Source organism: Saccharothrix ecbatanensis (assembly GCF_014205015.1).
Classification (GTDB): Bacteria; Actinomycetota; Actinomycetes; order Mycobacteriales; family Pseudonocardiaceae; genus Actinosynnema; species Actinosynnema ecbatanense.
Map to the genome: position 1 here is coordinate 9,504,691 of NZ_JACHMO010000001.1, position 115,343 is coordinate 9,620,033.

Below are 115,343 nucleotides of genomic sequence, written 5' to 3' on the forward strand. Positions count from 1 at the left end.
GTCGCGTTGCTCGCCAAGAGTTTCGGACGCTGACCCGCTGACCCGCTGACCGCGGATCGCGGTCGGCGAACGCACGACCATTTACATGTCCGGCTATGCAATGGGGGAACGGGATGAGGAAAGCGATCGTCACCGGCGGCGCGGGAGGCATCGGCACCGCGATCAGCACGGCGCTGGCCGCGGAGCACGAGGTGATCGTGACCTACCAGGGACAGCGCGACCGGGCCGAGGCGCTGGGGCTGCGGGCCGAGCGGTTCGACCTGGCCGATCCGGACGGCGCGGCCGAGTTGCTGGCCGCCACCGGACCGGTCGACGTGCTCGTGCACAACGCGGTCGTGTGGCCGCGCGGTGACTGGCGTGAGGCTCTGCGCGCGAACGTCGAGGGTTCATTGGCACTGGTCAAGGCCTATCTACCGGGCATGGTCGCAGCCGGCTGGGGTCGCGTTGTGCTCCTGTCCAGCGGCGTGGCGCGGTCCGGGATGCGCGGCGCCGACGGTTACGGCGCCGCCAAGGCCGCCATGCACGGCGCGGCACGCAGCCTCGCCTGGGACGTCGGCCCCGCAGGCGTCACGGTCAACGTGGTGCTGCCCGGTCTGACCGCCACACCGGCGCTCGACCGCCTCCCCGCTGACGCCGTCGCCGACGTGATCGCGCACACGCCGCTGCGTCGGCTGCCCACGCCGGAGGAGGTGGCGGCGGCCGTCGTCTTCTTCGCCTCACCGGCGGCATCCGGCGTCACCGGACAGGAACTGCTGGTCGACGGCGGCCGCGACTGACCACCTGATGCGGGTGTGACGGGCCGCACCAGGCACAATTGGAGGTTGACGACCGTCGTCGCATTGAGGAGGACAACCCCGTGGGACACGGTGAGCTGCGTGGCGTGGTGGCCCTGGACGGGCCGTCCGGCACCGGCAAGTCCTCAGCGGCGCGACGGCTGGCGGCCGGTCTGGGCGCGCGTTACCTGGACACGGGCGCGATGTACCGGGCGGTGACGCTGGCCGTGCTGCGCGCCGGCGTCGACCTCGCGGACCCTGCCGGCGTGGCCAAGGTGGCGCGGGACGCGGTGCTCGTCCAGGGCACCGACCCGAACCGCTCGACCACGTTCCTGGACGGCGAGGACGTCGGCACGGAGATCCGCGGCCCCGAGGTGACGCTCGCCGTGTCACCGGTCTCGGCCGTGCCCGAGGTGCGCGCGCAGCTCGTCGCCGAGCAGCGCCGGATCATCGCCGAGGCCCTGGCGGAGGCGGGCGGCATCGTGGTGGAGGGCCGTGACATCGGCACCGCCGTCGTGCCCGACGCGCCGCTCAAGGTCTACCTGACGGCCGACGCCGAGGCCCGCGCCCAGCGCCGTGCCAAGCAGGACAGCGCGTCCGGCCGGCAGTCCACGCTGGACGCGACGCTCGCGGACGTGCAGCGGCGTGACACCTACGACTCGACGCGCGCGGTGTCGCCGCTGCGCGCGGCGGGCGACGCGGTGGTGCTGGACACGACGTCGCTCGACCTCGCCGGCACGCTGGCGGCGTTGATGGACCTGGTGGGCGACCACGGGCTGCTGGCCCAGCCGAGCGGACGGGTGCACGGGTGACCGACCAGCTCCCCGAGGGCTCGTCCGCCCTGCTGCACGACATCGGACGGTGGATCGCGCGCGGACCCGCCCGCACGCCGTTCCGGGTACGGTCGCATTGCGTGTCGCGGATGCCGGCGGATGGCCCCGTGGTCGTCGTGGCGAACCACAGCTCGATGGCGGACGGGCCGATATTGTTCGGCGTCCTGCCCCGGCGTGTGGTGTTCTTGATCAAGCAGGAGATGTTCAAGGGCGTGGTGGGCACGTTGCTGCGCAAGATCGGCCAGCTGGCCGTGCGGCGCGGCGAGCCCGACCGGGCGCCGTTGCTCGCGGCGCAGAAGGTGCTGCGGGCCGGTGGCGTGGTGGGTGTGTTCCCCGAGGGCACTCGCGGCACGGGCGACGTGGCCGAGGCCCAGCGCGGCGCGGCTTGGCTCGCCCGCTCGACCGGCGCGGTCGTCGTGCCCGTCGCGTGCCGGGGAACCCTGCGCCCGGCCGGCTCCGGACGACGGTTCCGGCCCGTGGTGGACGTGCTCGTGGGCGAGCCTTTCGAGCTGCCGACCGACAAAGGTCGTCAGGCGCTCGAGAAGGCCACCGAGCAGGTCCGCGACCGCTTGGCCACTCTTGTGGCCGAGCTAGACAGTCAGCGAGGAGAAGTCAGATGACGGACTTGGACGGCACCTGGGCGGACGAGTCCGACTGGACCGCGTTCGACGAGACGGTGGAGGGCGAGGAGGGCGGCGCGCCCCCGATGCCCGTGCTGGCCGTGGTCGGCCGGCCGAACGTGGGCAAGTCGACCCTGGTCAACCGCATCATCGGCCGCCGTGAAGCGGTCGTGCAGGACGTGCCGGGCGTGACCCGCGACCGGGTGGCGTACGACGCGCTGTGGAACGGCCGCAAGTTCACGGTGGTCGACACCGGCGGCTGGGAGCCCGACGCCGTCGGCATGATGGCCGCGGTCGCCGCGCAGGCGGAACTGGCCATGGCCACCGCCGACGCGATCCTGTTCGTGGTGGACGCGACCGTCGGCGCGACGACCAACGACGAGGCCGCCGTGAAGCTGCTGCGCCGGTCCAAGCGGCCCGTGATGCTGGTGGCGAACAAGGTGGACGACGAGCGGCTGGTGGCCGAGGTCGCGTCGCTGTGGTCGCTCGGCCTCGGTGAGCCGATCCCGGTGTCCGGCCTGCACGGACGTGGTTCGGGCGACATGCTCGACGCGATCCTGAAGGCGCTGCCGGAGACGCCGCGCGAGACGTTCGAGGCGGTGCGCGGTGGTCCGCGGCGGGTGGCCCTGGTCGGCCGGCCGAACGTCGGCAAGTCGTCGTTGCTCAACCGGCTGACCGGCGAGAACCGGTCGGTCGTGCACGAGGTCGCGGGCACCACCGTCGACCCGGTCGACTCGCTGGTCGAGCTGGACGACGAGATGTGGCGGTTCGTCGACACGGCCGGTCTCCGCAAAAGGGTGAACTTCGCGTCCGGCGCGGAGTACTACGCGTCGCTGCGCACCAAGGCCGCGATCGAGTCCGCAGAGGTGGCCGTCGTGCTGCTGGACGCGGCCGAACCGATCAGCGAGCAGGACCTGCGGGTGCTGTCGATGGTCGTGGACTCCGGTCGGGCGTGCGTGCTGGCGTTCAACAAGTGGGACCTCGTGGACGAGGACCGGCGGCACGCGATGGTGCGTGAGCTGGAACGGGGCCTGGTCCGGGTGCCGTGGGCCGAGAAGGTCAACATCTCGGCGTTGACGGGACGCTCGGTGCGCAAGCTCGCGCCCGCGTTGCGGACGGCGCTGAAGTCCTGGGACACCCGGATCTCCACCGGGCAGCTGAACTCGTGGCTGACCGACCTGATCTCCGCGACCCCGCCGCCGGTGCGCAGCGGCAAGCAGCCCAAGGTGCTGTTCGCCACCCAGGCGAGCACCCGCCCGCCGACGTTCGTGCTGTTCACGACCGGTTTCCTGGAGGCCGGGTACCGGCGGTTCATCGAGCGGAGGCTGCGCGAGGACTTCGGTTTCGCGGGCAGCCCGGTGCGGGTCTCGGTGCGGGTGCGGGAGAAGCGCCAGAAGAAGTGATCGGTTGCTCCGGCAGGCGGAATGCGGTTGCCTGGCGTCGTGCCGGTGCGATTGGTCCTCGCTGACGACGAAGCGCTGCTCCGCCGAGGGTTGAAGGTGTTGCTGGAGGCGGACGGCCGGGTGGAGGTCGTCGCCGAGGCGGAGGACGGCGTCGGTCTGCTGGACGTCACGCGCCGGTTCCGGCCGGACGTGGCGCTGGTGGACGTGCAGATGCCGGGCATGGACGGCCTCACCGCGTTGAAGGAGCTGCTGACCTGGCCCGACCCGCCGGCGTTGGCGGTGCTGACGACGTTCGACCTGGACGACTACGTGGCGACCGCGTTGGAGCTGGGCGCCCAAGGGTTCCTGCTGAAGGACGCGGAGCCGGAAGCCCTGGTCAGGGCGGTGCTCGACCTGGCGGCCGGTGGGGCGGTGCTGGATCCCCGGATCACCGCGCGGCTGCTGCCGAAGCTGCGTGCGACCAGACTGCGGGAGAACCGTCAGCTCGACGGGTTGAGCGCCCGTGAGCGGCAGGTGCTCGAACTGCTGGCGAGCGGGCGGCCGAACAGCGCCATCGCCGCGTCGCTGGGGCTGAGCGAGGCGACGGTGAAGAGCTACGTGTCCACCGTGCTGACGAAACTCGGCGTCGAGAACCGCGTGCAAGCCGCCCTCGTGGCGCATCGGGTGGGCACGTGGTGATCTTCCTGGAGCTCCTGGTCGTGCTGGTGCCCGCGGCGATGGCGCTGATGGCCGACTACGTGCCGTACTCGTGGTCGATCCCCACGGCGCTGGCGGCGTGCCTCTTGTTGCCGGTGCGTCGTTGGCAGCCATCGGTAGCGGCTTTTGTGTGCCTCCCAGGCCTCATCGGCGGCTTGGGCTGGCCGGCCACCGTCGTAGCCATGTACCGGGTAGGTCGCAAGTCGTCGGTCCCGGTGATGATCACCTGGGTGACACTGGCGACGGTCCTTCCCTCCACCTTGGTGGTGGTGACCCAACGCCTGGGCCCCGGTTCCGCGCTGCTGACGTTCGCCTTCAGCCTCTTCATGTCAGGCGCCCCCACGGCCTTGGGCGCCCTGATCACTACGAGACGCGAACTGACCGCCAGCCTCGCCGAAGCCTCCCGCGCCCGTACCGCCGAGTTGGAGGCGCGTGAGGCTGGGGCGCGGGCGTCGGAACGTGCCCGGATCGCACGGGAGATCCACGACGCTGTGGGGCACCACACGACCCTGATCGCGGTGGAGTCGGCAGCGCTGGCGGCCACCACCGAGGATGCCGACACCAGGGAGACGGCCCTGCGTCTACGAGCGCTGGCCAAGGAATCCCTGGCCGAGATGCGAGCGGCACTGGGCCTCCTCAACACGGAACCGACACCCGGCTACGAAGGCCTTCAGGCCCTGATCGAGCGGGCGACATCGGCAGGCCTGGCCGTGCACTACGAAGACGACGTGTCCCCACCCCCACCACCCGCAACGGGCCGAGCGGTGTACCGGGTAGTGCAGGAGGCGCTGACCAACGTGACCAAGCACGCGCCCGGTGCCACGGTCCAAGTGCGACTGTCGAAACAGGACGGACATGTGCACGTGGCGGTGGTCAACGGCCCGCCGACGGCTCCTGTGCCGGCGAAGGACCAGGGCGGCCACGGCCTGCACGGCCTGCGAGAACGTGTGACGTCCGTAGGCGGAACCCTGACCACCACGGCGCGGGCCGATGGGAGCTTCGCCGTGCACGCGAAGCTACCGGTGGGTCCGTCGAAAGTTGACAGGGATGACTCGACTTTCGGCGGTAGTGCACGAAACGCGGCGAACGCATAGTGGGAACGGCGTCGACCCGGGGGAGCGGTGAGACCGAGGGGAGCGCAGAGGCCCGCACACGCGGGCCTCTGCCATTTCCGCAGGCAGATCCCCCAATCGGCGAGGTCGGGGGGTCGCGTCGGGGGCCCGTTGTAGCGTGCGCTAAGCTTGCCGCGCACCCCACAACGGGGTGCGGCCGGGACGTGGCGCAGCTTGGTAGCGCACTTGACTGGGGGTCAAGGGGTCGCAGGTTCAAATCCTGTCGTCCCGACGGTCTGAAGAAGCCCGCTCGATCTGGATATAACACCAGGTCAGCGGGCTTTTTCGTGCGCTTTTTTCGATCTTGGGATGACCGTCCACAGTGGTCTGTACTGGCTGGTAACTCGGCGTTTGGGAGGATTTTGGGAGGATCGGGTCGCGCGGGGCGAAATGGGGTCGCGTTGGCTAAAGCGAATCGTGTCCTCCATTCGGGTGTTCTTCCTGGCCGCGCGGCGTGTGCGGCAGTGTTGTCCAAGTCGTCCTGGCAAGGGTGGATCTCGTGGTTCGTGCACGCTGGCACCTGTTGCGCTGTGCCTTGCTGTAGTGACAGCACAGGCGGCCTTCGTGCAGTGGTCGTCTGGGGTGGTGTTCCGGGGGGCATGTCCGGTCACGGGATCAGGTTGTATGGGCTGGGCGGGCGGCTGCGCCGTCGAGTCGGAGATCCGCAGGGGCCGTAGCGCTCCGAGGCCATCGTCGTGTCGGCCGGTGGATGCGAAGGATGTGGCAGTAGCTGCCCAGATTCGAATCCCCGGCAGGGCTACACGCAGACGGTCTCAGGTCCGACCAGCGGTTTTCCGCCGGCATGCTGGTGATCGAGGGCCGTTTCGAGGTTGACAACCCGGCGGAGGTACCTGATGACCGTCGCTGATCTTGATCGGTCTACGCCGCCGGTGGTCGGCACTGCTCCTGTCGTGCGGGCGGTCACAGTGGTCATCGGCGCGGTTGTGGCGCTGACGTTCTTGTTCGGCGGGGCCGACTGAGGTCCACGACAACGTCAATCACGCTGGGCGTGTCCAGCCGCTTGAGGTCTGGACCGGGCACGACCGTAACGGTCGGTGAGTGTCCTCCGATCCTCCGGAGAAGGCGGACTCGTCGAGTCGCGCGGTTCGGGGGCGCGCCGCCTGGCAGAATCGCTCTGCCCAGATCACTCGTCGGGGCGCAACGAGCAAGGTCGCGAATCGGGCGTGGTGGAGGAAGGAGGTGGCCGAGTGGAGGACCGGCTCGCTTACTGGTGGTTCCGGCACAGCGCCGAGTTAGCCCTGCACGTTAAGAAGGCCACTGCGTTCCAGGACCACTTCAACGACGTGATGGAAGCCGTTTACGGCAGCGACTTCATTCGCGTCCGTCCTGCCGGCAAGGACGGCGATCGCAAGTGCGACGGGTATCAGCAGTCGACCGACACGGTCTTCCAGGTGTACGCGCCGTCGCGGGTCGACCTGGCGAAGTGGGTGAAGAAGATCGAGGAGGACTTCGCCGGTGCGAAGGCCCAGTGGTCCTCGATGCGATCGTGGATCTTCGTGCACAACCAGCACGACGGTCTGCCCCCGGACACGGTGCAAACGCTACAGAAGATCAAGACGGCGAACCCCGCCCTGGTCATCGACCAGTGGTCGCCCACCCACCTGCTGGAGTTGACCGTCGACCTGTCGGAGGAGCGGCTGATCCGCGTGTTCGGGAATCCGCCGCGTGAACGGTACATGCGTGTTCTCGACCGCGGTGACGTCGCTGATGCGGTCGCCGGTCTCGCGCTGCACAGTGGATCCTGGACATCGGATGCCGTCGACCTGCCAGTCGTGGATCCGGGCAAGCTCGACTACAACGAGCTTACCGAGTACCCGCGGCGAATGATCATGGCTGGGATCGCTCAGGCCCGGATGGTGGAGGGCTACTTCGATCACAACCCTGACCCGACGCTGCGCGATCGCGTCGGGATGCTGATGCGGGCCGAGTGGCTCAGGTTGCAACACAGGGGGATGTCGGGCGACGAGGCGTTCGCGTTTCTCTATGACCGCGTCGCGGCCCATGCCCAGGGATCACGGGAAGCGACGGCCTCGCTGGCGCTGCTGGCGTTCCTGTTCGAGTCCTGCGACATCTTCGACAACCCGCCCGCAGACTGGTCGGGGACGGCTGCGTGATCACTCCGACCAAGGGCGTGCGGCCCGAGCGTTCCCTGCTCTACATCGGCGGTCAGGTCCTGAGCGACCTCGATGGCCCGACTACCGTCAGCGGAGCTTGGGAGGCATTGGCTCGGCGGCGTCGACTCCACGGACAGGAAGCCACCGTGACTTTCGACTGGTTCGTCCTGGCCCTTGATCTGCTTCGAGCTCTGGGAACCATCCGGTTGCAGGACGGCTTGATCGTGAAGGTGGGCAAGTCGTGATCCACGAAGTCACCAGCAGCCTGCCGAAGTTCAAGGGCCTGCGGTTCACGTCGGGACTGAACATCGTGCTCGCCGATCGCACTGACAAGTCCGAGGAGACCGACACTCGCAACGGCAGCGGCAAGAGCAGCCTGGTTGAGATTCTGCACTACCTGCTCGGAGGGAAGGCCGATCCCAAGAGCGTGTTCCGGATGCCGCCACTCGATGAGCACTGGTTCGAGATGACCTTCGACCTCGCGGGCCGTCGGGTCCGTGTTCGACGGGACGGTGCGACACCGGGCAAGGTCACCATCGCCACGCCCACCGACGACGGTGAGGGCGAGGACGAGGAAACCATCAGCAACGAGCAGTGGAAGCGCAGGCTCGCGGCTGGGGTCTTCGGCTTGTCGCAGGAAGGCGACTGGGCTCCGTCGTTCCGCTCCTGCATCAGCTACTTCCTACGGCGGCAGTCCGCCGGTGGCTTCCAGACCCCGACCAAGCACTTCAGTCAGCAGATGACCTGGGACGTCCAGGTCAACCTGTCGTTCCTGCTTGGGCTCGACGTCGAGTTGCCTCGGGCGTGGCAACGGCTGCGGGAACGCGAACGGCAGATGGACACTCTCCGCAAGGCCTCCCAGGACGGCGCGCTCGGCGAGATCGTCGGCAACTCCGGCGAGCTGGCCAGCGAGCTGGCCGGAGCCGAGGATGAACTGAACACACTGGCCAGATCCGTCGCCGACTTCACCGTTATCCCGGCATACACCACCGCCGAGGTCGAGGTCACCCGCCTCGGGCAGCAGATCCGCGCGCTCAACAACCAGATGATCTCGGATCGTGAATACCTGGCCCAGTTGGATAATTCGTTCGACGAGGTCCAGGGCGCGCGATCCACCGGGCTCGCCGAGCTGTACGCCGCGGCGGAGGTGCAACTGCCCGAGGTCGCGCTGGCCGCATACGACGAAGTCCAGGCCTTCCACGACTCCGTCATCGCCAACCGACGGCAATACCTCGCGGCCGAGATCCGACGGATCACCAACGACCTCGCCACCAACACCGCCGAACGAGACCGGCTCGCTGAGCGGCGCTCCGACGGACTCCGGCTGCTGGCTAGCGGTGGTGCCGCAGAGACGCTGTTCGAACTGCAACGAGACGTGGCCAGACGGCAGGTCCGGGTTGAGCAGTTGCGGCAACGCTACGAGAACGCCGTCGCTCTCGAATCCCAACAGGGCGAACTACGGCTGGAACGCCAGAAGCTCGCCGCCGCACTGACTCGGGACCTCGCCGAACGTCAACAGATGCTCGGTCCGGCATTCGTCACCTTCGAACGGCTGTCCCAGCGACTCTACGCCGACCAACAACACGGCCGACTGATCATCAACGCCACCGACAACGGTCCTGAGATCACCGCCACCATCCCCCGCGGTCGCAGCAAGGGCATCACCAACATGCAGGTCTACTGCTTCGACGTCGACCTTGTCACGCTGTGGTCGCGGCGCGGACGCGGCCCCGGTTTTCTCGTTCACGACAGTCACCTGTTCGACGGAGTCGACGAACGCCAGCGAGCCACCGCCCTGCAACTGGGTGCCGAACTCGCCGACGCCGAGGGGTTCCAGTACATCGTTACGCTCAACAGCGACGAGACCCCGGCAGAATTGCCCAATGGTCGCGAGGTCGAGGATTACGTGCTGCCCCAACGCCTCACCGACCACGGTGACGACGGCGGACTCTTCGGTCTCCGGTTCTGACCACGGAGGTGTCAGCCATCATGCCGGCGCGCCGCTCAGGCGCTCACCTGCGCACGACGGGGGTCGCCGAGTTCTGTGGCTTCGAAGAGTCCTGTACCCGCTTCCCATCGAGGTACATCGGGGAGCCCGTGTGGTTCCTCTTCGCGGCTACGCCCACACCTTCGACTCTGCGGTGAACGACTGCCATGGTCGGTGTCCAGTGTCGTTGCGGTGCAGCAACTGTTTGACGCCTTCGGCCCACGTCCCGAGATCCGCTAATTCAAGCAACAGCCGTTGCTGCATCTCGATCCAGTGCAGCTCGACAGTACGGCCGCCGCAGTGCGCTCGGAGAACCACGTCATCCGCCCTGACTGGCTGATCCTGAGGAAGTATCCACTCAGCTTCCAGGCCGACGTCGTCGAGCGCAGCCAGCAATGACTCGCTCGACATCGTGACGAAGAACATCGCGTAGTCGGTGATCAGTCTTGTGCACAGTTCAGGCGGTAGCGGATAGATCGCCCACGGCGGCATCGTCGGCGAGCGTGCTACCAGATCGTCGCTCCGTGCATACACCAGGTGGCCGACGTCCAGGATGCGAGCACGTTTGACGACCTGAAGATGCTCGACAGCCGTCCGGTCGAGAAGTTCTTGTTCGGGCCACAGCTCGTAGCCGCGAACTATGTCGGTGGCGACTACCGCCCGACCGCCGGGGACCTTCACGCCTTGAACCCCGCGCACGTGCGCGAGTTCGAATGCCTTGCCAAGCAGGTTGAGGTGGGTCTTGTACGAGATGTCGAGCGGTACCAGCCGTCCGGGACTGATGCCCGGCAAGGGGCCACCCGAGCGGATCGCCTCCTCGGCCATACGCTGCCGACGGAGCTGTCCGGACGCGGTGCGGTTGGGATCGGACTTGATCTCGTACAGGTACGCCTCGTACTCGTTCCCGGCTTCCTTGAACAACGTGGCGTCACCGATGCGCAGGCACGACGTCAAGTCGTGGAGCAGGACGAACCGACGCTCCTCGTGCCACCAGTCCGTCACGAAAGCGAGTTCCGCAGTGAGGCCCTTCTTGCCAACCATCGGACCGGGGTGCTGATTTCGCGAGAGCGCGATGATGACCCGCCGGTCGTAGTTGAACACCCGCCAGGCCAGTGCATCGGCGATCGAGCGCAGTTGGCGGTCCACGCGCTCACATACATCAGCTTCCAGCGTCCAAGTCTGGTGGCTGGCGGCTGGCTCGTTGGATCTCAGCTCGGGTGCGTCGGTCGGTACCTTCTTGCCTTGCTGAAGAAGCTTCGCGACCCGTCGACACCCCGCGCGGTGCCCTTGAACTGCCAGTACCTGTGTTAGCAGATTCTGCTGGAAGTGGAAATAGTCCTCAGCGCACCGACACTGCCGCAACGACGTGATCAGTTGCAGGACAGCACTCACTCCCTTCTGGTGCAAAGGGTGTAGGAAGATCCGTTCAGCTCGTTCGGGTTGCATATCACTGAGCAACAAGGGCACGGCTCAGCTTCGCACGTCAAGCTTGGGGAGGCGCCGATGGTCACTCCGACATGCGCTTCCTCCGCTCCGTGCTCGTGCAGCGGGACAGCATTTCAGATGCGTGCCGTCCCGGGCGGGCCTGTGATGTGGACGTCGCGCTGATGAGCCATCCTGTCCGGCCTCGGGTGAGTGCGACGTGCGCCTCGTCACGACGTTTACCATCGGTTCGTGGCCCGTAGCGATGATGTCCCAACCTCGACGGTTGTCCACCTGCCACTGTGGGCCTGGGGCGGTGACCCTCTCGGGCTCATGCGTGCCGCAGGGTTGCAGGGTCGCCTGCTCGACCGCAAGTCCGGCCGTTGGCAGATCAAGACTGACGAGGCGTACCGCAACGGTCCTCCGAGCCTGGTCACCGTGCACCACCTGGCGGGTCCTCGGCAGGCTCGTCCTCAGTTCGGCCGGTTGGCGGGTTTGGCGGGTCCAGCGCTGGAGGTATCGCGGACGCCGGACGTGCAGCGGGCGTTGGAACGACGCGCCAAGCGGGCGGAGCGAACGCGGGATCCGGTCGACCTGTTCAGCCTGTTCCAGTTGCAGGCCACGGTCGCGAGCCGGTCGGAGTTGCCCTCTACAGCCGAGGAGATCCATGCCGGACTGGTCGACATGCGCTTGGAGGGTGACGGATCGGTCCGCGTGTTCGCGAACGCCGGGGTGCACGTGATTCAGCGCGCCGAGGAGTTGTCGCTTCGAGCGAGGCTGGCGAGTGTGCTCTTGCGGGTGGAGTACGACGACCAACTCCGCAGTGATGACGCGAGGGCTGTTGGTCATGCACGTCAAGCACTTCGTGCGGGAGGATTGATCTTTTCCTCGTCGGAGAAGTTGTACGACGGTATCAAGTTCTTGGATCCCTACGTCGTCGTACTCCGCGGATCCCTGAGCCCTGCGGTCTGGAGCCTTATGGCCACCCGTGACCTCGGGCCGCTCATGTTCAGTCTGGGACGACCGCTCGCCGGGACCAAGGGCGACGCCGCCGAGATGCTTCACCTGATGTCTGTGCCGGGAGCTACGGAACCCGTGCGGACGCCTGAGGTGAGCGCGACTGCCTGCTCGGAGGCTGTCGAGTGGTGGACCGCCCAGCTCAACGAGTTCTTCGGCGTGTTGACCGACCCTGCCGTGTTCTCTGATCGCACCGGCGCCTACGTGCCGGTGAAGCACACGCAAGCGCTGCTCACGGCCGAACAGCTGTTCCGCCGAGTGGTGTCGATCCAAGCATCGCACCGCGACGCGAACGCACGCCGTGTGCTGCTGTACTCCGTGCTCGACACTCTCAGCCGCTTAGTCGGCCGCGACATCGATACCCACAGCACGTTGTCGTTCGCGGAGAAGACGCTGGGGCACTTGAGGACCGTCATCCCACCCGCCGCAGCTGAAATCCTTCTGCCTGCCGCCGAGCGGGCTGTGAAGGCGCTCAAAGACGTGCAGAACGGTTTCTACATGCTGCGCCATTTTGGAGCCGACGAGTTGGAGATCGCGGACACCGCAGGTGTGACCAGGTTGACAAAGGAGAAGGCTGCGGCTGAGTACATCAAGCTGCTGCGCAATGCGACCCATGGCCACGGCACCAACAGGTCCGGGCGTGTCGCGCTTACCAACGCCCTTCTCGCCCACCACGATGGCTCGATCCCGGATGACCTTCCGCTCTTGGGCTACCTGTACCTCCTGGACGTGTTGGTTCGTCCTGATGTGGTCCGACGGACTCTCTACGCCAGCGGACGTCGGTGAAGACGGAATGTCGAAGCGTTGGGCGAGGTCGCCGAACGAGGCAGCGTCACCGAGAATCTGTAGGCCTGCAGACCGGATAGGTTGTCGACGGCAGCGGCCGTACGAGCACCACCGGCGGGTACTGCTTGTGCACGTCGGAGGTGTTGGGAACACCCACTCGCGCTTCCAACGTCATGATCTGGCGGTTGACCGGGTTGCGCAAACACCGGGTGCAGTAGGCGATAGTCGGCCGGCCTCCTGTCGCCTCGAAGCGCGTGTAGGACAACAGGCAGCGCGGGGACCGGCGGGCGCAGTTGTCGGGCCAGTTCGAGTACCTGTCGAAGGAAGGGCTGGGTCAGTTGCGGAACATGGACCGCAGTGTTTCGGGGTCTTCGTCCGAGAGGTATCGGAAACTTTGCGGTGGTTGGAACTTGGCTCCGCGTCGGAGTGCGGAGAGCGTGTGGGGTTCGGCCAGTCGATGCGGTGAGGCCACGGTGATCGCGGTGGCTAGGTTGGCGCCTTCGAGGTAGGCGTCGTATTCGGATCGGGTGAGGCCGAGGCTGCGCTTGTGGCGTCGCCAGATCCTGTCGGGTGTGTCGGTGTCGCGTTCGACCAGGACGGCGGTGCCGAGCACGGCCATGACGGGGGTGCTGGCGTAGAGGACGAGGCCGGTGCCGTCCGGGGCGGAGAGGCGGGTTCGGCGCAGTTCGACGGTTTTGGTGCCGTCGAGGATGGCTTCGGCGAACCTGGGCCGCAGCGACAACAGGAGTGGGCGCAGGCTTGGCGCCCACACGCTGGGTTCGGCCGCAGTCGCTGTCACGAGCAGTGACCTTAGTGGTACCGGGGGTGGAATCGACGTAGGCTGCGGTTGTGTGTTGATCACGGTGGCTGATGTGTCGGTTGATCAGGTGTTTTCGGACCTGTTGCCCATCGCGTAGATCGCCGCGAAGGTGGCCTGTGGCATTCGGACCGGCGCTTGGATCCGCTTGGGGTTGTCCGGATGGGTGCGTAGCTTCATGTACTCGTCCCAGTACACCGGACGATGGAACATCTCCGTGTAGGACAGGCGAAGCGCCTGCGCCTGCTGCTGCCTATCGGCGACTTTTCGGACGTCGTCGAGTGTGAAGACGCCGTAGTGGGCGAGCTTCGCGTAGAGGTCTTCGGGGCTGCCCGTCTCGATCGCGTCGAGCAGGGAGGTGCCGATGAACCGCCCTTGCCCGTTCATCGGATGCTTGGTCAGGTACCAGAGGATCCGCCCTGGCGCTTTGAGGGTGCTGGGACGGCCGGTGCGGTAGTAGACGTGCTCCCGACCCAGTGCCAGGGTGGTGGACCTCGGGGTGAGCGTCTGGGGCTCGCCGAACAGTTCGGCGCTCCACCGGGGCTGGATGGCGACCGCATAGTGAGGCAGGGCGCTGTCGGTGATCTTCGCCGGCCACCAGGTTCGCTCGTACTGCGCCGCGGCGTCCGCGGGCAGGCTGGGGGAGAGGAGCGCGGCGGCGTCGAGGTTGGCCAGGCCCCGGGCGGAGGTGACGGTCGCGCTGACGTCGAGCCCCGAGCCCGCCGTGTCGATCACCCAGGCATACCACGCGTCATGGACGTGTTGGTACGACTCGTGGCTTGCCGCGCGAGCCGCCAGGGGCGAGAGGTAGGGATCGTCGATCCGCACCACTTTCGCACCCTCCGCGCGGGCGGTCAGCCGCAACGTCCAGAGCAGGTGACGCGCGATCGTGTCCGCGTCGCCGTGGTCGGCGATCCGCAGCAACGGCGTCCGAAGGACCTGCCCGTCCATGATAGAGGCGTAGCACCCGACCGGCGTCCCGCTCGTGTCGCGGATGATCGAGTGCGAGCGGGGGAGCTGGGCGAGGCGTTGCAGGCGTGTCTTGAGATCCTGTTTGGTCTCGCCGCCCGGCCGGTCGAGGAACGTGAGCAGGATCGACTCGGAGTCGGAGTCCGCCAGTTCGGTGCTGAACCGGCTGCCGGCGAGCACACGCGGTCGGTACGCGGCAGCGTCGGTGAGTTCGTCGAGGTGGATCACGAGGTGGTCCGGGTCGATCACTCGGAGCCCGGACAGTTCGGGGTCGGTGTTCATCTCCAGCAGAAGCGGAACGATGGTGGTGCGCAGGCGCTCGTCCCAGGTGAGGAACACCTTGACACCCGCAGCAGCGGTCTCGGCGATCTGCCACAGGTCCCCGAGGTCCTGTTGGGTGGGCGCGTGGTTCTTGAACTTCGCGTTCACCGCTTCGGACAACGTGTTGTACAGCTGCTCGGCCTTCGACGGGAAGCCGTGCGGTCGCCGGTAGCGCGCCGCCGCGTCGAGGAGCCTTCGGCGAAGCTCTGCGGGGTGGCGTTCGATGTCGCGTTCGAGGCCGTGCGGTACCACTTTCTCGATGCGGTCGGCGACATCCGGGGCGAGCAACACCTGCGAGCGTTCGGCCTGCGCATGACTTTTTCTGGTGTGCAGGTCCATCAGGATGTTGGTGTCGATCGCGACCGTCAGCACCGTGGGCTCGTCTACCGGCGTGAACAGGTTCGGATGGCCGTGGTCGCGCCACCAGACTGTCATCGGCGCGTTGTCGTCGCCGCGCCCTCGGGCGCGCCCCAGTTGGCTGAAGCCGAGCCCACGCCAGACACGCTGGATGTCGGCGTAGTCGTCGCGGCACTTGGCTCGCAGACCCTGTCTCCACGGGTACCGTTTGCTGACAGCGTCTACGAGGTGATGCGCCACTCCGGAACGCCGATGCTCGCGCGCAACGCACAGGTGGGTCAGCACGACCTCGTTGCGAGGCAACCGGAATAGCGCGTAGCCGACCAACTCGCCATTGCTTCGAGCGGACAGGACGTGTCCCCTGGCGGCTGCCTCGTGGTAGGCCGCCCGCGGAAGCAGCCCGAGCGTCTTGCGGGATTTGTTGCCCAATTCGACCAAGTGTTCGATTGTGACGGTATCGCTACCCGAAACGACGTCGATGACAACGTTCGCGGACGCAAGGACCATTGCTGGAGTTTGAACTCAGGGGCCCGTTCTGCACGAGGAAGTGCTCGATGTTCACCTGGGTGGACGCATCGCCCCGTCACTCGACTCTTCGGAACGGGGTGGATCTCCTGCGATCGGGTTGTCACCCGATCGGCCTGTCCAGTTCTGGTTACGAGCTGGTGCCCACGGAGAACGAGATCAACCGATGGCTCGACTTCGTCGAGACTCTTCTGCTTCCTGGCGCCCAAGTGGAAGCTCGCGGCGAGGAGTTCAGTCCCACCGCTGGTACGGGAACCAGGGCACCGCGGCCTGATTCGCACTGGGCGACAAACTGCGCCCGAAGGACACGACCTGCTGAAGCAGATCGGTGCGGCCTGCCCGGAGATGACCGCACTCGCCAGCCTGGTGCGCGGCATCGCCGTCCTGCTGACACCGGCTACGGACAACGACGTGAAACCTACCGAGTGGATCGCGCCGTCGACCGACCGCACCTGCGCACTCTCACCAACGGTCTCGCGATCGACTGGTCCGCTGTGCACGCCGCCTTCGCCCTGCCCTACCACAACGGCCGCACCGAGTGCGGCAACACCCGCACCAAGACGATCATGAGGCAGATGCACGGTTGCGCCGGATTCGAACTCTTCTGCCACCGCATCCTCCTGCCCTGACAGATGCTCAACGTCACCATCGACTACGGGCCAGCCACTCGTTTGACAGACCCGCGGACCATGACCTCTTCGACGGTGGCCAGTGCTGTCGTGAGATCTGCTTGCAGCGTGGCCGGAAGCGTGCTGCGGCCCAGGGCACAGGCGTCGACCAGCTCGGTCAGCTCGCGTGTTTGGTTGTCGGTGAGGAGTTCGCGGCAGCCGCTGTGGGCGAGTAGGTCGCGGGCGGCGTATCCGTCTCGTGCGGTGGTGGCGTGGTCGATCAGGTCGGCAGCGATCGCGTGCGCCGGTGGATCGTCGACGGTGCCGATGGCGTCTACGAAGGACAAGCCCAGCCGCGTGCGGAAGACCGTCAAGCCGGGTGTGGAGGTGTCGAGGCGGTGGTACCGGTCCAGTAGCGTGGCCAGGTCGGTCATACCCGAGCCGTTGTGGCACTGGATGGTCAGGCACGCGGTCACGGCGTTCTCCCACGGTTCTCCTGGTGCTGTGTCGGCCAGAAGGGTGAGGGCACTGGTGGTGTCGCCTGAAACGGCGTGTGCGATGACTGCGATCTGACGCCCGTCGAGCATTCGACGTCCGATGCCCTTGTACTCGCTGAGCCGGGCGCGGGCGTCTGCCCAGCGTCCATCGGCAGCCAGAGCACGGCCGCCGGCGGCCAGCAGAACGGCCCACAACCAGCTGCGGATCTGCTGGTGGGTCTCGGCGGAGTCGGTGAGGTCAGCCGGGATCTCGACGCCGTCGATGGCGGCATCGGTGCGGGAGGAGACCGCAGTGAACAGGGTGTCCATCAGCGTGAAGGCGCGCTCGCCCTGGCCTTCGCGGATGTACAGGCGCGCGAGGTTGGTCATCGGTTCGAGGGCGAGGCGGGCTCCCTGCGCGCCCAGGGGATGGGCGCGCAGGGAGATGTTCACCTGCTGATGACACCACTGCCGGGCCAGGTCGGGCAGGCCGCAGTCGGAGGCGATGAGCGCCGCCTGGTTGTGCACCGCGGACGCCTCCGTGCGGTCGCTGGTGCGTTCGGCCTCGCGGGCGCGGTCGCACAGTTCGGCCACGCGACGTGGCAAGGGGATGCAGGCCAGGCGTGTCCGGGCGACGAGGGGAAAGCGGCGAGCGAACTGGCCGGTGGGGTCCATTCGTCACTCCCAGGTGATGGTCATGGGGTTGTGGGGGCGTTCCAGGACCGCGCGGCGGGCGTCCGCGTCGGTCCGGGGCGGCGCGTCGGGGATGCCGAAGCGGACGGTGCGGGAGCGGAACCGCTGGTCCCAGGTGGTGATCTCGGTCGCGACGTGTTCGGCGAGTTCCTGTCCGCCGGTGCCGTGTCCGATGACGCCGACCTCGTAGCGCCGGCCGCCGTCGGAGCCGGGTTCGGCGGGGCGGATGGTGAGGTAGGCGAGGCTGCCGTCGGCGGTGGTGGTGGCCATCGCCACCGTGGGGAACATCGGCTTGACTAGGCCGCTGTCCTTGACGGTGGGGGCGACCTCCATGCGCATGAGGGGGTTGGGCAGGTGGCAGGCCAGGTACAGGTCCAGCCACTCGAACGATTCCATCGGGACGAAGTGCACGCCGGTCCACACCTCCTGGCCGGTGGTGTCGAAGACTCCGGCGAGGGTGTCCGGGTCGGTGGCGTGGTTGTTGTCCTTGTGGGTTTGTAGCGTCACCTCGCCGGTCCCGGTGAGGTCGAGGACGCGGCGGGCGTCGTCGCCGAGGCCGCGCAGGGGCATGAAGATCGCCATTTCGCTGCCCAGGCTGCTCCAGCCGTCCTGGTCGCGTTCGAAGACGATGCTGCGCGAGGCGGCACCGGCCAGGCGCACGGGGGCGACCAGGCGCCCGCCGGGCGCGAGTTGCCCCAGCCAGGCGGTGGGGATCTCGTGGGCGCCGACGGTGGCGATGACGCGGTCGAAGGGCGCGTTTTCGGGGTGGCCGAGCGCGCCGTCGGCGACGACCGCCTCGACGTTGTCGATACCGGCGGCGGCGAGGTGGTCGCGGGCGCCGGTGACGAGGTCGTCGTCGATGTCGATGGTGGTGACGTGCCCGGTCGGGCCGGTGAGGGTGGCCATCAGGGCGGCGTTGTAGCCGGTGGCCGCGCCGAGTTCGAGCAGCCGCTCGCCGGGCTGGATACCGAGCTGTTCGAGCATCATGGCGACGATCTTGGGTTGTGACGCGGCGCTGATGCGGGTGCCGTCTCCCTCGTGCTTGGTGTATACGGGTTCGTCGGCGTACGCCTCGGTCAGCGGGAGGCCCGGAAGGAACAGGTGGCGGGGCACCTGACGGAAGGCGGCCTCGACGGACGCGGTGCGGACGGTGCCGTCCTTGACGAGGCGGTCGGCGAGTTCGGCGCGAAGCTCGTCGGTGGAGTCGGTGGAGGCGTCACTCACAGTAGCCGTCATTGCGGGAACCCTAACGTTGTCGGAGGTGGTCCCGGCTGGTGCCTGCCGGGTAGGCGTGCTGTGGAAAACGGCGTCGACGCCGAGCGCGGCGAGGGTGGCCTGATCGGGTCCGGAGAGTCCAGCGCGGTTGGCGTGGAAGATGAAGTGGTGCGCCAGGACCGCGCGCAGGCCCCGTTCCAGGCGACCTTCGCGGGCGAGCGCGGCGAGACGATGCCCGGCTGTGTCGAACGCCGCCCACCACGTCTCGGGCACGAGCTCGGGCAGGCCTCGGGCGTTGGCGGTCATCAGTCGCCGCACGGCTCGGCTCAGTTCCTCGGTGCGCTGGGCGCTGGTGTGGTGGGCGTGGGTGGCCGGTCGTAGGGCGGTCACCTTGGCCCAGACGTCGCCCTGCTCGAACCAGTCCAACCCGGCGGCGCGGAGCATGGCACTGAAGAGCAGGACCGTGGTTTCCCGCTTCCCCAAGGCCGGGGCGGAGCCCGCGCCGTTGGCACGGATGAGGCAGTGTCGGCTGTCGTGGTGGAACAGCGTGTGGGCGACGTCCATCCCGGCAGGACCGCCGAAGGCGAGGATCTCGGGTTCGTAGATGCCGTGAGTCCAGCTCGCGACCTGCCCGCGGTCCACCAGGTCGGACAGCAGGGTGTCGACCACCGTGGTGTCGGGGTTTGCCGGTCGGTAACGCAGCCGCCAAGCGGGGGTCTTGCGGAGGTACCACCACGAGTGCAGCTCGCCGTCCTGCTGGGCTTGGTCCAGCGCGGGTGCGAGCACGTTCGCGGCGACGTGCTCGGCGGTGGGTGGGTTGGCGAACTCGACCAGGTAGTGATGCCAGTGGCTGTCTGGCGGCATCGGCTCGGGGTCTCCTCTCGATCGGGTCAGGTGATCAGCAGGCAGGTGGCCCAGCCCGTCGCGGGCTTAGTCACCGCTGCGAGGACGGCCAGCCCTACCCCTGAGGCGCCCTCCAGCAGACCGGGGTTGTCGGTGACGGGCTGGGCAATCGCGCGCATGAGCAGTTCGGTGGCCAGCGCGCGGAGTCGGGCCGCGACAGGTTCGTCGGCGTCGCTGGCGGCGCGAGTGGCGATGCGGGCGAGCCCGGCATAGCCGTGGCACAGCGAGGCATCGCCGATCAGCGCATCCTGCGTCGGGTCGGTCAGGGCACTGACCAAAGCATCTTCGGCGACACGGCGGCGAGCGGCGTCACCGACGGCCAGGGCGGCGAGGTGCAGGGAGCGTGCGATGCCCGCCGTCCCGTAGCACCAACTCGGGCGGCGGTTCGCCCCGCTGTGTTGAACTCTCGCAGGTCTGGAGCCGAGTTCGTCTCGGGTGATCAGGTAAGGCCAGCGGTACCCCGTGGCGGTGTCGATGCGCCAGGAGTCCAGCCACGCGCAGATCGTCTCGATCGCCTCGCGCTGCCCTGCCACGACGACTCCTCGATGGAGGCTCTGGGACAGCAGTGCCAGCGGTCCGCAGACGCCGTGGGCGAGCCCGAAGTTGCCGTGGCCGCCGGGGAAGTCGTCCTCGTCGCGACCGGTGGGTCCGGTGGGAGCCCACCATCCCGGCACCGTGCCCTCGTCGTTGGTGACCGGTTGCGTGAGCCGCACCAGGTAGTCCAGTACTGCCCGTAGGGCGGTGCCGCCGGGGTCGTGGTGCAGAAGGTAAGCCCCGACACCGGCCAATCCACGGATCCCGTCGAACTCGGCCATCAACGGCAGCATCCCGGCATCCATGCGGCTGTGCGCCGTATCGACGCGATCGTGGACATCTGCAGCGATCTTCCGGGTCAACGGCGTGAGTGCGGATCGATACGTGCCGGGGCGGACAGCGGCACCGGCCGCGAGGGCATGTGCGACGGCCGGGGCACCGTAGAACAGCCCCGTGCTCGCTCCGGTGGTGACCGGCTTCCCGGCGGCCACGGTCAGCCAGTCGTGGGCGCGGCGGAACGGCCGCAGCTCGGCTGCCGCCAGCTCGATGTGCAGCAGGGCGATGCCGGGGGCACCGTGTGCGAGGGATTGATGCCACCACGCCTGATCAGTGGGAAGGTCGGCGGCGTCGGGCTGGGCGTACCGGTCTGCGATTTCGACCGCGAACTCCATTGTGGTGTCCACGGCGAGGTCCGGGCTCATCGCGGCTCTCCTGTACGGGTGGTGAACGTCAGTGCCGCGACCCTGGCCAGGTACATGCACACCGCCTTGTCCTCGGCCTCGATGCCGCAGGCCCGCAGGAAGTGGGTGTGCAGCAACGAGCCCAGGGCGGCGTCCGGGTCGACACCGTCGGTGTCGGATGCGGCGAAGTGGGACCGGTAGGCGACCAGCGCCTGGGCCCGTGCCGCCCACGCCGCCACGATCGCCGCCCCACCCGGTGCGCCGCGTAGCGCCCGGAAGTCCTGGCGAGGGTCGGCCAGGCGCTGTGCCTCGGCAAAGACCGGTCGCGGGACCGTGGTGGGCGGCTTCGCCGGGACGTGGTCGATCAGCCACCGCATACCGGCGTCGACCTGCCTGGTGAACGCGACGGTGATCGCCGCGAAGTTCGCGGCGGCCAGGACATGGTGGTGCGGGCGCGCGGGCTGGGCGAGCTGGATGAGCACGGCGCGGGAGTCGGCGGTGAACACGGCCTCGGCGGCGGCCAGCGCCGCGCCCGAACCCCAGCGGCCGGTCTCCGGATAGGAAGTCGCGAAGGCGACCTCGCGCAGCAGGCCCTGCCGGCGCAGCCGGTCGGTCCAGGCGCTGATCCGGCCGGCGGCCTCGCCGAACGTCGCCGGTTCGGAGTTGGGCAGTGCGATCCGCAGCCGCAGGTAGTGCTCGCTGCCTTCCCGGAACCGCAGGAACCACCACTGCGGCTGGTCGCGGCCCCATTCAGCGAGCAGCGCGGGCAGGTGCTCGGCGAGCACGGTGTCCTGGCGCTGTGGGGCACCGTAGAGCTTGGCGAACAGCAGTGGGGACGCGCCAGGGGGCAGGCCGTGTTCGCGGGGCCGGACGATGCGTCGGGGCATCGGGAGTGGCGGTCGCGTCGTGGTCTGCGGCTGGCGGGCGGCCAGGGGCACGACGATCTCGTGGGCCCGGCCGTCGAACCATCCGGCGGCGTCCTCGGCGGGGCCTTCCTCCAGCACCGCGTGCGGGTTGGCGTTCAGGTGTTCGCGCAGAAGTACGCGGTGCACGTCCTGGTCGAGGTCCAGCGGCAGCCGCCAGTCCCCATCCACCAGGAGCACACGCCGCGGCAGGCGCCGACGGGTGCGCCAGTCGGCCAGTGCGGTGCCCCAGGTCGTCCAGTCGGTGTTCCGGCCGGGCAGGTCGCCGGCGGCGAGCCGCCACCGCGCCGCAGACAGCACCACGCGACCGGACCGCAGCCGGGGAAGAAACGGCAGTGTGGCCGCCGCGCCCCAATCGAAGTCGGTGACCTGCGCGCAGTGGGCGCGGGTGAGTTCGATCAGGAAACGGGCCAGCGGCGGGGTGTGCTTGCGGAGGTTGAGTGCGTGCGTTCCCCACGCCTCCACCCTCGCGCCGAGACCGGGGGCGGTGAGGTACAGGCGCTCGCTGTCGCAACTGAGGGCCAGGTCGTCGGCCGTCAACACCTCGGGCGAGGCGGTCACGCGGTATTCGGCGAGGCTGATCACGGTCGGCAGAACGCGGACGGTCCGGGTGACGTGTGCGGTGGCGGGGTCCAGCGGCGGGAACGACAGCTGCGCGGACAGCACACCGTCCGCGCACGGCGAGCCGAGGAGCGGTGCGGTCAACACCTGGCGATCGTGTTGGTCGAGCAGGTGCAGGAAGCGGCCGACGACGACTCCGGCGGACCGGGAGACCGACGTGACCGTGAGCCCGAACTCCCCGTCCTTTAGGGCGGCCAGGCTGGGAGAGTCGATGCGGGCACACAGATCCAGATGGGCGGGCAGTCGCACCGGGCGAGTAGCTGCTTGGTCCAACTCGGCGATCAACGCCTCGTGGAGGAGCACTTCGTGCCGCCCGTCCAACGCTGCAACTTGCGCCAACGCCAGCAGCCTCTCGTCGCGGGCTGTGCGCTGTGGGCGGGAATCAGGCCGGGAGGTGCCGGGGTAGCCGTCGGGCCAGCCGATACCGCTGTCCGCGACGACCTCCAGCAGCGGCACCTGCGCGCCGGTACCGAACCGCTGATAGAAGCGCCGGTGGTAGTCCGCCCAGACCGCTGTGCCGTCGGGGTGAGGCGTCAAGCGTGCCAGCAACAGCGCGGCGCGCTCGGCTTCGCGAGCGACCGCCTGGGTGAGCACGACGTCCGCATCCAGCCGCAGGTCGACTGCGACGGGGTGTCGTCGTGAAGGAGCCAGATACTTCATTCGGCCGGCGGCCGCGGCACGCAGCGTGCGGCGGGCGTCCGCGAGGCCGTGTTGGTGCCGCTGCAACAGCACGTCGATCTCGTTCAGCGCCGTGGACTGCTCGGCGGCGGCCTCGCCGACCGCCTTCAGCTCCCGCAGCAGGTGCCCCAAGGCATACGGCTCGGTACTGGGCGCGTGGAGGCTGGTGATGAGCGCTTGGTGATTGACCAGCGTGGTGAGCAGGCCGGCCACGTTGCCGTCGGAGGCGTGAGGGAACTTGGTCTGGATCTTCGTGCGCAAGTCTTCGAAGCGAATCGGTTCCCGTGCGGCATCCACCGCCGCACGCACCGGGCCGGTGTAGCGGAGCGCGACCTCGACCGCACCGGTACCCAGGTTGTTCGTGTTCGGTTGGTACGGCAGGACAAGACGCTCGCCCCGTACCATCAGCGTGCTGTTGGCGACTACGAGCAATCGCCCCAGGATTGCGGGCTGACCTTCAAGTCGAACGATGACCTGGGCCAGCCATCCGGCTTCGGCCCCGGCCACAACCCGATGAGCGCCACCCCAGCGGTGCGACGGGCGCGAGGCGAACCGGGCCACGGCCACCCCGGCGAACAAGCCGTTGGGAGTCGGACGGCCAATCAGCCGCGCTACGTAGCGCATCACGGACAGAGCCGCGCGCCGCGCCTCACGCTCGCCGGGGACCTCTGCGGCAAGTAGGCCCTGGAGGCGCTCCGCCAGCACGGGACTGGCATGGCTGATGGCGTCGCGAGCCGCTTCGATTCCCCACACCTGGCGTAGCCAGTCGACCCACCCGGCTACAGCGTCGGATCCTGTCGTTGCCAGCGCGGGCCACGGCGGGAGTTGCAGGTCACCTCCGGCGACGGCTCGAACCAACGCACCACCTGCGGCTTGGAAGCCGATGCGGTTGGGCAGGACCGATGTCACCGGGCACCTTTCGGAAAGCGACGGGCCGAGATCGGACGCCAGCCCACGCAGGCGGGCGTCCGATCGCTGCTGATGATCAGGCGGCAGTGATGCAGGTCGACTTTTCGCATGTCGTGCCGCATCCGTCATCCGTCATGTTGATCAAATGCGCAGGGTCCACCACCTCGACCAGCGTGATGTCGAGGTCGAACTCCGAGTCCGCCTCGACCCCCGCGGCTCCCGCGGCCCGCGCGATCGGCGCTGAAGCCAACCGCTCCATCTGAACCGTCACAGATCCTCCTTCGTTTGTTGCACGTCCCGAGACCTCGCGTGTCGGCTACGACTTGTCCGCCCGATTGGGCGGACGAGCCAGCCTGAACGCGGTGCATCGAACGCCCACCGGCATGTCCGCGAACGGGAATTCCCCATGGAAGTGCAGGGAGGTTTCGCTCCGCGCGCATCTCCAGCGGCGCGTTCTGGTGAACGGCGCTTCCAGGTACTCGGGCTGCGGCCGGAGGCGGCAGTTCGCCCGGAACGCAGCGACCTCAGTCAACTACTGGTGCTCAACGACAACCAGAGCGGACGCGGGGCGGCAATGAGGCGGAAGCGAGGCGTCACTATCGTTGAACTGCGAAAAGTTCTCTTGTGGGGTAGTAACCCGAACAGGCACAGCTCACCGAGCGGGTGATCAGCCTTGACTTGCGGTTGGTTGTCATGGCAACGGAACGACGGTGAGGACCGCAATGCCCGGATCGCCGTGTTCGCACGGGGCCGGGATGCCGATTCGGCGTTACCCTGCGGCTCGTAGGGGTGTTTCCGGGCTACTGCGCGTCTCGCAAGCCTGTTGCGGATGGGGCGACGGGCCGGTCTCGGCGGAGAGCCAGTGGACAGCGGGGGCGAGTGTTGAAAGCAGTGTCGCGGCCTGCGGGGTGAGTTCGTAGACGGTGGACTTCGGGAATCGGGCGGGTTCCTCGTGTCGGGTGACGAGGTTCTTGTCCTCCATGCGGCGCAGGGTTCTGCCGAGGATGCTGTCGTGCAGCCAGCGGTCGGTGTCTGGTTGTCCGAGGGTGGTGTCGTGGATGGTGGAGAGGATTTCGGTGAAGTGTCGGGGGCCGTTGGCGAGTGCGGCGAGGATGGCCGGTACCCATTCGCCTTTGAGCAGGTGGATCACTTCGTACAGGCCCTGCCAGTAGGACGGCTCCTGCGTTGCTACGACCGATGTGGTTGACGGTTGTCCGTCCGGGGCGTCGGCTTGCGACGGCGTGGTGGGTGTGAGGCGGGACGTGTGGTGGTGGTCGGGATCAAAGGGCCGGCCCGCTGTCCGGATGGTGGCGCGGCCGGCGCGTTTGGCGTCCCGCAAGGCGGTGTCGGCGTCGAGCAGCATGGACTCCGGGTTGTCTCCGCTCGGCCGGTCGACGGCGATGCCGATGGACGCGGTCAGGCTGTGGAGGGCGGCCGTCGCGCCGGGAGCGGTCTTGACGTCGAGGCAGATGGCCGAGACGCCCGTGCTGATCCGTCGCGCGACAGCGAGTGCTTGGTCGATGTCGGCGCCGGGGAGCAGGACGATGAACTCGTCGCCGCCGAATCGCCCGACGAGGTCGGCCTCCCTGACGGCGGTACGCAGCACGTGTGCGGTCGCGCGTAGGACGGCGTCGCCGGCCGGGTGGCCGATGTCGTCGTTGATGTGTTTGAAGTGGTCGAGGTCCACGATGAGCAGGGCGGCCGACTGGTGGTGGCGCCGGGCGTGATCCAGGACGTGCGGGGCGTGGAGGTCCCAGCCCCAGCGGTCCAGGAGGCCGGTCAACCGGTCCTTTGCCCAGCTTCCCTCGGGCTGTCCGCAGGTTCCACACCGTCGAGGCGGTGGTGGAGAGGGCCATGAGGTGGCTGGTGTCGGTGCTGTCGTCATCGCGATGCCCCCGAACTGCTTGTACTCGAACGCTGAAGTCCCTGTATCACTCTTCAGGGCGGTTGAAGCCGAGTACCGGCGACTCTAGGCTGGTAGGAGCAGTTCATCAACCGGTATGAACCCGATCGGGCGAACTGCTTCAATCCGGTACAAGGACCGGATGGAGGTAGGCGTTATGGACTACACGGCATGGCCGTCGTTCGCTGCGGTCTTGGACCGCCTGTGCACGATGCCGCGGTCCGCCACGGGCCGCCCGTACTCGAACGTGGAGCTCGGTCAGGCCATCGGCGTCACCCACAGTTACGTCGCACAGTTGCGCAAAGGGCTGCGCGAGCCCACGTTGGCGACGGTCCTGGCCGTGGCCGAGGCGTTGGACGTGCATCCCGCGTTCTTCGTCGGAGGCCGGCGGGATCGGACGGCAGATCTGCCGGGCCGGCCGTTCGCGGTCAAGCTGAACCGCCTGTTCACCCTTGTGCACCCGCCGGGCCAGGGTGAGATGACGCCCGAAGCCGTCGCCGCGGCGGTGCGCCGGCGAGCGGAGGAGTCGGGCGACACAGGGTGGACGATCGCGCCGAACACCATCCGCGATCTGCGCAGCGGCAAGAACTCCAACCCCAAGCTCAAGCACGTGGTGGCGCTCGCGATGGCTTTCGGTGCGGAGCCTGCGTACTTCTTCGACGAGGAGCTGGCCGCGCAGGTCGAGGAGCAGTTGGAGACCCATCGGGTGATGGACAGCCTGGGGGTCAACGAGGTCATCCTGAGGGCTACCGCGACATCGCCGTCGTCGGAGGTTCGCACGAAGGCGTTGCTGGCGTTGGTCCGCGCGTTGCGGCCCGAGGTCGAGCACGAGGAAGTGCGGCGCCTCCTGGAACGGCCCGACCATGAGCCGCCGGTTCTCGACGACGCCGGACCCGAGGTGATCGATGATGAAGCGGCCGACTGATGCCCGTGTACGCGCTGTGGCGCCGCACGAGGACACCCGGAGGTGGCGGTGGTGACGCGATGAAAACGCGGCAACTGCGGGCCTTGCGCGACGAGCTGATCAGCGACATGGATCTCGCGCCGTCGGCGACAACCGAGACGGTGTGCGTCCGGTTGTGCGAGGTCATGGCGCAACGGATGCAGCGGGAGATCCGGCTGCGCTTCGACGACCTCGGGGCCGGGCTCAGCGGTCTGTGGGCCGTCACCGACGACGACGTCCACGTCATCGTCGTGACCACCGCCCGCAGCTGGGTGCACCGACTGCTGATCCTGTTGCACGAGATCGGCCACATGCTCTGCGGCCACCGGCCGATGCAGCTCGACGCAGACGAAGCCCGCGCCCTGTTCTACCCGAACCTGTCGCCGACCATGCTGCGCATGATCGCCGGCCGCACCACCCTGTCCCGTGCGGAGGAACGCGAGGCCGACCAGGTCGCTGGCGCGCTCACCCAAGGCTTGATCGACTGGACCCGCCGGCAGGAGGCCCGACCGTTCGAACCCGGCCGGGACGATCCGGCCGTCCGCGCCTGGTACACCCTGGGCTACACGCCACCGCGAGGCCACAGTGGCTGACCTGATCTTCCTTCCCGCGGCGGTCGGGATCGCGCTGCTGGGCCTGTACAAGTACCGCGCCCTGCGCCACGCCCCTGCTGAACGCAAGGCCACGATCCGCACGGTGTGCCTGTCCTGCGTGTTCGCCGCGCCGTCGGTACTGCTTGGCGCACCCACCGTCGGCATCGCCCTGGATCGCGTCACCGGAGTCAACAGCCTGTCCGTGCTCCTGGGCTTCGCCTTCGCGCTGGGGTTCGTGTGCTCGATCCAGGTCATGCTCGTCTACTGGTCGCACCCGCCCGCGCGAGCGTGGCGGACATCGCGATGGCTCGTACTGACCTACAGCGCGATCGTGGCCGCGATCTTCGTCCTGTTCGCCCTCGGACAGCGCCCCGAGGAACACCATCACGACTTCGCCGCCGCCTACGCCACCGCGCCCTACCTCGCACCGCTGCTGATCCTGCACTTCCTGGCCTACGTGGTCGGCCTGGCCAACGTGGTCCGCCTGTGCTGGCGGTGGTCCCTCGACCCCCGCACCGGCGATCGTCCCTGGCTGCGCCGCGGACTGCGCATCACCGCGATCGGCATCCTGTTCCCGGTCGCCTACGGCAGCATCACCCTCGTCGCCGTCATCGGCAGCTGGTTCGGCGCCGAACTGGACGTCTGGAGCAGTCAGGTCGCGCCCGCGGTCGCGATTCTCGGCGTGCCGTTGGTGATCGTCGGCAACTGCATCGCCGCCTGGGGGACGGGCCTGACATTGCTGTGGGACCGGATCACCCACTTCACCGGCGATCTCCGCGACTACCGCAGGCTGGCGGTGCTGTGGCGGGCGCTGCGCTGCGTCGAGCCGGAGATGGTGCACGAACCCGCGTCGTTGGCCAACCGGATAAGCCCGCGTTCCCGTCTGTTCTGGCGCGTCATCGAGATCAACGACTGGCTGCACCAGCTACCCGCCTACCGTGATCCCGACGTGGCGACAGCCGCACGTGCGCACGCGAACCAGGCACGGTTGGGCGAACAGGAAACCCTTGCGCTGGTGGAAGCCGCACAGCTCAAGGCCGCACTGCGAGCCCGAGCCCAGGGCAGCAGGACGAAGGTCACCGCCGGCGCCCACCATCCCGACACAGCGGCCGACGCCGGGCTCGCCTTCGCCGGTGAACGCCAACGACTGGTCCTCATCGCCCGCGCCTTCAACAATCCCTTGAGCAACGCGGTTCTCGACGACACCGGCCGCACCGGCTAGCCCACCGATCGTGCCGCCGCGTGCGGTCACCCTCCGGAAAGGACACTTCCATTGCCCACCGGACATCGCACACGTGCCGTCGTCCTGGGCGGTGGACTGGCTGGCACGCTCGCCGCCTCCGTGCTGGCCCGTCACACCGACTCGGTCACCATCGTCGAACGCGACCGTCTGCCCGACGGCCCCGCGGACCGCAAGGGCACACCACAAGCGCGGCACACCCATGTCCTGGTCTCCGGCGGTGCCCGCGCGCTCGATCAACTCCTGCCCGGCACCACCCAGGCGTTACTCGACCACGGCGCCCAGTACATCGGCACGCCGAACCGACTGCTCGTCCTGATGTCGCGGGGTTGGTTGGGACGCTTCGAGGAGATGCAGTTCATCATCGGTTGCAGTCGTCCCTTGTTGGACTGGGTGATTCGTCGCCGTGTGTTCACTGAGGACCGCATCACCGTCCGGCAGGCCACCGACGCAGTCGGACTGCTCGGAGACGGCCACCGCGTCACCGGGGTCCGGGTGCGTGACCGGCAGACCGGCCGAACCAGCCACATCGAAGCCGACTTCGTCGTCGACGCAACAGGCCAGGGCTCCGACGCCGGCACCTGGCTCACTGACCTGGGACTGCCCGCACCTGCCGAACAACACATCGACCCGCAGGTCTTCTACAGCAGCCGCATCTACCAGGCACCGTCCACGGCCGGAGACGACTTCCCCGAAATCAACATCATGTCCGATCCGACCCGCACCGACTACGTCAAAGCCGGAGTGCTGGTCCCCATCGAGAACAGACAGTGGATCGTCACCCTCGTCGGCAGCCGCGACCACCAACCTCCCACCGACGAAACAGGCTTCGCCGGCTATGCCCGAAGCCTGCGCCACCCCGTCATCGCGGACCTCATCGACACCGCAAAACCTCTCACCCCGCCCCGCGGCTTCCGCATCCCAGGCAACCGACGCCGCCACTTCGACCTCGCCACCTGGCCTCAAGGCTTCGTCGTCCTCGGCGACGCCGCCTGCACCTTCAACCCCATCTACGGCCACGGCATGGCCATCGCCGCCCGCAGCGCCCTCGCGCTCGACACTGGCCTACGCCGTTACGGCCCGCACGATGACACCGGCCGGATCCAGCGCGACATCGTCCACACCGCCGACGTCGCATGGGACATGGCCACCCGCCAAGACCTCCGCTACCCCACCACCATCGGTCCCAGTCCCGGCGCACTGGCCCGTCTGCAACAACGCTTCCTCGACCGACTCGCCTGGGCTGCCACCGGCAGCCGCACCGTCGCTGCTGCGCAACTTGACGTCTACACCCTCTCTGAACCGCCCAGTCGACTGCTCGCACCGTCCGTCATCCTGGGCATCCTCCTCGGGCCACGCCAACCAGCCCGTACCGAGCCACCCCTTACCTCCGACGAACAACCCGCTCTACCGACTCCAAGCGACTGAGGGAGCAGCTCAGCGGGCCATCCCGACCGATGACTCTTCCAGCCACGGTGCGTGATGCGGAGGTGGGGTAACACCGATGATTCAGGATGCACCCCACGGGTAGAACTCGCTGTGGCGATCGAACGCCTCGTTCAGGTCCGCGTCCGAGGCACCGTCATCGATCAACACCGAGCAGACGTCCGCGATTCCAGCCACGTCCAGCACCGAGAACATGGCGTGGGCGACGGTGGCGTAGATGTGATTCGGTAGATCAGCGGGCAGCTTGAACCGCAGTTCGCGGTGATCCATGTGTCCCAAGCTTGGCCGTTGGCCAGTGGCCAAGCAATCCCCTGAAGGACTTCTGGTCACTGTCACGACGGGCGATGGTCTGGTGGGGGCGTCGCCGGGATCGCTTCCGACGTGTTGACTACTTCGAAGAGGTCTTCAAAGGTGACCGGGGTAAACGCGGCGAGGGCACCGGCGATGAACGCCGAGCCGGGTTGCAGCTCACCAGCCAGGACCCGACTTACGGTGGAGCGGTTCACGCCCATTGCCTTGGCGAGCGCATACTCCGAGCGGAATTTGGTGCGGCGCAGGAAGGTGAACACTCCCGTCCGGAGTCTGACCCGGTAAAGCATCGTCGTCATACCTCCGACATTGCCGCCTCGACGGAGGTGCCGCTGCGGTGCTTCACCGCGACGTTGCCGCGCACCGAGGCATGGGCGTTCCGTCGGGTTCCCGCCGTGCTCGCCGTGCGCGATGTGGTCGTCGGCCGGCGGGGGAAGGGCGGGATCCCCTCGACGGCCCGCCACGCGGCGTCGCAAGCGGAGCAGGTGGGCCAGCACCATTCTTCCCTCGTGGCTGGAGTGGCGGGGATGGTCAGTTTCTCGTCGCAGAGGGTGGTGGTCGTTTCGTTGTCCCGGGCCTCCGCGTTGACAGCATGCCGACGGCGGTCGTATGGCAGCCAGCGAAACGGGCGCAGGGGTGGCATCAGCGTGACTTCCGGTCGTAGGAATCGGCCCAGCGTGCGATCACGTCGTGGGATTTGGCAGCGGACAGGGCCAATGCGGCGAGGTGGCGCATCTTGGCCTGGTAGCGGGCCACCGCGCTCGGGTGGTCGTGGAACACAGTCGCAGCGTCGGTTTCGGTGTAGGCCAGAGGTTTGGTGGGCGGCGCGAAGGTGAGCAGCGCGGCGGAGCTCTGGAGGGCGGCGTGGGGCTGTGCCGTCATCGGGATGACACGCGGGGTGATGTGCGGCCATCCGCACATCAAGGTCAAGTGCAACAGTTGGTCGCGCATGACCTCCGGTCCTCCGGTCATCATGCGCAACGCTGCCTCGTGCGTATAGAGAACCGTGTCGGCGCCCGCAGCGCGGCGGCGCTGGATCTCCCGTCGGAAGACTCGGGCCTTGGCGAGGTCGCGGTCACCGGTGAGGGCGTATGCGTAGTCTTCGGTCTGGGCCAGAGCCGGGATGGCGAGGGGTTCGTAGGCGATGATCGATCGCGCCGCCTGTTCGTGCAGGGTCAAGGCAGCCAACGTGTCCGGGATACCGTTGTGCGGACGGAGAAAGCTTCCTGTGTCCGGTTCACTGGCAATGATCAGGATCCGGTCGCGGGTGGGTTTGTCCGCGCCGAGCCTGCCGATCAAGGTGCCGATTTCCCACGCGCTGGTGCCCCTGGTGCCGGTCTCCAGCTTGGAAAGCTTGCCGAGCGACCAACCCATGGCTTCCGCGACCGATCCGGACGACATCGCCGCCCGGTGCCGGGTTCGCCGCAGTTCTTCGCCGAGTTCACGGCTGTGAGCGGTGCTCAACCTCGGCGTGCCGGTGTCCTTCTCCGTCTTCTCGTCGGTCTGCATCGACATCCCTCGTGAGATTCGTGGTGGATGCGGCCGGTGCGGGGGCATGAGGGGTGCGCCCGCACCGGCCGCACATGTCCGGCCGGGTGTGCGGACCCGGTCGGTTGTCCGTGGATCGGGGTTCAGTGCTCGCAGCGGCCGCTATGTCGCATGTGAATGCTCTGGACAGATGTGGGTGTCATGCCGGCGTCGGCCACCAAGCGTTGCTTTCGGCGAAGGCACCGGTTCGCAGTAGGTTTGCGATCGCTGCGGGCCGCAGGTCGACGATGCCGAGGTCGGCATCGTCGACCCAGCGCAGTTCCCGTTCGGGGGCGGTAACTGAGGCAGGCTCGGCCAGAGTCACGTCGAAGAGCAGCGTCACTTCGTAGACCGACTGGCCGTCCGGGTGGGTCTGCACGCGATGCTCCACGGCGGCGCAGAAGTCCAGGCGGTCGATGCCGGTGTCGACGTGTTCACCGAGCGCCCGGCGCAGAGCGTCATCCACGGTTTCACCGGGGCGCACGACGGTGCCCGGCAGTTGGTACGACGAGCCGTGCCGGTCGCGGACAAGAAGGATGTGATCACCACGTCCAACAAGGCCGTATGCCGTGAGAAGTGGACCGAGGGCTGAGGCGACGTCGTGGTTCATGGTCTGCTTTCCGGTGGGGAACGGACTACCGCTTCCGGTCCACAGTGGACGCCGACTGACTACCGGATCGCGCCCAGGACCGGGTTCAGTCAACGATGGCCACCGGAACCACACCAGAGCGGCTATGGAACGCGGACGGGACGTTGATCGGGCGACGCGTACACCTACCTGCTCGTTTCAAGCCGATCCAGGAAGGGCACGTCAACCATTCGGGTATGCGGGTCCGCACGCCGTTACCGCGCTGCGCAGTTGACGAAGATGACTTTTCGCGGTGTTTTTCGCTACGGACTGTGATGGGTGCGGTTCGGATGCTGGACGTCGCTGCTGCATGTCGGAATGCCCGGGTCGGTGACAGTGGGTCTCACACCATTCATGGTGATCGACCTCGACCAGGGCGCGTAGAGGGCGAGAACGAGGCGGCAAAGAGGCGTCAAGCCTCTGACCTGCACAAATATCTTCTGCGGGGCATAGCCCGAACGGGTAGCGCTTGCCGAGTGGGTGATGGGACTTGACCTGTAGCCGGCTATCGTGGCAGTGACCGATGGTGAGGTGACGTTCATGGGTGACCGGCGGGAGAAGTTCGCGGCTCGGCGTGAGCTGATGGGGTTCACCCAGGAGACGCTCGCGGCTGTCGTCGGTGTGGAGTTCTCCACCGTGGGCCGATGGGAACGTGGTGATCTCACACCGCAGCCGTACCGGAGGCCGCGCATCGCGAAGGCGCTCGGCCTCACACTTGAAGAACTCGGTACGTTGCTCGCACCCCCGAGGCAGAACAGCGCTCCGCCCTCGATCGCCGCCACTGCCGCGACCACGGACGTTGAAGATCACGCAGGAGCACACCTCGCTCCCCGCACCGCCATCCCTGTCCAGTCGGCCCCTGCGGAGACAGACGACATGAACCGTCGCGACCTGCTGCGCCTGTTCAGCATGACCGGCACCTTGCTCGCATTGCCCGCACTCGAAACCGTCATCGACCCGGAGCGACTTGGTTCGGTTGGCCGACCTGGTGGACTGGATGTCGCGGCCGTCGCAGAGTTCGAGCAGATCAACAGCCACTTGTGGGGCGTGTACGCGCTTGCCTCAACCAAGAGCCAGGTACTGCCCTTGGTCCGAAGTCAGCTCGACGTCCTCTCCGAAGGCTTGCGCCGACCGCAGATGCCTGCCATCCGGCAGCGACTGTGCGGAGTCGCGGCCGACCTTTTCCAGCTCGCCGGCGAGATCTCGTTCGACAGCGACCGCTATACCGACGCCGCACACAGCTACACACTTGCCGCGACGGCAGCCAAGGAGGCAAGCGCGTTCGACCTCTGGTCGTGTGCCCTCACTCGGCACGCGTTCATCGCCGTCTACGAGCGCCAGTTCAAGGACGCCGCGCCGATGCTCGATCTGGCTGCCGACCTTGCTCGTCGGGGTGACCTCACGCTTTCGACCCGTCATTGGGTGGCAGCCGTGCAGGCCGAGACGTTCGCCGGTCTCGGGCAGTTCGATGCCTGCCGGCGCGCACTTGAAACCGCGGGCGAGGTCCAGCAGTTGCAAGGCCAGGTGCACAACGGCGGATGGCTGCGGTTCGACGGCTCCCGGCTGGCTGAGGAACGCGGCACTTGTTACGTGACGCTCGGCCGTCCCGAACTCGCCGAGACGGCTTTGACCGACGCCTTGGCCGGAGAGCTGACCGTCCGGCGGAAAGCAGCGGTGCTGACGGACCTGGCGATGGTCGGTGTGCACCGACGCGACCCCGACCAAGTTGCCACATACGCCGAGGCCGCACTCGCGACTGCCCGCCACACCGCGTCCGGTGTGGTCGTGCGCAAGCTGCGCGGCCTGCAACCCCATCTGGCCTCATTGCTCCACCACGAGCAGATCCAACGGCTCGACGTCGAGATCACCACCATGGTCGGCGATCACGCCGCCTGACGAAGGAGAACAAGTGCACGACGAACGAGGCCGCGTGTTCCGCGAAGCGTGGATCGCCGGCGTCACCGAACACTTCCCCGGCGAGCCCAAGCCGGGCTACATCACCCCATGGGCCGACACCCCGGCATGGGAGCGCGACGCCGCGACCGCCGTGTACGACCAGGTCTGCACCTTCCTCAAGGCGACCGACGGCGCCGCGACCAAACTCAGCCGCGATCAGAAGAGCAGGTTCGTTGCCCTGTGCTGGATCGGCCAGATCTTCAAGCACTTCCCCGAACCGAAGCCGTCCTACGTCGCCGACTGGGACGAGCTCCCCGACTGGCAGAAGGCAACGGACGCCGACATCTTCGAGCGCATCGAACGAGACATCTAGCCGGCGCACCACTGGAACAGCTTGATTCACAGAGCAATCGTGGTTCAACACTGAAAGTCCGTCGATAGAGTGAGTGGGGTTGGGGGACGTGGGCAGCAGGCGTGAAGCGTTCGTGGCCCGTCGTGAGGCGATGGGGTTCACTCAGGAAGGACTCGCAGCGGCCGTCGGTGTGGAGTTCTCCACGGTGGGCAGGTGGGAGCGGGGCACCCTGACCCCCATGCCGTCGCGTAGGCGCAAGATCGCGAAAGCGCTCGACATCTCGCTCGACGAATTGGACACCTTGCTCGGGCATCGGCCTGCTCAAGGCGTGCCGAGCCACCCAGTACAGAGCACGGCCCAAATGCCTTCGACACCACCCGCGACTACGGCGATCTGTCCGACAGGGCAGGCGTCTGGTTCCCTGGTGATGGAGGCGTACGACGCGACCGCGCGTGTCGATGTGGGCGCGAGCCCAGCCGAGTTTCTCCGACCGTTGACCTTGGACGTGCAGCCTCCGCGACGTATCGGCCGTAACGAGGTCGAGCAGGTGAAGTGGATGACGGGCACGCTGGCGGCCAGCGAGAACCTGTACGGCGGCGGTATGGCCGGTGACGCAGGAGTCGCACACCTGCGATGGGCCTGCCGCTTGCTGGACACGAAGGCCGCCGACGCAGTCCGCTCGGCGATGTTCGAGGCGGTCGGAAACCTGGCCGGCGTAGTTGCTTTCTCGGCCTTCGACGTCGGTGATCACGAAGCCGCAGCGCGCTGCTTCCGTTTCGGCCTGTGGTGTGCCGAGCAAGGCGGCTCGTGGGAACTCCGCGCCGCGACGTTGGCGGACATGGCTCGTCAAGCCATCTACGTGGGCAAGCTGGACGAAGCGCTGTCGTTGATCGAGTTCGCCCAGGTCCGGGCCGACCGGCTGACCGCCACAGCGAGGGCCATGATCGGCATCATCCGCGCCCGGTTGCTGGCTATTCTGGGCCGTCACGACGAGGCACGAGCCGAAGTGGACCGCGCGGACATGCACTTTGCCGAGCGCCAGGCGGCGACTGACCCGCCCTGGCTCTCGTACTACGACGAGGCCGAACACGCGGGCAGCAGCGCGCGTGCACTGACTCCACTTGCGGTGGCTCAGAAACGGCCTGGAGAGGCTGCTGAACGCCTCGCAACGGCGATCCGCTTGCACAGCGACGCCTACCCGCGCTCTCGGGCGTTCTCCCGCACACGGCTGGCCACGTTGCATATGACCATCGGCGACCCGAGGGAAGGCTTCCAGATAGGACACCAGGCAGTCGTCGAGGCAACTGTGCTGCACTCGCGTCGCATGGACGAGGAACTGCACAAGCTGGCGCGCGCGACTGAACGGCACCTGTCGATCCCAGAGGTCGCGGATCTCTCGCACTTTCTGGCATCGGCCACAAGCGATGTCTGATGTAGACGCCGGTACCGTCATGCCGTACGCAGGAGATGTCCGTGACGTACTGAGCGCAGCAGGGTTGAGAGCAGGCCTGCCAACCACGGAAGCCAAACTGATCCGGGACGGCACGAACGTCATCTACCGGATTCCTGGTGGTGTGGTTGCCCGCGTTGGACCTCCAGGGTCTCGTGTAGTCGCCGAGCGCCAGATCGGAGCATCGCGCTGGTTGGCTGATGCCGGTATCCCGGTCGTACGAGCCCTCGCCGGCATCGACCAGCCCACAGTTGTCGATGATCGTCCCGTCACCTGGTGGACGGAACTTCCCGAGCACCGGTACGCCACCCCCTCCGAACTGGGCAAAGTGCTCGCCCAACTGCACAGCTTGGCCGTGCCGGATTCGCCTCGGCTTCCCGTGGTCGACCCATTCGACGGCTTGGCCGATTCGATCCACCGCGGAACCGAACTGCTAGGCGTCGACCGAACATGGCTCCGTGATCTCCTGGAACGGCTGCGCGGCGAGTACACCGCACTGGCACCAGGACTGCCTCAGTGCGTCATCCACGGCGATGCGTGGCAGGGCAACGTCGTCGTCCCCGATCGAGGCCGCCCCGTGTTGTTGGACCTGGATCATCTTGGGATCGGGCCCCGTGAATGGGACCTGATCTCGCTGGCGGTCGACTACACGGACTTTTCACGGATCGAGCACTCCGACTACCAGGCCTTCGTGTCTGCATACGGCGGCTACGACATGACGACCTGGTCCGGCTACCGGACGCTGGCGACAATCAGGGAGCTCCGCTGGACAGCTTTCGTCCTGGGCAAGGCAGACGTCAACGAGAAGGCAGCGGACGAGGCTCGGCACCGAGTGGCCTGTTTGCGCGGCGAGATCACCCGTCCTTGGTCGTGGTCGGCCTTCTGAGGCTACGAGCGAGCACCGCGACGTCGCAATCGTTGTCGCGGAACGGTTTCCGTCGCTCGCGACCACGTCCACGCGAACTGGACAGCGGAGCCAATCACCGTCGCGTGCTCGGGTGCCGGTGCTCGAACTGGTAGACGGACATCATCACCACGCCCGTATGGAGGTGGTGCGGCGGACGGCACCGACCACGGCAGCCCACGACGGCAACTCCAAGTCGGCGTTGGGCTGCGCCAACCATCGCAGCTCGCTGACGGCAGGCCCGAAGGCGGGCAACACGATCGTGGACCCTGTCTCCTTCCACCCGACCTGCAACGAGACCAAGTGGGCGATGGTGGAGTCGCGCATCGGGGTGCGCGGCTGGGTCAGGAAGATCCAGTCGTCCGGCCTGCCGGGCACGACGATGATCGGCGCGCTCAGCATCGACCGGACGAGCTGGTGGTTGACCTCACCGCCGAAGCCAGCCCGCATGATCAGTGCGTCCACCGTGTCGCCCAGACGCAGTCGGACTTCGCCGACTGACGGGTCGATGGTGGTCGGCCAGCACAGGAGTTCCGTGTAGTACCGGGACAGCGCACTGACGTCGGCCGGTACACCCTGTTCCGTATCGGTTGTGGAGGAGGCGGTCACGGACGTGCTCCTTCTGGAGAAGTTGGTGCGGCGGAGTCGGAGTCCCACAGGAATGCTCCGGCCCCGCCGTGATCAAGGGCGCGTCATCGAAGGCGCTGGGATGGAACGGGGCTCCGACCCCACCCATGTGGTTTCGCTTTCTCGGATGAAGCCCAAGCCGTGGGTGCCGACGGTCTTCAGCGCATGTCGCTATATCGGTGACGGAGGCTGGTTCGGCTTGCGCCAGTGCCTGCCGACGCCGGGCTCGTCGGGACGCTGCCGCTGTCTGAAAGCGAGGTACAGCAGGCAGCTCATCAGCACCATGGCGGCGATTGCTGTGACGACCGAGCCCGGCGGCATCACGGGTTCCCACGTCGCAGTGCGGGCATCGCGGCGGAACCACGTATCGGGGTCGTGGTTCCGCCGCGACATGGCGGTGAAGCAGGGCGCGGAGCGACGGCTGGGGGAAGGCCATCGCTGTACTGCTTCACCGTGCTCGCCGTGCCGATCTCCCCGGAGTGGTGGGATCCACCGGGCGCGGGCGTGGCAGCCACCCTCATGGCCGTGGCGAAGACGGAGCGGAACTGCTCGGCCTCAGCATCGTCGAGTGCGGCAGCCTCACCTGCGGGCGCCACCACAACGACCTCCGAGCCGCGCACGAAGACCTTCAGACTCCGAGGGCGGCCGGCGAAATCGCGGCACGTCACCGCCCAAGGTCCGCGGTCGTTCATCGTGCGTCACCGCTTCGCGCGGTGATCCAACTCCGTGCCGCCACCGGCCGCACGAGGAGATGTGGCACAGCGAGCTTGGTTCGTGGGTATCGTGAAACCGTAGGATTCGTGAATCGCTGGGAGAGTCTCATCATCTGCTCCTGTGGTCAGCGAGTCCCGATCTGGGTCATCGAAAACCCGCCCCCACAGCTAACGTCCCCCGCGCGGAATGAACCAGAGCGGTTGCATGGCGGCAATGTGGCGTCCGGGCAGCGGCAGTCATTGTGACGTGCAGGAATGGGATCGACGTGATGTCACATATGGGTTGGGCGCCCGACTGGATTGGTGCCAGGTTGGGGAGTCAAGCTGGAGGTCCTGCTGCGATGGTCATCAGGGCCCCGACCGCGAGGTAGGGACCGAGCGGCAATGGCTCATCAGGGTCGACCCGTCGAGCGAGCCTCAACACGACGCGCACAACCACCGCAAGAAGCCAACCGGCCGACGTTCCTGCCAGCACGGCTCCCCAGCTCAGCCACCCGAGGGCCAGACCGAGCAGGCCGGCGAACTTCACATCACCGGCGCCGAGCCCGCCGAGCCCGAGGGCGAGTACAAGGTATGCCGCAGCGAGCACGGCCATTGCGACCAGAGCCCGCACCAAGGCCACGTGGTTGGAGCTTCGGTTGGCCTCTATCGCAAAGGTCGCACCGAGAACGAGGTAGCTGGGCAGAACGACCACGCTGGGCAGACGCTGCTCCGCCAGGTCCACCATCGAGAGCGGCACGGAAACGGCAGCCAAGTAGCTGTAGGCCAGTAGGTCGAACCCGATGCCGAGGCGCCATGCCAGCACGGCGAACAAGATCGCTGTTAACGCCGCCGATGCGCCCCACGCTCGTGGGCTGAACTGTGAGATCCGCAGCAAACTTCGAGCCCAGAGGGCCAGCAAGCCACCCACGGCAGCGCCCATCCCAGCCCAACAGATGATCAGTGTCCCGGGCGTCATTCGACTTCACCGCATATCACTGCTCGTGGCAACATCAACATGGCTTCGTTCCCGAAAGGCGGCGGGATTCCATCCTCAACTCATACCCGGCCGAACTTGCAGAGGGTTACGCGAATCACCCAATCGGCTGAATGTTGACCGGATAGCGTCATTCTGACCGCAAAGTCTGCGCTTACGAACTTTGCAGTCGGTACGGGACTGTGGTGTAGACGTGTCATAGGCACGAGAACAAGAAGATCGTTACGGAAGTCTGGAGGTGCGCTGTGGCAATCGGGATCCTTCGCTCCTGGGGCGGTCGCGCGGTCATCGGGGTGGTGAACCTCGTGGTTCTCGCGGCGTGCAGCGCGGGCAGCACCGTTGGTTCGAGTTCTGGCACCCCGAATCTCTCGGCGGCAGGAAGCCCCAGCGCGCCCCAATCTCCCGATGAGACGGTCAAACAGGACGCGTTGGCGGCCTACTTGGGTATGTGGAAGGACTTCGTCGATGCAGGCACGACCTCCGATTGGCAGTCGCCGAAGCTCGGACAGCACGCAACCGGCGTTGCACTGACGAACCTCAGCCGCGGCCTGTACGCCGACCACTCCAACGGCTTGGTCACCAAGGGGCAGCCGGCCCTGCATCCGATGGTGTCCTCAGTAGAACCCGTCGGTGATCCGAAGAAGATCATTGTGTCCGACTGCGGCGACTCGACGGCGTGGCTGAAGTACCGAGCTGACGGCAACCAAGTCGCCGACAACAACCCGGGAGGCCGCCAAAAGATCAACGCCGTCGTTGAGAAGCAAGCGGACGGATCGTGGAAGGTGTCGGATTTCGGGGTACATGGCGTGGGGACGTGTTGATCATGCGTCGCTTCGTGACGATCACTGGAATCGTCGCCGCGAGCCTGCTCGGAACAGCGGCTTCGGCCCTCGCGGACGGCGGATGGGGAAGTATCAATTGCAGCCAAGTTCCCACACCGGCGTGTGAACTCGGTGCGGGCACCAACGAACGGCCTGGCGGTAACCCAGGGCAGGGCAACGCCATCCCCAACCGGTCTGAAACCGGCAACCCGGACACCGGGAAGCCCGGCAACCCCGGCGACACCATCGTCGGCGGTGAGTCGAATCTCGCGAGTTGCTCCTATGTGGAGAGTGACTACCAGCCGCCGGCCGGCGGTGTGATCACCGCTGCGAGCAACACCACAGCGACTGGTGGTGTTGTTCAAGCTGCGGCGTTCCGTTCGGTGGTGGCCCGTGTGCGGGCGGGGCAGCCTGGGCAGGAGCCTGGGGCTTGGTACGTGTGGAAGTGCACCGAGGGCATCATGGACGGGCTCTACCGGCCGCCGGTGTGGATTCCCGCCGGTCAGCAGCCGGGTGCGTCCTTGTTGCCCTCGCCTGCGGAGCTTGCGCAGATGGCGCGCAAGCAGCTCCGGTTGCCCTCGCCGAGGATCGCGGCGAACCCGGTCGGTGACCAGTTGGTGAACTTGCCGACCTGGATGTGGTTGTCGAGCGGTTGGGCGCCGGTGTCGGCAACGGCCTCGGTGCCGGGTGTGTCGGTGACGGCGGTCGCGACGCCGACCTCGGTGACGTGGTCGATGGGTGACGGGTCCACTGTCACCTGTACCGGCGCCGGATCCCCGTACCAGACGAGCACCGATCCCAAGGCGCCCTCGCCGGACTGCGGTCACATCTACCGCCGTTCCTCGGTGAGTCAACCGGGGCAGGCGTACCCGGTGACGGCGACCGTGCACTGGACGGTCACCTGGTCCGGTGCGGGGCAAGGCGGGACGTTCCCGGACATGACCACGACGGGCGACGCGGCCTTCCGCGTTGCTGAGTCGCAGGCGCTCAACAACGGCGGCGGCTGACCAGCACGCGCTGACTCTGAACGATCCCTCACCGCAAACAGCCATACCCACCTGTTCCGCGCGTTGATCACCCTTCGGCGACGCGGCGCACTACCCCCATGCCATTTGGAGGTACCGGCGTGAGCACCAACACCACGACCTGGCCCGACACCGACCGGCTCACCGGCACGGCTGAGAGCCCTTGGATCAACAACGGCAAGAAGCCGCCTGCTTCACGACTGCGCACCACGGGGCGCCGTCGCAGCGTGCCGTACCTACTGCTCGGCGTACTGCTCGTGCTCGCCTGCGTGGGCGGATTCGTCCTGGTTTCTCTCAACTCCGGGGACCGGCAGGCTGTGCTCGCGCTGGCCCGCGGCGTGGTGACGGGACACGTGCTCACCATGCAGGACCTACGGCAGGTCAACGTCGCGGTCGACCCCGGCGTCGCGGTGGTGGGAGCCGACCAGGCGGTCACCGTGGTCGGCAGGCCGATGGCCACCAGCCTGTCTGCCGGGGCGCTGCTCACCCCCGACGCCGTCGGTGGCGCCGCTGTTCCGACGAGCGGGCAGGCAATCGCCGCTCTGGCGCTCAAGGCTGGACAGTTCCCGACGGAGGTCGGACCGGGCGTGCGGGTCTCGGTGGTGTTCGTGCCCGGTCAGGCGGGGACCGCGAGCAGCCCGCCATCCGATGGCGGGACGGTCTGGCCTGCGGTGGTGACCAGCGTGACCGCTGCGGCGAACGACCAGACCACCGTGGTCTCGGTGCAGCTCACCGAGGCCTCCGCGCGCCAGGTTGCCGCGGTGCCTGCCGGGCAGTTGTCGATCGTGATGCTCGCTTCGGGAGGTCGCTGATGTTGGTCTCGGTCTTGTCTTTGAAAGGCTCACCGGGCGTGACGACGCTGGCCGTGGCGCTGGCGGCTCGCTGGCCGGCCCCGGCGCGTGCCCTGGTGGTCGAGGCCGATCCGTCCGGTGGTGACCTCGGCCTGCGGTTCTCCCTGTCCTCGACGCCAGGTCTGGTGAGCTTGGCCGCCGCCGCGCGCCGTGGTGCTGAAACCGACCTGGTGTGGCGGCACGCCCAGCAGCTTCCCGGCGGTCTGCCCGTGATCGCTGCCCCGCCGGACGCCGAGCAGGCTCGCGCGGCGCTGTCCGCGTTGGTGCCCGACTCGACGAGCGGGCTCGGTGTCCTGCGGGCGGCGGCTGATCAGTCTGGGGTGGTGGTCATCGCCGACTGCGGACGAGTGGACACCGGTTCGCCTGCGCTGGCGATCGTGCGCTCGTCCGACGTGGTGGTGCTGTTGTCGCGGGCTCACGCCGACGACCTCGCGCACCTGCCGCGCCGGTTGCCCGCGGTCGGCCGCTGGAGCCCGAACCCCGTGCTGTTGCTGGTCGGTAACGGCTACTCCACCGCCGAGGTCGCACGGGAACTCGGCACGCCACCGCTGGGACGGGTGCCCGATGACCCGAACGGCGCGGCCGTCCTCTGCGGACGGCCGAACAAGTTGCGTTGGGGTCGCAGTGGACCCGAGCACTCGGCGCTGGGCCGCTTCGCGCACAAGGTCGCCACCGAACTCGCCACCCGTGAGGGCCCGCCGATCCCGGTTCGGAGCCGGCCCCAGCCCGCTCCACCCCTGACACCCGGTCCGGCTTTGGGCTCTGTTCCCGGTGTCCCGGCTGGCTCGGTCTGGCCCGACGGTCTGCGCCTCGCACCGGACCCCGGCTTCGACCATCACGACCGGCAGGGAGGGCAGGCATCATGACGAACTCGACCGACCACTACCCGACGCCGGTGCCGCTGCGCCCCTACCAACAGCCTCACGGCCCGGCTGCGTTCAGCGGCCATGACCAGGCCGCGCCCGGTCCTGGCGCGGGCATGCCACCGATGGGCTGGGACACCGACGACGACGCGATGGACCTCCCAGCGGGCGCCACCCGACTGCGGCAGCACCTGAGGAAGCGGTTGAACGCCGAACTTCCGCAACGAGTGGCCGACCAGCAAGACCGCACCGGAACGACCGCCACCCGCGAGGCGCGTCGTGAACTGGCGCGCGGGATCCTCGACGAGGCGCTGCGCGCGCACACCGAGAACGAACTGGCCGCGGGCCGGCAGCTGCTGCCCCGTGAGGCCGAGCAGCGGGTCATGGCCGAGGTCGTCAACGAGCTGTTCGGCATGGCCGGACTCCAGCCTCTGCTGGACGACCCGACCGTGGAGACGATCAACGCCAACCGGTTCGACCGGGTGTTCGTCCAGTACAACGACGGCCGCCGCGCCCGGGTCTTGCCGATCGCGGGCTCGAACGAGGAGCTGACCGATCTGATTCGGCTGCTCGCCGCCCGCGCGAGCAGCCAGGAGCGCCGGTTCGACCAGGGCTCGCCGGCCCTCAACCTCCAGCTTCCAGGCGGGGAGCGGTTGTTCGCCGTGATGGGCCTGACCGCGGGCGGTGTGACGGCGTTGTCGATCCGCCGCCACGGCTACCTCACCGTCACCCTCCCGGAGTTGCGTCGCCGAGGAACCCTCGACCCCGGTCTGGAGCAGTTCGTGCGGGCGCTGGTCAAGGCCCGCAAGAACGTCCTGATCACCGGTGGCACCGGGGCGGGAAAGACCACCCTGCTGCGTGGGCTGGCCTCGGAGATGGACCCGCTGGAGCGCATCGTCACCATCGAGGACGCCTTCGAGTTGGGCTTGGATCACGACCCGGACATCCATGCCGATGTAACCGCCTTCCAGGCCCGCGAACCCAATGTGGAAGGCGAGGGGGCGATCAGCCAGGCCGAACTCGTGCGGTGGGGCCTGCGGATGAGCCCGGACCGGGTCATCGTCGGTGAGATCCGCGGGCCCGAGGTCATTCCGATGTGCAACGCGATGTCGCAGGGCAACGACGGCTCGATGGCCACCCTCCACGCCAGTAGCTCCCGGATCGCGTTCACCCGCCTCGCGTCGTACGCGGCGCAAGGCGTCGAACGGCTGCCGCTGGATGCCACCAACCTGCTCGTCGCCAGCGCGGTGCATTTCGTGGTCCACCTGGCTCGTGCCGAAGACCGTCGCACCCGCGTGGTGTCCTCGATCCGCGAGGTCGTGGGCGCTGACGGCCCGCAGGTGATCTCCAACGAGGTCTACCGCCCCGGACCCGACCGACGCGCTCGTCCGGTGGCCGGGGCGCTTCGTACCGACACCCTCGACGACCTGGTCGACGTCGGCTTCGACCCCGGCGTGCTGGAGAACCCCGAGGGCTGGTGGGCCCCGTGATCCTCGCCCTGGACATCACGCTCGGCCCAACCACCGGAGCTGCCGCTCTGCTCGGCGTCGGCACTGGACTAGGCCTGCTGCTGGTCACTCTCGGCTGGCGCGGTACCGACCCACGCCGTTCTCGCCGGACCCGGAGCCGCGCGACGGGCCCGGTCGACCAGCACCGCACCTTGCGCATCGCGCTCGCCGTGACGGCCGGCGTGGTGACCGGCCTGCTCACCGGCTGGGTCGTCGGCGCCGTCCTGGCCGGCCTCGCGGCCTGGGCGCTGCCGCGGGTGCTGGGCCGCGACCCTGACCACGCCCGCCGTGTCGGGCGGATCGAGGCCATCGCCACCTGGACCGAAATGCTCAGGGACACTCTGTCGGCCGCCGCCGGGCTCGAACAGGCCATCCTCGCCACCGCCCCGCTGGCGCCGACAGCCATCCGCGGCGAGGTCGGTGAACTCGCCACCGGCATCGAGAACGGCGACCGCCTGGCACCTGCGCTGCGCCGCCTCGGCGAACGCCTGGACGACCCGGTCGGCGACCTGGTCATCGCCGCCCTGTTGCTGGCCGCGGAACAACAGACCCGCCAGCTCGCCGAACTGCTGGGGTCGCTGGCCGACGCCGCCCGTGGACAAGCCTCGATGCGGATGCGCGTGGAAGCCGGACGTGCCCGCACCCGCACCTCGGTGCGGGTCATCGTCGGCACCACGTTGGTCTTCGCCGTCGCCGTGGTGCTGCTCAACCGCGACTACATGAGCGCCTACGACAGCGCGAGCGGCCAAATCGTGTTGCTGGGAATCGGAGCGTTGTTCGCCGCCGGGTTCGCGTGGCTCAACCGGATCGCCCGCGTAGCCCAGCCCGACCGCTTCCTCTCAACCGCCGCCGACTTCGACCCGACTACCGGCTCCGCCCGGGTCGTCGTCGCCACCGCACGACAGGAGTGAACGCCCGTGATCACCCACATCACCCTGGGCATCGGATCGGGGATCGGCCTGTGGGCCTTGGCGGTCTACCTGTTCCCGCCACGACCGGCCCTCGGCGCGGTCCTGGCCCATGCCACCGCCCCGCCCCCTCCGGAACCCATTCTCGCCACCGACGACCACGGCTGGGCCACGCGGCTTGGCCGACCCGCCGTCACCCCACTGCGCGCGCTCGGACTCCCCGGCAGGCGTCTGGCCAAGGACCTGGCGGTCATCGGCCGCTCGACCTCGACTCACCTGGCGGAGAAGGCCACTCTCACCGTTGCCGGGCTGCTGCTACCCGCCCTGCTGACCGTGGTGCTCATCGTGGCCGGACTCGGAACCGGCTTCGAGTTCCCGATCATCGCCGGACTCGTCCTGGCGGGCGCCGGGTTCGTCCTGCCGGATCTGCAAGCCCACGCCGAGGCCGCGAAGCTGCGTACAGGATTCCGCCACGCGCTCTCGGCCTACCTGGACCTTGTGTGGATCACCCTCGTCGGGGGAGCAGGGGTCGACAGCGCCCTCGGCGACTCGGTGAACATCGGCCGAGGATGGGCTTTCGAGCAGATCCGCCGCGCCCTGGACACCGCCCGGCTGACGCGTACCACTCCCTGGGCGATCCTGCGGCGGCTCGGCGAGGAACTGGACGTGACCGAGCTGGCCGAACTCGCCGCCTCGGTCAGCCTGGCAGGCACCGAGGGCGCCAAAGTCCGCACCAGCCTGGCAGCCAAGGCCGGGGCACTGCGCACCCACCAGATCACCGAAGCCGAAGGCGACGCCCAGGCAGCCACCGAACGCATGTCGCTACCGGTGATGGCACTGTTCCTTGGGTTCTTGGCCTTCATTGCCTATCCCGCGCTCACACAGGTCCTCAATGGACTGTGACATCCCGCGCGGGCAACCGAACGTGGACGACAAGGGAGGACAACACGATGCGCGCACAAGTGGAGGCATTGTGGACCGTGGTGCAAGCACGGTGGGAGGAACTGCGTCGCCAGCCGGAGGCCGGGTACTCGACCGAAACCGTCCTGGTGACCGCACTGCTCGTGGTCGCTGCCCTGGCGGTGATCGCGATCGTCATCGCCAAGGTCACCGAGAAGGCCAACGGCATCACCCTGTGATTCCCGTGAACCACAAGCACAGCAGGCGTTCCGTAGCGGCCCGTGCCGGATGGCGGCACCGAGTCTGCGACGTGCTGCGTGGCGAGCGAGGCTCGGTCAGCGTGGAACTGGTCATCGCCACACCGCTGCTGTTGCTGATGCTGCTGGCGATCGTGCAGTTCGCGCTCTGGTCGCACGCCACGCACATCGCCCAGGCTGCCGCCTCGCAGGGTTTGGCCGCCGCGCGGGCTCAGAATGGGAGCGCTGCGGCCGGCACGTCCAGCGCGCGTCAACTCCTCGACCAACTTGCGGGCGGCCCTCTCGCCGGATCCGCTGTCACCTCCGACCGCGGGGCGGACTCGGCGTCGGTGCGGATCAGAGGGACCGCCACGTCGGTGGTGCCGTTCCTGAGCCTGCCCGTGCACGCCGAGGCCGTCGGGCCCGTCGAACGCTTCGTCCCCGACCTGGCAGACGGGTGACGGCCATGACACCGCAGACGACAGCGCGACAATCGTCCCGCACGCCTCCACGACGACGCCATGGCCGCATGTGCCCGGACCGGCGGGCGTGGGCGACCTGGTGGTGTGCCGACAGCGGCTCCGTGACCGCCGAAGTCGCCATCGTCACCCCGTTCCTGGTCATGCTGCTCGTCTTCGTCGGCGTGGTCGTCCACCGAGGTGTCGACGCCCGCATCCGTATAGACGACGCCGCCCATCAGGCCGCCCGTGCCGCGAGCATCGAACGCAGCCCGGCGGCGGCGAGCGCCGCCGCCCGGTCGACCGCCGCGAGTGCACTGTCCTCGGCGGGCGTGACGTGCGCTGCCCTGTCGGTGAACACCGCAACCGGCGGCCTACGACCCGGCGGCACGGTCAGCGTGACCGTGTCCTGCGACGTGGACTTCGGCGACGCCCTCATCCTCGGCGTACCCGGCGGCAAGACCCTGTCGGCCACCTCGGTCGAACCCGTGGACCTCTGGCGCTCGACGGTGAACACCGGGAGTCGGACATGACCCGCCGAGCCCGTCACGTCCGGCCGACTCGGTTCGCAGCGAACCGGTGGAAGGCGTGGTGGCGCACCCGAATGGGATGGTGGCGTGCCGACGAGGGCGGCGTGACCGCGTTCGTCGTCGTGCTCACCACAGGCATCCTCGCCCTGGCCGGGCTCACCCTCGACGGTGGCCTCGCGTTGGCCGCGAAAGTGCGGGCCGGCGGCCAGGCCGAGGCTGCCGCACGCGCCGGAGCCCAAGCCATCGACCTGACCGCCTACCGCGGAAACGGCACCGTGCATCTGGTGCCCGCGCAGGCTGTTGCCAACGCGCAAGCGCACTTGGCCGCCGAGGGCGCCACCGGCACGGTGACCGTCTCCGGCGACACCGTCACGGTCACCGTGACCGCTACCCAGCACACCCAATTGCTCGGATTGGTCGGCATCGGCCCGCTTCAGGTTCATGGCCAAGGCAGTGCCCGTCCGCAGCGAGGGGTGATCACGATCGATCCATGACCCCACCGCCTATTCACCGTGAATAGGGACTCGGAGGAGGAATCAGCATGGCAACGCCTGAGGAGATCCGCCGGCGCGTCGAGCAGGCCGACACCACCCGCAGCGCGCGGCGGGCCGCCGCCGCGCAGCAGGTCGGTGAACTGGCCCAGCGCCGTGCCGCCATCCTCGAACAACTCGCGGACGTCGAGCGCCACCTCGGCGACGTGCTCGCCGAGGCCCAGGACGTCATCGACGTCGACGAGCTGGCCGAGTTCACCGACCTCAAGCCCGCAGACCTCACCGCCTGGCTCGCCGGCCGCAAAACCGGCCGCGGCAAACGCAAGAAGACCACCAGCACCTCCAGCGCGCGGATCGACGTGCGCAGCAGTCCGGGACCGAAGACGTCGACGCCCGGCCAAGCACCTGCTCCGCGCGAAGGCACGGCCGCAGCCGGATCGCAGAACACGCCCGAGCCTCTGGCCGCGCAGGCGAGCTGACCGTGTCCGCCTTCCCGCCGGGCTCGGCCGCCGGCACGACGCCGGTTAGCCGAAGCTGCGCACGGCGTCCTGCATGGAGTTCCTGTACTGCCAAGGAAACGAGCACGTCATGACGGCACCACCGCATCCTTCCCGCCCGAAGCCGCCTTGGCTGCCCCGAGAGCGCGGTCGGGCATGGCGCGGTGCCGGGCGTGTGCTCGGGTCGCTCGGGCGGCTGGTGCACGTAGTGCTGGCAGTCGTCGTCCTCATCGCGCTGTTGGCGGGATTGCCGTGGGCGCTGACGCACTTCGCCGGCTGGCCGCTGCCCGATCACCTGCCCTCCTGGGCGGAGGTGCAACGGGTGCTGCTCGGTCCGATGACGACGACGTTCCTGCTGGACTTCCTCGCCTGCACGACCTGGCTGGTGTGGGTCTTGTTCGCCCTCGATGTCGCCCGCTGCGCGATTGACATCGCTCGCGACGCGCGGATGCCGGACATATCGGCGGCCGGACCGGTGCATCGGATCGCGGCCGTGCTCGTCGGCGCGGTCCTGATCTCCATCCTCGGCCAACGCGCCGACCTCCCCGCCGCACCCCTGCCCTCCACCTGGCCGGGCGGTACCGATGTCGGCGCGGCGGTCTCGGTCTGGAACCAGTCGCCCGAGCGATCAGCAGCCCAGGCTCGTCCGGCCGCCTACACCGCGCTGCGCCGGGTGGCACCTGAGCAGCCGGCCCGTGCCAAGTCCGCCGTGGTACTCGCCTACGACCCCGAAACCGGCGTGTACGACTCCCTGTGGCGCATGGCCGGACGCGCGCTGGGCGACGGCAACCGCTGGCCGGAGATCTACCATCTCAACAAAGGCAAACCACAACCCAACGGCGGCACCTTCACCCGGCCCAGCCTGGTGTTCCCCGGCGAAGAGATGGCCTTGCCCGACGACGTCGCTGTGCCCGCGACACCTCCAGTCCGGCCCTCTCCGCAGCCCGTGCCGCCGCCCCCGACCACTGCTACGCCACCTCCCAGCAGCCCGACGGCGCCACCGCACGCCACAACGCAGGCCCCAGCGACCACCCAGGCTCCCCAGGCCACCCAGCCGCCAGGTGCCCAAGTGCCGAGCCCGAACGCTTCCGACGACCCGGCGTTTAGCTGGGGCGAAGAGCTGTTCGTCGGCCTCGGACTGGCCGCGGCGGTCAGCGCCGCCCTGGTCGCCGCGCGCCGCCACAACCGGCGTCGCTACCGGCCCGGCAGCGGGGAGCGCAGCGACCTGCCCGTCGCCCCCGTGGTCTACCAGCTGCGGCTGGCACACCTGCGAGCCGACCCCGAGGAGTTCGAGCTCGACCTCGATGGCGATGACGAACTGGCCCTCGACCGGCCGGGCGGGCGACCGCGGTGGGCACCGGTGCCGCAGATTGTGCTCGGTGATGAGGACAGGGCGTCCGATGAGCAGGCGCCGGTCCTGTCGGTTGGTGTGCGTGACGGTAGCGAGATCGCCCTGGACCTGGCCGCCGCGCGCGGTCTGGGTCTGCTCGGCGCAGGCGCCACGGGCGCGGTGCGCGCGCTGCTCGTCGCCGCCCTGACCTCCGGAGACGGGAATGCCAGGGTGGTCGTTCCGGCTGAGGATCTCGCCGCACTGCTGGGTCGGCGGCCTGCGCGGGCACCGCTTCCGGCGAGCCTGCACGTGGCGGTGGACCTCGATGTCGCACTGGACATGCTGGAATCCGAGACCCTGGTGCGCGTCGGGCAACCCCCGCTTAGCGGCCGCTCGTGGGGGCCGGTCGTGCTGGTGGCCCGCACACCCGCACGGCAGTCCCGACGGCTGCAGGCGGTGCTGGACAACGGATCGGCCGTCGGCGTGACCGGCCTGCTACTGGGCCAGTGGAACTCCGGGGTGACCGCCTACATCCGCGACGACGGCACCATCTCCACCACCAGCCCCGGCCTCGGCGAAGCGCTACGCGGCACGCGCGTGTTCCGGCTCGGCGACGACCACACCGCCGACCTGCTGACCCTGCTGCACCGCGCCACCCCTGACACCGCGACCGAACCCGAGCGCACGAGCGACAACCCTTTTCCACCGACACTCACGCCCCGACCTCAGGCCGTGGCGGACCACCCTGCCGCCGCAAGCGACCCCGCCGAGCCGCCGTCCGGTCTGCGGACCACAGATCCTCGGACCGGGCGTGGCGAACACAGGATCGCCGAAGAACCGGTCGCCGACACGGACTTGGAGCTTCCGGCAGCCGTCAACGCCGCCGAACGACGAGGCGACCGCGATCTGGAGATCCTGCGATCCACGCCCGCGTCCTCGCCTGGCTCCCGGTTGCGCCCAGACCAGCTCGCGCGCAGGCGCACCGAACCTCGCGCTGAGCAGGCTCCATCGCCTACGGGTTCCCCTGCTCATCCCGGCGACGAACAACACGACGCCGCCAACCCTCAGTGCGACCTCCCGCCCGTGCCGATGCGGATCAGCGTCCTGGGACCGCCGCGGGTGTGGTGGCGGCCCGAGGCTGCGGCTGCTGGCGGTGAGGCCGTGGAACGCGAGATCACCTCTGCCTTCCAGCCACGCCTGCGCGAGCTGCTGGTGTTCCTGGCACTGCACCCCGACGGCGCCAGCCGCGAAGCCCTCACCGCCGCCCTGTGGGCCACCAGCCCACCGGAGAAGACCACCAACGCGATGAACACCAGCCTCAGCCGCCTACGCCGCGCCCTTACGGCCGCCACCTACGGCGCCCTGTCCGACGTCGTGCTGGTCGGCGAGAGCCGCTACCGGATCGATCCCGCATCGGTGGAGGTGGACTACTGGTCCTTCGCCACCGCGGTGACCGCCCGCCGAGCTGCTACCGCAGACGAGGACCGGGTCGAGGCGTACCGACGCATCGTCGACAGCTACCGCGGCCCGCTGGCCGACGGGATGAGCACCGAGTGGATCGAAACCGCGCGCGAGGCCATCCGTCGCGACGCCATCGACGCCGTCGCCGCCCTTGCCCGCGCCCTGGTCGACGACGACCCGCAGCAGACGCTGGACCTGTTGGAGGTCGCGCGCGCGTTCGACCCGCACAACGAGCTGATCTACCGCGACATCATGCGGCTACAGGAACGCCTCGGCCGGCTCGACGCCATCCCGCGCACGCTCACCCTGCTGACCACCCGGCTGGCCGAGGTCGACGACCGGCCGACCCCGCAGGCGATCAGCCTGGCCGAACGGCTGCGCCGCCACCACGACGCCGGCGAACCCCACCCGCTCGGAGTCGACCGTGGCCACAGCAGGGCCGGGTGACCACCACGACGGTGAGCCCCGGCCGCCGACAGCCAAGGTCGGTCAGCCGCCGCCCCGCGGGCCACGCCGCTCGGCAGGCACCGAGGCAGGGGACGGGTCGACGTCGTCGAACTCCACCGTGCCGGCGGAAAGACACCTTCGCCAGCATGCCGCCGGCTGTACGCCTGAGCCTGCTCAAGCAGTTCCGGGTGCCCCCCGAGTCCACTCGATCAGAGGCTCCACCAGCGGCAACACCTCGGCGACGTCCGGGTTCAACGAGTACAGGACTTCCAGCGGAAAAGACTTATCTCCAACTCTGACGGACGATCAGACCCTGTTCCCGCATCTTTTCCAATGTCCGGGCACGAATGCTATCGTGCAGGACAGCGTGTTTACCCGCCCAATTCTCGTCGATGGAATACCGAGTTGACTGTGGAGAGAATTTCGACCCGACGTCGCGGACCGTCGCGGAGTACCAACTTTTCGCCGAAAAGATTCTTCGGGTCGTACGGAACCCCGCAAGGCCCCATCGTCTCCCTCGGTCGCCGGGCCCTTCCCATGTGCGTCGGCGCGGCACCAGGGCCGCGTCCGTGCTGGCGAAGTGCTGCAGTGCCTTCCCCGCGCGTGCCGCTGACGCGATCGTGCCTGTTCAACATGACCACGTCGTCCTCGCCAGGGTGTCACTGTGAGTAGTCAAGTGGAGATCGACTGCGCGCACAGTGACGTCCGTTGGGGGTTCATACGGGGGATCACATTGGGGATCAGGTTGGGGATCCTGTTAGAGCGCCACCCCCTCTGGGCAGCGAAGACGCCGGTCAGAAGGGGTGTAGGGGGATCCGCTGGTATCCCAGACTCGCTTGGCCACAAGCCGGTGAACACATCGGGGCGGACTGGTGGCCGGCTGTCGTCTCTATCCCGTGCGCTGTCCCGTTCATTGCTCGATCCCGTTCTTTCGTCCAACTCCCCCTATTTATTGTTTTCTCAACCGCTTTCTTGCGTTATCTGCGCCGCCGGCTTTCGGTCGTACCTGCGGTTCGTGTGTCCTTTTGTGTCTCGCCGACCTGCGCAAATGCGGTCAAACATGGATTGAGAATGTGCAGACGCGCGCCGGCTTCCATTTCGGAATATCGACGACGGCGAGCTGTCGAAAAGAGTCTTGAAAATGAGCTTCCAAACCTATTGCATGACGCGCGGCGCAGAGTCATAATTGAATTGTCGCCGGGGGAACCGGAAATCACACCGAATGCCACGCCCGGCGCGAGCCATGTCGAAAACGGGGAGCCGATTGTGTGTTACGCCGACACCGTGACGAATGACGATGGAACCGCCACCGCGTTTTGCCACTGCGGATGGTCGGCGGACCACGCCACCCCGGAAGCGGCGGACGCCGACGCCGAACGGCACCAGCTCGCCGCCGACGTCGCCGAATCCGCGCTCGCCGCCTGACCACGGCCGCCCGTACACCCGAAAGGAACGCCCGCGATGACCACGCCCACCCCTCCCGCCCCGGCACCCATCACCACGCCGCCCGCCCCGTCGGGCACGCCGAAACGACTCGGCAACGGTGAACTGCGCGCGATGGTCGCCAAAGTCCTCGCCGACAACACGGGCACCGACCTCACGCCCCGCAACATCGCGCACACCCTGAACCGGTCATCCGGGGCGGTCGGCAACGCCTGCAAGGTGCTCGCCGACCGGGGGGAAGCTGAGGTCGCCTCGACCACCCCGCTGGCCTACCGGGCGACCGCGACCACGGCGTCCGCCGCCGCGCCCACGATCACCCCCGCCCCACCTCGCACGCCCCGCCCGAAGACACCGAAACCGACCACCCCCAGCGCACCGGCCACCGCGCCCACGCCCGCCCGGTCCGGCGCGCGCAGGTCCGTCGTCGGGTCGGCGGGCGTGGTCACCGGTCCGGTGAAACGCCCGAACGGGATGGACTACCACCCCCGGTTGCTGTCCGGGATGCCGGACGTGACCGCGTTGCGGCGGTTGCGTGACGCCGGGGTCGCCGCGCTGTTGTACGGACCGCCCGGCACGGGCAAGACGTCGGTGGTGGAGGCGGCGTTCCCGGACTGCATCACGGTTCAGGGCGACGGTGACACCGTGGTCGCTGACTTCGTGGGCGACTACACCAAGACCCCGGACGGCGAGTTCGTGTTCGTCCACGGTCCGCTGGTCCGCGCGATGCGCGACGGGGTGCCGTTGTTCATCGACGACGCGACCCTGATCCCGCCGACCGTGCTCGCCGTGGTCTACCCCGCGATGGACGGACGCCGCCAAATCGTGATCAAGGCCAACGGCGGCGAGGTCGTGGACGCCGCGCCGGGGTTCTACGTGGTCGCCGGACACAATCCCGGCGTGCACGGGGCGGTGCTCACCGACGCCCTCTCATCCCGGTTCTCCGTCCAGGTCCAGGTGTCCAGCGACTACGACCTCGCCGACCAGTTGGGCGTGGACAAGAAGGCGGTGCGCGTGGCGCGCAACCTCGCGACCCGGCAGGAACGGGGCGAGGTCGGCTGGGCACCCCAACTGCGCGAATTGTTGGCGTTCAAGAAGATCGCCGCCGTGTTGGGCACCGACGCCGCCGCCGGGAACCTCGTGGGCATCGCGCCGGAAGAGGACCGCGCCACCGTCGCCGCCGTGGTGCGCGACGCGTTCGGGCGCACCGTCACCCCACTCGCCCTCGGTGCCCGCATCACCCCGAAACCCTGACCCCCGACCCACCCGCCCGGCGAACCGCGACCGTCGCGAAAGGACCGTAACCGTGAGCACCCACTTCACCACCGACCCGACCGCCACCGGTGCCGCCGTGTTCCCCGCCCGCCCGGAATGGCTGACCCTGTCCGCCGCCTTCGCCGACGAGGTCCCGATCATCGCCGACCGCGACGACCTCCTGGTCACCGTCGCACCCGGCGCGGGCGGGGGTGCCCCGGCGTGTTTCTACCCCGCCCGCGCGCTGATCGAGGTCGACGGCGACCACCTCGGCGTGGACCCCGCCACCGTGGACCCCGCCAACCTGTCCGACCGCCCCCGCTACGCCCCGGCATGGGGTGCGCTGACCCACGAATGCGGGCACGCCAAACACACCGCCTGGGAACCCCCGCGCGACGCCCCGCCCGGCGTGGTCGCCGCCGCCATGCTGCTGGAAGAGCCCCGCATGGAAGCCGCACAGGTCCGCCGCCGCCCGGACGACCGGCACTGGTTGCGGGCGTGCGTGAAGGACATCGTCGCCGCCGACCTGCACCTGTTCGCCGACCCCGCCACCGCCCCGCAGATGACCCCGGCGCACGCCGCGCACACCGCCGCCCTGTTGCTGGGACGCGCGGACGGCGGGGTGCTCACCCGCACCGAGGTCGCCCCCGTCGCCCGTGTCATCGAAGATGTTCTCGGGGCCGAGGTGTTGGACAAGCTGCGGGCGGTGTGGCGCACGGCGTTGCGCACCGCCGACGACGACGGCGAGACCATGCTCGACCTCGGGCGGCAATGGTGCGAGATCCTCGGCACCGACCCGGACACCGACCCCGACACCCCCGCCGACCCGGACCCCGGCGCGGCACCCGACCCGTCCGGCACCCCGGACCCGTCCGGCGGCACCACGGGGACCGGTGGCCCCGTGACCCCGTCACCGTTGGCGGGCGCGATCGCCGCAGTGTTGGACGGGGTGGCGGCGAAGGCGGCACGCGAGAAGGCCCCCGAGGACCCCACGGCCGTCGCCGCCGCCGCGAAGGCGGACGCTGACGCCGCCGCCGAGACGGCACAGGAGGCGGCGCGGTCGGTGTTCGCCCTCGGCGGTCCCCGTACCGGCACGACCGAAACGGCCGGCACCCGCCGACCCACCCCGCAGGAACGCACCGCCGCGCGGGTGCTGGCACGCGCGCTGGACACCGCCGGGGTCCGCGAACGGGTCGCGGTGAAGTCCACCTCGGACGTGCCGCCGGGCCGACTGCGGATGCGCGGTGTCCGCGCCGCCGAAGCCCAACGTGCCGCCGGGGCGACCGTCACCGCGCAACCGTTCACCCGCATCACCCGCACCCCAGTCACCACCCCGCCACTGCGGGTCGGGGTGGCGTGCGACGTGTCCGGCTCCATGGGATGGGCACGCGACCACGTGGCCTCGGCGGCGTGGATCCTCGCCGACGCCGCCCGCCACACCAGGGTGCCCGCCGACACCGCCAGCGTCATCTTCGGGCACCACGTCCGCCCCCTGACCCGCCCCGGCAAACACCCCGCCGAGGTCACCGAATTCCACTCCAACGACAACTGGGAGGACATCCCCACCGCGCTCGACGCCCTCGACGGTGCCCTCGGCCTGTCCCGCCCCGGCGCGGCGCGACTGGTGGTGATCGTGTCCGACGGACAGTTCCGCGACCAACCGCGCCGGGACGGACAGAAGAAACTTGACCGGTTGCGCGCGTCTGGGTGCGCGGTTCTGTGGCTGACCACCGACGACACCGACACACCCCTCGCCGGGGCGACCGTGCACCGGCTGACCGACCCCGCCACCACCGCCCGCGCCATTGGGCACACCGCCACCACCGCCCTCCGCGCGACCGCCCGCTAGCCCCACCGGTCCAGGGCGGACGCACCGCCCCGGACCACCCACCCGCACCAACACAAACGACCACGAGGTGACTCAGCGATGACCGACAACCGACTCGCCACCGTGGGCGACGTGATCGCCGCCCTGTCCGCCTACGACCCGACCATCCCCGTGCGGATCGCCGCCCAACCCGGCTACCCGATGGAACACCACCTCGCGCGGGTGGTGTGTACCCCCGACGACGCCGAAGGCGACGGCACCCCGCCCACCGAGCCGCCCATGGTGTGGCTCGGCCTCGGTGAGCAGGTCGGTCACCTGCCCGCGTCCGCCGCCGACGCCCTCGGGTGGTCGCGATGACCATGTGGCACGGACTCGCCAGCCGGGCGGTGCGCGCCGCGCGCGCCCACCACGCCGCCGACCCCGACGGGTTCCGCCGCCGCCACGACAACCCCGAGGCGTGGAACCGGTGGGCGCGCCGCGCCCGCGTCGCCCGCACCGTCGCCACCGCGCTGGGCGTGCCTCTGTACGCCGTGCTCGTCACCGACGACCCCCGCCGCCCCTATCCCACCCGCAGCGGACCGGTTCCCGGCGATTCGATCACCGTCACCGACCCCGTCAACGGCCGGGCGTGGAGGTTCATCCCCGACCACACCACCCCGGGACAAGCGTGGCTGCTGCTCGACCACTGCCCGGACTGCGCCGCCCTCATCCCCGTCTTCCGCATCGCCGCACTCGCCGACCTCGGTGCCTATCTCCAGCCCCACCGCGACATCTGCCTCGCCGACGAGGCCCGCGACCAGTCCAACCACCGACCCGACTGCACCATGGACCACGTCACCACACCGGTACACCGCCGACCTCTGTTCGACCGGATCGGCGATACCGACGAACGGTGCACCGTCTGCGGCGCGACCAACACGCGAGACGCCGGCTCGTTTCCCAGCTTGGGCGGCACCACCGAATGGTCGGAACGCTGTACCGCCTGCGGCACCTCCGCCGGCGCGCGGGACTGCGACGAGGACTGCTACTTCCCACACCCCGCCGACGTCGAACGCGAACCCGGCCGATGATCCGCCACGACCGCCGACTTCTGCGACGGGACCGGACGCCGTGCCCGCCGGCTCGGAGCCCTCCACGGCAACGCCGACCACGAAACGCTGCGGGGCCTCGACTGCGGCCGACTCATGCTGGAAGCCACGGACCCGACGACGTTCGCCGACGGCGTACTCGCCTCGCTCGACGCGTTTCACCGAACAGAGTCTCGCCAAAGCCACCACGCTCGCGACGGCCGGCCGTGGCCCTGGCCGGACAGCCGCAGCACCGACTGGATCTACCTCTTCGACCGAGGTTGGGTGGGTGATCACCGGCCGCATCCGGAGTTACGCGATGCCGCGAGTTGACCACCTGCCACGACGACCCGCCCCGACCGGGCATACCCAGCCCGGACCCAGCCACGACCAGACCGAAAGGTACGACAGCACATGCCCGACCTCCTAGACCTCTCCGCACCCCGGCCGCACTGCCCGGATTGCGAAGTCGCCATTAACCAGCCACACGTCGAGGGCTGCGACGTGGCCCGGTGCCTGCACACCGGGCTTCAACGCCTGAGCTGCGACCGCAACCACAACTGCGGCAAGGACACCTGGTCCGGCCGCTGGCCCGGCGAGACCGACTGCGAACGCGTCGGCTGGATGATCGGCCCCGGCCTACCCGACCTCAACCGGCTTCTCACCGAGGCGACGTGGAACCCCACTACCCAACAGTGGGATTCCCCCTCCTAGCCGATCCGAACCACCCGCCAAGCCAACCAGAAGAACGAGGCGGGCTCGCTCGCCGAGGTCCAGCTTCCTTGAAAGGCTACGGAAACGCGTGCCCGGGTTGAACACCCGCGTCGTGCCCCCGTGGGGCTCCACACTGGCTGCCGCCCGGAACCGGGACGAGGTTCTCGGCGGAAATAGGGCGCACCTGTTCGCCTGATAGCCGCCGAACGATCACTCCACACTACAGGGGCATCGGCTACTTCGGCGTCATCAACTACCAAGCAGGCCAACGATCTACATCATCACGACAGCCACGACAGAACCCGGATAGGACCCACCCGGCGGAAGCTCCTGCACCAACCGTGGGCGACATGCAACCCCGGAAACCCTACGCAGGAACGCGAAGCCCTCGGACGCCGTCGTGCCCCCAACGATGAACCGCTGGAGGCACGTGACGACATGACCGTCCGGCAACGGCGACGGCTACTCCGTAGTAGCGCGGCGGCTGAGCAGGCCTAGGAGACACAGCTTCGGATATCTGACGGGATCGCGCCGTACACGGAGCGGCTGGTGCTCGAAGACATCGTTGCGAGCACCAGCCGATTCCACTGTGCGGTTTCACGATGCTGCCGTGATTGCGGTCTGGGCGGTCGTCTGCCGGTCAGGCGGCTCCGTCGTAGGCGCCGCAGACGGGAGCGACTGTCGGTGTGGTCGACTCGACGCCAGTCAGGGCGGCGAGCGCGTCGTTCAGCAATCGGCGGATGCCGGAGTTGAGGGCGGTGCACTCACTGTCGATCTTGGTTGCGTTCTTCTGGATCGTACTCGCGAGTTTCTTGACGCAGTCGATCGTGGTCAGTTGCGCGAGTGCTTCGTTGATCTTCTCCTCCGCGGTGGTGATCTCGTGTCCGCCTTTTCGTGCGGCGGCGGTGACGGCGGCTGCACGCAGAAGCATCACGGTGGTCCGCAGGAGTTCCGGGTCGTCGGTTTCGGGGTCGAAGGCCATGACGATGCGGCGGGCGCCGATGACGCGGATGGTCTGGTTCCCGTTCTGTGCGGATGTTCGGACAAGACCGAGCGAAGCGATGGCGTCGCGGTTGCGTTCGGCCTCGTCAAGGTAGGCACCCCATGCTGCGCGCGTGGAATCGGTCACTTCAATGACGACATGTGCGGCACCGGAGTCGACGGTGAGTACGCCGTCGCCCTTTTTGCAGCGGGGCAGGTGTCCTGTGATCGTGCTCGTGTCGGCGTACTCGTCACCCAAGCCGCCTGCGATACCGGACATCAGTGGGTGGATCTGGCTTGCGTAGGACTCGCCCTTGACCGGGGTCATCTTGGCGAGTGCGGTCCTCGCGTCCTGGACCTTGAGTGCTGTCGAGAGTTCGTTGACCTTGTTTGTCAGTTCGGCGTGGTTCTTGCTCAGCTGCTCGGCGAGCTGCTCCTGGCGGAGACGTAGTTCTGCTGCGTGCTTCGCCATCGGTGACGTGGGATCGGTGGGGTCGAACTGCTTTGCGGCTTTGGTGAGCAGTTCGTGGGTGCCCGCGGTTGCCTTGACGTCGAGTTTCATGCCGAACTCGTCCAGCAGCGGTTGGAGGCGTTCGAGGAGTTCGGGGCTTTTGCCGCCGAAGATCCTGCGCACCTCGGCGTTCAGGTCCTGCTTGGCAGCCATCACGGCCGTGGTGAATTCTTTTCGGGTCTGGGTATCGACCTCGGTGATCGCCTTCTTCGCGTCGGTGGCGGCCTTGGTGACGGCCTCGGAGGCGTCTTTGGCCGCGCGACCTGTGGCCTCCGCCGCCTGCTGCACCGAGTCCGCTGTCCGGTCACCCAGGTCCTTGAGCAGGTGTTCCAGCGCCTGCGCCTCGTGGGCTTGGCCGGTGACCGACAGCGCGTGCGCGCCGATGCGCATGGCTTCGGTGACGTAGTTTTCGAGGTCTGCGCACGCGAGCTTGGCGGGATCCTCGATCAGTGGCCCTCGTTCACCGGTGGTCCACCGTCGGGCCTCGCGTACCACGTCTGGATCGCGCATGGCCATCCGCTCGACGATGATCGCCGACGCGGTGGGGTCGAAGTGGGCCTGCGACTTGGTCGGGTGTGTGTTGGGGTGCTTGGTCACTGTCTTCTCCTTGGGGTATGCGGCATTCCGTGTCGGCCGTTGTTCACTCCCGTGCGGTGCGGCGAGATGGCAGTGCGGCGAGTGCGAGCCACGTGATGACGGTGATCTGGTCGTCCGACTCGTGGTCGGTGAGGTGGTGCAGGGTGGCGACTCGCTTGCGGGCTTGTTCGAGTGCTGGCCACAGGTGCTGGAGAACGTCGTCGGGCAAGGTGCCGGACGGTTCGGTCAGGTTGTGGGGCTCGTGGCCGGCTCGGCGAAGCCAGCCTGCGATGTCGCTGGCGGCTGCCTCCCGAATGCAGCTCATCTGGTCGACGAGTGAGGCGCCGTTGAGAAAGATGGTGCACAGGGTGGTCTTGTGGCGCGGAGCTGTGTGGACGCGGAAGCAGAAGACGAAGCCTCGGAGTCGGCCGTCACCCGCGACGCCGCCCGCTTTGCGGGGGAAGTCGCGGATGGCGGCGCCGAGGCCTGGCGTGCGTAGCGCTGTTCCCAGCATCGCGCGATACACGTCGGCGTCGAACGCCGGGAATGTGTCCTTCGCCGGTTCACTCGAAGAGATCGCTGCGGTGAAGTCTCGTGGTTCGACGGTAGCGCCCGGGATGATCGGGGTCGGGACGCCGACGGCGGCCGCAGCGACGTTGATCTTCCCGTACAGGCGGTTGAGCAGATGCAGCTGTGCGTCGAGGCTGCGGTCTGGGAAGACGGAAAAGCATGTGATGTGCTCGTAGGGCGAACCCAGCCGATTGGCCCGACCTGCACGTTGGCCGATCATCATGGGGTTCCACGGAAGGTCGAAGTGGATCACGAAGGCGGTCTGCTGGAGGTTGATGCCCTCGGCCAGCATGTCGGTGCAGACGAGCAGGTCGTACCGATTCCGCGGGTAGTGATCGGCAAGAATCCCCGGCGCGATGTCGGCGGCTTGGGGTGCGAAATCGGCCGTTGTGCGCTGGATCTGCTTGTCGGTCGGACGTTCCTTCCTTGCCAGGCTGGCGATTCTGCCGCGATACCCGGCCAGGGCAGGGTTGCCGGCGATGTGGCGTTCCAGTTCGGCGGTGATGAACTCTCCGGTGACCCGCGATCCGGTGAAGATCAGGAGCTTCGGCCCGTCGGGATGCCTGACGGTCTCGGTGGCCAGGTTGATGAGGACCGGCATCTTCGGGTCTTCGGGGATCAAGGAGTCGGCGGTGTCCCTGAGACCGGTCAGGATGGCGATGTCGTGGACCAGATCCTGACGGAGTTGGGAAACGGCGAAGAGATCGGCACGGTGGGCGACTCGTTTGCTGCCAGGTTGCCGTTCCAGGGCCTCGTCGGTTTCCAGGCCGGCCAGTGTGTTGTCGTCCAGCGTTCCGTCCCATGCGTGTCCTGGCAGTGTCAGGTGCCGATCGGTAGGCAGATAGACCGTGCCCCGATCGAGGTCGTGCAGGACATCGGCGCAGCGGGAACGCATGGCCTCCAGAGTGGACGCCAGGGCGGCCACGGAGGACTCGAGTCGTTTGCACAGCATGCACTTGCTCAGGCGTGTCCAGTCGAAGGCCGACGTGGACCTCCTTCCGTCTGCCGGGTGGATTTGGTAGTCCTGAAGGTGGTAGGCGGCCATCGTCAGGGCGGCCGGTGGCTCCTCGTTCGGCGCCAGGGCGTGGTAGTCGTCCAGCGCGCTCTGGGGAAGGTCCGCGCGTTCGACATCCAAGGCCGCGAGGACGTCCCGGACAAGTGTGCGTAGACGTGGGGGCAGGCTGTACCGGACTTCCTGGGGTAGTTGTTCAGGGAAGACCAGGGTCGCGTCACCAAAACCCTGGGGATAGTTCTCCTTGATGCCCTGTCGGGTTCGTCTCACCATCATCGTGTCGAGCAGTCGGTGCAGATCGTTCAACTGCTCTCTGTCGAGCCGGTCTGCCCGGCGGCAGAGGTCCGCGAGTGCGCGACGATGCTGAACGGTCAACCTGGGAAGTGCCAGGCCGAGAACCTCTACGAGATCCTGACCGCGGTTCTGGATCGGGGTCGCCGTCAGCGCGAAGACCTGCGGTGGTGATGCGGCGGACGCCAACGCGACACGCAGCGCGTCGCGCCAGGTCGTACGGTTGCGCAGCCAGTGGGCCTCGTCGAGCACGACGAGGTCGTAGGGCAAGGCTGCCTCCCCGGCTTCCTCCCAGGTCCGGACTGCGACGGGCAAGCCGTGGTAGCTCAGGACGTCGGCGGGCAGATTCCACCCGCGTAGCCGATGCCTCCACATCCGCACCAGGTTGGCGGGGCAGATCACGACCGCGCGCTCGCCGCGCTCGTAGACACCGCGGCGGATGATCTCGGCCGCTTCGTAGGTCTTGCCGACACCGACGTCGTCGGCGATGAGCGCACCCCCGTACTCTCGCGCGATGGCCAATGCCCTGGCGACCCCGTCGCGCTGCCACGCGGCCAACGACAGCTTGTCCTCGGCGTTGACGTCGCCTCCGTACAGCTCGAAGAGCATGCGGAGGAAGACCAGTTCGTGGGGGTAGTTGGAGAACTGCTCTTCGATGATGGCTGTCAGGTCGAAGGGGACGGCCTCGTTCCACAGCGCCGTGGCGTAGTCCACCGCTTCCTGGGCGTCGGAACCGGTCACCTGGCTGCTGCATTCCTCGTTTCGGATCATCCCGCCCAGGGTCAAGTTGGCCGAGCCGATCACGGCGACGGGTTTGTCATCGGCACCGTGTTGCGTGAAGACCTTGCTGTGGACGAAGGCGGTCTCGTGTCGTCGGCAGGAGAACCCCGGCCTGCGCAGCAAGTACGCCAGTCCGAGCAGTCGGACCTGGGCGTCGCGCACCATCGGCATACCCGACAGCTCGGTCCGCAAGTAGTCGACGTTGCGTGCGAGCCTGTGGCGGAGCAGGTCCGTGCTGTCGGTGAACGGATCTGGCAGCCTGATCCAGATCGCTTCGTCCTGGGTGACGGCCAACAACAGCCGAATCTGGGTTCCACGGTCCAGAGCACGCCGCAACTCCGCCTCGATCGACATGAGACCACGGATGCTGACGTAGCCCGCGACGAGGTCGATGTAGTCGGGCCGCGCCGACTGATGGGTAAGCCAGAAGCGCAAACGGCAGGCGATGGTCTGGCCCGCGCGGTTCAACCAGAGCCCGGACATCACCAACCGCCTTCCTGCCTGAACAGGTCGCCTTGGGCGGGGCCTTCCCTGCCGGGAAGAGGCGGGATCGTGCGCAGGTAGGAGTCGATCACGTCCGCGATCGGCTTACGGCGCGTCAGGGCCAGGAAGTCCGGCACGTCGTCGTGGCCAAGCCCAGGCGGGGGCTCCTCCAGTTGGTGGACGTGCAGTACCTGGGTGGACGGAAGCAGCATCTCGTACGTCTGACGCGTCCATCCGCGGCCCTCTTGGACCTTGTTGGCCATCGCCTCGGTCAACAGGCCGTAGTGCGGCATATATCCCTTGATCGGGTCATCCGTCAACGGACGAAGCGTCATCGATGGGTGAGGGAACACAATGCCGCTCGTGTCGTCCAAGTCCACGACCAGACCCGACGTCTTAGCTGCCGCCGCCAACACGTAGAGGCAGCCCGTACTGCCGAAGCGACCCTTCTCAACGAAGATCACGCGCTCATGCGTGAACGGCGATGGACGCCCCTCCGGCGCGATCCGGGAGAGCGTGACCTTCGCTTCCTGGTAGCTCGTCGAGTTCTCAAGTTCCTTCAGCAGGTGACGAACGGTTTTCGCGCCGTGGAACACCTCGGCGGCGATGACGTGGGTCAGCCAGTGGGCGAGGAAGGTATCCGTCATTGCTTCCGCCGGGTAGCGGGCGATCAAGCCCGCCATCACCTCGATCATCGAGGGGAAGGGGAGCAGGTCTTCGTGGACGATGCCGATCCGCTCCAGGTAGTCGAGAGCGTGGGTGATGCTGCCGGCGGCGAGTCGAGCGACCTCTTCGACCTGGGAAGGCTCGGCATGGACGGCACGACCTCCCCGGAATTCAGGCGGGAGGAGGTGTTGGATGATCTGGTTGACGGATCGGAGGTTGACGACCTTGCCCATGTTGCGCGCTTCGGCATGGCGCAGCAGCGGGCCGGTGATGTCGCGTTGGAGTGGCCGGAACCGACAGGTCAGAACGGAGATCTGGAACTGCTCAGTTTTCAAGGCCATCTGCTGGCTCTTCTCGTTCCGTCGAAGGAAGCACTGTTCTGCGTGCTCCTCGGTGCCTTTGATCCATTCCACGTGGACCTCGAAGTTCTTGATCTCGCTGGCGACGTCCGCCAGTTTCTGAATCAAGCCCTTACGTTGCGCCAGGCCGGCCCGGTCCAGCAGATCCTCGATCGGGGTCCCCGACAGCAGTTCGCCCAGCGGGATGTCACCCTGGGCACTGCTGCTCGTCGGTCGCATCCGCACGTCGTCGTTTCGGGTCAGACCGACGCTGACGGCCAACGACGGGCCGTCCATGGCGACCCACTCGTCCTCCGGGATCCACGGCGGCTGCTTGCCCAAAGCCGCGACCAGTGCCGTCAAGCGCTGCCCGCCGTCGATGACGAAGTAGTCCGCAGCGGTGTCCTGTTGATACCGCCCGCCGAGGGGTCGGTTGCTGTCGTCGGGTACCCAGAACAGCACGGCGCCCCAAGGGCAGTCCGCGACCGTAGAGCCGATCAGCTTGGCGACCCAGCGCGCGTCGCGCTGGAACGGACGCTGGCACTCCAGAACGTCGACACGACCGCTCGTCAGCAATTCGATCAATTCTTCGATCTTCATGGTAGGTTCGCTCATCGCGCGCCTCCTTGTCGATGGATAGATCGAGGCCGACGCTAGAAGCGCACACCGACAAGATCGATTATCGGTCGAGTCGATCGTGGACCCTTGGTGAAGACCGAGAGAGATGTGTGTAATGCGCAAGGGCGTTTGATGTACCGGTGGGTTATATCGCCATCTCTTCAGGAGCAGCGAGCCACTGTTGCACTCGGACCGGTGAACTCTAAGGTGTAACTGCCGGCCTGGCCGCGCTGCGCCAACGGGAATAGCTGCGCTGCTCCGTCTCGTCACCGCACGGTCGACCCTACGTGCCTATGGGAATCAAAAGTCGGCCACATGGTCTGGCTTGCGGTTGGCTGCTGTGGGTTGGTACTCGTTGATCAGCACGCTGAGGACTGGTCGGCGGCGTGTCGAGGTGCAGCCTGGCGCTGAGCTCGGCTGGACAACGGGCGGCTACGAACGGATACCGTCCGCGATGCGGCGGGTGTCGCCCTTCTGGACGAACTGATCCGCGTCGCCCGTGTACTGCGGCCGATGCGCGATTGCGCGCGAGCCGGGACCTTGTCCGGCCCGGTGCCTGGGGTCGTGCGCGAGGCGGCTGACCTGGGACGACGCTTCGGAGCGGGCCGCCGCGGTCGTCGGCGTTCAAAACGCAAGTCCGCAGCTCAACGAACTTGACGTCGATCGGCACCCTCACCTGTCCGCTGGTGTGCGCAGTAGCCGTCCGCCGCACGGCAGACCACTGGCGGTCGACCTCCGCCGATGCCTCGGCCGCCTGCTTCCGTTTCAAGAGGGTGGAGGCCAGGCCCCCGATCCCGCCGATCGCAGGACGCGCGGATGGACCGGCTGCGTGGCGCGGAGAAGGTCGTCGGGTTCATTCGCTGGCACCTGGTCGACCCGCCCGCCGCGTCGTTCGACGCGGCGTTCAGCACACGGGGGAGTAGGTCGTTGCCGGCCGGTACGCCCGCGCGGGTCCAGGCATCTGTGCTGGCCGCTGCGGAAGCCTGCGCAATATTATCGCTAACGTTCTTGGGTTGTGTGGCTCGTGTCCGGCTTTCGGTCGGCATGTCACTCAGTTTTGGCAAACCTCATCGATCCGCCAGGTGCCAGCCGCGATCACTCATAGTAACTTAACTGTCTCTATAGGTTCAGTGCAGACCAAATACTGTCGTGAAACGGGTTGCCAGTCCACGAAACGGGCCAGCCGAGTGGCGGTCGTGACGAAGGGAAGCCGTCGGCGGCTCTGCTTGGGCCGCCGACGGCTGGTCGAGGTCGAGTGGCACCCGGTGTTCGGGTGCCGAGGTCACAGCTCTGCGATCAGCTCCTGGCTCCGTTGTGCCATTCGCCGTAGGGCTGCCGGGTCGATGTCATTGCGCAGTGCGGTGCCGAGCAGTTCGCCGAGGCGGTGCCCTGGGGAACTCCTTTCGGCGAGTCCGATCGCGGCTGCGGCCAGGTCGAGGTCTCCTCGCAGGTAGGCGTACGCGGCCAGGAGGGCGATCGGTTCGGCTCGTTCGGGCGCGGGGCTGGTCCTGGACAGTTCGGTCCACAGCGACTCGGCGTGGGCGGCGTGCTCGCCGAGGGCGAAGGACAGGCAGGCGTCACGGACCAGTGGGTTGGTCAGCGCGAACGCCAGGTCGGCGACTTCGTGGTCGGTCAGCGGTCGCGTGCGATCGCCGGCGTGGAGCACGTGTTCGTGGATCAGGTCGAAGCGACTTCGTCGAGGGCTGGGGCGTTCCGGGGCGGCGGGGCGATCCTCGGCGGTGGGGTCGGTTCGACGATGGAGGTCGTCGAGCAGTTCGACCCGTCGCGTGAGGACGTCCTTCGGGTCCGGAACCAGAGCGGTCGGGGTGATGATCCCGACCGTGGCGCGGTCGGTGACGACCCAGACCCGGTGTCCGTCGAAGGTGTATACCCAGTCGGCGTGGCGGAGGTCCTGCCACGGCCACGGCCATCCGTCCGACGGTGGATAGCGCAGGCCGTCGTCCTTGTCGGCCCACACGTCGAACAGGTCGGTCACGGCGGCGGTGAAGGTTTCCGGGTCGGTGGCCTCCAACAGCGTTCGTCCGGAGGTGGTCGTGCGCAGTGACTCGGGGTCGGCGTGGCCTTGAAGGGAACCGACCCAGCGTGGGTGGATGTCGTGCTCGTCGTAGAAGTCGGCGATGGCGTGGCAGGTCGGCGTGGACGCGAGGACGTCCTGGTCTGCGGTCGTGGCATCCGCCGGGCCGGTGGTGTGCATGGTGGTGCTCCCATAGGTCGTCAGGTGTCGGATGGTGGGGCGGACGGCGAGGCCCGCCCCGAGCCCTTTCAGCCGCTTGCGGTGGAGTCCTCGGCTGCCGGGGCGAGCGTGTACTTCTTGGGCTTGTCACTGGTGCGCACGGCGTAGCCGCTGACGACCAGCTTCTCCAGTGCGTTGTGCACCGCACCGGCCGACCGGTTCAGCGCCTTGCCCACTGCGTTCGGGCTGAAGTCCTGGCCGGAGTGCTCCCGCAGGTAGTCCTCGACCATCCCGCGCAACGCCCCGGGTGCCAACCGCTCACCCTTCGACTGCGTATCCGCCTGCGCCTCAACCGTCGCAGTGGGCCGACTGTCGACGGGCACGTCCGCATCCACAAAGGACTGATCATGCGCGGTCCGGTCAACGGTCGGGCCTTCGTCCGCACGCCGGTCTTTGTCGGAACACTCGTTGTCGGTGCTGATCGACCAGCGGTCGGCGGGACGTGATCCACCATCGGTGTTCCCGGCGATGCGGGCGACCAAGCCCTCCTTCTCCCATCGGGTGAGGATTTTCGGAGCCGTGGACTTGCCGATCCCGGCGGCGGTCGACAACGTGGCGGCGGTGCTACCTGGGTTGTCGAGCAGTGCCTGCCACAGCTTCTCCTCGGCTTCCGTGCGCGGCTTTGTCGGGTTGGGGACACCTTGCTGCGTCGGGCTGGTGTTGGTGTTGGTGGACATGACTACCTCGCAGGAAGTGATGGGTGGATGGGCGGCCATGCCCCGGGCCGGAGCGGGTGCGGCCCCCGGTGCGCATCCGGTCGTGCGGGCCGCATGGCTATGAACGCTTCCTTGCCGCCGTGAAGTCAAGCGGAACTTCCAAACAAGTCGTCTGTCTTCTATGGATGGTCATTGAAACGGCAAACCGTTACACCACAAGGGTCCACTTCATCGCCGATCGTGTATCGCGCATTGACACCTCGACGGTCACGAAGCGTCCATACACGTCGGCTGTTGGGCCCGGATGAACCGAACCCGAAGGGACACAGAAACCATGACCGCCGATACCACGCCGCCGACGCCACCCGAAGCCACCTCGGACGCTGCCGTTGCCGCGCCGAGTGGCGACACCGCAACCACTCCCGGTCCGATGCCCGTCACGACACAGGATGACGAAGAGACGACGACGTTGTGGCGGCAAGGACTGCCGGCGGACGCCGTGGTTCTCGCCCCGTCGATCGCTGCCACGCCCATGCGGCAACCCGAGAACACTTGGGCGATGCTGGTACTGGCAGCGGACGTCATGGACGACACCGACCCCGACCGGGAAGGCGAAGTCGCCCTGTTCGCCGGATGTTGGCTGCCTGGACAGCCGCAGGCGGCGATGTGCGAAGAAGATCTCGTCCTCGTACTGACCGCGCCCGACGGTGAGTCGCCGCCGGACGACCAAGTCGATGTGGAGATGCTGCTCGCGCACGGCAGCCAGTGGCTGCGGGTCGGTGAGTGGAAAGGGGCGGACCCGCGCTGGCCGTGGACCGTCGCGGTCACCGCTGCGGCAATCATGGGACGATGCGTCGAAACGACCGAGGCCGCGACGCTCCCGCCCAACGTGACAGTCGATCGGCCTCTGCAGGGTTGGGGCGGCAAAGGCGGCCTCGTGGACCTGCTCGCCGCCGGTCTGCTTCAGGCCGGAGAGGAGTTCATCTGGGACCGCCCGGCGCGCGGTACCCGGCACACCGCCCACATCCACCCGAACGGCACGTTGGTCCTCGCGGACGGGCGCGCCTACCACCACCCGTCCGGAGCCATTGCCGCCCTGGGAGGAAAGAACATGAGCGGCTGGCGATCCTGGAAAAGGACCTCCGACAGGCGGACTCTGAGCGACCTGCGCACCGAACTGCGAGCCCACCGAGGACAGGCAATCGAACCGCACCGAGGGCAGTGACCCCCTTCTCGACGGCCGGACCGCCCGCATCCACTTGCGCGGGGTGGTCCGGCCGCCCTGTCCCGGGAAAGGCTTGCCGTGGACGAGTCCCTGCGCACAACGGACAGTGCGGTTCGTGCGGGGCGCGAAGGCCGGAGACGGTCCCGGCGACACCTTGGAGGCCCTCGGATGGCGCGCAGCCAGCCGCGCGGCCGGTGATCAGTTGCCGCATCGCCAAGCCGATGTGGGTGTTGTGGGGGTGTCTCAGATGACCACGATCTCGGCTTGAGGTAGTGGTGTGTGGCGTCGAGCAGGGCCATGTAGTTGGTCTCGGTGAGGCTGCGGCGTTTGTCCTCGCGGGCATGGTGGATCTTGACCCGCAGACCACGACTCCGGCGGGCCGTGAGGTAGTCCCGCTCAGCAGGGTGCTAACACGACCCGCAGCCGGTAGCCGACGACGTGCGCGGTGACCCCGGTGCTGGCCCGGCATTGGGCAGGGTGGAGATCAGTAGCGGGAACTGGCTCCGTCCCCGCGCGGTGCCGGACGTCGGAGATCACACCCAGGTCAGGTACACCGCGGATGCGATCGAAGCGGAAAGGATGGTGCACACGGTTGGCACCGTCAACTGGATCCACGCTGGTAGCGGAGCGGGTTTCCGCCTGCCGGTGATCAGCAGCAGCACCGACGCGGTCGGGAATAGGAGTGAGGCCAGGGAGCCCACGGGCCACTCGACGTGGATCCGAACACTCATCAGGTTCAGCTGCCAGTAGTGAATCCACCCGGGCAGCTCGGCGAACCTCCCCAACAACATCACTGTCGCGCCCGTGAGCGCGGTCGCCGTGATTGCCGTCGCGACTGCGGCACCCGTCGCGCGCAGGACCAGAAACCCGATCAGGCAGCCGAGTCCGGCCGCGACGGCGGTCCAGGAGTCCAAGGCGCTCACCGGGTCGAGGAGCGCCACGTCTTCCGGGGCAATCGAGGAGGGAATGGAGACCGGGGTGAGAACGCGGACGATCAAAGCCGCTCCGACCGACAGGACTGCCGCCACGGCCGGGACGAGACGTCTGGGCGTCCACCACCACGCGAGAACTCCCAGCACAGCCGTTCCCGCCGTGACGGCGTACGAATTGCCGACGTAGTTCAGTGCCATCCACAATGGGGCCCCACCAAACAGGTGGTCCCACCCATACAACCCGAGCCACATGGCCGGTACCCACAGCGTCATGTTCAGCAGGAACACCGAGCGCGGCGAACGTACCCGCCCGGCCCACGAGGTGGCCAGGGCCAGGCTCAGCGCCGCCGCGCACGCGACCGCCACGAACACCTCGGCCGCCCGCGACCAGGATCCGAACGGCACCCCACCTTGGGCAAGCCCTCCGAAGTTTGCCGCCGATCCCGCCAACACCCCTGAGGGAAGTGCGACCAGGGCACCGAGGTTCCGCCCCTGGGCACCGGACGCCGCCGACCTCCACAGCGCCAAACCCCATCCGATCGCCAACAGCGTCCCCAGGACGACCGGGGCGACCATCAGCGAGGAGGCACCCCGGTCGTCGACCAGTTGCAGCAGTGGCATCAGCATGAACTCACTGGCGTTGGCGCACATGCCCACAAGGAGACCGAATGCCGCGGCTTCGACCACTCGGCCGTGTCGCAGCAGGTCGCCACGATCCAGGACCGCCCGACGTGCGGAGAACGACGGGTGGGCGGCGAGTCGACGCTGCCACCAGGAGCGGTGCGGGGCATCCGGTCGCTGCAACAAGGCCAGCAGAGGCTCCGACGACTCGCCCTCCACCGCGCGCAGATCGGCCTCGTGTTCACGCGAGCGCACGACGGCTGCCGACACCGCCAACGCGGCAGCGGACAGGAGCAGGGCGCTGACTCCGTATTCCAGCCAGTAGTAGTCCCCGACGAACATTCCCGGAACAGTAAGGTCCGGATCGGCCAGCGCCACGACGAACGCCAGCGGGATCGGGAGCAGCAGCATCGCTGGCAGGCCCCTGAGCACGGCGGAGGTCAGCCAAACGAGCCCGACATCACCGGCGACGACGTGCGCGCACTCGTGCCTCAACACCGCCCGCGCCTGGCCGGCGGGTAGGGCCTGAACGGCGGGCGGCAGGATGACCAGCAGCTTGCCGGCCGACCGGACGCTGAACGGTTCGTGGAGGGTGAACGGACCAAACCGCACCTCGGGCACAACGAGGCCACCCATGGACGCCACGGCATCCCGGGCCATCTCCTGCCACCGCGGACCCGCCAGCCGTGTCCGCCCGGCCCGCCGCACCAACCTCCGGGGCAGCACCCGGGCCAGCACCAGGCCGACGCCCAGCACCAGCCCGGCACCGGCGAACATCGCGCCGTCGTACCCCAGCCGCTCCAGGGTGATGCACTCCGTGAAAAGCTGGTACAGCGCCTCCTGTTCGGCAGTGAGTTCTGAGCCGCCTCTAGGCACCTCGAAGATGTACTGGTTGCATGTCGAGGGCCCCGAGTAGATCGAGGCGTACAAGACGAGGTAGACGCTGTAGCCGACGCCGGTACCGGCGACGAGCAACGTGAAGATCAGCAGAACGAAGCGCCCCCGCCCGGGGGACGGCAGTACGGCACGGCGGCCGGTCGCCGCCTCGGGCAGGGTGGCGGTCACGGGTTCTTCCCGCGCGCTAACAGCTCTGCGGTGACCCGCTCGGCGATCTCCCGCGCGACCTCGGCATCGACGCCGCTTCCCTCGAGCCGCACGACCACGACCGTCGTCGCGTCCTCCGCTGCCTGCGCCACCTCCTCCGACGTCGCCACACCCCCGCGGAGCCTGCGCCACACACGGACCAACCGGGCGCGGGCGGAATCCACCGCAGCCTCGGCGACCTTCTCCAGCACCACGCCTGCGACGGCCCCCGCGGCGGCCAGCACGTAGGGCGTCATCAACGCCAGGTCCACGCCCATGCCGACCGGCGCGCGCAACGACGTGACCAGCCGCTCCGGAGCCTCGGCGTACTCGGCGAGCACCGAGTCGAACAGCTCGGCCTCCCGCGGGTAGTGCGCCAGAACGACCGATCGGGCGAGGTCGACCACAAGGTCGTCCACCACGTCGATTTCCCTACGATGGTCCGACACCGATTCCCCTTCGTGGGCAAGGCTTTGACGAAACGCCGGACAATCTACAAGGAAGATCGGCGCCGTGTGGTCAAGTTGATCCTTCAGGTCGTATTCACGGTGGTGGGCGTACCCCACAAACGCACCCGGCTTGCATCCAGGACCCTCGTGCTCAGCGCGCACCGAACCCCTGGCGGCCTGCTTGCGACGGGAGCCGACCCGACGTCCACCACCACCACCACGATCGTTGTGTTCGTCGCGGTCGGCTACGTCGGCGCGGTGAGAATAGGGATTCGGTGGCCTGGTGCACCGCAGCAGAGCCGGGCTTGGCGTCGCGCTGCATCGACCGCCGGGACCTGTGGCTGGTCTTGGCCCTGGTCACATTCGTCGACGTGTTCGCTCCGAACGTGTCGCCGGGGCTTTGCCACAACTGGCGGTGCTGGGTCCGTCGGCGTACTTGCCCGGCAGGATACGGGCACGGTCGCGGCCCCGCCGTGCCCGCCTGACCGTTGACAGTGGTAGCGAGAGCGCCAGCCAGGCACCGCTGCCCGCCGCCGAGAACGAGGTTCCGCTCCCGACGGCGTGGTCCTGCGCGGGGACGCTGCCACCCAGGACGCCATCGCCACCCGCGCCCGGAAGTCCGAGAACCCCCCGACCGGCCTGACCTCTGGCACAGCGGGAACTGAGCGTCACCTGTCGATCGTGACCCGAACATCGTCCCCGGCCGCACACGTCCAGTCTCGGTGGGCGTTCAACCCAACCGACACGACGATGCAGAGCCGGGTCTTGACGGCACGAACCGCCAGGTACTCTTCCGTCGTACTTGATCAGGGGCTCATCTTGTGGTCATCCGCACGCGGAAATGGTCAAGTGCGTGCGGAAACTACAGGGCATGTAGGGCCCGTGCGAACATGAGCAATCTTGGCGGCGTGAAGTGGTGTTTCCACGTGACGTGACCGTTCGGTGAGCAGTTGATGTCCGCAGTAGTCGATCACTTGTTGCAGGTGCGTGCAGCCGCTCGGCGGCATGAGAGTTGTGCCTGTGGCGAGACAACCCTCACGCAATATGGGGGTGTTGTCTTGAACCATGCCAGATCTTCGTCTGTATTGGATCACTCGGTTGCTTCCAATCGAGGGGTCAACTCAAGCTCGTTCAGACTCACGTCCACGAACATTGCCAGTACTAGCGCGCAGAGTGCTACAGCTCAGCAGGTCGATGGCCTCTGAGCGACTACTGACCGATATTGAAATGAAACTGCGTAACTTCGCCGTTCTTCGTGCCAGCGAGAACGGTCGTGCCGTCAATTGAAACGCTCGTGACAGGTCCGTGCAGGACAAGGGTTCCGATCACCCGTAGCTCGACCAGGTCGTGAACTGTCACTGTGCCGTCCGCAGAACCTGTCGCTAGGTAGCGGCCGTCCCTGGTGATCGCGACACCTTCTCCGTCGCAGGCGATCGGGTAAGCCGAACGCTCGTCTTCTGGCCAGAGCTGTTCGGTGATGCCGCCGGACTTTACGCTCCACATCTCGATCGCTGCCCACTGCTCGACGTAGAGGCCGCCGATCTGAGCCACCGTGAGTACATGCTCTCCGTTGGGGGTAAACCTCACTGCCTGCACCAGGCATCCGTCTCGTGAGAGCTCACGAACCAGGCTTCCGGAGTCCGCGTCCCAGACTCTGACGATTCCATCGGGCGAGCCGGTGACCACGAGTCGGCCATCTGCTGAGATGTCGATCGCACTGACCGCGGAGGCACGGTCGACATAAAGCCGCACCGGACGCTTAAGCGGACAGTCGAGGCTGACTCCCACGGCAGGTAGTTCTGGGTCACTTGCCCCAGGCCTTGTCGACCACTCTGGGTCGACAGGGTGGCCGTCGATCATCATCTTGCGCACCATGAACTGACCTTGCAGGTCGAACACCTGGATATCGCCCTTGTGGGTCTGCACACCCAGGACGCAACGACTGCCGTCCGGGCTGATCGCAAGAGAATCTGTTCGAGGCATCGCGCTCAGAGTCTGGTTCAGCCGGCCTGTGGTCGTGTCCCAGATCTTGAGGTCGCCGTCATCGCCGATAGAAGCGCCGAGGGTTCCGCTGAGGCAAGTGGCTGTGACCTGGCCGCGGTGGCCTCCGTTAGTAAGGTGCTTCGCCGCTCTGGCCGTCGGCGCGAATACTCGTGGTGCCTTGGAGTACGACCCGGTGATCACTTTGCTGCCGTCTGGTGTGATGGCGAGGGAGTGCACATCCGCTTCGTCGTGCACGCTGAGGACCTCACGGCGGTTCAGGTCCCAAAGAGCAATGAATTGGCGTTGACGTCCGTGGGAGAGAACGGCGACGTACCGGCCGTCCGGAGTTACTGCTGACACAGCAGCTTTCCCGAACTTGTCACCGTGAACGTAGTCGACGTACTCCGGTAGGGCCGACTGCTCGTCGGCCCGGTCGAGAAAGTCGACCTCGGCGAGCGTCGGCGCGCCTCGCGCTCCGCTGGTGACGTCCCAGCAGGCAGGTTCTTCTCCGTATGTACGCGCGAGTACCTTCCGTCCGTCCTCGCTGAAGCACACAGACCCGTTCCCGCCGTACGAGAACCGGTGAACGACGGCTCCGGTCGCTACCTCGTACACCACCGTCTTCTGGTCGTACGAGCCCACGACGACCATGGTTCCGTCGGGCGATGCGTTCAGCGAGTATGCCCCTCGACCGTTCTCGGCGAGAGTGCGGGTGAGCAACCAGGTACTGATCCCCGGAGCGCTCCAGTCGACAGTGATGGAAAATCGCTCGTCATCTTCAGACGTGGCGAGCACGTCGATGTGCCCGATGAAGGCGCAGTCGTACCGGAGCTGTTGCAAAGCGAAGCCCTGATCAGCCTCGCGGTCCCATCGGCGCAGGGTGTGAGCTTGCCGACCGAGCGTCTCGTGAATGATCTCGACGGTATCGCTGCGGCCCATGGCTTGAAGGAGGGAGGATACCTCTGACAGCAGCGAGTCCACGCCGGTGGTAGCCAAGCGGGAGTGAAGATACCGAGGATCGGTGATGATCTCCTCGGTCAGCCTGTGCACTTCGGTCTTCTCGTCGTCGCGGGAGAATCGATGCCAGTCGATCAGGTAGCCAATCAGGTGCACCGCCGCGTGCTGGTCGGCGGTGTTGCCGCGCAGTGCGGTGATGATCTGTTGGGTGGCTTGCGCCGGAAAGATGTTGTGCTCCGCCGACGAACGAAGATACTCGCGCAACGCAAGGTGGTACGTAGTAAACGGGCCGTTGGGAAGCTCTCCCGTCAGATAGGGCGCGCAGGCTTCCAGCGCGTCGCAGACCGTCGAAAGCGGCAGTCCGGATATCAAAGCCAGCTGGTGTGGAGTGAATCCCTCGCCCCGGCTCTGTGTCAGCAGCCCGAGCACAGGACGGATCGAATCCCGCCACCGGTTGCCGTCGGCGCAAACCCTGCGGCCAAGAAACGCGTGATACAGCTCGGTCAGTCCGCGCGGCAGAGTGTCCACATCGACGTCCGACCCGGCGAGAAACTCGTCGGTTACCAGCGCCGCGTAGAGGAAATTGCCGTCGGCTGCCTTTCCAATTCGCCCCGCGACAGAGCCGAAGTCCGCGACGCCTGCGTGCCGCAGCCTGCGTTCGACGAAGTCGAGCACATCGTCGGTATCCGCAGGCTGGTCCTGCTGGAGCATGAGCCGTTGTCCGTGGGCAAACCGGCGAGCTGTCGAACCACCGCGGGTCGTGAGCATCAGACGGAGCCCTGGGATCGGATCGCGCTCGATAGTCGACAGTAACCAAGCCAGCGTGTGGCTGGTGCCGCCGTCCTGCTCGTCGGTCTCATCCACCCCGTCTACCAAAACCGTGGCTCGGGCACCGAGTTCGGTCAACGGCCTTCGGATGAACTCGTCGAGCAGCGTGCGCGGATCGTGCTCCGGCAGCACCAGCCTCCCGATGCCGATCACCTTGGAATCCCTCACGTCCCCGGCGATCTGCTGGTTCACGGTGATGGTGGCTCCCGTGTTCAACCGCACCAAGACCTCCGCGAATCCAGGCACGGTGGAGCAAAGCTGGCTCGCGATTCCTCCGAGCACCGCTCTGACATTCAACGACTGGAACCGCCCGGCCTGGCAGAAGTGCCACGCGTGCAACCAGCCATGACCCAAACCCTGGCGCGACGACGTCCGGCCCATGGCGATTTGGACCAGATGTGTTGCGAGCATGGACTTTCCGGCCCCCGGCTCCGCGACGACGACGAGCAACGACTCCAAGCTGTCGTGCCAGGCGGCGACGAGGTCGAGTGCCCAGTCGCGTGCGACGAACGAGTCGGACCGCTCGGCCAGTTCCGCGGGAATGTGGTGATCCATCGAAGTCTTCAGTCCCGCCTGCCGTCGATCCCGATGATCGTCGCCCGCTCCACGAAGCCAAGGTCCTGCCGGACCTCCACGTCACCGCTGGCCGGCGGCAGGTGGATGCCTGTCATGTCGCTGTCACAAACGGTTGTTGCCTGCTGGTCGGTGACCCATCGCCGTGCGGGCGCCACCTGGTTCTCGGCGTGTACCCGACGCCATTCCATCAGCGCCTGGAACCCGACGAGCGTGGCGAGTCCGACCCCAGCCGGCCAGCCCCAGCCACTGGTCCACACGTTGACCACCACGGCGATCGTGGCTGCGAGAACGATGCTGACGATGGCGTTCAGTGCCCGCTGGCGAACTCGGATCTGGCTGGACAGTGTTATCACCTCTGGACAGTTGGTGGATCGACGAAGTGTCGCAGCGGATGCACGACCGGTGGGTGGGTTCCGTTTCGTGTCGCCCGATCGGGTCAGTCTGCGGCGAGTCCTGTCTCTCCGGCCCCAGCGAGGAAGCGATCGTGCTCAAGCGGCCTGCACGCGAATTCCGTGAGTGTCGCCAACATCCGCTCATGGGATGTCCGTTCGGTTGACACTCGGTGTGAGAGAGACGGTGCTCAAAGAGCTGCTCGCAGCAGATGATCAAGCGATCACTTAGCGGTCATGTGTGCGTGGAATTGGTCAAATGCGGGCGGAACCTACAGGGCAGTAGAAGCCGCAGGACGCGTCGCCCCGGCGTAGTCGTCGCCGTTGTACCGGTAGTTGTCGATCTGCACCGGTTGCCCGAAGGTCGGCGCGTTGATCATCAGTCCGCCGCCGATGTAGAGGCCGACGTGGTGAATGTTGCCGGCTGTGCCGTAGAAGACAAGGTCACCCGGCAACAACGGCTGCCCGGCCGGGACGCGCGGGCCCGCGTCGAACTGGGTCTGCGCGGTGCGGGGCAGGGTCACTCCGGCGGCGGCGTAGGCGGCCTTGGTCAGTCCGGAGCAGTCGAACCCGGAGTGTCCGCCGTCGGGTCCGTTGCCGCCCCACATGTAGGGCAGGCCGCGCATCCCACAGGCATAGTTGATCGCGGCGTGGGTGACGGCGTTGGGGGCTTGGATGGCGTTGCAGTCGCCGTTGCCGACGCTGGTGGCGCCTGCCTCGGCGTACTTGGCGGCCTGTTTGAGGACCATGTCGACGTACCAGTCGGCGTGGTTGTAGGCGAAGATCGCCGCCCGTAGGTCGCCTCGCCGGAGGCCCTCGTCGCAGAGCAGGAAGGCCGCGGCGTGGACGGCGTCGTGCGGGTTGTACCGCGAGGGCGGGCTGGCGCCGCCCGGCGGGATCCGGTGTTTGGCGATGACGCCGTTGAAGGTCGGCGCGAGGAACTGCATCGGCCCGCCTGCTCCGGCGTGGTTCTCGCCCTCTGTCACGCCGGGTGCCTTCAGCCGGCCGTGGTCGGTCTCGACTTTGCCGATCGCGGCGAGCACGGTCCAGTCCAGGCCGGGGCAGTGCGGGGTGGCGGTGACGTAGAGCAGGCAGTAGTCGGGCGGGATGTCGGCGATGGACTTGGAGCAGTCGATGGTGGTGTTCGACGAGTTGCCGAACAGCGCGTCCACCACGGCACTGACGCTCTGGCCGATCATGACGGGGATGAGCAAAAGCACTGCGGCGGCGCCGATCGCTAGTTTGGCGAGCACGGGGTTCACCACCTCCCCGATTGGCCCGACCTGTGCGGCGGCGCCGCAGGCGGCATCGGCGAGGGCGGCGGTGCCATCGGATGCGGCGAGTCCGGGCCGGGCCCGGCGTCACCGCCGGTGGTGACCGGCGGCGGAACGTGCGGCCAGGCGTCGGGCAGCTCCGACAGCGCCCACCGTCGAGTCCCACCGGGCGGGGGGTCGAGGGGAAACCAGACCTCGTCGGCAGGGCTCGGGTGAGTCGCTCGGGGGTCGAGCAGTTCGGCCGCCGCGGTGGCGACCGGCACCGAGCGCCGGTCGTCCAGCTCGCGCCATGCTCGGGCCAACAGCCGGCGGGCGGTGGCTTCGCGTCGTGAGGTCGGAAGCCATACCAGCAATGGGGTCGTGATACCGGTGGCCTGCGCGAGCGCCGCATAGCCTGCCAGCTTCCCTGCCAGCTTGGCCAGGGCCTCGGTGCCGAAGTCGTACTCCAGGAACCACTCGACCTGTAGGTCACCGCACCGCCAGCGGCCGTAGCCGTCGGGCTTGATCAGGTCGCCGAAGTGGCGGGCGCAGCGGGTCTCCGACCACCACGTCGCCAGTTCGACCTGTTCACCGGGGCGGGGGTGGCGGGCGCGGTCGACCAGGGCGGTGAACCACTCGTTGACCCCGACCGTGTGGGCCAGCCGCAGGCTGTGGGCGACACCGAAGACCCGGTCGTGCCGGTAACCGAGGTCTTTGACGTCCATGCCGTCCTCGGCGGCGAGCACGGCCGCGCCGGCGGGCGCCAGGACGTAGTGCATGGGCGCGGTGCCGACGGTGACGAACGGTTGGAAGCGGTCGACGACACCCCAGAGGTAGAGCTCGCGCAGCCGCATCCGCCCGGACCGGAAGCTGGGGAAGGCCAGTGCGGTGATCTGGTGGGCGGTGAGCACCCGGTGCTCCCAGAGCATCCGGGCGATCCACTTGTCGCGCGGTGTCAGCCGCCACGCCAGCACGGCCTGGTGCTCGGCGGTGTTGGCCGCGCGCGGGTTGGGACGGGTGGGCTTGTGACCGCGAAGGGCACGCTGTCGGCTTGGATTGGTGATCATGAGCGCCTCCGGGGTGTTCGCCTGCGCTGTAAAATCTGCGGGCTATGAGGGGTCGGGATCGAAGTAGTCGCGTTGCAAAGCACGGCCGACGGCAAATCAGGCTCCATTCGCCGTCGCGGCAGTTGAACGTTTTCAAGTTGGCCGCGTTGATGGGACACCCTGTTGCTCGGCGTTTGCGTTGCCGTGCCGATTCTGGCCCGTGTGACGGAGGGGCGAAGTCTGTTCTTCTGCCTGAGTTTGACTGCCTTCTTCGCTCCGTTGGCGGTGGTGACGACGAGGCATACTCTTGCGGCGGCGTTCTTCAGGAGGAGTGCAGGGTATGGTGACCTGGCGTCGTCTGCCGTTAAGGTTTATTTCCCTCTTGTCTTCGGCGGCATCGGATTGATTTTGAGCCAGTGGCTCGTGCCTGGACAGTTCAAGGGTTCGGATCCGCTTCTTGTGCTGCTCATCGTCCTCGTGCTTGCAAAAGTCGAGAATGTGTATGAGGTTGTCCGTTCCTTCCGTCGACTGGTGGGGTCTCGGGCCGTGATTCGTTCGAGGATCAGTGATGTTCCGGTTAGGGTCGGGCGGCGTCGCCGCTCTGCTACCGCTGTTCGAAGGGAACGCGTCGCCGGCCACGGTGTGAAGCGAGGCGAACTCGCCTCCGCGCGGGCGCATGCAGAGGCGTGATGGCCGGCGAAAGATGCGGGCCGAAGTCAGCCGTTGCGGCGAGGGTCGGCGCTACGTGGGCGCGCGACGGGCGCGATCCGCCCTGCGGGTCCAGACGGATCCGACGGACCACGAGAAGACCGGGTACGGCCGGGCTCGGGACTGTCACCGCCGGTAGCAGCGGGCTCGGTCGTGCGGGTCCGGGCCGTGCGGCGCGCTACGGCGCGGATCTCCCGGGCGCGGCCGGGCACGGCGGGTGGGAGTGGCTGGGTGAGCATGGTGAACGGCTGGGCTTCCTCACCGTTGAGGACCAGGCGGACTGCGGCGTGGTAGGCGCCGAGGTGGGCGAGGTCGTGGTCGGACAGCCGTGGTGCGGTGTGGCGGGACAGTTCGCGGGAGTCCTCGGGCGAGGCGTTGAAGAAGATCTTGCTGCGGGCGTTGGTGGACATACCTTCCCGTAGTTCGCGTGGGAGTTGGCCGAGGTGTTGGTGGGCCAGCGTCATCGCGACCCGGAAGCCGCGGGCCTCGGCGAGCATGTCCTCGATGGGGTAGGGCAGGTTGAGGAAGTTGTGGCACTCGTCGATGACCAGGCTCGCGTCCCGGCGTTGCCGTTGCGGGGTGCGAGCCCGGCCGGTGGTGGCCTGCCAGGTGCGGGCGACCACCAGCGACCCGACCAGCCGCGTGGTCTCCTCGCCCAGCGAGCCCTTCGGGATGCGCACCAGACAGATGCCGCCGTCGAGAACCTCGGCCATGTCGACGGTGGAGTGGCGGCCCGCGATGGCGTCGCGGACGAAGGGGCGCAGCAGAAAGGCGCGGAGCTTGTTCATCAGCGGGCTGATGACCTGGGAGCGTGACGAGTCGGTGAGCTCCTCGTACCAGGACCAGAAGCCGCGCAGGACCGGGTCGGTGATGCCGGCGGTGAGCCGGCTGCGGAACGCTTCGTCCGCCAGCAGCTTGGGCAGGTCGGCCAGCGTGGCGACGCCTTCCTGGGTGCGCAGGGTCAGGCAGGCGGCACGCATGACGTCGTCGGTGCGCGGACCCCAGAACGCCGAGTACACCCGCCGAAACACCGACACGAGGTTGTCCACGGTCAGGTCGGTCTCCCCACCGTCGAGCGGATTCAGGCACGGTGGCCGCGACCTGCTGTCGGCGTCGAAGATCACGATTCGATCGGCAGCCGAGCGCGGCAGGCGGGACAGGACGTCGGTGACGAGGTCGCCCTTGGGGTCGATGAGCACGATCCCGCGAGCTGCCTCGGCGTCGGCGAGGATCATGTTGCCGAGCAGGGTCGACTTGCCCGAGCCGGTCGCACCGATGACATGCAGGTGATGGCGCGCATCCGGCACGCGCAACGCGACGGGACGTTGGTGGCCGGTGTCGGTGACACCGATCGGCTTGGCCTCCGGCCCCGGTGTGGCGATGCCCGGTGGGGGTGCGATGGCGCGGGCTCCGGCTCGTTGGATGCCGGGGATGGCCTCGTCGGTGGGCAGGTGCGCGATCGCCGCCAGTTCGGGCACCGACAGCAGGTCCCCGCGTCCGAGGCGGCGCGAGTCGATGACGCGACCGGGGTGGCGGACGCGGCGACGGGTGTAGTGGTTGTGCTCGGTGTAGGAGGCGAACGAGGCCGCCAAGGCGTGTGCACGGCCGCGGGCGACCTCCCGCGCCCGGCGGGCCTCGGCTTCGTCGGTGTCGGCCGGTAGCAGGGTGGCCACGGCGTAGCGGACGACCGTCTCGAACTGGCTGCCGCGTTGCTTGCCGACGATCGCGCGGTTTTGCGCCGCGTATTCCAGCGAGGTCTGCGGGTCGCTGTGCAAGGCTCCGGTCTTCGTCCTCGCCGTGGCAGAGCGTCGCGAACGGCTGCCCGTGCCTGGAGTGATCGTGTCGAGCAGGCGGCCGACCAGCCGGGTCGAACCGCCGGTGTGCACCTGTCGAGCCGCGCGGCGCGCGCGTTGGACCCGGCGGCCGGTGACCGGGCGGGCCAGCACCTGTACGCAGGCGTGCTCGGCACGTCCGAGCCCGACCGGCGCGCCGATCAGCGCGCGGATCGGGTCGGCGTCGAACGTGCTGCGGATGGGCAACGCCTCGGGGCGAGCCAGCCGCAGCTCGCCGCCGACCACCAGGCGCCGTTGTTCCTCACCGGCCACGGGCAGGGGCGGCTCGGCCGGGCCGACGCGGGTGTGCGCGCCGGGCCAGGCCGCCTCCACGGCGCGTTCGACCAGGCCGGGCGGGATGACGCCGGGCACCCACAGCCGGATCGCGACACCGGCCTCGGAGAACACGTACTCGCACGCCACGTGCGGCTGGCCGGTGAACGCCCGCCGCCACCCGGGGCGCAGCAGCCCGACGAGGTTGGACCACAACGCGGCCCCGCCCGCGGGGTCCACTGTGGGCGGGGCGAGCACGGTGACCTGACGGGCGTCGGCCAGCAGCTGCTCGTGGCAGCGTCGGGCCCACCACCGTCGGCCGAGCAGGATCCCGGTGATGAGCACCGCGAGGACGGGGGCGGCGATCGGGCCCCAGTCCAGGGCGAGGTCCCGGAGCCGGGCCAGCAGCGCGAGTAGCGCGCCGCCGGGGTCGCGTAGGTAGTCCTCCATCCACCCGGCGGCGGCATGGGCCGTCGAGTGCGTGGGCGCGGCGGTGAGAAGTGGTTCCGGTGGCTGGTCGAGGGTGGGCGGTACCCACGTCGATTTTCGGGGCAGCATGAACGAGTCTCCTCACGGGAGATGTGCGTACGAGGTGTTGGTGCGCGCGTGGTCAGGCGGCGTCGAGGTGGACCTGGTCGTCGTCGGAGTCGGAGCCGAACTCGTCTCCGTCGAAGCCCAGGTCGACGAACGCGGCCTCGGCCTCGTCGACCGGTTCGGCAGTGTCGGCGTAAGCGGCGAGTTCGGCCGGGTTGCTGGTCACCAGGTAGTGCTCGGTGGGCGAGGCGATGCTCTGGAACGCCACCCTCTGAGTGCCTGCTGACAGCAGACCCTGGCCGCGGTCGGCGGACAGCAGGAACGCCCGTTCTCCGGCGGAGAGGTCGAAGGTCCGGGTGATCTCGTCGATTGCCTGCGACGCCTGCCGCAGCAGGATCTGGGTCGCTGCGTTCGCCACGACGGCCTTGCCCAGGTCGCTGCCGAGCACGTCGGCGGTGTCCTGGGTCGCGACGGTCAACCCGGCCCAGTGCTTGCGGGACGCCTTGGCCATGCGGAACAAGAACTCGGCACCGGACTTGTCCTTCATCAGCAGCCATGCCTCGTCCACCACGACCAGGCGCGGGCGGCGGATGGCCGGGTTGGACACCCGCCGCCACACCGCGTCCAATGTGAGCAGGGTGCCGATGCCCTTCAGCTCGTCGGGCAGGTCGCGCAGGCTGAACACCACCAGGTGCCCTTCGGGGTTGACGCTGCTTTGTCCGTCGAACAGCTGCTTGAACGCGCCCTCGACGAACGGGTGCAACCGAGCGGCGAGCTCACCCGCGGCCCGATCGCCGGCCTGCCCGGCGCCCGCGAGCTGGTCCCGCAAGACCCGCAGCGTCGGGGACGGCCGGGTCCAGGTTCGCGCATCGGCGGTGATCCCCACGCTCTGGTAAGTCACGGCGATCGCCCGGTCCAACGCCGCCCGCTCCGCCGCCTCCAGCTCACCACCGATCAAAACGGCGATGACGGTGTGCAGGAACAGCGACCGACGCACGAGCGCGTCTTTCGGGGCGGTGCGGCGGCCGTCGGCGCGGGTGTGGATGGGCAGGTCGAAGGGGTTGAGGCGGACACCTCGCGCGCCGAGGTGGACGTAGGCGCCGCCGACCGCGGCGGCCAGCCGGGCGTACTCGTCCTCGGGATCGACAACGACGATTTCGATGCCCCGGTACAACGACCGCAGCAGCTCCAGCTTCACCAGGTACGACTTGCCCGCGCCGGAGCGGCCGAGGATCACCGAGTTGTGGTTGTGCATCCCGTCGCCGAACCGGTCCCAGTGCACCAGCCCTTGGGAGCCGACGTTGTAGCCGTAGAGCACCCCGGACGGTGCCGCGACCGAGGTGGGGTCGGGGGCGGGCAGGTCGGGGCTGGTGAACGGGAACGCCGCCGCCAACGCCGAGGTATCGAACGTCCTGCGCATCCCGATGAGGTCCAGGCCCATCGGCAGCGTCGAAACCCAGCCCTGAAGCGACCGATAGGTGGTGTGCTTGGCATCCAGCAGCAGGCTCGCGCACAGCGACCGCAGCGCGGCCACCTCGTCCGTGAGGGCTTTCTCGGTGGCGGCGTGGATCGTCAGGTACAGGCCGACCCGGAACAGCTTCCCCTCACCGCGGGCCACCCTTGAGCTGAGGTCGTAGGCGTCTTCGGTGGCGGCTTCGACCTGGGGGTCGAACAGGCGGCCGTGCTCGGCGGTGTGCCGCCGCCCGGCCTCCAACTTGGCGAGCTGTTTCTTGAGCCGGGAGGCGGCGGTGGCGGGGTCGATCGGCTCGATGTGCACCGAGACGTCCAGGCGACCGGGGTAGGTCAACAGCGGTGAAAGCCAGCCAGGGTGCACCTCACGCGGGAATCCGACCACGGCGAAGCTGGAGACCCACTCGCCGCCGACCTCCAGGTGCCGGGCCGCCACCGACAGGGCGTCGGGTGTGAACGCGGCGGCTGCCGACGAGGCTGTCGCCGGAGCGGCCGGGCTGTGGTTGCCACGGTTCTTGCGTGTGCGGGCACCCATCAGGACCGCCCCCTCTCGTCCTCGTAGTCGTCCGGGTAATCGTCCTCGTAGTCCCAGTCGTCCCCGTACTCGTCGCTGTCCTCCGACCGGCTGGGTGCCGCGGCGAGGTGCGCAGAGAAGCGGCCGTCGTCGAGGGCGTCCTCTGCGAGGTTCGCGCCGGAGGTGGTGATGACCTCGTCCGCTCCGGCCAGCCCCGCCGAGGGCGGCAGCAGGCTGTCGGGGTTGCACGCCGCAACCAGCACCGCCGTCGTCTGTCCGGCGTCGAGCGGGGTGACCACGATCCCGGCCGGGGACAGCAGCTCGATCACCTCGCCGAGACGGCGCACCAGCCGGGACTCCGCCGCCCGGCGGGTACCGGCGTCGATCTGTCCGCCCGCGTGCTTGCGGCGCTTGCCCGCCATCGACCCGAGCACCGCCAGCGGGCCGGGCCCGCCCAAGCCGTCGGTCGGAGCGGCGACGCCGAGCGGCTCGCGCAGCACGAGCAGCACCTGGCGGCGCAGCAGGTCGGACTGCCGGCCGAGCTGGACCAGGTAGTCGGCGTGCTCGACCGCTGCGGCCTCCAGCGCCGGGTGCGGCAGCCCACCCGAGCGCTCGCACAGCTCGGCGATCTGGGCGGAGAGGTCGAGTCGTTCGGTGCGCACGAGCACCTGCACCGGTGCGGTCAGGGAGTGCAGGTATCGGCCGAACGAGGTGACCAGCGCTTCCTGCTCGTGCGGGGTCCGCAGCGCAAAGTTCACCGTCAAGGCGACCGCGACCACCGCCAACCCGTCGCCACCGAGGTCGACCACCCCGGTCTCGGTGACGGCCTCCGCCGGCAGCCGCAACGCCGAGGGCGACACCTGCTCGGGCCGCCCGGTCCGGCCCTTGCCGCCCTTGCGGCGGCCCGCGGTCTGGCCCGTGCTCAGGTCGGTGTCCGGGGTAAGCCAGGCAGGTGCCGGGCGTACACCCTCCGGGGCGGCGACCCGGTGCCGGGGTGCGACCCGTTGCCGGATCGCGGCGACGAGCAGCTTGTCCATCGGCACCCCGTCGCGCTTGCCCAGGGCGAGCATCGCCGACGCCGCGCCGACCGGGACGGCGAACGCCAAGAACACCGGGATCGGGACGACGGCACGGGTGGCCGCCCAGATCAGGTAGAGCACCGCCCCGGCGGCGGCGAGGATGGCCAGTTGGCGTGCGGTCAGCGGCCCGAGGACGCGGTCGTGCATGTCGACATCGGCCGGGATGCGAACGGGAGCGGTCATGGAGTCTTACCTCCTGGTTTGGTGCTCGGCCGCGCCGGCGGCGGCGGTGGCGGTGGTGAGCTGCAGACCGGCGTCGTTGGTGGCTTGGCGGACTTGGGCAGGTCCAGCGGCAACCGCAACTGCTGTCCCGCGCGCGGCGCGCGCCGAGGCGGTATCTCTGGTGCCGCCGGTGGCGGAGCGGCTGCGGGCTTGGTGACGGGAGCCCGGCGCAGGCCGTCCAGCGGCAGCGGGTACTGGCCGCTGCGGGTCGCCCGGTTGCCCTTGTATGGGTCGAAGGGCAGCTCCGGCTGGACCACCCGACGTCCGCTCGGTCGTGGGCTTGGTGGAGTCGGCGGACTCGCCGGGCGCGGCACTCGACGTACTCCGTCCAGGGGCAGCGGGTACTGACCGGACCGGTTCGGGCTGTTGCCCCGGTACGGGTCCAACGGCAACTCGAGCTGCTTGCCCCCGGCCGTGCGGGTGCGACGACCGCCGGTGTCCGTCCCGGTGGGGGAGGCCGGTGGCGGCGTCGTGCGCTGGACGTCCAGGGGCAGTCGGTACTGCCCGTCGCGGCCGAGCACCGGCTTGTTCTCCGGCCAGTCGTCACCCAACGGCAGCGCCAGCTGGCGGCCCCGCGGACCGGAGGACTTCGGACCGGACTTCGGCTTCGGCGCGGGCTTGCCCGTCGGGCGGGTGCGGCGCACGCCGGGCAGCGGCAGGACGTACTGCCCACCTCCGGTGGTGCGAGCGTTGGCGTACGGGTTCGACGAACCGCCGCCGCCGCTGGAACCTCCACCACCGTTGCCGCCCCGGCCTCCGCCCGAGGGGCGAGGCTTCGGGCTCTTGCCGCCGCCGTGACCACCGAGCAGACCGAAGGTCTTGTAGGCCAGGAAGCCCTTGACCAGCGACCCGATCAGACCGCGCCTGCCGCCCCCGCCGCGCACCGACGACAGCACCCAGAACGGGATCTTGAACAGGATGTACATCAGCGCGAGCGCGACCAGCAGGTTGATCAGACCGGAGGTGGTCGGGCCGAAGAGCGTGAACCCGCCGGGGGCGAGGAACACCTTCATCGCGGTGATCAGCGTCAGGCTCTGGCCGAGTTGGATTGCGAGGCAGCCGCCGTAGGTTTTCCACCACAAGTAGGCGATGCCCTCGGTCTGCGGCAGGGCGTGGAACATCAACGCCATCGGCGCCCCGGCGATGAGGATGATGGTCAGCGCGACCCGCACCACGTAGGTGATGAGCAGCGCGACGAGCATCCCGGCGAGGAAGATGCCGATGAAGATGATCCAGATGCCGCCGTTGAGGCTGCCGAGCACGAGGTTGCGCAGCGTCTCGCCCGCGGAGTTCGCGTCGACCCCGCCGCCCATGATCGCCGCGACGAGCGCGTTGGCGATCTGGATGCCCTTGGTCGCCACCCACAGCGACAGGGCGCCGGCCAGGAACCCGACCACCAGGCGCGGGGCGAGTTCCTTGATGGAGTGTCGGGTCTGGACGGTCTGGTACCCCATCGCGATGACCCCGGCGATGAGCACGAGCAGGCCGTAGGAGACCAGCAGAATCTGCCAGGAGTTGTCCCACAGCTCGCCCACCCGCGGCAGCGAGTCGGGCATCGGCGTGGTCAACAGCGTCTTGGACAGCAGGTCCAACAGCGGGTTGAGCGCCTCGGTGACGATGCCCCGGAAGAAGGCGTTGATGGCCTCGGTGATGCAGGCACCGATGTCGGTGATCCCGCAGTCGTCCTCGGTCTGCTCGCCCTGTCCTGGCTGCCCGGCGCCGGGTGTGGTCGTCGGTGTCGGGGTGGCGCCGGGTTGCGGGATGCAGCCCTCGCCCGTGCACGGCGGCGACGGCGGGGTGCTCGGGCCGGGGCACCCGGGTTGCAGCGGTCCTGGGACGCAGCCGGCCGAGGTGGACGGCCTGCTGGGGTTGGACACGGGCAGCCCGGTCGTCGTGGCCGTCGTCGGGTGTGCGGGCGGGGTGCAGATCGGCCGGAGCGGCGAGCCCGGTCCACACGGGTCCGGGTCGACGGTCGGGCTCGGCAGCGGTTGTGCGGCGGCGACCCGCGTGACGAGGGAGCCCGACCCGGATGTGAGTGCCACTGCGGCGAGAGCGATGCTCAGCAGGACGACCAGGCTCGCCGCCAACGCCGCCAACGCCGCCAACGCCGCCAACGCCGGCAGCGCCCGGTCGCGCGTCGTGCGGGGCGGTCGCAGCACCCGGCGGGCCTGACGGGGGCTCGCGGCCGGAGGCGCGAGCATCTCCCGGCGGTTCGTCGACACCGATCCGCTTCGCGCGGTGGGCGTTGTGTCGTGCGGTGAGCCGACGGTGGGGCCGACCGGTGTGCGGCGTGGGGCAGGCCTGATCGGCCTGTTCGGCGGGCGCATCGCCTCAGGCCCCCACGATGCCCTTGAGCACGGTGACGACCAGTGGTGCGAGCGCGGCCAGGGCGTAGCCGATCCCGGCGGCCTTGAACGCCTCCTTGGACTTCTCCTGCTCGCCGGGGTCACCGCCGCCGAACACGCGGCGGACGCCCCCGATGGTGAAGAACACCGTCGCCAGGCCGGCGAGGATGCCCATCAGCCAGTTGCGGATGTTGGTCAGGACCTCGTCGACGCTGCCCGCGATCGCGAGCACCACGGTGTCGGCGTGCGCCGTCGCGCCGGAGGCCGGCAGCGCCACCACGACCAGTTCGGCAACGAACAGCACGCGACGGCGGATGCTGCGGCGGCGGTCGCTACGCCCGTCAGAGGTCGGAGGTGTGTTGCCGTCGTTGGTCGGTCGCCGCAGGCCCGCGCACGTCGGTGTGTGGGCACGCGAGGTCACCTCGCGGCGGCTGAGGACGACCCCGCGGTGAGGCCGGTTGTCACCGGGCCGGCAGTGGTGGTGAGGGCGAACTGGGGTACGGGTCAGGCGCATCGCGACGCTCCCGGAGTCGTGCCCGACGGCCGCTGTGCCGAATGCTGTGTGGACTCGCGCGGCGGCGTGGGCGAAGAGGTGGTGTGCGCGGGGGTAGCTGGTTTCCTCCCGCACCCCTGAACTCCGGAAATTCGGCCCTGCGGGGACACGCGGTCGCCGACTTTCTTCGCCGTGCGCGTCGCCAGATCAGTGACACTGCGTGACGCAGAGGCGGCGGTGGTCGTGTGCTGTGTGGCGGCGGTGATGGTCAGCGCGTCGGCCACCCGGGTCGCCACGTCGCCCCCGTGCAGTCCGGCGTGCGGGGTGGCGGTGGTGTCGTCGAGCAGGTAGGCGACCAGACGGTGCTCGGCGCGTTGGCGAGCCTTCTTCGCTGCTTGGTAGGAGAGGTTGCGTTCGGCCGCGGCGGCGGCCAGCGGCACACCTTCCAACCGGGTGGAGCCGATGAGTTCGGCCTCGGAGGAGGTGATGGCGTGCTCGGCGACGGCGCGGGCGAGGACGAAGTCGGGGTGGCCCCATGGGGGCGGCGGCACGGTCGAGCGGAACCCGTGCCCCGAGGGCACCGGCGCGTCCAGCTCCTCGCGCACGCACGCGTGGCCGGCGCGGTAGGCGGCCCACCGCAGACGCAACATGACCCGCGGACGGCGCAGGTCGATCTCGCCGAGTTCGGCGACGAATCCGGCGAGTACCGCGGCGTGGATGTCGCTCGGGTCACCGGCGAACTTCGCCGACAAGGTGGCGGCGATGGAGATCAGCGCGGGCAGCGCGACCCCGACCGCGCCGACGGTCCAGGCGCCGCCCTCGGTGCGGGCGAGCAGGACCAGGTGTGCCCACGCCGCGTCCCTCAGCGTCTGCGGGCAGCGGCGGCGCAGCAGCCGGTCGCGCAGCTCGTCCAGGGGCACCCGGCGCGCCGGAAGACCGGGGAACAACCGGCCGTCCACCGACACCGGACGCGGCCCGGCGACCAGCCACTCGAACGCCGACCGCGCCGCGTCCAACGGCATGGAATCGCGCTCGAAACCTGAGCGCGGAATAGCCTCACGTGAACTCATGGAATGGCTCCCGAAAACAAGTCGGAATCAACGACTTGCCCAGGACGCCACAGCAGGTAGTACCAACCGATGACCAAACTGGTACCGAACTAGTACCGCAGAGGTACGGGCGATCATCACACCCGCGCCGCAGGTGTCACACGATCCACTCCGGCTGTCTTTATGGATCAACGAGCACCGCCACTCAAGATCAAATAGACTGGGCCGGTATTACCTGTCTAGCTGGCAATATGGGTTCCCGGTACTAGTTCGATACCAGGTTGGTCATAGCCGTGGGCAAGCGGTCCCGCCCTGCGACCAGTTGGGAGTGCCCGACCTCCAACAGGATCGGAAAAACGCGCTCGGTCACCTTCTCTCGGAGCCGCCGCCTCCTTCTGCGCGGGCACGTGCGCGCGAACATTTCCCGGTTATTTGCGGCCGTGGAATCCGGTCGAGAAAAGTGGCGGGGGTGTGTCCCCAAAGGGGCCGTATTTCGGAGTTCAGGGGTGTCATCAGCGCCTCGCACCGACAGGCGCACCCAGCCTGGCGAAGGGACACCCGTGGCCCAGCCCGACAACTCCGCCCGCCGCTCGCCCCGACGGCGCGCCGACTCCACCCACCCGGCTCCGGCCCGCCCCGGCGGGCACCGGGGCGGCGACCGCCGACCCTGGCCGACCGCTCCGACCACCACCCGCGTCAGCCCCGGCAAGCCCGCGAAGTCCACGGCCGGCACCGGCTCGCGCTCACGCGGATCGGCCTCGACCCCGACTCCGGCGACCGTCTGGACCGCCGGCTCTGCACCGATCGAGCTCGACGCCACGTGGCCCGCAACCCTCGTCGAGCGGATCGTCACCTCGTTCAGCAAGCCCGCCGAACGGGTTGTGCTGCTGGACTGGCCGATCTCCGAGCGCACCCGCCCGACGCTCGGCGTGGTAGGTACCGACGGCGTCATCGACCACGCCCCCGGCGCAGAGCCGGACCCCGAACTGGCCGACACCATCGCCGCCGTCGAACGTCTCGACCGCGCCGCGCGCGTCGAGCGCGTCCCGATCGACCCGGCGTCGACCGGCCCGACCTCGCGCCCGTTCTGGGCCGACCTCGTCGGCGGGGTCGGCACGGCTCCCGCGACCATCCCCACGGCACCGGAAGTCACCGTCGAGGTGCCCTTCCCGGACGCGGTGAGCGAACCCGTGGACGGTGCCGGCTTGATCGTCACCAGCCTGCCGCCGCACCGCTCTGGCCACCTCGGTCACGGCAACACAGCGGACCTCATCGCGCTCTACGCGGCACGGCGGCTACGGATCGGCGGCATCCTCGTCGTGCTCACGCACTGTGACTGGGAGTTGGGCGAGCTGACCGACCCGACGGGCGCGGTGGTGACCGCAGGACAGAACGCCGACCTGCTCTACCTCCAGCACATCGTCGCCCTGCACACACCCGTCCGCGACGGCCGTTTCCACCTCGCCGACGCTCACTCCGACGGCGTCCATGGTGACCGCGACACCGACACCGACACCGACGACGGCGACGCGCGTGCGCGTCACCGCGCCCTGGTGCGAGGGCTGCCCGCTCCGCATCGGCGCATCCACTCCGACGTCCTCGTCTTCGCCCAGCCGCACGACCACCAGCCGACACCCCCGGCGTCGCCGAGTGCGCCCACCGACGCGGTCCCGCAGTCCGAAGACATCCGATGAGCACCGCGCCTGACCCAGCGCCGCATTCCGACTTCGCCCAACCCGGACCGCACCGCCAGGAAGGCACGCCCGTGACGCACGACGCCATCGACCAGTCCACCGCCGAGCACTCCCCGACGACTGCCGCAGCGGTCGGCGACGAGCCGATCCAGCGCATCCCGCGCGCACTCGACACCCCGCTCGCCGCTGCGGGCAACTCTCTGGACAGCGGTGAGCAGAAGGGGAGCGCAGAGCCGCCCGCGGTGTCGGTGTGGACAACCGCGCAGTCCTCGCCGGCCGCCCAGCGCAAGAACAAGTACACGCCCGAGTCGACCGCGCACCCGGCCAAGATGCTGCCCGAGGTCGTCCGCCACGCCGTCATCCACTACACCAAGCCGGGCGAGCTGGTGCTCGACCCGATGTGCGGTATCGGCACCACCCTCGTCGAAGCCGTCCGGCTCGGTCGCCGCGCCGTCGGCGTCGAGTACGAACCGCACTGGGTCGAGGTTGCGCAGGCGAATCTCGACCTGGCGCGGGAGCAGGGCGTCGGCGGTGACGACGGGATCGACGCACGGGTGTTCCACGGTGACGCCCGCCAGCTCGTGACGCTGCTCCCACCCGAGTACGTCGGCCAGGCGGCGCTGGTGGTGACCTCCCCGCCCTACGGTCCCTCGACCCACGGGCAGGTGTCGGTCGCGCCCGGCGCGGGGGTGCAGAAGTACCACCACCTCTACGGCAACACCCTCGACCGCGGCAACCTCGCCAACATCGGCCACCACCGGCTGCTGGCCGGGTTCACCCGGATCCTCGCCGCGCTGCGCACCTTCCTCAAGCCCGGCGGGCACATCGCCATCACCATTCGCCCCTGGCGCGAACACGCCGAGCTGATCGACCTGCCCTCCCAGATCCTCGCCTGCGGACGCGCGGCCGGCCTGATCCCGGTCGAGCGCAACGTCGCCCTGCTCGCCCGCGCCGCCGAGACCGACCTCGTCGCCCGCGGCAGCTTCTTCCAACGCGACTTCATCCGCAAGCAGCGCGAGGCCGGACTCCCGCTGCACCTGATCGCCCACGAGGACGTCCTCGTGTTCCGCACCGCCCTGTTTGCCTTGCGTTCCAATGAACTCAAGGGTGTTCAGCGGGAACCCAAGGGCCTGTCGCGGTCAGTGTGCCACAGGGACGCTCGGGTTCCGGGTGAAGTCGAGGCGGCGGCTTCGTGAGGAGTCTCGAGAAGCTGGCGGGCGTTGTTGGCGTAGCGGATCGCGGTCGTCTCGGAGATGCCGAAGAGCATGGCCAGGTGCAGCGGATCGGGGCCGATGGTCATCGCTTCCTCGAGTTGCCGGTCGATGCGCAGCCGTTCGAGGGTGGCGGTCAGGCCACGGAGGTCTCGCATCCACACGGCACTGACCGGTCCGTGCCGCAGCGCGCTTTCCTTGCTGATCAACAGATGCGGGTTCGCGGTGGCGGGCCAGCGTTGCGCGCGGTAGGTCAGCCAGTCGTCCAGGACGGTGCGGGTCAGGTCGTCGAGCGGCCGTCGCCGTCCGCCTATGGTGAGATGTCGATCCGCGAGGTCGACGTCGTGCAGTTGCATGGCCCGGATCTGATGCGGTCGAGCGGCGTGCACGGCGGCCATCGCGATGAACACGCGGGCTTGCGGTGTGGTGGCCATGGCGACCGCTTCGGCGATGTCCTGGATGGACAGCGGCTGCCAGAGCACGTGTTCGCGTCTGCCGATGGAGATCCTGGTCGCGGGATTGTGGAAGACGACGCCGCTGCGCCTGGCCCAGCCGAACAGCGAACGCAGCGCGGTGACGGCACCCGCGCGGGGTTCTCCGCGCAGCCGGCGCAGGCAGGCCACGACGTCGTCGCGGGTCACCTCGCGCAGGTGGTCGTAGCGGGTCGACCAGTCCAGCAGGGCGGGGCGCACGGTCCGCAGGTAGGCGCGGACCGTGTCGGGCTTGCGGGGCAGGGTGCGCGGGCCGCCGTCGTGCAGGACACGGGCCCACCGGCCCGCCTCGTGTCCGATGGCGGGAGCCATCCCGTCGAGTTTGGCGGCCAGCCAGGTGTCGAAGACCTGCGGCCGGTCCTCGGTGAGCACGTCCATCGCGTCGAGGATCGCGATGGCGTAGTCGACGTTCACGCTGTGCCGGGACGCAACCGTGCGCACGTCGGTGGCGCGGATCCGGTCGCTGTCGTGGTGACCGGCCAGCAGGGTGGCCAGGGTGCGCTGCATCCCGCGTCTGGTGACCGGGGCCCATCCGCGGGCCTCGGCCGCGGTGTGGGCGAGGTGCAGCGCCCAGCCCAGCCACGGGTTGTCCGGAGCGGGCGCGCGGCGCAGGTCGATCCCGACGTGCCGGTAGTCGCGGGCGAGCACCTCGTCGGCGAACAGCACCTGCTGTTCCCACCGCATGTCCGGTCGGGCCACCGATGCGGGCGGGGCCTTGAGGGGACGGCCTTTCGCGCCGTGGCGACGCGGGCTCGTGCGGGCAACGGCGCGACGTCGGGTCATCCCGGCCAGGAACAGTTGCTGGCTGCGCACCGCAGGAAGGTGCGGTGCGATCAGCACCGCCGAACGCGCGTCGACCGCGGTCACGATCCGGTCTTCGCGCGCCTGGAACCAGCACAGGCGGCAGTAACCGTTCTTCAACGGCACTTCACGCCGGCAGGCGCCACACTCGCCGGGCAGGTGGCCGAACCGAGGCGCCGCGAAGTTGTAGCAGGCAAGACAGACCCCGCGCGCATGCGTCAGGCCCCACGCCAGGCATTCGGCACAGCTGGTCACCGACCGGGCGATCTTCGACCCGGTCCCGTCTCTGGCCACCATCGATCACGCCGGCGGCAGGGAACGACCGTCACGACGTCGAGGAACGACCCGCATCGGTTGCGGAGCCGAGCCTGTGGCCGCGTTCCGCTCACGCGTGTCGACAGGCCGGGTGACCTTGTCCGGTTCGGGAGTGAGCAGCTCTCCGATCTCGCAGCCCAGCACGACACAGATGACGTCGAGGTCATCGAGCTTGAGCGAGGCCGGCTGGCCCGACCACAGGTTGGACATCTTGCCCAGCGAGATCTCCAGGCCGTGCTCGGCCAGAGCGCGTTGGAGCTCGGAGGCTTTCCAGATGCCGCGGTTCGCCGCTGCCAGGCGGAGATTCCAACGCACTCAGACCAGTCCTTCCACCCGTTGCGCCGCGCGCTGCTGACCGGTGACCCACGCCTGCTCGACGTGTTCCCGGTGCACGTGGACGTAGCGCATGGTGGTCGCGATCCACGAGTGTCCCAGGGTCTCCTGGATGGCGATCAGGTCCATTCCGTTGAGGTAGAGCTGGGATGCGCAGAAGTGCCGCAGCACGTGCGGGGTCAGTCGGCCCTCCCAGCCGGGCAGGTGCGCTCGGGTCGCGGCGGCCACCGCGGAGCGCAGCGTGTCAGGGCCCAAGCGGCGCGAGGAGGAGCCCTCGGTTCGGCGTTCGGAGGGAAACAGCGGTGCGCCGGGCCGCTCGTGATCGTCGTCGAACAGTCCCCAGATGTCTTCGATGTACCACTTCAAGGTCCGCCCGGAGTCGTTGATCAACGGCACCATGCGCTCGCGGGGCCCGGAGCCCCGGGCTCCCTTGCCGTAGCGGACGTGGATCTTGCCGAACCTGCCCAACTCCCAGCGCACGTCGGCCAGGTCCAGTTGACGAACCTCCCCAGCGCGCAGCCCGATCTCCGCCATCAACCTGGCCGCCGCGTAGTTGCGGGCGGTCGGCGCGAACTTCCGGCACGCGGCCAACTCGGCGGCCCAGCCGCTGAAGAATCGCTCGATCTCCTCGGCCGGCGGCGGGATCCGCAGTCGGGCGTCTTTCCGGCCTTTCGGCCTGTTCATCTCATCGACCGGGCACGCCACCACGCGGCCGGTCATGGCGTGCAGCTCCACCGCGTGCCGGACGTGGAGGTACTCGAAGTAGGTCGTCAGCGCGGCGGCCCGAGCGTGCCGCGTCCCCGCGGCCGCTTGCCGCAGCACACGTCCGAAGTACGTATCGGCGTCGGTGGGTTCCATCTCCCACAGCGGGCGTCCGAACCAGTCCCGGACCTGCTGCACGTTGCTGATCTCGCCGCGGATCGTGGTGTCGGCCAACCCCGTCGATGCCCGCGTGAGCACGAACCCGGCCATCACGTCGACCTCGAAGTCGGCCAACTCGTCCGCACTCGCCGGTGATCGCGCCTCACGAAGATCGCGCACTACGGACAGGCCCAACCCACGCCCCCTGTCTTCACACCAACCGAAGCTGCTTCACTCAAGATCGGATAGTTTCATGATTTCTGAAATCTCGTCAACATGCCGCCACGGCGGCCAGCGCAGCGCTGCCGCCCAGGTCCAGGCCAGCAGGTGCTGCCTGACCTGCAGCGCGGAGCAGATGAACTCAGGGGATGTCTCACAGCACAAGTCCGCCGGCAACAGCGCGGCCGGTACTTCGGCGGGGGACGTGGACCTCGGGCAGTACCGCTCGGCGCGATCCGCGGGTGCCGCGCGTGACGCTGCGGGTGAGCGAGGCCAAGCGGCATGACACGCCGTTCGCCGCGCGCGCGCCGTGAGCGTGCGGCACGTTCGCTCACGCTCGTCCCGGCCCCGGCGGTGACGCACGGGCCGGGGCGGCGGACCCGCCCTGTCACCGGGCCTGCTCCGGTCGTGGGCTCGTTGTGCACCGGCTACGGCGGCCTGGACCTCGGCGTGCTGGCTGCTCTGGGCGGCGGCCGGATCGCCTGGGTCGCCGACCCCGACCCGCACATCGCCCGGATCCTCGACGCCCGGACACCGGGCATCCCGAACCTCGGCGACCTGCGGCACATCGACTGGGCCCAAGTCGAGCCGATCGACGTGCTCGTCGCGGGGTTCCCCTGTCAGGACATCTCCGCCGCCGGGAAGCGCGCGGGCATCGAGAAGGGAGTCCGCAGTGGGCTGTGGGCCGACATCGTGGCGGGCCTTCGCGTACTACGACCCGCGCTCGTCGTCGTGGAGAACGTCGCCGCGCTTCGCTGGCGCAACGGAGGACTCCACCGTGTACTCGGCGACCTGGCCGAAGCGGGGTATGACGCGCTCTGGCGTAGCGTCCGCGCCGCCGACATCGGAGCCGCACACCGCCGCGAGCGAGTGTTCCTGCTCGCCTGGCTGCGCGAGCCCCGCACCGGTCGACGGTGCGGAGATGCTGCCGACGCCGACCGCGCACGACGGCTCCTCCAATGGCATCAGCGCCGCCGGCAGACAGGGCGGTCCGTCACTGCTGGACCGGCTTCGATTGTTGCCGACCCCGACAGCCTCGGACGCGAAGAACTGCACGCACCGCACGCAGACCGGCGGCCTGTCGCTGCCGGATGCGGCCCGGTTGTTGCCGACTCCGCGAGCCTCGGACACCGGCACGGCGGGCCGCAGGGCCGGTGCGGGGTTCCGGCCGCCGCTGTCACAGCAGGTGCTCCCCCTGGTGGACCCCGAGGCGTTCCTGCCGACGCAACGAGCGACGGACGGAACGAAGGGCTGCCCGGCACAGCGGGGCTCCAAGGGCGACCTGATGCTGCCCTCGGCGGTCATCCGCCTGCTCGTCCCGCCGGTGCACCACCGGGCCGAGGACAGCGAGACCGACGCCATCCCGTAGCGGTTCGCGAGCCCGACAGTACGACGAGTCGAGCATCCGAGGGCGAGTCGGCTCCCGTGAACTGGGGTGTCTACGAGGCGGCGATCCGCCGCTGGGAAGCGGTGCTGGGCCGCCCGACACCGCACCCGACACAGCCCGGCAACCACGGCCGCCCGGTCCTCGCGCCTGGTTTCGTCGAGCACCTCATGGGCCTGGCCGAAGGCTGGGTCACCGACCTCTCCCTGCCCCGCACCGCGCAGCTCCGGGCGCTGGGCAACGGCGTGGTTCCCCAGCAAGCCGCCTACGCGGTGGCCCTGCTGCTCGACGACCTCGCCGAACTCCTCGACATCAACACCGACACCGACCACCGGTCGCAGACCGGGCAGGAGGTGACCGCGGCATGACCACGACAAGACTGAAGGCGACCGACACCGGGCCCGCCTTGCGACTGCTGTCGCTGGGTGCCGGAGTGCAAAGCACGACCGTGCTGTTGCTGGCGTGCGAGGGCGAGATACCGCGTTTCGACGTCGCCCTTTTCGCCGACACCGGCTGGGAGCCGCGCGCCGTTCACGCGAACCTCGACCGCCTGGCGGCGCACGCAGAGAGACACGGGATCCCGGTGCGTCAGGTCTCGGCCGGAAACATCCGCGCCGACGCCCTCGATCCCCGCCACCGCTTCGTGTCCATGCCCCTACACACCCTCAACCTCGACGGGACGCGAGGGCTCGCGAGGAGGCAATGTACTGCGGAGTACAAGATCACCCCGCTGAAGAAGGCCGCGCCGGAGCTACTGGGATATCCGCATCCGCGACGCGTGCCGCGAGGGGTGTACGCCGAGCAGGCCATCGGGATCAGCACCGACGAGTTCACGCGCGCCAAGGACTCCGGGCTGCTGTTCCTGCGCAACGTCTTCCCGCTGATCGATCTCGGCTTCGACCGGGCACGGTGCATGGAGTTCCTCGCCGAACGAGGCTTCGGGGAGACCGTGAAGTCAGCATGTGTCGGCTGCCTTATGCGGAATCTGAGCGAGCTACGTTGCTTGCTCATGATCACAGTGCACTGGGAGCGCTATCCCCTGGTGGAGCAGCACCCCGAAGCTCGGCGGTGGCTGCAATTCACGGCCAACATCGGGCGAGCGTGGAACACGGTGGACGCCTACGGACGAGCGGTAGGCGACCACCTCGCGTTCTGCTTGACGATCGGTACCACTCCGGAGGCGGCCCGGCCGGACGTCGTTGCGGCATGGATCGGCGACATGCACCAGCGGCCCAACCCGAACGGCGGAGTGGGGTTGGCCAACTCGACGATCCAGGTGCGGATCGTTGGAGTTCGATCGTTGCTTCAGGACAGCATCACGGGAGGGAAGGCATGAGCACGCAACTACTCGTAGATCGTTGCAGCCCGCATCGCGTCCTGAACGACCTCCCAACCGTTCCAGGGGACCGGAACACCGCGGTTGGCGTAGTAGCCGTCACAGTCGTCCAGCCAGGCGGCCAGCGACTCCAGATAGTCCGGAAGCGAGTGGTTCTCCCAGTTCGCGGGCGGACCGTCCGACCAGTCCGCCAGCAACGCCCGCACCGTCGTCGCCAGCCGATCCTTGTGTCGCGCCGCCGGCGACGATGGGCAACCAGGGACACCGCAATCGTCGTCGGGATCTGCGTCCGGGTCGGCAAAGCCGTGCTCGAACTCGTAGTGGAAGCACACGTAGTGCATCCGCTCGAACGTCTCGTAGTGGTCCCGGTTCAACCGCACAAGCCGATCACACCGTCGACACATCTGGTCGCTGCTGTCATCAGGCACCAGCGGATCATCGCAGGTCACGGAATGCTCGTCAGCTCGATTGCCTCCGACCCTCCGCCCAGGAGCACCCGAGGAACGAGGGCGCTCCCCGACGATCGTTACCTGATATTCGCAGTAACTTGCCCATTCCACGGCAACGCCGGCTGGCGGTGGGTGCGCGACAACGATCCGGACAGCTGGGTCGAGGCAGTCGAATTCGACCGCGCCATCCGCCACGGCTACCCGCGCGCCACCACGCAGGGGCAGGAGCTTCGTGGGCAGTACTTCCTGCACCGCTCCTGCCTTCCTCTGGACCAGGTCGACCTCGACGCGCCTTCTAAGTCCAAGAGTAAGAAGCACCTGCGGCTGATCACCTCCGAGTCGGCAGACATGGCAGTGGACAGCGTGGAAGAGGACGGCGACCCCGATGGATGCTCGCCGTGGTCGTGTCGGTCCGGGGAGCCGGTCACCACCGTGGATCACGGATACCGCGGGCGTGCGGCATGAGCACCACGAACACATCACCGCCGCAGTTTGTGTCGGCAGTGCGGAGCTGGTGGGCACGAGTAGGGGACTCGTGGCACACGGGGGCCGCCGCCGCGGCAGCGATGATCGGATATCTGCTCTCGGTCGTCGTCGCCAACATCGCCTCGGTGTACTGGTCGCCGCTTGTCGTCGGTGGACTGATCGTTCCGTCGGGCACGGTGTTCGCGGGAACGAGCCTGACGGCGCGCGACCTCGTCCACGACTGGCTCGGTGCCCGAAGAATGGCCGTAGCCATCGCAGCCGGAGTGGGATTGTCAGCCGTGTTGGCTTCCCCGCAGATCGCGGTTGCCAGTGTCGTCGCGTTCACCGCGTCGGAAATCGTGGACGCGCTGATCTACACGAGGCTGCGCCACCGCTCCCGGCTGGGAGCTGTCGCGGTATCTAACACGGGCGGGCTCATGGTCGACAGCGCCCTGTTCGTGCCGTTGGCCTTCGGCAGCGTCACGGCCGTGCCCGGACAGCTCGTCGGCAAAGCGGTCGCCGCCGATTACCACCGCTGTGCCGACATGTACGAAGAACGCGGCATCGACCTGGGCGCGCTTCCGTTGGTCGGCGTGGGAAGTGTGTGCCGCCGCCAGCACACCGTCGAGGTCGAACGCATCGTCCGCTCGTTGGCCGCCCGCGGCTACAAGCTCCACGCTTTCGGTGCCAAGGTGCTCGGCCTCGCCCGGTACGCAGACGCCATCGCCTCCAGTGACTCGGCGTCCTGGAGTCTGAGAGGGCGGCACGTTCCCGGCTGCACCTCCACCCACCGCAGCGAGTCCAACTGTCTGAGGTTCGCCCTGGCCTGGCACGACGCCTTGACCCGGCAACTGCGCACCACCCAACCGGTCCATGCGCACGCGGTCACTGCCCACCACACGTCCACCCGCCCGATCTCGACCGGACCGAACACCCACGCACGAAGCAGCTCCCGCCCGACCCGCGATCCAGCCGACCGCCGTCCATCCCGCCGCCGGGCGGAGGCACGATGACCACCCGTCGCCCTACACCCACGCCGCCCGGCCACCACCAGGAGCCGTCCACACCACCGGTGTCGGCGCCTCGGCTCTACACACCGGCCCAGGCCGCTGAACTCCTTGCCGTGCGCGAGTCCTGGCTGCGACGCAAAGCCGGACAACGTGCCATCCCCTGCACCTTCCTCGGCAAGCACCTGCGCTTCTCGGCCGCCAACCTGCGCGACATCGCCGACTCCGGCAACTGCACACCCCCGACGGTCCACAGTCGTCCTCGCCGAACACGCTGACACCAAAGAACTTCCCCGACACCTATTGCCCTTTACCGCCAATAGAGCGTCCATGGGCGTGTCACACCAACGCCCGTCAACAGCTCCGAACACCCCTCACCGGGAGGCACGATGGCCTGGTCCGAACAACACGGCAAGACCTGGCGGGTGCGCTACCTCAAAGACGACGGCACTCTTGGATCGGTCACCGGATTCCCCAACAAGTCATCGGCCGACAACTACGCCGACACCCTCGAAACCGACCAACGTCGGGGCACCTGGATCGACCCGGCGGCAGGTCGGATCGCAGTGGCGGAGTGGGCCGACGACTGGCTCGACGCCCTTGACCTGTCCCGCGCCACCGAGGCCCAGTACCGCAGCCTGGTGACCAACCACATCCTGCCCCGCTGGGGCGAGACTTCCCTGGCCGACATCACCGGTCTGGCCGTCGCCGCCTGGCGCAAGCAACTATCCGCCGGCTACGCGCCTGCCACCATCACCACGATCGTCAAAGTGCTGTCGATGATGCTGGCCGACGCCGCCGACGACAAACTTATCCCCGCCAACCCCATCCGCCCCCGCCGACGGGGCAAACGCCATCGCGCGAAATCCCGCGAGCGCATCTGGGCCACCCACCAACAAGCCCTGCGCGTCGCTGACAACGCCGCCGCCCTCGTCGGCCCCTGGGCAGGCATCCTCATGATCACCGCCGCGTGGACCGGAGCCCGCTGGGGCGAACTGACCGGTCTGCAACGCCACAACACCCACCTCGACGACAGCCGCATCGTCATCGACCCCGACATCGGCGCACTGCACGAGATCAACGGCCACTTCGAGCTCGGCCCGCCCAAGACCGCCGAATCCGCCCGCACCATCACCCTCCCGCCCTTCCTGATCCCGCTGCTGCGCCGACACCTCGACAGCCACGACCACCCCCACGTGTTCGTCACCGCAGAAGGCGAGTACCTGCGCCGGTCCAACTTCTCCCGCCGGGCCATGCGCCCCGCCGCCGACGGTAACCTCAAGCGCACCGCCCCGCCCGTGCGAATCGAGCCCGTCCAACCAGGACTGACATTCCACGGCTTCCGGCACAGCCACAAAACTTGGATGATCGCCGACGGCGTCCCCGAGATCGCCCAAGCCGCACGCCTCGGGCACACCCTCGAAGACAAGATGCAAAAGGTCTACTCCCACATCGCCGCCGAAGTCGAACACCGACTTCTCAACGGTCTGCAAGACCGCTGGGACAAGGCCGCCGCCGACTCGACCAGGCCGGAACCACAAACCCGCTGGCGACGCCTCTAACCACCGCCGTACGGCAGCTCAAGCGGCGGCGTCGAGCTCGACTGGACAGGGCCTTCTAGGCGGAACGTTGTTCTTCAGGCAGCAGAGCTGAGTGGCGTTCACGCACTCGGGCGACGGCTTCCTCTTGGCTGATGTCGTAGCGCAGTTGCTCCCGATAGAACTCCAGGCGTTTGGCCGCATCGTCGAGCAGTTGGCCCCACTGGGTCACGTGGATGTCGTAGTCGCCTTGTTTGGTGACGTGACCCCACTCGCGGTCGGTCTGGTTGACGTCGTCCTCGATCTCCTCTGAGATCGAGGCGCCAACCAGCCAGAAGGTCCCACTTGGCCCGCCCCGTCGCCGCGTTCTTGCTCAGCGCTCGCGCGTAGCTCCGCACCTGGCGCAGTTCCTTGTCACCCAGTGCGACACTCGGGCGCTTCAACTCGGATCACCAGTCGGTGCTGGAGTCCGGGGGTGTGGATTGTTCTTTGGAGTACCAGGTCCAGTCGGCCGGTCCGGCCGTTGTCACGGAGAACCTGACCTCCTGACGCGATGAGATCCGCTTCGAGCAGTGCGTCGTCGGCGAGGACATCACGAAGAACGGTGGTCAGGCCGGGTTCACTGCGGCTGAGCCGCCACTCTTCGCCGAACAGCCATGCGTTGTCCTTGACCAACGGGTGAAGCTGGTCGACCTCGCGCATCCGCCTGCGCATGTCGTTGCCGTAGATGGCCTGTCGCAGCGCCAGGATGAGGTCGACCCGTCGGGTGAGGCTCTGGCGCACTTCCGGTGGTGGCGCGGTGGACCCCCAGGCCGTGACAGGGGCCGAGGGTTGTCATGATCATTTGTGGCTCAGATGGCGATGCTGGTCGGTGTGGTGTTCTCGGGGCTTTCGGCGCTGGTGGTCGAGGGCGTCGAGGACGCCGGTGCTGTGATCAAGGTGCGGGCGTCGACCAGGGGCGAGGAGGTGGCGTGTCCTTCGTGCGGAACGCCGACGGGCCGCGTTCATGCCTTCCACGAGAGAGTTCCCGCGGATGTGCCGGTCGACGGACGCCGGGTGCTGGTGAGGTTGCGGATACGTCGGATGCGTTGTCCCGTACAGGAATGCGCGCGCCGGACGTTCCGGGAACAGGTACCCGGTTTGATCGAGCGATACCGGCGACGCACCGTCCGACTCGATGATCAGCTCCGCGGTGTCGTGCGCGAGCTGGCCGGCAGGGCCTCCGCCCGGCTGCTGCCGACGCTGGGGATCGCGGTCGGGCGGGACACCGCGGTGCGGGTCCTGCTGGGCATCCCGTTACCGGATCGAGCGGTGCCGCGGGTACTGGGGATCGACGATTTCGCCCTGCGTCGGTGTCACGACTACGCCACCGTGGCGATCGACGCCGACACCGGCGCCCGGATCGACGTGCTGTCCGGACGTGGTGCCGCGGTGGTGGCCGGATGGCTGCGGGCGCATCCTGGAGTCGAGGTGGTGTGCCGGGACGGTTCGGCCGCCTACGCGCAGGCGGTACGGGACGCGCTGCCGGACGCGGTCCAGGTCGCCGACCGGTGGCATCTGTGGCACGGCCTGTGCGACGCCGCTGGCAGGGAGGTAGCGGCCCACAGCGCGTGCTGGGCCTCGGCCACAGGACTGCGCCAGGGGAAACTCGCCGAGACCACGCTTCAACGGTGGCAGCAGATCCATGCCCTGCGCGACGCCGGGGTCGGACTGTTGGACTGCTCGCGCCGCCTGGGTCTGGCGATGAACACGGTCAAGCGCTACGCCCGCGCGGCCACACCGCAGCGCATCCAGCGGGTCCCCAAGTACCGGGCCGGCATGGTCGACCCGTACCGGGATCACCTCCGCGCCCGTCGTGAGCAGGAGCCCGGTGTGGGCGCCACCGAGCTGTTGAACGAAATCCGCGCCCTGGGCTACGACGGCAGCCAGAACCTCCTCGTGCGGTACCTGAACCAGGGACGGCACCTCGACGACCATCCGCACCTGTCGTCACGTCGGGCCGCCCGCTTGCTGCTGACCCGACCGGAGGATCTCACCGGACGGCAACGTGAACGGCTCGACGCCCTGACCGCGGCCTGCCCGGAGATGACGGCACTGGCAAGCGTTGTGCGTTCCTTCGCCACCTTGCTCCTACCCCACAAGAACAATGTGGCTCGGTTGGCGGCATGGACCAACGCGGCGCGCGCAGCGGATCTACCCCACGTGCACTCTTTCGTCCGGGGTTCGACCAGGACCTCGACGCCGTCACCGCCGCGATCACCCTCGACCACCACAACGGACGCACCGAAGGCGTGAACACCAAGACGAAGCTGATCAAGCGCCAGATGTACGGACGAGCCAGCTTCGACCTTCTACCTGTTGACTGAACTAAGATCCGAGATAACCCCAAGTCAGAGGCGGTTTCATGGGTCTGATAGTTATTCCGCCCATGGATCAGGCGAAGGAGCCATTGCGGGATTTGGTGGCCATGGTCGTGCCCCAGGTGGGCCGTCTCGCCGAGACGGGCGACGTGTGCGACCCGTATCGGCTCGTCGATGGGGACGAGGCCGTGGTCGAGGCGGTCACGGAGTACTTCCGGGATCTGCAGGCGGCGGGCCGGTCGACGGCGACGTTGCGTTCCTATGGGCTGGATCTGTTGCGCTGGTTCAGGTTCTTGTGGGCGATCGGCATCCCTTGGAACCGGGCGACGCGGATTGAGGCTCGGGATTTCTGCCGTTGGATGCTGGTGGCCGGTAAGCCGCACCGGCCACACTGGCGCCGCCAAGGCGAGCCAATGGAGAAATGGTCCTTTGTGGAGGCTTATGCGCCGTCGGTGCGGGCGCACTGCGAGACGGTGCTGCGCTGCTTCTATGACTTCCACCTGGGAATCGATGACGGCCCGATCCTGATCAACCCGTTCCCGCTGAACCGGTCGCGGCGTGGCGGCCGGGCGAATGCGCACCATAACCCGATGGAGCCGTTTTCCAACGAGCGGACCGGGCTCTACCGTCCGCGGGTCCCCAAGCGGATCCCGCGCTCGATCCCGGATGAGGAGTTCAACGAGATCTTCGCTCGGCTGCCGTCGCACCGGGACCGGGCACTGGTGGCGTTCTACGTCTCCACCGGAGCCAGGGCGTCGGAACTGCTGTCGACAACACAGGGCGGGGTCGACCCGGGACGACAGCTGATTTCGGTGGTCCGCAAGGGAACCGGCGAGGTCCAGGAGCTTCCGGCCTCCACCGACGCGTTCGTGTGGTTGCGGCTCTACCAGGTCCAGATGGACGGCCTGATCCCCAAGGGACGTCGGCTGCCGCTGTGGTGGACGCTGCGCCGACCGTTGCGCCCGTTGACCTACCATGCGGCGCACCGCATGTTCGAGCGGGTGAACGATCAAGCGGGGACGGCGGCGACGCTGCACGCGCTGCGGCATACCGCGGCCTATCGGATGGCCGAGGATCCACGGCTGCCGTTGACCGACGTGCAGTTCGTTCTGGGGCACGCTCAGCTGACGACCACGCAGATTTACCTGACGCCCCGCAAGGAGGACGTGATCCGCAGGGTGCTGGCCCACCACGCCGAGCAGACCCGGCAGGCGGCCGCACGCACGCTTCCGGCTCCCGCGCCGGGTTACCGGCCGGAGTCCTTGAACGTGCTGTTCGGCGCGAGTACGTCATGACCACGGTCGTGTCTGTCCCGGCGTCGCCGACGCGCTCGGCCGGGCCGAGGCTGGGCGTGAGGCGATGCGCACGAGGTTCCCGCCTCGTCCTGTCGCAGCGACCTGGCCGACCACGCGCTGCGACCGCCGGACGGCGATCCGGCTGGCCACCGCCGACCCGCTCGTGATCGGCAACCCTGTGGTCCAGGCCAAGCGTGTCCGCGGCCTGCGGCATCTGCTGGACTGGCTCGCCGACGAGACCGGCGACACCTGGCAGCAGCGGTGGACCAACAGTGGCGCGGAAGCCCTCGGCGCACGATGGCGCCAGGCACCGATCGCCTGGTTGGAAGCACGGGGCCGTCGATCGGCCTGGTTGCCGTCGGAGCTGTCCTCGGCGCTTCTGGCGCTGATCTTCGCCGATGTGGTGCGTCCGGCGCTGCGCTGGCTGGTCTCCACACCCTCGATCAAATCCGAACTGGCCAACGGCCTGGCCCTGGACCGTGATCCCAGTGGATTCGCACGGCTGCGTGAGCACTGCCAGGCACACTCCGGGATCCCTGAGCGGGCGGCACGACTCACCGCGCAACGCGGCGCCGTGATCGTCGCCGCCAAGGGCGGAACCCTCGCCGACATCACCGTCGGCGATGTGCTGGAGTTGGTGGACACCGAGACCGCGATGTCGGCGGCTTGGCCGCGCGATGTTCCGGCGTTTTATCAGATCCTTCGTGACCTTGGGTTGCTTGGTGAGCAGGCTCCGTTGCGGTTCCGGCAACTACGCACCGGCGGCCAGCTCACACCCGGGCAACTGGTCGACCGCTACGGGCTCGCCTGCCGCCCGGTCCGGGACCTGCTCGTCGCCTACCTGCACGAACGGCAGCCCAACCTGGACTACAACAGCCTCAAAGACCTGTCCTACTACCTGGCGCGGCGATTCTGGAAAGACCTTGAAGTCCACCATCCGGGCATCGACTCGTTGCGCCTGACGCCGGAGGTCGCCACCGCGTGGCGGGAACGGCTGCTGAAGAAACAACCTCCAGGCTCAAGCGCCGGCACCGACGTCGGCGAGCCGATCCCCCGGATCGCCTACCGCGAGTGCCTGGTGAAGGTCCGGGCGTTCTATCTCGATCTCTCGCAGTGGGCGCTGGAGGATCCAGCCCGCTGGGCACCGTGGGTCGCGCCGTGTCCGGTCGGACGCGATGTTGAGCATCGCAAGTTCAAGCGCCATCGCAAGGCGCGTATGGATGCCCGCACCCGTGAACGTCTGCCGGTCCTGCCGGTGTTGGTCGCCACGGTCGAGCGGCGGCGAATCGTTGCCGCAGAGCTGCTGGCCATGGCGCAGGCCGTCGAGCCGGGACAGAGCTTCACCGCCGACGGACATCAACTCACCCGTCTGGGAGCCTGGTCCGGGAAGCTGAGGTGACCGACTCCGCCGGTCGTCGGCACGATCTGCGACGCGAGGAGGAATACGCGTTCTGGGCATGGGCCGCCGTGAACGTTCTGCGCCTGACCGGAGTCCGGATCGAGGAGCTGATGGAGATCACCCACCACAGCGTGATCCAATACCGACTGCCCACAACCGGCGAAATCGTGCCGCTGCTGCAGATCGCGCCGTCCAAGACCGACGCCGAGCGGCTGCTGGTGGTCAGCCCCGAGTTGGCCGACATCCTGTCCGTCGTCATCGTCCGGGTCCGCGACGACACCGGCATCGTCCCGCTTGTCCCGGCCTACGACTGGCACGAGTGCGTCTGGCGGCCACCGGCCCCCGTGTTGTTCCAGCGCATGTTCAGCGCCGAAAGCCGGGCGATCAGCCACGGAACGATCCGCAAGATGATCCAGGCGGCCCTGGCCGACACCGGCCTGACCGACCCGGTCGACGGCAGGCCGCTCAACTACACGCCCCACGACTTCCGCAGGCTCTTCATCACCGACGCCATCCTCAACGGACTGCCACCGCACATCGCCCAGGTCATCGCAGGACACCGCGACATCAACGTCACACTCGGCTACAAGGCCGTCTATCCCGAGGAGGCCATCCAAGCTCACATGGCCTTCCTGGCCCGACGTCGAAGTCTGCGCCCCAGCGAAGAATATCGCGTCCCCACAGACGAGGAATGGGAAGAGTTCCTCGGGCACTTCGAGCGACGCAAGGTCTCCACAGGACTTTGTGGCCGCGCCTACTCCACCTCTTGCATCCACGAGCACGCCTGCCTGCGATGCTCGATGCACTGGCCAGATCCGGCTCAACGGCAACGAATCTTCGAGATCCGCGACAACCTCATCGCCCGGATCGCCGAGGCCGAACGCGAAGGATGGCTCGGCGAAGTCGAAGGACTCCGGATCAGCCTGGCCGGCGCCAACGAAAAACTCGCCCAGATCGACAAACGCACCAACGCCACGCGAACCGTCAACCTCGGAATTCCCACTCTCACAAGGGATTCCTGAGCACCAGCCAGGACTCGACGCGCACCTCTGATCAAGTTCAGAGAATCCGCCACCGCATCCTCCTGGGGTGACACCACCGAAAGTGCGCCAGAGCCGATAATGGGATAGACCTCGAGGGTGCTCCGGCCGGTCGACCGTTGCGATCGACGCAGACGAAGTGCGGGTTCGTGGACCGAACAAGCAACGCATGGCTTTCGCCGATGAACGGATGAAGCCAGGACAGTCCGTAATGGCACGGTGGTGGTTTGTGACCACCAGCGATAAATGGCGGATCTTCCATCCTTTTCCTGCGGGTACAGGGGAAGCTCTCAGCGGTGGTAGGCGGGTTTTCCCAGAGATGGTTGACGGGCGGCGTCGAGAGGCCGCATCGGTGGTGGTTGTGGGCTCCGACTGGGTGGACCTCAGCGGGATGTCTTGTCGCGTCGGTCTTCGATCCCGTTCGCTGCTGCCTCTGTTCGGGCGGTTTGGGTGCGGCCGTTCGGGTGCTCCGGTGTTTGGGTGGCGGTGGGGTGGATTCGATGGGGCGGTGTCACTTGTCGATCGGGGCTCGTTGCCGGGGCGACACCACAGTGCGGGCTCTGCTGCACGAGCGCGCCGGAGGCAACCCCGCCGTGCTGGCGGCGGTGCCCGCGACTTGGAGCGGTCGGCAGCCGGCGGCGCTGGAGGACCCGGTCCCCGCGCAGCGCGCGGGGTTGTCGTTGCGGGTGGAGCACTTGTTGGAGGCCGACACCGGGTATCGCGCCGGTTCGCCGTCGCGTGCGGCGCCGGGTGAGCCCAGGGCGGCCTACGACCCGGCGGGGACCACGTTGCGCGAGCGGGCACCGATCGTTTCACCAGCGCCAGCCCGACCGGCCGAAGGCTGCCAGGACCGGTCTCCAGCGCGTGCGGCCGCTGCTTCGCAAGCGATCGCGTTATGGGATCTGAAGGCGGCGCCGAGCACTGATGGCCGGCGCGATCGTGGCCGGCACGGGTGACTGCGGCCTGACACCGAGGGGCGTGCCGAATGTGACTCTGACAGTGACTGCGTCGCGCCGATGACACTATAATGCCACGGTGCCACCTGAGGCGCCTTCCTTGTCGAGCCACCTCATCCTGCTGGGGTTGTCGCCCGACGCGGCCGTTCTTTACGCCGAGTTGTTGACCCGTCCGCCGGAACCGCTCCAGGCCCGCGCAGGATTGTTCGACGGCGACGAGGCTGGCGAGCGGCTAGCGGCAGCAGCCGCGGGGCTGGTGGCGCTGGGCCTGGTCGAAGCTACCGGCAGCGCCGGTCAGCCGCTGGTGCCCGTGTCCCCGGCGCGGAGCCTTGAGCTGCTCGGTCGACTACGCACCGGTGAGGTGGATCACGCGCAGATCGCGGTCTCCGGTGCGTACGAAAGTTTCCGACGGCGCAAGCTCAGTGCAATCGCCGGCTCCGCGGTCGAGGCCGTCACCGGGGCCGACGCCATCGAGCACCGAATCAACGAAGCGCTCGAGGGAGCACGTCGGGAGATACGGATGTTCGACTCGCCGCCGTACTTCCGCCCCGTTGACCTCGGGACCGAGCAGGCCCTCAGGCTGTTCGCCCGCGGTGTCGGGCACCGCGTGGTGTACTCACGAGCCTCTCTAGAGCAGCCCGGGAACTTCTCGGTCAACATCGAACCCTGCCTGCAGGCCGGCGAACAGGCCCGCTTCATGGAGAAGGTGCCGGTGAAGGTGACGCTCGTCGACGACGACCTGGCGCTGGTGTCATCGTCCGTCGAAGAGGCCGACATCAATCTCTCGCTGCTACTGGTACGTTCCGGCGGGCTGTTGTCGGCCCTATCCGCCCTGTTCGAGCTGATGTGGGAGCAGGCGATGCCATTGGAGCACCGCCATCCGAAGCTGCGGTCCACCGCCGTGCTGCATCCCGCCGAACGACACATCCTCACCCTGCTTTTGGCGGGGGTGAGCGACAACCAGATCATTCGCGAGCTCGGCGTCAGCAGGCGGACGTTCTTCCGGCGCATGGAGCTGCTGCTGGCGAAGGCAGGCGCCACGACTCGCTTCCAGCTGGCGGCGCGGGCGCGCCAGTACGGGTGGATCTGAGCCGGTCGGACACACACCTCGACCTGGGCATGATCCACCAAGGGGTCTGGCGGGCCGCAGCTATCACCTAGTGAATGGCACATCTGTGCCACGGGCATGACGGTGCCGCCGGAAGGACCCGTTCCTGTCGAAACTTCCTCCCCGAGACACCGGTTGTTCACGGTGTCCTTCCCTGCTCGAGGAGGCAACACCTTGAAACGGACCAATGCCGCGCTCAGCGCCGTCTCTGCGGCACTGTTGCTCGTCGTGGCCATGGCGCCACAGGCAGTATCAGCTGCCGAACCGCGCGGGACGATACTCGGTGCAAACGCACCCGACGCAGTCGACGGCAGCTACATCGTCGTACTCAAGGAGTCCGGTATCTCTCGCGGAGGCCAGCAGGTCGCATCCGCCGCCGACTCCCTGACCCGGCAGTACGGGGGCAAGGCGAACTTCAAGTACGCCGATGCGCTCCTCGGCTTCGCCATGAGTGCCACCGCAGCCGAGGCCGAACGCCTGGCCGCCGACCCGTCCGTCGCTTATGTGGAGCAGGACCGCCTCAACCACATCGAGGACACGCAACCCAATGCAACCTGGGGTCTTGACCGTATCGACCAGCGCTCGCTGCCGCTGAACAGCACCTACAACTACTCGACGACCGCCAGCAACGTGACCGCGTACATGATCGACGGCGGCATCCGGATCAGCCACAAGGACTTCGGCGGCCGGGCCTCTTACGGCTACGACTTCGTCGACGGCGACTCCGTCGCCCAGGACTGCAACGGGCATGGCACCCACACGGCCGGCAGCGTGGGCAGTGCTACCTATGGCGTCGCCAAGGGCGTCTCCCTGGTGGCGGTCCGCGTCACCGACTGCGGCGGCTCCGGCACGAACTCGCAGGTCATCGCGGGCTACGACTGGGTTGCCAGGAACGCCGACGGGCCTTCGGTGGCCAACGCCAGCATCGGCGGCTCCCCGACCGATGCCAAGGACGCCGCAATCCGGGGCGTGGTGGACGCCGGCGTCACTGTCGCCGTCTCCGCTGGCAACGGCGACACCAACGCCTGCAACCAGTCGCCGGCCCGCGTACCGTCGGTGATCACGGTCGCCGCGACCTCCAAGACCGACGCCCGTTCCGACTACTCCAACTACGGCTCCTGCGTCGACATCTTCGCACCCGGCGACTCGATTCTCTCGCTCGGGATCAGCAGCGACACCGCCACCGCCACGATGAGCGGAACGTCGATGTCCTCCCCACATGTGGCCGGTGCGGCGGCGCTGTACCTGGCGAGCCACCCGTCAGCATCCCCGGCCGAGGTCACGTCCGCCCTCAACACCGCGGCCACCACCGGCAAGGTCACCGACCCCGGCTCGAACTCGCCGAACCGCCTGCTGTACACGGCTGCGGACGACACACCGCCGGGCACCACCGTTTACAGCGACAACTTCGACACCGCCACCGGCTGGACCGCCAACCCGGCCGGTACCGACACGGCGACCACTGGACGCTTCGAGCGCGGGATCCCGCAGCAGACGTTCTCAACGTACAGCGACCAGATCAAGCAGCTCAGCAGCAGCTGGGGCCTCGTGACCGGAGCAGCTGCCGGCGCATCGTGGGGGACGAATGATGTGGACGGCGGTGTCACGTCGATCCGGTCGCCGCAGATCACCATCCCTGCCGCTGGGACCTCCACGCTGACCTTCGGTTACAGCGTTGCCCACGGCGACAACTCCGGTTCGAACGACTACCTGCGGGTGAGCGTGGTGGACGGCACCACGATCACCACGGTGTTCGAGCGGGGCGGTGCCGCTTCCGAGGTCGCCGGCTCATGGCGGGACGGCTCGGTCAGCCTCTCGGCGTATGCCGGCAAGACCGTCCGGTTGCTGGTCTCCGCAGCTGACGCCGGAACCCCCAGCCTGTTCGAGGCGCAGGTCGACGACGTCAAGATCGTCAACAACTCCTGACCGGATAAACCTGTCCTCAGTGTGAGCAGAGGGTCGTCACCTGGCCGACCGGCGAGGTGACGATCCGTGCCACCGTCGAAGTTTTGGCGGTCGGGCCCGCCGCATCCCGATCGGAGCGGTCGGGCCCAAGGCATCGTGGCATCAGCCGCCATGGTGTGGGGTGCCATAAGTGGGCCACCGCTGCCTGACCTGCGGTTATGCTGCTGTGGGTTCGTACTCGTTGATCAGGCCCCCGAGGAGTGGTCGGCGGCGTATCGAGATGCAGCCCGGCTCTGCGATCGGTCGGTCGGGTCGTGGTGGCGCGAGTTGCCGGGCTTGGTGTGGTCGGCGGTGGTTGTAGTGGGTCGCGTAGCGGTCCAGGACCGCCCGTAGGTGTGTTCGTTGATGATGAGTAGTCGGTCGGTGACTTCGTGTCAGACGGTGCCGACGAACCGTTCGGCGTAGGCGTTGGCCCGCGGACACTGTGGCGGGATCTTCACGACGTGAATGCCGGTGTCGGAGAAGACCGCGTCGAACAAGGCGGTGAACTGGCCGGCCCGGTCTCGGATCAGGAACCCAGGCGGGCCCTTCGGAAAGCGCTTACCTGAGTATTCCGTGGCAACACACGAAGATGGTCAACCGGACCGGCGCCGGCACCGGCGGGTTCAACACCCTGTACGTCGCGTGGGACTACAACGGCTCCCACCGGGCATCAGCTTGCGGGGTTGCTCTCGGCAACCTGGCCGCGGTGGCAAAGCACCACCTGGAGCTGGTGCAGGTGGGTGATGCAGTTCTTCCGGGCGCCGTCCCCGTAGTTCCAGGTCCAGATGAAGAACAACAGGAACAGCACGCCCAGAGTGGGCGGGCTGATCGGGCACTACGATCGGCACCAAACGTCTGCCACTTGTTCGCACCGTCGACGCGGGCGGCCTCCCAGCAGTTCACGCGGGAACCCGCCGAGGCACGAGGCCGTCTACTACCGCAAGCACCAGCCAACCCCGGCTGGAGCGATCAACCAATCGAGTCTCCAACAAGGCTGTAGCGCTTCAGTCCGGCCTGCGCCGGGGTGGCCGTGACCGCCGTGGCGAGCAGCACCAGGAATACGGTCGGCGCGGACCGGACGATGGGGTTCGGGGTACCTGTTCTTCCTTGAGCAGGTTCGGTGTGGGGGAGTCATTCGCTGAGTAGGGCGTTGCACTCGCGTTGGAGCGTGATGTCCTGCCACATCGGGTGGTGCGGGGCGGCGTTGGAGCACACGACCGAGCCCCACGCCCCGACTCGTGCGGATTCGGTGGCGGCGGTGCGGCAGAAGGCGGCGCCGACGGGGCCTTCCTCGAAGGTCCCGTGCAGCGGGGTGTAGCCGATCCAACCTTCGCCGAAGACCAGGGGGACGCGGGTTTCGGCGGCCCAGTCGGCGGCGGCGTCTATCCAGGTGGTGAGCTGCCGGTGCATGGCGGTGCGGTGGGTGGCGTAGCGGTCGTAGAGCCAGGCGTCCCACTTGTCGGGGTCGCACCAGTCGTGCACGTACACCTCGCGCCGCCCGACGATCGTCGCCTCCAGTCGCCAACGCTGGTCGGGTGGCGGCAGCCAGTCGTCGAAGTCGGGAGCGCCGGGGCGCAGCAGTTCCCGGTGAGCGCGGCCCTGTGGGAACGGGCGGGACGGGTCGCGCAGGGCGAACTCGTCGAGCAGGTCGTCCAGTACGCCGTAGACGTACGGGTGGAACACCGCGACGTCCACGCTGCGGGGGACGCCGCGCATCGAGCCGACCGGGACTCCCGCGTAGTTGGCCGTGACGAGCCGGTCGGGGTGGCGCTGCTTGAACCGCGCTATCCCGCGTTCCAATCGTGGTCGCAGCGCGACCACGGGGTCGCCGTCGAGCCCGTCGGCCAGGTGCCCTGCCTGCACCTCGTTGTGCAGTTCGGTGAACGCCACGCGGTCGTCCAGGCCGTGCGACGCGAGGAAGTCCACCAGGTCGGCCAGCGCGTTCGCCAGCGCCACGGCGCGGTCCTCGGGGTCGATCGCCATCACCGCGTCGAACCAGGCGCGGTCCAGGGCGAACGACGGGCTCTGCTGGTACTCCCAGCTGGACAGGATGACGTGGCAGTTGTGCCGCCGTGCGGCGTGGAACAGCGCCAGCAGCCATGCGCGCGCGTTGACGACGGTCTCCGCGCCCACGTCGTACCAACGCACCCGCGACCCGTAGCCGCCGCCCAACGGCCCCAGCCGCAATCGCGTGGTGTCCACACCCGAGCCGAACAGCAGCAGGGGCATGGCGCAGATCCGCACGGTGTTGTAGCCGCGCTCGACCGCCTCGGCGAAGGCGTTGTCGAGGTCCTCGAAGGGCTCGCCCGGCCCGGTGCGGGTGTACCAGGTGAAGTCCCACAGGGTGATGGTCAGCTTGTCCGGGGTCATGCCTTCACCGCCCCGGCGGTGAGGCCTTCCAGCAGTTGCTTGCGCAGCAGGAAGAACACCAGCAGGCTCGGCACGGCGGCCAGCACGGAGCCGGCGAGCACCAGGTCGTACTGCCGTCCGGTGGCGCCGAAGAGGGCCTGGATTCCCATGGGCAACGTGTAGTCCTCCGGTTCGCTGATCACGATGAGCGGCCATAGCAGGCTGTTGTAGCTGTTGAGGAACGACCACACGCCGAGCGCGCCCAGCGCCGGACGCAGCAGCGGCAGCACGACGCGGCGGAACAGGCCGAACTCGGTGCAGCCGTCCATCCGGGCGGCGTCGAGCAGCTCGTCGGGAACCGACTGCTCGGTGAACTGGCGCATCATGAAGATCCCGAACGCCGGCGCCACCCACGGCACCACGAGGGAGAAGTACGGCTCGGTCAGACGCGCCTTGGCGACCATGATGAACAGCGGCACGATGATCACCGCGAAGGGCACGGCCAGCGAGCTGAACATGATCGTGAACAGCGCGTTGCGACCGTGGAAGCGGTACTTGGCGAACGCGAAACCGGCCAGCGAGCACAGCAGCACCGAGACCACCGTGGCCAGCACGGCGACGACCGTGCTGACGGTGAACCAGCTCCAGAACGGCTGCGCCGCCAACAGCCCGCGGTAGTTGTTCCTTCCGGGTAATAGCCGCACATCCGGCACGCCGCGCGGCGTGCCGGATGTGCGGTTCGGTCAGCGGGTGGTGCAGGTGAGGGCCGGTGTGGATGGGTTGCCTGTTGCGGTGTAGCCGAAAGTGGTGGAGCCGGACGGTGAGAGTGCGCCGTTGTAAGAGAGGTTTCCGACGGACACCGTCGATCCGTCCACGTTCAGGGTGCCGTTCCACAGTTGGGTGATGGACTGGCCGCTGCTCGACGTCCAGCCGACGGTCCACCCGTTGATCGCCGAAGCACCTGCCGTGACCGTCACCTCACCCTGGAAGCCGTCGGGCCACGCATTGGTCGTGCGGTAAGCGGCGCTGCATGTACCGC

At 68.2% G+C, this 115,343-nt stretch carries 100 protein-coding genes, 1 tRNA gene and 2 pseudogenes (2 of these 103 only partly in view); 59 read left to right on the plus strand and 44 right to left on the minus strand.

The annotated features are described in order from the left end of the window. From F4560_RS42550 to F4560_RS46415, 12 genes are all read left to right on the plus strand, one after another. Positions 1-33: the end of a MarR family winged helix-turn-helix transcriptional regulator gene (locus tag F4560_RS42550; RefSeq protein ID WP_184928670.1), read on the plus strand. Its footprint begins 396 nt before the window's first position; the window shows 33 of its 429 coding nt (coding positions 397-429); its start codon lies off the left edge, out of view; it ends in the stop codon at positions 31-33. A gap of 80 nt (positions 34-113) precedes the next feature. Next, complete coding sequence (locus tag F4560_RS42555; RefSeq protein ID WP_184928671.1) at positions 114-776, plus strand: SDR family NAD(P)-dependent oxidoreductase; 663 nt, start codon at positions 114-116, stop codon at positions 774-776. Positions 777-856: 80 nt separating this feature from the next. Beyond that, positions 857-1,585, plus strand: a complete 729-nt coding sequence (cmk, locus tag F4560_RS42560) for a (d)CMP kinase (protein ID WP_184928672.1) — start codon at positions 857-859, stop codon at positions 1,583-1,585. Then, a complete protein-coding gene (locus F4560_RS42565; RefSeq protein ID WP_184928673.1) occupies positions 1,582-2,226 on the plus strand; it encodes a lysophospholipid acyltransferase family protein in 645 nt (214 codons plus the stop codon). The genes cmk and F4560_RS42565 overlap by 4 nt, the downstream gene beginning before the upstream one ends. Next, complete coding sequence (gene der, locus F4560_RS42570; RefSeq protein WP_184928674.1) at positions 2,223-3,629, plus strand: ribosome biogenesis GTPase Der; 1,407 nt, start codon at positions 2,223-2,225, stop codon at positions 3,627-3,629. Before F4560_RS42565 ends, der begins: the two co-directional genes overlap by 4 nt. A gap of 21 nt (positions 3,630-3,650) precedes the next feature. Next, positions 3,651-4,307: a response regulator gene (locus F4560_RS42575; protein ID WP_184928675.1), complete on the plus strand. Its 657-nt coding sequence runs from the start codon at positions 3,651-3,653 to the stop codon at positions 4,305-4,307. After that, entirely contained in the window at positions 4,301-5,419 is a 1,119-nt protein-coding gene (locus F4560_RS42580) for a sensor histidine kinase (RefSeq protein WP_312869814.1), read from the plus strand. The genes F4560_RS42575 and F4560_RS42580 overlap by 7 nt, the downstream gene beginning before the upstream one ends. A gap of 176 nt (positions 5,420-5,595) precedes the next feature. Then, positions 5,596-5,669: transfer RNA gene (locus tag F4560_RS42585), tRNA-Pro, on the plus strand. A gap of 622 nt (positions 5,670-6,291) precedes the next feature. Beyond that, the gene (locus tag F4560_RS45885; RefSeq protein ID WP_281392010.1) at positions 6,292-6,417 is read left to right on the plus strand and encodes a hypothetical protein; all 126 of its coding nucleotides are present in this window, start codon (positions 6,292-6,294) and stop codon (positions 6,415-6,417) included. Between the two features lie 228 nt (positions 6,418-6,645). Then, positions 6,646-7,572, plus strand: a complete 927-nt coding sequence (locus F4560_RS42590; protein ID WP_184928676.1) for an ABC-three component system protein — start codon at positions 6,646-6,648, stop codon at positions 7,570-7,572. Next, on the plus strand, positions 7,569-7,817 hold the full coding sequence (locus tag F4560_RS42595) for an ABC-three component system middle component 6 (protein WP_184928677.1): 249 nt from the start codon (positions 7,569-7,571) through the stop codon (positions 7,815-7,817). The genes F4560_RS42590 and F4560_RS42595 overlap by 4 nt, the downstream gene beginning before the upstream one ends. Continuing rightward, positions 7,814-9,541: a DUF2326 domain-containing protein gene (locus F4560_RS46415; protein ID WP_184928678.1), complete on the plus strand. Its 1,728-nt coding sequence runs from the start codon at positions 7,814-7,816 to the stop codon at positions 9,539-9,541. The genes F4560_RS42595 and F4560_RS46415 overlap by 4 nt, the downstream gene beginning before the upstream one ends. Positions 9,542-9,688: 147 nt before the next feature. On the opposite strand, the gene F4560_RS42605 is transcribed toward F4560_RS46415, so the two are convergent. Continuing rightward, a complete protein-coding gene (locus F4560_RS42605) occupies positions 9,689-10,951 on the minus strand; it encodes a hypothetical protein (RefSeq protein ID WP_184928679.1) in 1,263 nt (420 codons plus the stop codon). Positions 10,952-11,233: 282 nt separating this feature from the next. On the opposite strand from F4560_RS42605, the gene F4560_RS42610 reads away from it, so the two are divergent. Continuing rightward, on the plus strand, positions 11,234-12,784 hold the full coding sequence (locus F4560_RS42610; RefSeq protein WP_184928680.1) for a hypothetical protein: 1,551 nt from the start codon (positions 11,234-11,236) through the stop codon (positions 12,782-12,784). A 334-nt stretch (positions 12,785-13,118) separates the two neighbouring features. On the opposite strand, the gene F4560_RS42615 is transcribed toward F4560_RS42610, so the two are convergent. Beyond that, a complete protein-coding gene (locus F4560_RS42615) occupies positions 13,119-13,583 on the minus strand; it encodes an ASCH domain-containing protein (RefSeq protein ID WP_221483851.1) in 465 nt (154 codons plus the stop codon). Between the two features lie 84 nt (positions 13,584-13,667). Then, positions 13,668-15,755, minus strand: a complete 2,088-nt coding sequence (locus F4560_RS42620; protein WP_184928681.1) for a GNAT family N-acetyltransferase — start codon at positions 15,753-15,755, stop codon at positions 13,668-13,670. Between the two features lie 443 nt (positions 15,756-16,198). Between F4560_RS42620 and F4560_RS42625 the strand changes: the two genes are divergently transcribed. Further along, a complete protein-coding gene (locus F4560_RS42625; RefSeq protein WP_184928682.1) occupies positions 16,199-16,402 on the plus strand; it encodes a transposase in 204 nt (67 codons plus the stop codon). Positions 16,403-16,425: 23 nt separating this feature from the next. Here F4560_RS42625 and F4560_RS42630 read toward each other — a convergent pair whose 3' ends face one another. From F4560_RS42630 to F4560_RS42655, 6 genes are all read right to left on the minus strand, one after another. Next, positions 16,426-17,532, minus strand: coding sequence for a hypothetical protein (locus F4560_RS42630; RefSeq protein WP_184928683.1), 1,107 nt, complete (start codon positions 17,530-17,532; stop codon positions 16,426-16,428). Positions 17,533-17,535: 3 nt separating this feature from the next. Then, positions 17,536-19,629: a methyltransferase, FxLD system gene (gene fxlM, locus F4560_RS42635; RefSeq protein ID WP_184928684.1), complete on the minus strand. Its 2,094-nt coding sequence runs from the start codon at positions 19,627-19,629 to the stop codon at positions 17,536-17,538. A 26-nt stretch (positions 19,630-19,655) separates the two neighbouring features. Beyond that, complete coding sequence (locus F4560_RS42640; RefSeq protein ID WP_184928685.1) at positions 19,656-20,903, minus strand: lanthionine synthetase C family protein; 1,248 nt, start codon at positions 20,901-20,903, stop codon at positions 19,656-19,658. Beyond that, positions 20,900-24,013: a lantibiotic dehydratase gene (locus F4560_RS42645; RefSeq protein ID WP_312869815.1), complete on the minus strand. Its 3,114-nt coding sequence runs from the start codon at positions 24,011-24,013 to the stop codon at positions 20,900-20,902. Before F4560_RS42645 ends, F4560_RS42640 begins: the two co-directional genes overlap by 4 nt. A gap of 76 nt (positions 24,014-24,089) precedes the next feature. Continuing rightward, positions 24,090-24,284 carry an FxLD family lanthipeptide gene (locus F4560_RS42650; RefSeq protein ID WP_184928687.1) on the minus strand — a complete coding sequence of 65 codons (195 nt, stop codon included), beginning with the start codon at positions 24,282-24,284 and terminating at the stop codon, positions 24,090-24,092. Between the two features lie 498 nt (positions 24,285-24,782). Further along, the gene (locus tag F4560_RS42655) at positions 24,783-25,796 is read right to left on the minus strand and encodes a diguanylate cyclase (protein WP_184928688.1); all 1,014 of its coding nucleotides are present in this window, start codon (positions 25,794-25,796) and stop codon (positions 24,783-24,785) included. A 277-nt stretch (positions 25,797-26,073) separates the two neighbouring features. Between F4560_RS42655 and F4560_RS42660 the strand changes: the two genes are divergently transcribed. From F4560_RS42660 to F4560_RS42675, 4 genes are read left to right on the plus strand one after another with little or no spacing between them, the layout of a single operon-like run. Beyond that, positions 26,074-26,841: a helix-turn-helix domain-containing protein gene (locus F4560_RS42660; protein ID WP_184928689.1), complete on the plus strand. Its 768-nt coding sequence runs from the start codon at positions 26,074-26,076 to the stop codon at positions 26,839-26,841. Positions 26,842-26,900: 59 nt separating this feature from the next. Next, positions 26,901-27,452, plus strand: a complete 552-nt coding sequence (locus F4560_RS42665) for an ImmA/IrrE family metallo-endopeptidase (RefSeq protein WP_184928690.1) — start codon at positions 26,901-26,903, stop codon at positions 27,450-27,452. Beyond that, positions 27,445-28,674, plus strand: a complete 1,230-nt coding sequence (locus F4560_RS42670) for an MAB_1171c family putative transporter (RefSeq protein ID WP_184928691.1) — start codon at positions 27,445-27,447, stop codon at positions 28,672-28,674. Before F4560_RS42665 ends, F4560_RS42670 begins: the two co-directional genes overlap by 8 nt. A gap of 51 nt (positions 28,675-28,725) precedes the next feature. Beyond that, complete coding sequence (locus tag F4560_RS42675) at positions 28,726-30,120, plus strand: NAD(P)/FAD-dependent oxidoreductase (protein ID WP_184928692.1); 1,395 nt, start codon at positions 28,726-28,728, stop codon at positions 30,118-30,120. Positions 30,121-30,201: 81 nt separating this feature from the next. Here the strand turns inward: F4560_RS42675 and F4560_RS42680 are convergent, their stop codons facing one another. The 5 genes from F4560_RS42680 to F4560_RS42700 all read right to left on the minus strand — a co-directional run bounded on the left by F4560_RS42680 (position 30,202) and on the right by F4560_RS42700 (position 32,584). Beyond that, positions 30,202-30,408: a hypothetical protein gene (locus F4560_RS42680; protein ID WP_184928693.1), complete on the minus strand. Its 207-nt coding sequence runs from the start codon at positions 30,406-30,408 to the stop codon at positions 30,202-30,204. A 62-nt stretch (positions 30,409-30,470) separates the two neighbouring features. Next, positions 30,471-30,746, minus strand: a complete 276-nt coding sequence (locus tag F4560_RS42685; protein WP_376775402.1) for a transcriptional regulator — start codon at positions 30,744-30,746, stop codon at positions 30,471-30,473. Further along, positions 30,743-31,090, minus strand: coding sequence for an HC3 family zinc finger protein (locus F4560_RS42690; RefSeq protein ID WP_184928694.1), 348 nt, complete (start codon positions 31,088-31,090; stop codon positions 30,743-30,745). Before F4560_RS42690 ends, F4560_RS42685 begins: the two co-directional genes overlap by 4 nt. After that, entirely contained in the window at positions 31,090-31,956 is an 867-nt protein-coding gene (locus F4560_RS42695) for a helix-turn-helix domain-containing protein (protein ID WP_184928695.1), read from the minus strand. The genes F4560_RS42690 and F4560_RS42695 overlap by 1 nt, the downstream gene beginning before the upstream one ends. Before the next feature lie 178 nt (positions 31,957-32,134). Continuing rightward, a complete protein-coding gene (locus F4560_RS42700; protein WP_184928696.1) occupies positions 32,135-32,584 on the minus strand; it encodes an NUDIX domain-containing protein in 450 nt (149 codons plus the stop codon). Positions 32,585-33,112: 528 nt separating this feature from the next. Between F4560_RS42700 and F4560_RS42705 the strand changes: the two genes are divergently transcribed. The 4 genes from F4560_RS42705 to F4560_RS42720 all read left to right on the plus strand — a co-directional run bounded on the left by F4560_RS42705 (position 33,113) and on the right by F4560_RS42720 (position 37,186). Then, positions 33,113-34,498 (plus strand): helix-turn-helix domain-containing protein, encoded by a 1,386-nt coding sequence (locus F4560_RS42705; RefSeq protein WP_312869816.1) that lies wholly within the window; start codon positions 33,113-33,115, stop codon positions 34,496-34,498. Between the two features lie 13 nt (positions 34,499-34,511). Beyond that, the gene (locus F4560_RS42710) at positions 34,512-34,871 is read left to right on the plus strand and encodes a hypothetical protein (protein WP_184928697.1); all 360 of its coding nucleotides are present in this window, start codon (positions 34,512-34,514) and stop codon (positions 34,869-34,871) included. An 88-nt stretch (positions 34,872-34,959) separates the two neighbouring features. Further along, a complete protein-coding gene (locus F4560_RS42715) occupies positions 34,960-36,282 on the plus strand; it encodes a helix-turn-helix domain-containing protein (RefSeq protein ID WP_312869817.1) in 1,323 nt (440 codons plus the stop codon). A 19-nt stretch (positions 36,283-36,301) separates the two neighbouring features. Then, on the plus strand, positions 36,302-37,186 hold the full coding sequence (locus F4560_RS42720) for a phosphotransferase enzyme family protein (protein ID WP_184928698.1): 885 nt from the start codon (positions 36,302-36,304) through the stop codon (positions 37,184-37,186). Positions 37,187-37,330: 144 nt separating this feature from the next. On the opposite strand, the gene F4560_RS42725 is transcribed toward F4560_RS42720, so the two are convergent. Both F4560_RS42725 and F4560_RS42730 read right to left on the minus strand, forming a co-directional pair. Continuing rightward, positions 37,331-37,813, minus strand: coding sequence for a hypothetical protein (locus F4560_RS42725; RefSeq protein ID WP_312869818.1), 483 nt, complete (start codon positions 37,811-37,813; stop codon positions 37,331-37,333). A 1,050-nt stretch (positions 37,814-38,863) separates the two neighbouring features. Continuing rightward, positions 38,864-39,454 carry a prepilin peptidase gene (locus F4560_RS42730; protein ID WP_312869819.1) on the minus strand — a complete coding sequence of 197 codons (591 nt, stop codon included), beginning with the start codon at positions 39,452-39,454 and terminating at the stop codon, positions 38,864-38,866. Between the two features lie 311 nt (positions 39,455-39,765). Here F4560_RS42730 and F4560_RS42735 point away from each other — a divergent pair, with 311 nt between their 5' ends. After that, positions 39,766-40,341, plus strand: a complete 576-nt coding sequence (locus F4560_RS42735; RefSeq protein WP_246477956.1) for a hypothetical protein — start codon at positions 39,766-39,768, stop codon at positions 40,339-40,341. A 502-nt stretch (positions 40,342-40,843) separates the two neighbouring features. Here F4560_RS42735 and F4560_RS45290 read toward each other — a convergent pair. Beyond that, positions 40,844-41,092, minus strand: a complete 249-nt coding sequence (locus F4560_RS45290; protein ID WP_246477957.1) for a hypothetical protein — start codon at positions 41,090-41,092, stop codon at positions 40,844-40,846. A gap of 94 nt (positions 41,093-41,186) precedes the next feature. Here F4560_RS45290 and F4560_RS45295 point away from each other — a divergent pair, with 94 nt between their 5' ends. From F4560_RS45295 to F4560_RS42825, 18 genes are all read left to right on the plus strand, one after another. Continuing rightward, positions 41,187-41,348 carry a hypothetical protein gene (locus F4560_RS45295; RefSeq protein ID WP_246477958.1) on the plus strand — a complete coding sequence of 54 codons (162 nt, stop codon included), beginning with the start codon at positions 41,187-41,189 and terminating at the stop codon, positions 41,346-41,348. Between the two features lie 119 nt (positions 41,349-41,467). Further along, positions 41,468-42,178, plus strand: coding sequence for a hypothetical protein (locus F4560_RS42745; RefSeq protein ID WP_184928701.1), 711 nt, complete (start codon positions 41,468-41,470; stop codon positions 42,176-42,178). 38 nt (positions 42,179-42,216) lie between these two features. After that, positions 42,217-43,083: a MinD/ParA family ATP-binding protein gene (locus F4560_RS42750; RefSeq protein ID WP_312869820.1), complete on the plus strand. Its 867-nt coding sequence runs from the start codon at positions 42,217-42,219 to the stop codon at positions 43,081-43,083. Between the two features lie 149 nt (positions 43,084-43,232). Beyond that, positions 43,233-44,570 (plus strand): TadA family conjugal transfer-associated ATPase, encoded by a 1,338-nt coding sequence (locus F4560_RS42755; protein ID WP_376775440.1) that lies wholly within the window; start codon positions 43,233-43,235, stop codon positions 44,568-44,570. Further along, positions 44,558-45,499, plus strand: coding sequence for a type II secretion system F family protein (locus tag F4560_RS42760; protein ID WP_376775404.1), 942 nt, complete (start codon positions 44,558-44,560; stop codon positions 45,497-45,499). The genes F4560_RS42755 and F4560_RS42760 overlap by 13 nt, the downstream gene beginning before the upstream one ends. A gap of 6 nt (positions 45,500-45,505) precedes the next feature. After that, on the plus strand, positions 45,506-46,399 hold the full coding sequence (locus F4560_RS42765; RefSeq protein WP_184928704.1) for a type II secretion system F family protein: 894 nt from the start codon (positions 45,506-45,508) through the stop codon (positions 46,397-46,399). Positions 46,400-46,446: 47 nt separating this feature from the next. Next, the gene (locus F4560_RS42770; protein WP_184928705.1) at positions 46,447-46,635 is read left to right on the plus strand and encodes a hypothetical protein; all 189 of its coding nucleotides are present in this window, start codon (positions 46,447-46,449) and stop codon (positions 46,633-46,635) included. Positions 46,636-46,640: 5 nt separating this feature from the next. Further along, on the plus strand, positions 46,641-47,093 hold the full coding sequence (locus F4560_RS42775) for a TadE/TadG family type IV pilus assembly protein (RefSeq protein ID WP_376775406.1): 453 nt from the start codon (positions 46,641-46,643) through the stop codon (positions 47,091-47,093). Positions 47,094-47,215: 122 nt separating this feature from the next. Next, positions 47,216-47,623: a TadE/TadG family type IV pilus assembly protein gene (locus F4560_RS42780; protein WP_312869821.1), complete on the plus strand. Its 408-nt coding sequence runs from the start codon at positions 47,216-47,218 to the stop codon at positions 47,621-47,623. 101 nt (positions 47,624-47,724) lie between these two features. Then, positions 47,725-48,114, plus strand: a complete 390-nt coding sequence (locus F4560_RS42785; protein WP_312869822.1) for a hypothetical protein — start codon at positions 47,725-47,727, stop codon at positions 48,112-48,114. Between the two features lie 47 nt (positions 48,115-48,161). After that, positions 48,162-48,590, plus strand: a complete 429-nt coding sequence (locus F4560_RS42790; protein ID WP_184928708.1) for a hypothetical protein — start codon at positions 48,162-48,164, stop codon at positions 48,588-48,590. A gap of 193 nt (positions 48,591-48,783) precedes the next feature. Then, positions 48,784-51,846 carry a BTAD domain-containing putative transcriptional regulator gene (locus F4560_RS46420; RefSeq protein WP_184928709.1) on the plus strand — a complete coding sequence of 1,021 codons (3,063 nt, stop codon included), beginning with the start codon at positions 48,784-48,786 and terminating at the stop codon, positions 51,844-51,846. Positions 51,847-53,130: 1,284 nt separating this feature from the next. Beyond that, positions 53,131-53,271: a hypothetical protein gene (locus tag F4560_RS42800; RefSeq protein ID WP_184929757.1), complete on the plus strand. Its 141-nt coding sequence runs from the start codon at positions 53,131-53,133 to the stop codon at positions 53,269-53,271. A 36-nt stretch (positions 53,272-53,307) separates the two neighbouring features. After that, positions 53,308-54,540, plus strand: coding sequence for an AAA family ATPase (locus tag F4560_RS42805; RefSeq protein WP_184928710.1), 1,233 nt, complete (start codon positions 53,308-53,310; stop codon positions 54,538-54,540). A 52-nt stretch (positions 54,541-54,592) separates the two neighbouring features. After that, positions 54,593-56,389: a vWA domain-containing protein gene (locus F4560_RS42810; RefSeq protein WP_184928711.1), complete on the plus strand. Its 1,797-nt coding sequence runs from the start codon at positions 54,593-54,595 to the stop codon at positions 56,387-56,389. A 78-nt stretch (positions 56,390-56,467) separates the two neighbouring features. Next, the gene (locus F4560_RS42815) at positions 56,468-56,725 is read left to right on the plus strand and encodes a hypothetical protein (RefSeq protein ID WP_184928712.1); all 258 of its coding nucleotides are present in this window, start codon (positions 56,468-56,470) and stop codon (positions 56,723-56,725) included. Further along, positions 56,722-57,438, plus strand: a complete 717-nt coding sequence (locus F4560_RS42820; RefSeq protein WP_246477959.1) for a hypothetical protein — start codon at positions 56,722-56,724, stop codon at positions 57,436-57,438. The genes F4560_RS42815 and F4560_RS42820 overlap by 4 nt, the downstream gene beginning before the upstream one ends. 411 nt (positions 57,439-57,849) lie before the next feature. Then, positions 57,850-58,149 carry a hypothetical protein gene (locus F4560_RS42825; RefSeq protein WP_184928713.1) on the plus strand — a complete coding sequence of 100 codons (300 nt, stop codon included), beginning with the start codon at positions 57,850-57,852 and terminating at the stop codon, positions 58,147-58,149. A gap of 640 nt (positions 58,150-58,789) precedes the next feature. Here the strand turns inward: F4560_RS42825 and F4560_RS42830 are convergent. The 5 genes from F4560_RS42830 to F4560_RS42850 all read right to left on the minus strand — a co-directional run bounded on the left by F4560_RS42830 (position 58,790) and on the right by F4560_RS42850 (position 67,906). Next, positions 58,790-60,238 (minus strand): Fis family transcriptional regulator, encoded by a 1,449-nt coding sequence (locus tag F4560_RS42830; RefSeq protein ID WP_184928714.1) that lies wholly within the window; start codon positions 60,236-60,238, stop codon positions 58,790-58,792. Positions 60,239-60,281: 43 nt separating this feature from the next. After that, on the minus strand, positions 60,282-63,353 hold the full coding sequence (locus F4560_RS42835; protein WP_184928715.1) for an SNF2-related protein: 3,072 nt from the start codon (positions 63,351-63,353) through the stop codon (positions 60,282-60,284). Beyond that, positions 63,353-64,972, minus strand: a complete 1,620-nt coding sequence (locus F4560_RS42840) for a DUF262 domain-containing protein (protein ID WP_184928716.1) — start codon at positions 64,970-64,972, stop codon at positions 63,353-63,355. Before F4560_RS42840 ends, F4560_RS42835 begins: the two co-directional genes overlap by 1 nt. Before the next feature lie 1,285 nt (positions 64,973-66,257). After that, positions 66,258-67,190, minus strand: a complete 933-nt coding sequence (locus tag F4560_RS42845; RefSeq protein ID WP_184928717.1) for a DUF4192 domain-containing protein — start codon at positions 67,188-67,190, stop codon at positions 66,258-66,260. A gap of 68 nt (positions 67,191-67,258) precedes the next feature. After that, positions 67,259-67,906 (minus strand): helix-turn-helix domain-containing protein, encoded by a 648-nt coding sequence (locus F4560_RS42850; protein WP_246477960.1) that lies wholly within the window; start codon positions 67,904-67,906, stop codon positions 67,259-67,261. A gap of 313 nt (positions 67,907-68,219) precedes the next feature. On the opposite strand from F4560_RS42850, the gene F4560_RS42855 reads away from it, so the two are divergent. Then, positions 68,220-69,110 carry a restriction system modified-DNA reader domain-containing protein gene (locus tag F4560_RS42855; RefSeq protein ID WP_184928719.1) on the plus strand — a complete coding sequence of 297 codons (891 nt, stop codon included), beginning with the start codon at positions 68,220-68,222 and terminating at the stop codon, positions 69,108-69,110. Between the two features lie 533 nt (positions 69,111-69,643). On the opposite strand, the gene F4560_RS42860 is transcribed toward F4560_RS42855, so the two are convergent. The 6 genes from F4560_RS42860 to F4560_RS42885 all read right to left on the minus strand — a co-directional run bounded on the left by F4560_RS42860 (position 69,644) and on the right by F4560_RS42885 (position 79,248). Then, on the minus strand, positions 69,644-71,728 hold the full coding sequence (locus F4560_RS42860; protein ID WP_184928720.1) for a M48 family metalloprotease: 2,085 nt from the start codon (positions 71,726-71,728) through the stop codon (positions 69,644-69,646). Beyond that, positions 71,725-72,195 carry a hypothetical protein gene (locus tag F4560_RS42865; protein ID WP_184928721.1) on the minus strand — a complete coding sequence of 157 codons (471 nt, stop codon included), beginning with the start codon at positions 72,193-72,195 and terminating at the stop codon, positions 71,725-71,727. Before F4560_RS42865 ends, F4560_RS42860 begins: the two co-directional genes overlap by 4 nt. A gap of 1,209 nt (positions 72,196-73,404) precedes the next feature. After that, entirely contained in the window at positions 73,405-76,518 is a 3,114-nt protein-coding gene (locus F4560_RS42870; RefSeq protein ID WP_184928722.1) for a P-loop domain-containing protein, read from the minus strand. A gap of 8 nt (positions 76,519-76,526) precedes the next feature. Next, positions 76,527-76,892 carry a hypothetical protein gene (locus tag F4560_RS42875; protein WP_184928723.1) on the minus strand — a complete coding sequence of 122 codons (366 nt, stop codon included), beginning with the start codon at positions 76,890-76,892 and terminating at the stop codon, positions 76,527-76,529. Positions 76,893-77,200: 308 nt separating this feature from the next. Further along, positions 77,201-78,127, minus strand: coding sequence for a C40 family peptidase (locus tag F4560_RS42880; RefSeq protein ID WP_184929730.1), 927 nt, complete (start codon positions 78,125-78,127; stop codon positions 77,201-77,203). 59 nt (positions 78,128-78,186) lie between these two features. Next, a complete protein-coding gene (locus F4560_RS42885; protein WP_184928724.1) occupies positions 78,187-79,248 on the minus strand; it encodes a replication-relaxation family protein in 1,062 nt (353 codons plus the stop codon). A 201-nt stretch (positions 79,249-79,449) separates the two neighbouring features. Here F4560_RS42885 and F4560_RS42890 point away from each other — a divergent pair, with 201 nt between their 5' ends. Continuing rightward, the gene (locus F4560_RS42890; protein ID WP_184928725.1) at positions 79,450-79,917 is read left to right on the plus strand and encodes a hypothetical protein; all 468 of its coding nucleotides are present in this window, start codon (positions 79,450-79,452) and stop codon (positions 79,915-79,917) included. A 26-nt stretch (positions 79,918-79,943) separates the two neighbouring features. On the opposite strand, the gene F4560_RS42895 is transcribed toward F4560_RS42890, so the two are convergent. The 6 genes from F4560_RS42895 to F4560_RS42920 form a co-directional block, all read right to left on the minus strand. Continuing rightward, positions 79,944-82,490: a type IV secretory system conjugative DNA transfer family protein gene (locus tag F4560_RS42895; RefSeq protein ID WP_184929731.1), complete on the minus strand. Its 2,547-nt coding sequence runs from the start codon at positions 82,488-82,490 to the stop codon at positions 79,944-79,946. Positions 82,491-82,650: 160 nt separating this feature from the next. Next, positions 82,651-84,579, minus strand: a complete 1,929-nt coding sequence (locus F4560_RS42900) for a VirB4 family type IV secretion system protein (RefSeq protein ID WP_184928726.1) — start codon at positions 84,577-84,579, stop codon at positions 82,651-82,653. After that, positions 84,579-85,820 carry a PrgI family protein gene (locus F4560_RS42905; protein WP_184928727.1) on the minus strand — a complete coding sequence of 414 codons (1,242 nt, stop codon included), beginning with the start codon at positions 85,818-85,820 and terminating at the stop codon, positions 84,579-84,581. The genes F4560_RS42900 and F4560_RS42905 overlap by 1 nt, the downstream gene beginning before the upstream one ends. Next, entirely contained in the window at positions 85,817-88,081 is a 2,265-nt protein-coding gene (locus F4560_RS42910; protein ID WP_184928728.1) for a TrbL/VirB6 family protein, read from the minus strand. The genes F4560_RS42905 and F4560_RS42910 overlap by 4 nt, the downstream gene beginning before the upstream one ends. A gap of 109 nt (positions 88,082-88,190) precedes the next feature. Continuing rightward, positions 88,191-88,508 (minus strand): pilin, encoded by a 318-nt coding sequence (locus F4560_RS45305; protein ID WP_184928729.1) that lies wholly within the window; start codon positions 88,506-88,508, stop codon positions 88,191-88,193. 200 nt (positions 88,509-88,708) lie between these two features. After that, the gene (locus F4560_RS42920) at positions 88,709-89,767 is read right to left on the minus strand and encodes a hypothetical protein (RefSeq protein ID WP_184928730.1); all 1,059 of its coding nucleotides are present in this window, start codon (positions 89,765-89,767) and stop codon (positions 88,709-88,711) included. Between the two features lie 539 nt (positions 89,768-90,306). Between F4560_RS42920 and F4560_RS42925 the strand changes: the two genes are divergently transcribed. Together F4560_RS42925 and F4560_RS42930 are read left to right on the plus strand one after the other, a co-directional pair. Continuing rightward, positions 90,307-91,440, plus strand: coding sequence for a hypothetical protein (locus F4560_RS42925; protein ID WP_184928731.1), 1,134 nt, complete (start codon positions 90,307-90,309; stop codon positions 91,438-91,440). Beyond that, entirely contained in the window at positions 91,437-92,636 is a 1,200-nt protein-coding gene (locus F4560_RS42930) for a TRM11 family SAM-dependent methyltransferase (RefSeq protein WP_246477961.1), read from the plus strand. The genes F4560_RS42925 and F4560_RS42930 overlap by 4 nt, the downstream gene beginning before the upstream one ends. Here the strand turns inward: F4560_RS42930 and F4560_RS42935 are convergent. From F4560_RS42935 to F4560_RS42945, 3 genes are read right to left on the minus strand one after another with little or no spacing between them, the layout of a single operon-like run. Next, a complete protein-coding gene (locus F4560_RS42935; RefSeq protein WP_184928732.1) occupies positions 92,552-94,240 on the minus strand; it encodes a site-specific integrase in 1,689 nt (562 codons plus the stop codon). The two genes, F4560_RS42930 and F4560_RS42935, sit on opposite strands and share 85 nt — an antisense overlap. A 3-nt stretch (positions 94,241-94,243) precedes the next feature. Continuing rightward, on the minus strand, positions 94,244-94,573 hold the full coding sequence (locus F4560_RS42940) for a helix-turn-helix domain-containing protein (protein ID WP_123743153.1): 330 nt from the start codon (positions 94,571-94,573) through the stop codon (positions 94,244-94,246). Then, on the minus strand, positions 94,574-95,632 hold the full coding sequence (locus F4560_RS42945; RefSeq protein WP_312869824.1) for a tyrosine-type recombinase/integrase: 1,059 nt from the start codon (positions 95,630-95,632) through the stop codon (positions 94,574-94,576). A 321-nt stretch (positions 95,633-95,953) separates the two neighbouring features. Here F4560_RS42945 and F4560_RS45310 point away from each other — a divergent pair. The 4 genes and pseudogenes from F4560_RS45310 to F4560_RS42955 form a co-directional block, all read left to right on the plus strand. After that, positions 95,954-96,505 (plus strand): annotated as a pseudogene (locus F4560_RS45310) (DNA cytosine methyltransferase); the annotation flags it as partial. An 88-nt stretch (positions 96,506-96,593) separates the two neighbouring features. Then, a complete protein-coding gene (locus F4560_RS45315; RefSeq protein ID WP_246479276.1) occupies positions 96,594-97,040 on the plus strand; it encodes a hypothetical protein in 447 nt (148 codons plus the stop codon). 56 nt (positions 97,041-97,096) lie between these two features. Next, positions 97,097-97,423, plus strand: coding sequence for a hypothetical protein (locus F4560_RS45320; RefSeq protein WP_246479277.1), 327 nt, complete (start codon positions 97,097-97,099; stop codon positions 97,421-97,423). Continuing rightward, entirely contained in the window at positions 97,420-98,391 is a 972-nt protein-coding gene (locus F4560_RS42955; protein ID WP_184928735.1) for a hypothetical protein, read from the plus strand. The genes F4560_RS45320 and F4560_RS42955 overlap by 4 nt, the downstream gene beginning before the upstream one ends. An 8-nt stretch (positions 98,392-98,399) precedes the next feature. Here F4560_RS42955 and F4560_RS43870 read toward each other — a convergent pair whose 3' ends face one another. Then, positions 98,400-98,732 carry a DUF7660 family protein gene (locus tag F4560_RS43870; RefSeq protein WP_221483854.1) on the minus strand — a complete coding sequence of 111 codons (333 nt, stop codon included), beginning with the start codon at positions 98,730-98,732 and terminating at the stop codon, positions 98,400-98,402. A gap of 240 nt (positions 98,733-98,972) precedes the next feature. Between F4560_RS43870 and F4560_RS42965 the strand changes: the two genes are divergently transcribed. From F4560_RS42965 to F4560_RS42980, 4 genes are all read left to right on the plus strand, one after another. After that, complete coding sequence (locus tag F4560_RS42965) at positions 98,973-99,305, plus strand: hypothetical protein (RefSeq protein WP_184928736.1); 333 nt, start codon at positions 98,973-98,975, stop codon at positions 99,303-99,305. A gap of 101 nt (positions 99,306-99,406) precedes the next feature. Then, positions 99,407-100,318, plus strand: a complete 912-nt coding sequence (locus F4560_RS42970; RefSeq protein WP_246477962.1) for a deazapurine DNA modification protein DpdA family protein — start codon at positions 99,407-99,409, stop codon at positions 100,316-100,318. Next, positions 100,315-100,590, plus strand: a complete 276-nt coding sequence (locus tag F4560_RS42975) for a helix-turn-helix domain-containing protein (protein ID WP_184928738.1) — start codon at positions 100,315-100,317, stop codon at positions 100,588-100,590. The genes F4560_RS42970 and F4560_RS42975 overlap by 4 nt, the downstream gene beginning before the upstream one ends. 111 nt (positions 100,591-100,701) lie before the next feature. After that, complete coding sequence (locus tag F4560_RS42980; protein WP_184928739.1) at positions 100,702-101,874, plus strand: tyrosine-type recombinase/integrase; 1,173 nt, start codon at positions 100,702-100,704, stop codon at positions 101,872-101,874. A gap of 55 nt (positions 101,875-101,929) precedes the next feature. Here the strand turns inward: F4560_RS42980 and F4560_RS42985 are convergent, their stop codons facing one another. Then, positions 101,930-102,082, minus strand: a complete 153-nt coding sequence (locus F4560_RS42985; RefSeq protein ID WP_184928740.1) for a hypothetical protein — start codon at positions 102,080-102,082, stop codon at positions 101,930-101,932. A gap of 182 nt (positions 102,083-102,264) precedes the next feature. Beyond that, positions 102,265-102,564, minus strand: coding sequence for a hypothetical protein (locus F4560_RS42990; protein WP_184928741.1), 300 nt, complete (start codon positions 102,562-102,564; stop codon positions 102,265-102,267). Between the two features lie 132 nt (positions 102,565-102,696). On the opposite strand from F4560_RS42990, the pseudogene F4560_RS42995 reads away from it, so the two are divergent. The 6 genes and pseudogenes from F4560_RS42995 to F4560_RS43015 all read left to right on the plus strand — a co-directional run bounded on the left by F4560_RS42995 (position 102,697) and on the right by F4560_RS43015 (position 111,934). Further along, positions 102,697-104,216: pseudogene (locus F4560_RS42995) on the plus strand (ISL3 family transposase). Positions 104,217-104,278: 62 nt separating this feature from the next. Continuing rightward, a complete protein-coding gene (locus F4560_RS43000; RefSeq protein ID WP_184928742.1) occupies positions 104,279-105,505 on the plus strand; it encodes a tyrosine-type recombinase/integrase in 1,227 nt (408 codons plus the stop codon). Between the two features lie 64 nt (positions 105,506-105,569). Continuing rightward, positions 105,570-106,904: a hypothetical protein gene (locus F4560_RS43875; RefSeq protein WP_221483855.1), complete on the plus strand. Its 1,335-nt coding sequence runs from the start codon at positions 105,570-105,572 to the stop codon at positions 106,902-106,904. Beyond that, positions 106,901-107,926 (plus strand): tyrosine-type recombinase/integrase, encoded by a 1,026-nt coding sequence (locus F4560_RS43880; protein WP_221483856.1) that lies wholly within the window; start codon positions 106,901-106,903, stop codon positions 107,924-107,926. The genes F4560_RS43875 and F4560_RS43880 overlap by 4 nt, the downstream gene beginning before the upstream one ends. A gap of 1,053 nt (positions 107,927-108,979) precedes the next feature. Further along, positions 108,980-109,990 carry a TrmB family transcriptional regulator gene (locus tag F4560_RS43010; RefSeq protein WP_221483857.1) on the plus strand — a complete coding sequence of 337 codons (1,011 nt, stop codon included), beginning with the start codon at positions 108,980-108,982 and terminating at the stop codon, positions 109,988-109,990. Positions 109,991-110,152: 162 nt separating this feature from the next. Beyond that, a complete protein-coding gene (locus tag F4560_RS43015) occupies positions 110,153-111,934 on the plus strand; it encodes a S8 family serine peptidase (protein WP_312869897.1) in 1,782 nt (593 codons plus the stop codon). A 691-nt stretch (positions 111,935-112,625) separates the two neighbouring features. Here the strand turns inward: F4560_RS43015 and F4560_RS43020 are convergent. The 4 genes from F4560_RS43020 to F4560_RS43035 all read right to left on the minus strand — a co-directional run. Beyond that, a complete protein-coding gene (locus F4560_RS43020) occupies positions 112,626-112,763 on the minus strand; it encodes a hypothetical protein (RefSeq protein ID WP_184928743.1) in 138 nt (45 codons plus the stop codon). A 323-nt stretch (positions 112,764-113,086) separates the two neighbouring features. Next, positions 113,087-114,325: a cellulase-like family protein gene (locus F4560_RS43025; RefSeq protein WP_184928744.1), complete on the minus strand. Its 1,239-nt coding sequence runs from the start codon at positions 114,323-114,325 to the stop codon at positions 113,087-113,089. Then, positions 114,322-115,017, minus strand: coding sequence for a carbohydrate ABC transporter permease (locus F4560_RS43030; RefSeq protein ID WP_184928745.1), 696 nt, complete (start codon positions 115,015-115,017; stop codon positions 114,322-114,324). Before F4560_RS43030 ends, F4560_RS43025 begins: the two co-directional genes overlap by 4 nt. A gap of 30 nt (positions 115,018-115,047) precedes the next feature. Then, positions 115,048-115,343: the end of a rhamnogalacturonan lyase family protein gene (locus F4560_RS43035; RefSeq protein ID WP_221483858.1), read on the minus strand. Its footprint extends 2,548 nt past the window's final position; only the last 296 of its 2,844 coding nucleotides appear in the window; its start codon lies beyond the right edge, outside the window; the stop codon is at positions 115,048-115,050.

What these genes read in the sequence shown, in the direction of transcription:
- F4560_RS42555 (WP_184928671.1), top strand. Translation starts at nt 114, where the DNA reads ATGAGGAAAGCGATCGTCACCGGCGGCGCGGGAGGCATCGGCACCGCG.
- der (WP_184928674.1), top strand. Translation starts at nt 2,223, where the DNA reads ATGACGGACTTGGACGGCACCTGGGCGGACGAGTCCGACTGGACCGCG.
- F4560_RS42575 (WP_184928675.1), top strand. Translation starts at nt 3,651, where the DNA reads ATGCGGTTGCCTGGCGTCGTGCCGGTGCGATTGGTCCTCGCTGACGAC.
- F4560_RS45885 (WP_281392010.1), top strand. Translation starts at nt 6,292, where the DNA reads ATGACCGTCGCTGATCTTGATCGGTCTACGCCGCCGGTGGTCGGCACT.
- F4560_RS42620 (WP_184928681.1), bottom strand. Translation starts at nt 15,755, where the DNA reads ATGGTCCTTGCGTCCGCGAACGTTGTCATCGACGTCGTTTCGGGTAGC.
- F4560_RS42630 (WP_184928683.1), bottom strand. Translation starts at nt 17,532, where the DNA reads ATGGACCCCACCGGCCAGTTCGCTCGCCGCTTTCCCCTCGTCGCCCGG.
- fxlM (WP_184928684.1), bottom strand. Translation starts at nt 19,629, where the DNA reads ATGCCGCCAGACAGCCACTGGCATCACTACCTGGTCGAGTTCGCCAAC.
- F4560_RS42640 (WP_184928685.1), bottom strand. Translation starts at nt 20,903, where the DNA reads ATGAGCCCGGACCTCGCCGTGGACACCACAATGGAGTTCGCGGTCGAA.
- F4560_RS42660 (WP_184928689.1), top strand. Translation starts at nt 26,074, where the DNA reads ATGGACTACACGGCATGGCCGTCGTTCGCTGCGGTCTTGGACCGCCTG.
- F4560_RS42665 (WP_184928690.1), top strand. Translation starts at nt 26,901, where the DNA reads ATGAAAACGCGGCAACTGCGGGCCTTGCGCGACGAGCTGATCAGCGAC.
- F4560_RS42680 (WP_184928693.1), bottom strand. Translation starts at nt 30,408, where the DNA reads ATGGATCACCGCGAACTGCGGTTCAAGCTGCCCGCTGATCTACCGAAT.
- F4560_RS42685 (WP_376775402.1), bottom strand. Translation starts at nt 30,746, where the DNA reads ATGACGACGATGCTTTACCGGGTCAGACTCCGGACGGGAGTGTTCACC.
- F4560_RS42690 (WP_184928694.1), bottom strand. Translation starts at nt 31,090, where the DNA reads ATGCCACCCCTGCGCCCGTTTCGCTGGCTGCCATACGACCGCCGTCGG.
- F4560_RS42695 (WP_184928695.1), bottom strand. Translation starts at nt 31,956, where the DNA reads ATGCAGACCGACGAGAAGACGGAGAAGGACACCGGCACGCCGAGGTTG.
- F4560_RS42700 (WP_184928696.1), bottom strand. Translation starts at nt 32,584, where the DNA reads ATGAACCACGACGTCGCCTCAGCCCTCGGTCCACTTCTCACGGCATAC.
- F4560_RS42720 (WP_184928698.1), top strand. Translation starts at nt 36,302, where the DNA reads ATGCCGTACGCAGGAGATGTCCGTGACGTACTGAGCGCAGCAGGGTTG.
- F4560_RS42755 (WP_376775440.1), top strand. Translation starts at nt 43,233, where the DNA reads ATGGACCTCCCAGCGGGCGCCACCCGACTGCGGCAGCACCTGAGGAAG.
- F4560_RS42770 (WP_184928705.1), top strand. Translation starts at nt 46,447, where the DNA reads ATGCGCGCACAAGTGGAGGCATTGTGGACCGTGGTGCAAGCACGGTGG.
- F4560_RS42790 (WP_184928708.1), top strand. Translation starts at nt 48,162, where the DNA reads ATGGCAACGCCTGAGGAGATCCGCCGGCGCGTCGAGCAGGCCGACACC.
- F4560_RS42805 (WP_184928710.1), top strand. Translation starts at nt 53,308, where the DNA reads ATGACCACGCCCACCCCTCCCGCCCCGGCACCCATCACCACGCCGCCC.
- F4560_RS42815 (WP_184928712.1), top strand. Translation starts at nt 56,468, where the DNA reads ATGACCGACAACCGACTCGCCACCGTGGGCGACGTGATCGCCGCCCTG.
- F4560_RS42820 (WP_246477959.1), top strand. Translation starts at nt 56,722, where the DNA reads ATGACCATGTGGCACGGACTCGCCAGCCGGGCGGTGCGCGCCGCGCGC.
- F4560_RS42825 (WP_184928713.1), top strand. Translation starts at nt 57,850, where the DNA reads ATGCCCGACCTCCTAGACCTCTCCGCACCCCGGCCGCACTGCCCGGAT.
- F4560_RS42835 (WP_184928715.1), bottom strand. Translation starts at nt 63,353, where the DNA reads ATGTCCGGGCTCTGGTTGAACCGCGCGGGCCAGACCATCGCCTGCCGT.
- F4560_RS42840 (WP_184928716.1), bottom strand. Translation starts at nt 64,972, where the DNA reads ATGAGCGAACCTACCATGAAGATCGAAGAATTGATCGAATTGCTGACG.
- F4560_RS42845 (WP_184928717.1), bottom strand. Translation starts at nt 67,190, where the DNA reads ATGCACACCACCGGCCCGGCGGATGCCACGACCGCAGACCAGGACGTC.
- F4560_RS42850 (WP_246477960.1), bottom strand. Translation starts at nt 67,906, where the DNA reads ATGTCCACCAACACCAACACCAGCCCGACGCAGCAAGGTGTCCCCAAC.
- F4560_RS42855 (WP_184928719.1), top strand. Translation starts at nt 68,220, where the DNA reads ATGACCGCCGATACCACGCCGCCGACGCCACCCGAAGCCACCTCGGAC.
- F4560_RS42870 (WP_184928722.1), bottom strand. Translation starts at nt 76,518, where the DNA reads ATGGATCACCACATTCCCGCGGAACTGGCCGAGCGGTCCGACTCGTTC.
- F4560_RS42880 (WP_184929730.1), bottom strand. Translation starts at nt 78,127, where the DNA reads ATGATCGGCCAGAGCGTCAGTGCCGTGGTGGACGCGCTGTTCGGCAAC.
- F4560_RS42885 (WP_184928724.1), bottom strand. Translation starts at nt 79,248, where the DNA reads ATGATCACCAATCCAAGCCGACAGCGTGCCCTTCGCGGTCACAAGCCC.
- F4560_RS42895 (WP_184929731.1), bottom strand. Translation starts at nt 82,490, where the DNA reads ATGGAGGACTACCTACGCGACCCCGGCGGCGCGCTACTCGCGCTGCTG.
- F4560_RS42900 (WP_184928726.1), bottom strand. Translation starts at nt 84,579, where the DNA reads ATGGGTGCCCGCACACGCAAGAACCGTGGCAACCACAGCCCGGCCGCT.
- F4560_RS42905 (WP_184928727.1), bottom strand. Translation starts at nt 85,820, where the DNA reads ATGACCGCTCCCGTTCGCATCCCGGCCGATGTCGACATGCACGACCGC.
- F4560_RS42920 (WP_184928730.1), bottom strand. Translation starts at nt 89,767, where the DNA reads ATGAGTTCACGTGAGGCTATTCCGCGCTCAGGTTTCGAGCGCGATTCC.
- F4560_RS42930 (WP_246477961.1), top strand. Translation starts at nt 91,437, where the DNA reads ATGAGCACCGCGCCTGACCCAGCGCCGCATTCCGACTTCGCCCAACCC.
- F4560_RS42935 (WP_184928732.1), bottom strand. Translation starts at nt 94,240, where the DNA reads ATGGTGGCCAGAGACGGGACCGGGTCGAAGATCGCCCGGTCGGTGACC.
- F4560_RS45315 (WP_246479276.1), top strand. Translation starts at nt 96,594, where the DNA reads ATGCTGCCGACGCCGACCGCGCACGACGGCTCCTCCAATGGCATCAGC.
- F4560_RS42955 (WP_184928735.1), top strand. Translation starts at nt 97,420, where the DNA reads ATGACCACGACAAGACTGAAGGCGACCGACACCGGGCCCGCCTTGCGA.
- F4560_RS43870 (WP_221483854.1), bottom strand. Translation starts at nt 98,732, where the DNA reads ATGCACTACGTGTGCTTCCACTACGAGTTCGAGCACGGCTTTGCCGAC.
- F4560_RS42970 (WP_246477962.1), top strand. Translation starts at nt 99,407, where the DNA reads ATGATCGGATATCTGCTCTCGGTCGTCGTCGCCAACATCGCCTCGGTG.
- F4560_RS42975 (WP_184928738.1), top strand. Translation starts at nt 100,315, where the DNA reads ATGACCACCCGTCGCCCTACACCCACGCCGCCCGGCCACCACCAGGAG.
- F4560_RS42980 (WP_184928739.1), top strand. Translation starts at nt 100,702, where the DNA reads ATGGCCTGGTCCGAACAACACGGCAAGACCTGGCGGGTGCGCTACCTC.
- F4560_RS42990 (WP_184928741.1), bottom strand. Translation starts at nt 102,564, where the DNA reads ATGCGCAGGCGGATGCGCGAGGTCGACCAGCTTCACCCGTTGGTCAAG.
- F4560_RS43000 (WP_184928742.1), top strand. Translation starts at nt 104,279, where the DNA reads ATGGATCAGGCGAAGGAGCCATTGCGGGATTTGGTGGCCATGGTCGTG.
- F4560_RS43875 (WP_221483855.1), top strand. Translation starts at nt 105,570, where the DNA reads ATGCGCACGAGGTTCCCGCCTCGTCCTGTCGCAGCGACCTGGCCGACC.
- F4560_RS43025 (WP_184928744.1), bottom strand. Translation starts at nt 114,325, where the DNA reads ATGACCCCGGACAAGCTGACCATCACCCTGTGGGACTTCACCTGGTAC.